Origin of the sequence: Flavobacterium lipolyticum (assembly GCF_020905335.1) — a bacterium.
GTDB classification, from domain to species: domain Bacteria; phylum Bacteroidota; class Bacteroidia; order Flavobacteriales; family Flavobacteriaceae; genus Flavobacterium; species Flavobacterium lipolyticum.
This window is the reverse complement of the sequence record NZ_JAJJMN010000003.1, coordinates 1-115,343: the sequence shown is the minus strand read 5'-3', so window position 1 is coordinate 115,343 and position 115,343 is coordinate 1. Positions and strand designations below refer to the sequence as shown.

The 115,343-nt window shown below is 36.4% G+C and carries 58 protein-coding genes and 1 other RNA gene (1 of these 59 running past the window's edge); 20 read left to right on the top strand and 39 right to left on the bottom strand.

What is annotated here, in order from left to right; genetic code table 11:
* From LNQ34_RS22675 to LNQ34_RS22595, 17 genes are all read right to left on the bottom strand, one after another.
* Nucleotides 1–1,515 carry the 5' portion of an MBL fold metallo-hydrolase gene (locus LNQ34_RS22675; RefSeq protein ID WP_230001398.1) on the bottom strand. The gene continues 114 nt to the left of window position 1, outside the view, so only the first 1,515 of its 1,629 coding nucleotides appear in the window; the start codon lies at nt 1,513–1,515; the stop codon falls past the left edge of the window.
* Nucleotides 1,516–1,542: 27 nt separating this feature from the next.
* A complete protein-coding gene (locus LNQ34_RS22670) occupies nt 1,543–10,479 on the bottom strand; it encodes a non-ribosomal peptide synthetase (RefSeq protein WP_230001396.1) in 8,937 nt (2,978 codons plus the stop codon).
* A 67-nt stretch (nt 10,480–10,546) separates the two neighbouring features.
* The gene (locus tag LNQ34_RS22665; RefSeq protein WP_230001394.1) at nt 10,547–11,923 is read right to left on the bottom strand and encodes an FAD-binding oxidoreductase; all 1,377 of its coding nucleotides are present in this window, start codon (nt 11,921–11,923) and stop codon (nt 10,547–10,549) included.
* A gap of 5 nt (nt 11,924–11,928) precedes the next feature.
* Nucleotides 11,929–13,047: a VOC family protein gene (locus tag LNQ34_RS22660; protein WP_017496625.1), complete on the bottom strand. Its 1,119-nt coding sequence runs from the start codon at nt 13,045–13,047 to the stop codon at nt 11,929–11,931.
* 11 nt (nt 13,048–13,058) lie between these two features.
* Nucleotides 13,059–14,378, bottom strand: coding sequence for an aminotransferase-like domain-containing protein (locus LNQ34_RS22655; protein ID WP_230001392.1), 1,320 nt, complete (start codon nt 14,376–14,378; stop codon nt 13,059–13,061).
* Between the two features lie 55 nt (nt 14,379–14,433).
* Nucleotides 14,434–18,945 (bottom strand): non-ribosomal peptide synthetase, encoded by a 4,512-nt coding sequence (locus LNQ34_RS22650; protein ID WP_230001390.1) that lies wholly within the window; start codon nt 18,943–18,945, stop codon nt 14,434–14,436.
* Nucleotides 18,946–19,020: 75 nt separating this feature from the next.
* Nucleotides 19,021–21,732, bottom strand: a complete 2,712-nt coding sequence (locus LNQ34_RS22645) for a beta-ketoacyl synthase N-terminal-like domain-containing protein (protein WP_230001388.1) — start codon at nt 21,730–21,732, stop codon at nt 19,021–19,023.
* A 26-nt stretch (nt 21,733–21,758) separates the two neighbouring features.
* Nucleotides 21,759–24,935 (bottom strand): non-ribosomal peptide synthetase, encoded by a 3,177-nt coding sequence (locus LNQ34_RS22640; protein ID WP_230001385.1) that lies wholly within the window; start codon nt 24,933–24,935, stop codon nt 21,759–21,761.
* 60 nt (nt 24,936–24,995) lie between these two features.
* Complete coding sequence (locus LNQ34_RS22635) at nt 24,996–31,247, bottom strand: non-ribosomal peptide synthetase (protein ID WP_230001383.1); 6,252 nt, start codon at nt 31,245–31,247, stop codon at nt 24,996–24,998.
* Between the two features lie 18 nt (nt 31,248–31,265).
* Nucleotides 31,266–36,002: a non-ribosomal peptide synthetase gene (locus LNQ34_RS22630; protein WP_230001381.1), complete on the bottom strand. Its 4,737-nt coding sequence runs from the start codon at nt 36,000–36,002 to the stop codon at nt 31,266–31,268.
* Between the two features lie 63 nt (nt 36,003–36,065).
* On the bottom strand, nt 36,066–37,682 hold the full coding sequence (locus tag LNQ34_RS22625) for an MBL fold metallo-hydrolase (RefSeq protein ID WP_230001379.1): 1,617 nt from the start codon (nt 37,680–37,682) through the stop codon (nt 36,066–36,068).
* Between the two features lie 39 nt (nt 37,683–37,721).
* On the bottom strand, nt 37,722–44,234 hold the full coding sequence (locus LNQ34_RS22620; RefSeq protein WP_230001377.1) for a non-ribosomal peptide synthetase: 6,513 nt from the start codon (nt 44,232–44,234) through the stop codon (nt 37,722–37,724).
* A 54-nt stretch (nt 44,235–44,288) separates the two neighbouring features.
* Nucleotides 44,289–50,012, bottom strand: coding sequence for a non-ribosomal peptide synthetase (locus LNQ34_RS22615; RefSeq protein WP_230001376.1), 5,724 nt, complete (start codon nt 50,010–50,012; stop codon nt 44,289–44,291).
* A 70-nt stretch (nt 50,013–50,082) separates the two neighbouring features.
* Nucleotides 50,083–56,967 (bottom strand): non-ribosomal peptide synthetase, encoded by a 6,885-nt coding sequence (locus tag LNQ34_RS22610; protein WP_230001375.1) that lies wholly within the window; start codon nt 56,965–56,967, stop codon nt 50,083–50,085.
* A gap of 249 nt (nt 56,968–57,216) precedes the next feature.
* Complete coding sequence (locus LNQ34_RS22605; protein WP_230001374.1) at nt 57,217–57,726, bottom strand: UpxY family transcription antiterminator; 510 nt, start codon at nt 57,724–57,726, stop codon at nt 57,217–57,219.
* Nucleotides 57,727–58,065: 339 nt separating this feature from the next.
* Complete coding sequence (locus tag LNQ34_RS22600; RefSeq protein ID WP_202702438.1) at nt 58,066–60,054, bottom strand: tetratricopeptide repeat-containing sensor histidine kinase; 1,989 nt, start codon at nt 60,052–60,054, stop codon at nt 58,066–58,068.
* A 140-nt stretch (nt 60,055–60,194) separates the two neighbouring features.
* Nucleotides 60,195–60,428, bottom strand: coding sequence for a hypothetical protein (locus tag LNQ34_RS22595; protein ID WP_202704395.1), 234 nt, complete (start codon nt 60,426–60,428; stop codon nt 60,195–60,197).
* A gap of 218 nt (nt 60,429–60,646) precedes the next feature.
* On the opposite strand from LNQ34_RS22595, the gene LNQ34_RS22590 reads away from it, so the two are divergent.
* On the top strand, nt 60,647–61,315 hold the full coding sequence (locus LNQ34_RS22590) for a response regulator (protein ID WP_202704394.1): 669 nt from the start codon (nt 60,647–60,649) through the stop codon (nt 61,313–61,315).
* A gap of 96 nt (nt 61,316–61,411) precedes the next feature.
* On the opposite strand, the gene LNQ34_RS22585 is transcribed toward LNQ34_RS22590, so the two are convergent.
* Nucleotides 61,412–65,920: a zinc-dependent metalloprotease gene (locus LNQ34_RS22585; protein WP_230001373.1), complete on the bottom strand. Its 4,509-nt coding sequence runs from the start codon at nt 65,918–65,920 to the stop codon at nt 61,412–61,414.
* Nucleotides 65,921–66,349: 429 nt separating this feature from the next.
* On the opposite strand from LNQ34_RS22585, the gene LNQ34_RS22580 reads away from it, so the two are divergent.
* Nucleotides 66,350–66,766, top strand: a complete 417-nt coding sequence (locus LNQ34_RS22580; protein WP_202703008.1) for an acyl-CoA thioesterase — start codon at nt 66,350–66,352, stop codon at nt 66,764–66,766.
* Between the two features lie 914 nt (nt 66,767–67,680).
* Here LNQ34_RS22580 and LNQ34_RS22575 read toward each other — a convergent pair.
* Nucleotides 67,681–68,373 carry an SIMPL domain-containing protein gene (locus LNQ34_RS22575; protein WP_202703007.1) on the bottom strand — a complete coding sequence of 231 codons (693 nt, stop codon included), beginning with the start codon at nt 68,371–68,373 and terminating at the stop codon, nt 67,681–67,683.
* A gap of 53 nt (nt 68,374–68,426) precedes the next feature.
* Nucleotides 68,427–69,065, bottom strand: a complete 639-nt coding sequence (locus LNQ34_RS22570) for a rhomboid family intramembrane serine protease (protein ID WP_017496644.1) — start codon at nt 69,063–69,065, stop codon at nt 68,427–68,429.
* A gap of 113 nt (nt 69,066–69,178) precedes the next feature.
* On the opposite strand from LNQ34_RS22570, the gene LNQ34_RS22565 reads away from it, so the two are divergent.
* The gene (locus LNQ34_RS22565) at nt 69,179–70,051 is read left to right on the top strand and encodes a lysophospholipid acyltransferase family protein (protein WP_017496645.1); all 873 of its coding nucleotides are present in this window, start codon (nt 69,179–69,181) and stop codon (nt 70,049–70,051) included.
* A 157-nt stretch (nt 70,052–70,208) separates the two neighbouring features.
* Here the strand turns inward: LNQ34_RS22565 and glmM are convergent, their stop codons facing one another.
* The gene (gene glmM / locus LNQ34_RS22560; protein ID WP_230001372.1) at nt 70,209–71,597 is read right to left on the bottom strand and encodes a phosphoglucosamine mutase; all 1,389 of its coding nucleotides are present in this window, start codon (nt 71,595–71,597) and stop codon (nt 70,209–70,211) included.
* A gap of 197 nt (nt 71,598–71,794) precedes the next feature.
* Here glmM and LNQ34_RS22555 point away from each other — a divergent pair, with 197 nt between their 5' ends.
* From LNQ34_RS22555 to LNQ34_RS22520, 8 genes are all read left to right on the top strand, one after another.
* Nucleotides 71,795–72,382 carry an acyl carrier protein phosphodiesterase gene (locus tag LNQ34_RS22555; RefSeq protein WP_230001371.1) on the top strand — a complete coding sequence of 196 codons (588 nt, stop codon included), beginning with the start codon at nt 71,795–71,797 and terminating at the stop codon, nt 72,380–72,382.
* Nucleotides 72,383–72,437: 55 nt separating this feature from the next.
* A complete protein-coding gene (gene ggt / locus LNQ34_RS22550) occupies nt 72,438–74,123 on the top strand; it encodes a gamma-glutamyltransferase (RefSeq protein ID WP_202703004.1) in 1,686 nt (561 codons plus the stop codon).
* A gap of 73 nt (nt 74,124–74,196) precedes the next feature.
* The gene (locus LNQ34_RS22545; RefSeq protein WP_230001370.1) at nt 74,197–75,981 is read left to right on the top strand and encodes a chloride channel protein; all 1,785 of its coding nucleotides are present in this window, start codon (nt 74,197–74,199) and stop codon (nt 75,979–75,981) included.
* A gap of 63 nt (nt 75,982–76,044) precedes the next feature.
* Nucleotides 76,045–76,998 (top strand): Fic family protein, encoded by a 954-nt coding sequence (locus LNQ34_RS22540; protein WP_202703002.1) that lies wholly within the window; start codon nt 76,045–76,047, stop codon nt 76,996–76,998.
* Nucleotides 76,999–77,099: 101 nt separating this feature from the next.
* The gene (gene uvrA, locus LNQ34_RS22535) at nt 77,100–79,931 is read left to right on the top strand and encodes an excinuclease ABC subunit UvrA (protein ID WP_230001369.1); all 2,832 of its coding nucleotides are present in this window, start codon (nt 77,100–77,102) and stop codon (nt 79,929–79,931) included.
* 663 nt (nt 79,932–80,594) lie between these two features.
* Complete coding sequence (locus LNQ34_RS22530; RefSeq protein ID WP_017496653.1) at nt 80,595–81,323, top strand: LOG family protein; 729 nt, start codon at nt 80,595–80,597, stop codon at nt 81,321–81,323.
* A gap of 300 nt (nt 81,324–81,623) precedes the next feature.
* Entirely contained in the window at nt 81,624–84,374 is a 2,751-nt protein-coding gene (locus LNQ34_RS22525; protein ID WP_230001368.1) for a gluzincin family metallopeptidase, read from the top strand.
* A gap of 188 nt (nt 84,375–84,562) precedes the next feature.
* The gene (locus tag LNQ34_RS22520) at nt 84,563–86,974 is read left to right on the top strand and encodes an alpha-ketoacid dehydrogenase subunit alpha/beta (protein WP_202702999.1); all 2,412 of its coding nucleotides are present in this window, start codon (nt 84,563–84,565) and stop codon (nt 86,972–86,974) included.
* A 202-nt stretch (nt 86,975–87,176) separates the two neighbouring features.
* On the opposite strand, the gene kdsB is transcribed toward LNQ34_RS22520, so the two are convergent.
* On the bottom strand, nt 87,177–87,911 hold the full coding sequence (gene kdsB / locus LNQ34_RS22515; protein ID WP_202702998.1) for a 3-deoxy-manno-octulosonate cytidylyltransferase: 735 nt from the start codon (nt 87,909–87,911) through the stop codon (nt 87,177–87,179).
* 140 nt (nt 87,912–88,051) lie between these two features.
* Here kdsB and LNQ34_RS22510 point away from each other — a divergent pair, with 140 nt between their 5' ends.
* Nucleotides 88,052–89,389, top strand: coding sequence for an outer membrane protein assembly factor BamB family protein (locus tag LNQ34_RS22510; RefSeq protein ID WP_202702997.1), 1,338 nt, complete (start codon nt 88,052–88,054; stop codon nt 89,387–89,389).
* Between the two features lie 323 nt (nt 89,390–89,712).
* Here the strand turns inward: LNQ34_RS22510 and ygiD are convergent, their stop codons facing one another.
* Both ygiD and LNQ34_RS22500 read right to left on the bottom strand, forming a co-directional pair.
* Nucleotides 89,713–90,543 carry a 4,5-DOPA-extradiol-dioxygenase gene (ygiD, locus tag LNQ34_RS22505; RefSeq protein WP_202702996.1) on the bottom strand — a complete coding sequence of 277 codons (831 nt, stop codon included), beginning with the start codon at nt 90,541–90,543 and terminating at the stop codon, nt 89,713–89,715.
* A gap of 82 nt (nt 90,544–90,625) precedes the next feature.
* Nucleotides 90,626–92,050, bottom strand: a complete 1,425-nt coding sequence (locus LNQ34_RS22500; RefSeq protein ID WP_017496659.1) for an ATP-dependent DNA helicase — start codon at nt 92,048–92,050, stop codon at nt 90,626–90,628.
* A 245-nt stretch (nt 92,051–92,295) separates the two neighbouring features.
* On the opposite strand from LNQ34_RS22500, the gene LNQ34_RS22495 reads away from it, so the two are divergent.
* The gene (locus tag LNQ34_RS22495; protein ID WP_230001367.1) at nt 92,296–93,117 is read left to right on the top strand and encodes a DUF3822 family protein; all 822 of its coding nucleotides are present in this window, start codon (nt 92,296–92,298) and stop codon (nt 93,115–93,117) included.
* Nucleotides 93,114–93,719, top strand: coding sequence for an RsmD family RNA methyltransferase (locus tag LNQ34_RS22490; RefSeq protein ID WP_017496661.1), 606 nt, complete (start codon nt 93,114–93,116; stop codon nt 93,717–93,719). Before LNQ34_RS22495 ends, LNQ34_RS22490 begins: the two co-directional genes overlap by 4 nt.
* Before the next feature lie 90 nt (nt 93,720–93,809).
* Here LNQ34_RS22490 and LNQ34_RS22485 read toward each other — a convergent pair whose 3' ends face one another.
* On the bottom strand, nt 93,810–95,924 hold the full coding sequence (locus LNQ34_RS22485; RefSeq protein ID WP_230001366.1) for an outer membrane beta-barrel family protein: 2,115 nt from the start codon (nt 95,922–95,924) through the stop codon (nt 93,810–93,812).
* 407 nt (nt 95,925–96,331) lie between these two features.
* On the opposite strand from LNQ34_RS22485, the gene LNQ34_RS22480 reads away from it, so the two are divergent.
* Nucleotides 96,332–97,690 (top strand): sensor histidine kinase, encoded by a 1,359-nt coding sequence (locus LNQ34_RS22480; RefSeq protein ID WP_230001364.1) that lies wholly within the window; start codon nt 96,332–96,334, stop codon nt 97,688–97,690.
* 10 nt (nt 97,691–97,700) lie between these two features.
* Nucleotides 97,701–98,390, top strand: a complete 690-nt coding sequence (locus LNQ34_RS22475; protein ID WP_230001362.1) for a response regulator transcription factor — start codon at nt 97,701–97,703, stop codon at nt 98,388–98,390.
* Nucleotides 98,391–98,420: 30 nt separating this feature from the next.
* Here LNQ34_RS22475 and LNQ34_RS22470 read toward each other — a convergent pair whose 3' ends face one another.
* From LNQ34_RS22470 to rnpB, 4 genes are all read right to left on the bottom strand, one after another.
* Entirely contained in the window at nt 98,421–98,966 is a 546-nt protein-coding gene (locus LNQ34_RS22470) for a DUF3575 domain-containing protein (RefSeq protein WP_230001360.1), read from the bottom strand.
* 141 nt (nt 98,967–99,107) lie between these two features.
* Nucleotides 99,108–100,025 carry a ketopantoate reductase family protein gene (locus LNQ34_RS22465; protein ID WP_230001358.1) on the bottom strand — a complete coding sequence of 306 codons (918 nt, stop codon included), beginning with the start codon at nt 100,023–100,025 and terminating at the stop codon, nt 99,108–99,110.
* A 296-nt stretch (nt 100,026–100,321) separates the two neighbouring features.
* Nucleotides 100,322–101,575: a cation:dicarboxylate symporter family transporter gene (locus LNQ34_RS22460; RefSeq protein WP_230001356.1), complete on the bottom strand. Its 1,254-nt coding sequence runs from the start codon at nt 101,573–101,575 to the stop codon at nt 100,322–100,324.
* Nucleotides 101,576–101,606: 31 nt separating this feature from the next.
* Nucleotides 101,607–101,926, bottom strand: an RNA gene (gene rnpB / locus LNQ34_RS22455) — RNase P RNA component class A.
* A 284-nt stretch (nt 101,927–102,210) separates the two neighbouring features.
* Between rnpB and LNQ34_RS22450 the strand changes: the two genes are divergently transcribed.
* On the top strand, nt 102,211–102,504 hold the full coding sequence (locus LNQ34_RS22450; RefSeq protein WP_026110008.1) for a hypothetical protein: 294 nt from the start codon (nt 102,211–102,213) through the stop codon (nt 102,502–102,504).
* Between the two features lie 236 nt (nt 102,505–102,740).
* On the opposite strand, the gene LNQ34_RS22445 is transcribed toward LNQ34_RS22450, so the two are convergent.
* From LNQ34_RS22445 to LNQ34_RS22430, 4 genes are all read right to left on the bottom strand, one after another.
* Nucleotides 102,741–103,034: a type II toxin-antitoxin system RelE/ParE family toxin gene (locus LNQ34_RS22445; protein WP_230001355.1), complete on the bottom strand. Its 294-nt coding sequence runs from the start codon at nt 103,032–103,034 to the stop codon at nt 102,741–102,743.
* Nucleotides 103,027–103,275 carry a type II toxin-antitoxin system ParD family antitoxin gene (locus LNQ34_RS22440; protein WP_230001354.1) on the bottom strand — a complete coding sequence of 83 codons (249 nt, stop codon included), beginning with the start codon at nt 103,273–103,275 and terminating at the stop codon, nt 103,027–103,029. The genes LNQ34_RS22445 and LNQ34_RS22440 overlap by 8 nt, the downstream gene beginning before the upstream one ends.
* A gap of 98 nt (nt 103,276–103,373) precedes the next feature.
* Nucleotides 103,374–103,823, bottom strand: coding sequence for a nuclear transport factor 2 family protein (locus LNQ34_RS22435; RefSeq protein ID WP_230001353.1), 450 nt, complete (start codon nt 103,821–103,823; stop codon nt 103,374–103,376).
* 99 nt (nt 103,824–103,922) lie between these two features.
* Nucleotides 103,923–104,321 (bottom strand): NIPSNAP family protein, encoded by a 399-nt coding sequence (locus LNQ34_RS22430; protein WP_230001352.1) that lies wholly within the window; start codon nt 104,319–104,321, stop codon nt 103,923–103,925.
* A gap of 285 nt (nt 104,322–104,606) precedes the next feature.
* On the opposite strand from LNQ34_RS22430, the gene dnaX reads away from it, so the two are divergent.
* Entirely contained in the window at nt 104,607–105,692 is a 1,086-nt protein-coding gene (gene dnaX / locus LNQ34_RS22425) for a DNA polymerase III subunit gamma/tau (RefSeq protein WP_070908854.1), read from the top strand.
* Nucleotides 105,693–105,979: 287 nt separating this feature from the next.
* Nucleotides 105,980–106,324: a DNA polymerase III gene (locus tag LNQ34_RS22420; RefSeq protein ID WP_081603534.1), complete on the top strand. Its 345-nt coding sequence runs from the start codon at nt 105,980–105,982 to the stop codon at nt 106,322–106,324.
* Nucleotides 106,325–106,328: 4 nt separating this feature from the next.
* On the opposite strand, the gene LNQ34_RS22415 is transcribed toward LNQ34_RS22420, so the two are convergent.
* From LNQ34_RS22415 to LNQ34_RS22390, 6 genes are all read right to left on the bottom strand, one after another.
* Nucleotides 106,329–106,910, bottom strand: coding sequence for an NAD(P)H-dependent oxidoreductase (locus LNQ34_RS22415; protein WP_230001351.1), 582 nt, complete (start codon nt 106,908–106,910; stop codon nt 106,329–106,331).
* 62 nt (nt 106,911–106,972) lie between these two features.
* The gene (locus tag LNQ34_RS22410; RefSeq protein WP_230001350.1) at nt 106,973–107,533 is read right to left on the bottom strand and encodes a Crp/Fnr family transcriptional regulator; all 561 of its coding nucleotides are present in this window, start codon (nt 107,531–107,533) and stop codon (nt 106,973–106,975) included.
* Nucleotides 107,534–107,550: 17 nt separating this feature from the next.
* A complete protein-coding gene (locus LNQ34_RS22405; RefSeq protein ID WP_230001348.1) occupies nt 107,551–108,132 on the bottom strand; it encodes a TMEM175 family protein in 582 nt (193 codons plus the stop codon).
* A 181-nt stretch (nt 108,133–108,313) separates the two neighbouring features.
* On the bottom strand, nt 108,314–109,204 hold the full coding sequence (locus tag LNQ34_RS22400; protein ID WP_026110010.1) for a Ppx/GppA phosphatase family protein: 891 nt from the start codon (nt 109,202–109,204) through the stop codon (nt 108,314–108,316).
* Nucleotides 109,205–109,251: 47 nt separating this feature from the next.
* Nucleotides 109,252–111,321 carry a polyphosphate kinase 1 gene (gene ppk1 / locus LNQ34_RS22395; RefSeq protein WP_202702710.1) on the bottom strand — a complete coding sequence of 690 codons (2,070 nt, stop codon included), beginning with the start codon at nt 111,319–111,321 and terminating at the stop codon, nt 109,252–109,254.
* Nucleotides 111,322–111,326: 5 nt separating this feature from the next.
* A complete protein-coding gene (locus LNQ34_RS22390; RefSeq protein WP_017496680.1) occupies nt 111,327–111,812 on the bottom strand; it encodes a SixA phosphatase family protein in 486 nt (161 codons plus the stop codon).
* 501 nt (nt 111,813–112,313) lie between these two features.
* On the opposite strand from LNQ34_RS22390, the gene LNQ34_RS22385 reads away from it, so the two are divergent.
* A partial coding sequence (locus LNQ34_RS22385; protein WP_230001346.1) for a choice-of-anchor L domain-containing protein occupies nt 112,314–115,343 on the top strand: 3,030 nt, incomplete at its 3' end.

The window sequence follows — 115,343 nt, the reverse complement described above, 5'->3', positions numbered from 1 at the left end:
TTCAATAATGGCAAGAGATTCTTCTGTGTATTTGATACTGCTGATGAATTCTAACCAAGGCTCCATTCCCATTGCATAGACATAAGCTTCTTTGGGATTAAAAATATCAACTAACGACAAACCTCTTTCGCTGTCGCAGCCCGCCAGTCGTCTGGACTGATCGTCTTCTCTGTTAATCGCCTCTGTCATTAAGCAGCCGTATAGCCAACTTAACGGTGCTCCGGCACATTCCATTCCTAAAAACAATACATCTACATCGCCTTTAACCCTATGAATATGTTCGTACAATCTAGGCTCCATTACTCTGGAATCGGCAACAAACAAGAAGCTTAGCTCATTGATCGCAACATGGAAACATGATTTTGCTCTGATATTAAGATCACTGTGTTCTCCTGTAAACGGAAGTCCTGTAATGGTACAGTTTTCAAATTTTATTTCTTCCAGTTCATCAATTTCTATGACATTTTTAAATCCGATACTTTGAAACGCTAATTTGATACTTGGATCCTGAAGTGCTCCACTGGTGGTTACGGGAACTATTAGATTTTTGATTTTATGCCTTAACGGCAATAAAGTTTCTAAAACAATATGGTCCTGATGATTGTGTGTAATCAATACATAATCAATAACATCCGGCAGGTCAATATCTGAAAAATGTTCTACTGTAGATTCGTAGCCATAATAACTGATTAAAGGATCTACAAGGATACTCACGTCTTTGGTTTCAATTAAAATACAGGCATGTCCCAAATAGCGCATTCTGGCTTTGTCTCCTGTGTATTTTTGATAAGCGGGATGTTCTTTTTTGGTGAAAAAAGTTTTAAACAGTTCCATTTGATCTTCGCGAACGCCCAGTTCTTCGGCAACGGCCTCAATAGATCCCGGATTTCTCTTCATTCTGCTTAACGTATCAATTCCTTTATGATCAAACGGAATATCCAACTGTAATACCTTAGGATCTTCTAATTGTGGAGTACTCAAACAAAATGGACGCTCATCATTTAGTGTTTCCCATAAAGAAATAGATTGAGAATGTTTGGAATAGAATGGGCTGTTGTATAATAAAGACTCAAAGAAACGATACGAAGGATGGTTGTTTAAATCGTAAACCAATTCTACATATCCTTTTAATATTTCCGGAACTTCTTTGTACAAAGGTTCTAAAGACGCTCCTTTTGCTTTGGTTTTTAGCAACTGATCCAATTCTTTTATAGCATCTGATAATTGTATTGCGTTTGCCTGCTTTTCGAGAATTTCAGCTTTTAGTTCTTTGACTTCCTCTACTCTTCGGGTTTCATAGTCCATAAAAGGTCCTCCTAACATTTTAGGATTTTTTACGGCTGCCTCATGAATTGCAGGAGCCTGAATATAGGAGTTCATTATTTTTAAATGCCTTTCGACAATGTTCATTGCTGCTGTGGCAGGAGAAATTAAGTGTGTCCATGCATACCATTTATCTACTAATGGTCCAATAATTACATTTGGTTTAAAATAATACTTTTCTGTGTTTTCCATTCTGTTTGATTATTTAGTTTTACAGTTTTAGTTGGTTTCTATACTTGTTTTTTGAATGCTACTTTTAAAAATTTCAACGTACTTGTCAAAATTGTTCCCGTTGAAAGCTTCCCAGTGTGTCCCTGGCAGGTAATCGTGTACTAACGCTCCATTGGTATAATCCTGCCAGTCCTTCATATTACTTTTTAATTCATTCTCCGAGGATTCAAGAACATATATCGTACTGGAAATTTTACCCTGAAGTGTATATTGATTGTCCAGCAGTAGGTTGTTTTTCATAAAAGACAAAACACTTGCTTTTTGGTCTTTACTTAAATCAATCACCTTCTGATATTCATCAAGCAGCCAATTGGCCTGTTCGTCAATATGCTCCGTATCGTTGCTTTCATTTAGAGACGTTGGTCTGTCCACCAAAACCAATTCAATGGCATCGTATTGTTTTTCCAGTTCTTTAACTACTTCAAAGGCAATTGAAGCCCCCATTGAATATCCCAAAACCACAAACGGCTGATTGCTCTGACGTTTTTTAATTTCTGCGCTGAAATAAGCGGCCATTTGTTCAATAGACTGAGAAAGCTCTTCCTCAGGCTCTAATCCTTTGTATTGCAAACCAATCGAATTAAACTCATTCCCTAATACTTTTGCCAAAGGATGATACATTATAGAATTACCCAGAATTGGCGGTATGAAGTAAATTGTATTTTGAGGATCTCCGGCATGTAAATGGATCACTGCAGCATCGGATGTTTTTTTACCCTGAGCCAATTCTCTGATCGTTGGCGCGTTATAAAGATCTTTTATCGAAATGTCTAAGCCTACTTTTCTTCTTAGCATTGCCTTTAGCTTGATCGCCTTCAGACTATATCCGCCAATTTCAAAAAAATTGTCCATAACACTGATGTCTCTTTTTTCTAAAATGTCCTGCCATATCTGAAGGATCGTATTTTCGGTTTCATTTTCCGGCGGAACAAGCGATCTGAGGCTATCCGTTTTGTGTATTTCGATGGCTAATAATTTATTTCGGTCTACTTTTCTACTTTTTGTTAATGGAATTTCTTCTATCGGAACAAAATAAGAAGGAATCATGAAATAAGGTAAAATGCTTTTTAACCTGGTTCGGATATCTTTCACATCATAATGTTCATCAGGCACCAGATAAGCTACAATTTCTTTTTCTCCTAATTTGTTTGCTTTGGCCAGTACCGCAACAGAAGTTGTTATTTCTTGTTGAAGAAATGCATTTTCGATTTCGCCCAATTCAATTCTGTAACCTCTGATTTTTACCTGATCATCGGCCCTGCCAAAAAACTGAATATTCCCGTCCGATAACCTACAGCACAAATCGCCTGTTCGGTATAAGGTTTCTTCTTTGGCAAAAGGATTGGTCACAAAACGCTCTTTGGTAAGTGCTTCCTGATTGATGTACCCCCTGGAAACTCCGATACCTCCAATATACATTTCGCCAACGACTCCGGTTTTCGCAATTTGCAAAGCATGGTCTAAAATATAAATAGTCGTATTTTCAATTGGTTTTCCAATTGGCAGGCGATTTAGATCTTTATCATTCTCTTTGTCGTAGGCATATATCGTCGAAGATACAGTGGTTTCGGTAGGACCATAAGAGTTGTAGAAGTCCGTGTGAGCCGCCCATTTTCTGGCTAGATCTATTGAGCACTCTTCACCTCCGACCACAACTCTGTTCAGATGGTATTTATTTGGGATCACATTTTCGAGGTAAGTTGGTGTTACATCTATATGGGTGATCTCTTTTTCCATCAAAAGGTCCGCAAATTTTTCATTATCCAGTAAATCCTCTTTATCACATAACACTAGAGTCGCTCCACTGCTTAGTGCAATAAAAATTTGTTCCACTGAAGCATCAAATACATAATTAGAAAAAGCTAAAATTTTCTCTTCTTTCTGTATTTTATATCTTTTTATTAACGAGTTTGCCAGATTTACTACTCCTTTGTGTTCAATATAAACCCCTTTTGGGTTTCCGGTTGTTCCAGAGGTGTATATACTGTATATTAAAGCGTTTGAAGTAAGATTATGATCGGTTTCTGCTACACTTTCCTGCGAGATGGCATCCCAGTCTGTGTCAATTAATATCGTTTTTGGAAAGGATTCTTCTGAAAAGTTTTCTAAAAGAGACGGCTTAGAAATTATGGCTTTTGCGGCTGTATCCTTTAAAATAAAATCGATTCTTTGCTGCGGATAACCCTCGTCTAAAGGAACATAGGCTGCTCCTGCTTTTATGATTCCAAAAATTGAAACCAGCATTTCTATAGAGCGATCCAGTAGTATTGCCACAAAATCTTCCTTCCCTATACCTTGTTTTTTAAGATAGTTTCCTAATTGATTCGATTTCTGATCTAATTCGGCATAACTCATATTTACACCATTGTGATGCAGCGCCGGATAGTCAGGGTTTAGAAGGACCTGTCTGTTAAATAAATCCAATACGGTCTGATCTTCGTTTACGGTTACAGAGTCATTCTGCTTTTTATTCTCATAAATTTCCTTTTCCTCATCGGATAAATGATCCAGTTCTTTTAATGAAGATTCCGGATGCTCTACAATGTGCCTAAACACTTTTTTGTACACGGACTCTATTTCAGACAATTCAATTTTGTTAACGAGCGCTCTGGTTTGTGCAAAGTCAAACAATGCTGCATTATTGGTATTGTTAACAGTAAAATCGAAATACGTATTGGTAACTCCTTTTCCGTTTAAGGTTAATTCCTGATTCTCGAGATATGATTCTTCTTTTTCGTTAGATTGTTCTTCTAATGCATCGTAAGAATAAAAATCAACATAATTGAAAATGATATCAAAGAAAGGATTGTTTAATCCTTTAATCTCATTAGTAACAGAAGCGATACTGGCCAAACTCATATCCGAAAAATTACTTACTTCGATCAGTTTTTGCTTTACTAACAACAGTAAATCTTCACCACTTAAATCCCTACTCACTTCAACTCTGAAAGGTATTGTATTTAGAAAACAGCCTAACATTTCGTCAGCATCCGGTAAGGCAGGTCTTGTATTTACAACCAGACCAATTGTAATGTCATTGCTGTACGAGTATAATTTTAAAGTATACACAAAGGCACTCAAAGCCAGTTCTTTTAATCTGATACCGTAAGCCTTTTTTAGACTTTCAATTTTTGCTAACTCTTTTTTCTCAAAGCTGAACAATTTAAAATCGTCTGTTTCTTTTTCAGTAAACAGATCAAGTCTGTTGTAATCGTTTAATTCATTAGTCCAAAATGCTGCAGTCTCTTCCTTTCGCTTGTCCTGCAATTGGTGCAGCATATAATCCTTATGACTCGATTGTAATTTAGCAGGTTTAAACGAAGGATTTTCAAGTAATTTAAGGTATACATTATTGATTTCCGTGAGTAATAATGAATCACTCCAGCCGTCAATAATGGCATGGTGACATTGCGAAACAAAAACAATTGTATCATTGCCCAGATTAAAAGCAGCCATACGAAATAATGGCGCCTGAGTCACATCAAACGGATGGAGCAATTCTGACTGAAGAAAGGCTGTAATAACTTTTTCCTGTTCTTTTAAGGACTGCAACTGAGATAAATCTTCATACACAACCGGTATTTCTGCTTGTTTGTATAGAATTTGAACTTCCTGATCGTGATCCTGTAAATTAAATCCTGTTCTCAGAATCTCATGCTTTTCAGTCACTAGTTGCATGGCTTTTCTGAAAACCGAAACATCAAAATCTTTAAATTCGCGGTGATTGATCATCTGATCGTGATATATACTCGCTCCTTCATATTTCAATGACTCATAGATCATTCCTTTTTGAATGTCGCTCATTGGGTAAACGTCTTCAATGGCATCAGCGTCGTTTTCATTTAAAGATCCTAAAACACGGTTCTTTATGAAATCAATAGCTTCTAATCCCTGGTTCCCGGTTCCAGTAACAGCCGTTTTTTTAACGTCCAGTGACGCTCTGTTGTTTTTTATAAAATCTGATAATTGCGAGATACAATCATTGCTATAGACATCTGAAATTGTAATTTCCAACTGCATTTCGTTATAAATACCATTCACAATTTTCAACACTTTAATAGAGTCTCCTCCCAAATCAAAAAACCGATCATTTATACCAATTTTTTTCTTGTCCAGAACGGTTTCCCATATGTTTACTAGGGCTGTTTCTTCTGCTGTTTGCGGAGCTGCATATGCTGCTCCTCTTTCTGTTTCTGAGCCTCCTATTTCTAATAGTGCCTTGGTATCTATTTTTCCGTTTGGTGTTAACGGAAATGCTTCCAAAGTAATAAAGTGAGCGGGTACGGCATAAGAAGGCAGCAAGTCTTTTAAATGGTGTTTTAACTCTGAGATGTTTATTGCTTCCTTTTCTAACAAATAAGCATACAGTTCGTTATCACCCGTTTTGTTTTCTTTTACTAAAACAACCGCTGCTTCTATATGGCTGTACTGTTCAACAGCATACTGTATTTCGCCCAGTTCAATACGATATCCTCTCACTTTTACCTGATTGTCTTTTCTGCCTAAAAATTCGATTTCCCCGGCTGAATTCCACCTGCCTAAATCACCTGTTTTATACATTAAACCTGCTTCACTAAAAGGATCTTTTACAAACTTTTGGGCCGTTAATTCCGAATTGTTTAAATATCCTTTGGTTACGCCGCTACCTCCAATATGCAATTCCCCAATCACACCTAGCGGAACTAAATCTTCTTTTTCGTTTAAGATGTAAATACGGGTGTTGGCAATAGGTTTCCCGATAGTTGCTGTCACCGGTTTTCCTTCTTCATATTGATGAACGCTGCTCCAAACAGAACATTCTGTCGGACCATACTCATTAAACAAATCACAGCCTGATTGACCTATTTTGCTTTTAAAATGGTCTTCGATTAAACTTATCGGACAAGTTTCCCCGGCTACCGTAACTTGTTCAATAGAAGATTCTTTATCTGATAAGGCATTCAAAAGCAGTTTATAGTAGGAAGGCACTGTTAATAAATGACTTACTTTTTGAGAAACAATAAGAGCTGCGATAAAATTAACATTAGCAATATCCGAGCTGCTGGTGATACACAATGTTCCTCCCGTAGTTAATGTACTGAATATCCCCGCGACTGAACTATCAAAAGCAACTGAAGACAATAACAAAAAGCATTTTATTGGCGAATAGGTATTGCCTCGTGGTGCTAAAGAATGCTGTAGGTTGCCATGGGTTACCATAACTCCTTTTGGATTTCCTGTAGATCCCGAAGTATAAATGATATAAACCAAATGATCCGGTAAAACTGTTATTTGAGGAGCGGTTGTTGAATTTGTCAGACTGTACATCTGTACATCCATGGCGAATATTCCGCCCTCATAATACGATAGATCAAACATATAATCGGATTGTGTGAGCAGGGCCTTTACGTTGGTATCTTTCAGGATATATTCTTTTCGGGAAACCGGGTAATCGGGATCTATAGGAACATAAGCAGCTCCTGTCTTTAATATTCCTAAAAGACCAATGAAGATCGATTCGGAACGATCGAGCATCATTCCAACAAAATCATTAGGTTGTATCTGGTACACTTCCAATAAATAATGAGCCAGTTGATTGGAACGTTTATCCAATTCGGAATAACTCAATTGATTTCCTTCAAAAGATACCGCTATGGCTTCGGGATTTTTTTCGACCTGCTCTCTGATCCTATCTAAGACGTTCTTAGCTGTATCATAGTCCAATGTTTCTGAATTGAAATCAAGTAAATATTGTTCTTCTTCTTTTAGTAACCATTTCAATTCCTGTACCGGCAGTTCTGCATTTTGCAATAAAGCTGCTAATAGCTGCTCCAGATGATTTCCAAATTGTTCTATTCTTTCTGAATCGAAAACATCGCTATTGTAAATGATACTGGTAGCTAAACCATTTTCAGAATCAGCAAAATTAAAAACCAAATCAAACACACTGGAATCCGGTAATTTTCCCTGATATTCGTTAACCGATAAATTCTCCATTCCTTTGGAGTTTGATACTTGTTGGTTTTGAACAATAACCTGTACATCAAACAAAGGATTACGACTCATATCTCTTGGAATATCCAAGGAAGAAACCAGATCATCAAATGGATATAACTGATGTTCATGTGCTCCCAGAACCACTTTTTTTACCTTAGACAAGATTGTATTGAAACTGTCTTTTTTCGAAAATTGAGTCCTAAGTGCCAAAGTATTTACATAAAAACCAATCTGATTTTCTAAATCAGCGTGATCTCTTCCTGCAACAGGGCTTCCGATCACAATGTCTTCCTGTTGGGTATAGTGGTAAAACAAAACATTGACTACACTAAGTAATCCCATGAACAAAGTAGTTTCCTGGCTTTTAAGAAGCTGATCAAATCTGTCACTTAAAGAACGGGGAATCATCTTAGTATACAGCCCTCCATTGTATGTTTTTATAAGTGGACGCTGCTTTCCTGCTGCTAAATCTAAAGTAGGTAAATCGCCTTTAAACTGATTCAGCCAATAGTTTTTATGCAACTCCAATCTGAAACCGCTTAGCTCTGTAAGCTGCCATGACGAATAGTCTTTGTATTGAATAGGCAGCTGAGTTAATGCTGACGGAACGCCGGTTACCAGACTGTTGTAGAGCTGCAACAACTCCTTTACAATGATTTCTATAGACCAGGCATCACTAATAATATGGTGAATTACGGTACTGAATACCCAACGGTTTTGAGATTGTTTATAGATACTGGCTTTTAACAAAGTTCCTGAAGACAAATCAAAAGGAGCTGACAAATCTTCAAACAAATGTTTTTCGAGAACTGTTTCGTTTGTATGGCTCAGGTCAGTATTTTTTATGGTAAAAAGAATGTCTTCAAGTGGTGTAACGTATTGCAACACTTCATTTTGATCATTTTCTTTAAAGCTGGTTCTTAAAATTTCATGACGTTCTATCAGTTGTACAAATGCATTCTCTAACGCATCGAAATCCAGTTCCCCTTCAAATACATAAGCCCCGGACATGTTGTAGGCGATATTGGCTGCTTCATGCTGGCTCAGGATCCACAAACGACGCTGCATTATGGAAAGCGGGTAACCATTTTGTTTCTCCAATACAGGAATTTCACTATAATCAACCTCTTGTTCTTTGGTTATTAGGTCGTATTGAGAAGCTAAACTTGTATGAATGAACAAATCTTTTAGCTGTAGTTTTACACGAAACTCTTTATGAATTTTACTAATTAACCTGGAAGCTTTTAAACTATGCCCTCCCAAATCAAAAAAGTTATCTTCCATACTGATGTGCGAAATTCCTAAAACTTCTTCCCATAACCCCGCCAATGCTTTTTCAAGCGGAGTTGACGGCAGCGTATGGGTTATCTCTTCATTTGTCACAATTTCTTCAGGGGATTCTAATTTAGAATGAGCTGTTCTCCTATTTATATTCAGAGGAAGAGAGCCAATTTTCTCCACCGGATTTTGAGCTACTGCTTCTACTATATTTTCTAAATCTTTTAGGAATCCGACTGCTGTTTCTCCGGTAAAAATATCGGTATTATATTCCAATTCAACCGTCAGGGAATCAGACTTTTCTATGAACGTAAAGGTTAAATCATATTTACTAACCCCTCCGTTTAATAATTCGTTATAGGATGTACCTGCTTTTTGATCGTCGCTCTGATTTTCGTTCTGAATATCAATCATAACATCAAATAAAGCACTACGGCTGAGGTCTCTTTTTAGGTTGAGATGATTCACTAATTCATCAAAAGGGTAATTCTGATTTTCAATTGCATTTAAGGTTACCATTTTATTTTTCTGAAAAACCTCTTCAAAAGAATGAGCGGCTCCGAATTGTGTTCGAAGTGCCAGGGTGTTTACATAAAATCCAATCTGGTCGGCCATGTCCTTATGTGTTCTGCCTGAAACCGGACTCCCAACAATAAAATCTTCCTGTTCGGTGTATTTGTGCAATAGTATATTGATAAGACTGAGACAGCCTGTAAACAAAGTACCTGAATTTTCTCTGCAAAAGGATTTAAACTTTTGATACAAAGCTGTGGGTATATCCTTTCTTGTCACATTTCCATTGTAACTCATGATAGCCGGACGGGGGAAATCTCCAAAATGTGATAGTATCGGTAAATCACCTTCCAGATGAGTGAGCCAATACTTTCTCTCTTTATTGAACACTTCGTCTGCTAATTGCTTTTGCTGCCATACAGCATAATCTTTATAATGTATCTGCAAAGGATGACTCTGTACGGTTTCTCCTTTTCGTCGGGCATCATAGTTTTTAAGCAATTCATTAATCATGATACCAATAGACCAGCCATCACTGATAATATGATGCATATTATACCCAAAAACGAATCTGTCATTGTTAACTTTTACCAGAGCTCCCTTGAATAAAGGACCTTTTTCAAGATCGAAAAAAGTATTACTTATACCGGTCAGGATTTCGTTTAATTTTTCTTCATCACCGTTTACTTCGATTTGCTGAAAAGGAAATTCAAAATCTTCCGGAGCTATAATAAACTGTCTTACTTCTTCCTCTTCTACGGTTTTAAAAACAGTTCTTAAAACTTCATGACGATGAATCAAATCACGAATGGCCAGCATAAAAGCAGTAGTATCCAATGCTTCATCAATAACCTGAATTCCGGGAATATTATAGGAGAAGTTTGCTTTATCAATCTGACTTAGAACCCATAATCGAAGCTGGGAAGAAGATAACGGGTAATGTTCGCTTTTTGGTGCGACAGGAATAGCATGGCTTTCATTAACCTGATCTTTGGCATATTTATTCACCAGATCAATTAATTCTTCCTTTTTTGATTTGATTTCCTTTAATAGTTCTTCATTTAAAACACCTTTGGGAGCTTTAACATCCAGATTATTGTTTATTACTTTGACAGTAACTTTAAGTTTTTTCAGCTTTGTAAATAAATCGTAACCCATAATAATATTTTTTCGTGTACACTAAATTCTATAGTGTATGTTAGTTAAATGGTCCTGTGTAAAAATTTTAATTTATGATTCTGTTTTTATCGAATAGCTCCCTGATGCCGTTTATTATATGGATCTGATGGTTGGTCATGGCATCTTCTAAATAGGGAAGATTAATTTTACCAACTCCGTGTTCTCCCGAAATGGTTCCGCCCAGTTCTAGTGCTCTGAGGAAAATGGCTTTCACCCAAATTGCCAGATGGTCTTCCCACTGCTTTTTACTGCTTTGTTTGTCCTGAAAAATATTGACATGAAAATTTCCATTCCCAACATGTCCGAAAACCGTGTATTCAAAATCATATTTTTGGGCTATCCCTGCAATTGATTTGTACATTTCATCAATTTTAGAACGGGGTACTACAATGTCGATGTCTCTGAAAAACACATGATGAATAACCGCTTCTCCAATTTTAGAACGCATTTCCCATAGTGCTTTCACTTCGTTTTGGGTATCTGCTATGCTAATTTCTTCTGGTGTGTAAGTGCTGATAAATTCACTGATTTCAATAGCCTGCTGCATTAGTTTTTCTGAATCTGTGCCTTCAAGTTCGATCCATAAAATCCCTTCAATACGTTTAGAATTCCATTGTTTTTTATCCAGAAATTTTGAGGCCAGCTCTACTCCTTTCTGATCAATAAATTCAATACTTGAAGCGTCGTATCCTTTTACAAAAAACTGCTGTACGCCTTCAAACAGCTTCTCAATTTTAGTAAAGGGAATCATGAGAAGCAGTTCTTTCACGGGAGGAACTAGTTTTAATACTACTTTAGTGATGATGCCCAGTGTTCCTTCGCTTCCGGTAAACAATTGGGTAAGATTATAACCGGTTGCATTTTTAGTTACATTTTTTCCTGTCCATATAATACTTCCATCAGGTAAAACAATCTCTAAATTGATGACATAATCTTTAGTCGTACCATATTTCAATGATTTTGGACTGCCACTCGATACTGCTATATTTCCACCTATGAAACAAGCGTTGGCACTGCTGATGTTTTGCGGAAAATTTAGACCTTCTTTTAAAACCGCATTACGCAAATCCTGAGTGATCACTCCTGACTCTGCTGTAACAATCCTGTCGATTTTATTAATCTCGATGATTTTATTCAACCGTTCCAGCGAAAGTATCAGGCCGTTTGTATGAGATAATGCTCCTCTGCTGACTCCGGTACCACCGCCTCTCACGGTGATACTGGTCTTGGTTTCATTACAGATTTTAAGAATTTTTGATATCTCTTTTTCATCTTTAGGTAAGATTACTGCCGAGGGTATACTCTCTTCATCAGAGGTGCAGTCTCTGGAATAATTGTACAATAACTCAGCATTCATTAATACATAGTCATGCCCCACTATTTCAATTATAGCATTTATAATATCGGTCTTGCAGCCTGTCATCCTTGTTAAATTTTATTCGAAAGTGTCAGTTCTTCTTCCATTGCTTCAAACAGAGCGTAGATATTATCTAAACCAAAGCCCTGATAATCATTTACTCTTTGTACTATTTCATAGAAAAATGTAGCTCTGTCTCCTATAGGTGTGGTAAAGATTTGAAAGAGCAGGGCTCCCTCTAAAACATCGCACAAGATCCCGTGCTTTTTTAAAGGTTCTACGTCCAATTCAGGATATTTCGAAGCTAATTTTTCATAGTAAGAATCCGGATATCTGGTAAATTTCACACCGGACTCTCTCAATGCTTTTACAGATTTAATAATGTTGTTTGATTCAAAAGCGATATGCTGTATTCCGGTTCCGTAGTTTTGATCGATAAACAATTGTACCTGATTTTTTACGCCATGTTCCGGTTCAACCAAAACGTTATTAATGCTTTTATTACCGGATTGAAGCACTTTCAATAACATCCCTATTTTCTTTTCGCCTTTTACTTTTCTCTCGTCAAATTCGACCACGGTTTTAGAAAGGAAGATGTTGTTAAAATACTTTTCCCATAAATTGATTTCGTTGAGTCTTAAGGCACAAGCTACGTGGTCAATTTTTTGCAGACCGGTATCTTCTCCTTCAAAGTTCCATTCGCTCTGTACATTTTTATATCCCGGAAGAAAGTCTCCATTATAATTATCATAATTGATGAGTACAATTTCATTATCATCAAACATTTTTAAAGATGCCTGTTCTACAAAACCATTTTCATCTGAGGTTAAATGCGGATGTTCTACTGGTATTGCCCCATTTTTCATAGCTCTTTCGAAGAAGTCCTTAACATTATCAACGTTTATGGCCAGTCTCTTGATACCGTTCCCGTGAAGATCTACGAAAGAAACTATTTTGTACGAACTAGGCTGTGATGCTGAGGTGATCACCAGTTTTATATCATTTTTTACGATATAATAAGAACAACGATCTAAAACACCTGTTTCCGGTCCGGCGTAAGCTATCACTTCAAAACCTAATGCTTTAACGTGCCAGAATACTACCATTTTAGCCATACCCACATAATACTCGACAAAATCGTACTCCATATTAAAAAAATCAGATACGATTATTTCATTGTTGTTTTCCATTTTTATAGTTTTTATTGGTTTTTTACTTTCGATTTTATAAACTCAGACAATCTTTGCACTCCGTTTATGATTTCTTCTTTGGTGACATTACTAAAGGCCAGCCTCAACTCCTTTTCGCCTCCTTCGTTCATGTAAAAAAAAGACATAGGGGTAAAAATTACTTTATTGACTTCTGCGCATCTTATAACATCTTCTTTAGTCACTTTAAATGGCACTTTAAGAATTAAGAAAAAACCTCCTGCAGGTAAATTCCAACTGATATTTTCTGCCCAGTACTGTGTTTCCTTATTAAAGAAATGATTCAGACTTTCTAAAAGCTGATCTCTCTTTTCTTTCATACCTGTCCGTTTCTCAGCATTTAAGGATTCGAGCGAAAATTTGTTCTTTAGTAATAAACCGCCAAACATGGCCTGCATTATTGATGGGGTATTTACAGTGACGTATCCTTTCGTTTTCGCCATTAAATCGCTTAGGGCAAAAATTTTACCCTGTACTTTTACTTTTTGTGTAACGACCATTAAACAAAGACGTAAAGAAGGGTATATCGTTTTTGAAAGGGATCTCAAGTAGATTACAGTATCATTTTCATCCAACGATTTTAGAGTAGGCAATTTTTCGTTTTCATAATAAAAATCACCGTAGGCATTGTCTTCAAATATCACAAAATCATACAAACGTGCCAATGCCAGAAGTTTATGGCGGTTGGACAAAGACATGCTGTTTCCGGTAGGGTTTTGAAAATCGGGAATTACGTAAACCACTTTTACTTTTTTACCCTTTTCCTGATGCTCCAAAATTTTATCTTCAATTGCTTTTATGGAAGATTCATTTACAATAACCGGAATACTTTCAATTTTGTAGTCATTGATTTTTGCAAAATGTGTTATCCCAATGTAAGCGGGATCTTCTACCAGAATAACATCATTTTCCCGATCGCAAAGCGTTGTTATTCCAATGGCGATGGCTTCTTGTGCTCCTACTGTGATAAGGATATCTTCTGGATTTACTTTTATAAACTCATCAATAAACAGATATTTTGCAACTTCTGTATTTATGATTCCTTTGGTTCTGTTGTACTGTCCCAGATTTTCCAAAACTATATTTTCTTCAATCCCTTTTTCACAAACATTATGCTGTACAAAATAGTCCAGACATTCAGAAAATTGCCCGATATTGAAATATTTAGCGTCTGGTCTGCCTGATGCAAATGAAATTGCCTCAGGATATTGCAACTGAACTTCGTTTAGAAATCCCATCACATCTTCGCCCATAGAAAATAATAATGGGTTTACAACATCGATTGACGGTTGCGAAATTATTTTTTCCATCATTTCTGAATTTTTAAAAGGTTATTTGGTTTTAATTTTAGAAAAGTAAAAGAGTATCTTAAATATTGAATTTCTCGTATTCCTCTTCGTCAACTTCCTCCGTCTGTTTGACTAATTTTTCTACCTCAACCGAGAAAGAGGCTATAGTAAGCTGATGCAATAAGGTTAAAGAAACGGGCGGTATACCGAATCGTTTATAGATTTCATTTTTCATTTTTGCAAGTTTCAAACTGCTTCCTCCCAGAAAAAAGAAGTTATCGTTTACGCTTATTTCTTCCAGTTTTAATAAGTCCTTCCAAATCTCCGCTAACTGCTTTTCCGTCTCATTTCTCGCCAATACAAAAGTGTTTTGATTGCTTATGGTATAATTATTTTTAAGAAGGTGTAATTTTTTGAGATCTGCTTTTCCGTTTACGGTTACCGGGATTTCCTTTACGGTCTTAAATTTTTCGGGAATCATATAATCCGGTAAATAGCTTTTCAGAAATGTTCTTAATGACACATAATCTATTTTTTCATTGCTATGCAGATAGGCTGTCAATTCTTTTTCACCATTTTCATCTTCATTCAGGGACAATATTGCTTTTTTTACGGATTGGTATTGTTCCAGGACATTTTCGATTTCTTTTAAATCAATACGATAACCTCTGATTTTTATCTGATTCTTTTTTCGTCCCATATATTTCAAAGTCCCGTCCGGCAGCCATTTGACTAAATCACCCGTTTTGTATAACAAATCGCCCATCTCAGGATCAACAGTATTGGAAACAAACGCCTCGTCTGAAAGTGCTATATCCTTAAAATAGCCTAAAGCAAGTCCGCTTCCTGCAATGTAAAGCTCTCCGACAGCGCCCTGAGGCATTAGCATTTTTTCTTCAGACAAAACATATAATCCTGTTTTATCAATTGGTTTTCCGATGTTTACGATATCGTCTTGTTCCAAAAATTGCAAACTGGAGATGATGGCGGTTTCAGTTGGGCCATAAAGATTCCAGATACCGGTACCGGTAAGTGCGACCAAATTATTTTTCAGTTGTTGATCCAAATCTTCTCCGGCAGCCATAACCACCAGATTTTCTGTATTTTTCCAGCCTGTGTCCAAAAGCATTTTCCATCTTGTTGGCGTCGTAAGCATGTGAGTTACTGTATTCTCTTTTAGAAAATTATTCAGATGATAAATGTCTTTTCCTTCCTTTTCATTTGTCATTACAACCTGCCCTCCAGTGATTAAAGGCAAGAAGATTTCTAAAAGTGAAATATCAAATATCAGAGGAGTTACTGCTACAAATTTTATGGTTTGATCCAATTCTAATTGCTGAGACAATGAAACGATTACATTCTCAAGTGAATGATGACTGATCATTACTCCTTTTGGTTTTCCTGTTGACCCTGACGTAAAAATAACGTAAGCTAGATCACTTGAATCTATTGCTACCGCTTCGAAAATACTGTCCCTAACATTGGGAACTTCATGGATGTCTACTTTTACTATTTCGGAAGAAAAAAGACTCGTGTTTTCTTTTTGAGCTACCAGTAATTCAGGATTTACTTCGTCTATGATCTGCGTAATTCTTATGTTTGGGAAACCGGAATCAATGGGTAAAAAAGCAGCTCCGGTTAACAGGATGCCCAAAATCCCCACTAATTGATCAACAGAACGGTTGATGCACAACGGGATGATCATTCCTTTTTTAGCTCCTTTTGATTGTAAGTATCGGGCCAGATTTTCTGATTTCTGGTAAAGCGCTTCATAGGTTAGGGAATCAGTACCGTCCGAAACTGCAATCTTATGGGGATGCAAAAGATATTGTTCTTTAAAAAGTTTTAGTACCGAAGTTTCAATACTCTTACTGCTGTCCTCCTTTTTAGTTGCACCAATCTCTTTTTGTACAGCGTTAAAAGAATCTTTTAATTTTGTGATATAAGGTAAGCCTTCCAACACACTTGTTTTGTCAATACCAAAATCGATTAAACAGGCAATTTCATTTACTCCTGCTTTTACCACTTTATTTAAGATCGGTAAACTGCTTTCTAAATTTCCGATAAGGCTGCCTTCTTTAAAATATTTGCTCACCGAAAAATCCAGCATTTCGTCAACTGACTTTTCTGTTATTTTTTGAAGTGATGGATCACTGCTCTTTTCCAAAGCTTCTTTCCCATTCATTTCAAGAGACTTTAGCAAATATTTCTTCATTGATGGTCTTGCTTTTTCCTGTGCTTTTTCTACCGTTTCATCCAGATAAGTGTGCAACATGAGTACCACTCTGTCGCCGCCTTCTTTATGATTATTTTCTTTGTAAGCCTTTCTGTATACCGCAATTTTTTCTTCCAGTTCATCAAAACTAAGATTTAACAATCCTGTCAAAATTCCTGCTCCTATTTCTCCTGCTCTTTTATAGGTTTCTATATTTCCGGTACAGGCAATCCAAACAGAAACTTCTTTCTGAACTGGCTTTGGTAATATTTTAAAAGGTTTCTCTATCGAATCAATTCCTTTAAAATTTACCGAATTTCCGATCCAAAGCGAGCGAACATCTTCTATGGTCTGAATTAAAATATCCTTTCGGTCTTTAAAATTCTCAGGATAAAAAACAAAATCATTAGCATTCCATCCCGAAGCAAAGCAGATGCCTGCTCTTCCTCCTGAAATATTATCAACTACCGACCATTCTTCGGCTATTCTGATGGGATGATGAAGTCCTGCAACAACGCTTCCTGACCTTATGCCTATATTTTTGGTTCTTGCTGCTACGGCTGCTCCCAAGACACTTGGATTTGGAAAAGGTCCGCCAAATTCATTAAAATGTCTTTCCGGTGTCCAGACTGCACTATAACCATTAAGATCTGCATAAGCTGCTCCAATCATTAGTATTTCATACTGATTTTCTTCTGTTCCGGTATTTCCGAAATAATAAAGACCAAAATCCAACGCTGTACGGCTATCTCCTGTTAATTTATCAGAAAGAATAACATTAGATTGATTTCGGCTCCATTCTGAAATTCTTTTACGTTCACCAGAATCGATGCTCTCCAGAGCACTTATAGCAATTTTATCGTTTGCGATGGTTTCCGTCATTAAATACTCTAAATGATCGGTCAGACGTTTTATTGTTTCCTCCTGATAGATTGCTGAGTTGTATTCGATTTCGTAAAAAAGGCTTCCCTCTTTGGATTCCGCAAAATTAAACGTAAGATCATAAGCTGAATACCCTTCTTTCAGTTCTGCAAATTCAACCACTTTTAATCCTCCCGGAAGGAAATCGTCTTCCAGAGAATCAGCGTCAAAATTTTGCAATACGACAAATACATCAAATAGGGTATTTCTGCCCGGATTTCTTTCTACCTGAAGCTGATTTACGATTTCTTCAAATGGATACTCTCTGTTTTCATAGGCATTGAAAGCATTGGTATTTACAATATTAAAAAGTTCCTTAAAGGTATTCTGCGCTTCAAAACGGGTTCGCAAAGCAATTGTATCCGCGTAAAAACCTATTTGATCTTCCAATTCAGAAAAATCTCTTCCATACACCGGAAATCCTAAAATAATATCTTTCTGCTCACTAAACTTATAGAACACTAAATTAAATAAAGTCATCAATCCTGTAAACAAGGTTCCGCCTTCGTTTCTGCAATACGTCTTAAACTCTTTTACTGATTCGGCTTTAATGGTACGTCTTAGCATCCCCACTTCAGAATTTCTAATCACCGGTCTGGTATAATCTTCAGGTAATTGCAGCAAAGGCAGTTCTCCTCCCAGCTGATTGATCCAATATTCTTTTTCTTTACTTAAATTTATATCCTCAAAACGTTTGCTTTTCCATACCGCCACATCTTTATATTGTATTCTGAGCTCCGGTAATAAAGCATCCATTTGCATTACTTCGGCTTTATAGAAAAAGAATAAATCGCGTATCAGAATATTGAATGATCTGCTGTCGCAAATGATATGATGAATGATAATATAAAACAACCATTTATCTGCCTCTAAACGAATTAAGTAAAATTTCAATAAAGGACCGGTCTGCAGGTCAAAAGGTATTCCCCTCTCCTCTTTAATGAACTTGCTTAATCTTTCTTCTGAAGTATCCTCTCCTCTAAAATCAATGTGACTGATCTTAAAATTTAACGTTTCAGGGCTTTTGATCCACTGGCATATTTCACCACTTTCATTTTCAGCAAAAACAGTTCGAAGGCTCTCGTGTCTGGAAATCAATTCCTGACTGGCTTTTTCAAGCGCTGCAATGTCTAATTCTCCTTCAAACTGAAAGCTTTTTGACATGTTGTAAGCATAATTATCGCCCCAATTATGGCTCACAATCCATGATCTTGTCTGAGAAGGTGTGAGCGGATAATACATCAGATCTGCGGGTGCCAATGGTATGCTTGCTTCCATTCTGGTTTCCTGCTGCTGTTTTAAAAATTCTACGATTTCAGATTTTCGTACTTTTATTTCCTCCATCACAGCCTCAGAAATCTCTTCACTTGTATAAGAAATTTGAAGATTATCTTCAGATAACCGGATAGTAATATTTTCTTCCGTTAAATAATTCAAAAACTGTAGTGTATCCATAATCAATTCGATTTAAGTAAGTAGAGTAAATTGTCCTAAGAATATTTTACGATTCTATGATTCAGAATAATGGGGCTAAATGGTAATTGTTTTTACTTGTTGGTCCTGTTTGTTGGTAATTGTCTCAACGGTTTCGATTACTTCTCTTACGGAACTATGCTCCATAAAATCCATCAGAGACAACTCGACCTGCAATTCATTTTTAATTTTATTGAGGATTAACATTCCTTTCAGGGAATCACAGCCTATTTCGAAAAGGTCTTTATCCAAATCAAATTTTTCCTCTCCAAGAAATTCAACAAACACAGACTGAATAGTTTCTGAAGTGGTTTCCTTTTTTTTCTGCGAAACATTCACCTTCTCTCTAACTTCGGTTTTTTCCTCTTTTTTAGCCAAAAAATTAAAATTTTCGGGGTTAAGACGGACCACATGCGGATATTCGTTTTTATCGAATTCATAAACTGGCAGGGTGATTTTTGCAGGGTGATTGTCAGCATAGGTTTCTTTCCAATCGATATTTTCTCCTGCGAGCCATAAATTTCTTAAAGTATTTTTTAGGATGTCATCTGCATGAATGGCTTTATCCGTTTGCGATAAGGAAATAGTGACATGGCTATTTTCCTCAAAATTTTCAGCTAAAGTGGTATTTAAAAACTGTGTCAGACCTGTGCTGTCACCCATTTCCAAAAGAACAGCTGAATTGTTTTGCACAATATCACTGAAGGATTTCGACGCGTTAATTTTCAGACTTCTGCCATTCACCCAATATTTTTGAGGAGTTAAAATTCCTTCTTTTATAGTGATGTCTTTGGCTGTTTGTACAAAAGGAATCTTAGCGGGTTGTATGCTTACTTCCTTTTCATCATACAGCATCATCCCGAGTACTTCGTTTAACTGTAATATTCCGGAAACACAGGCTGCGGTATATTCTCCTATTCCAACACCTGAAGTAAAATTGATCCGTATTCCATATTCTTTCAGCAAATTGGCTAAAGTATAACCGGATAGTACCGTAAACACTTTGGCGAGTAATTTATCTCTTGATTTACCACTAACCGCTGTTTCATTCATCCATTTTTTCAGGTCATAATTGCCCAGCTCCACTGTTGCAATACTTTGGTCTATTTTATTCCTAAAGCCTGCATTTTCTTTATAGAGATTACTGTAAAATTGGATATCCGTATGGTTTGTATGAGGAAAAAATAAGAGTATCGTCTTTTTCTTTTCATCAACCTTCCCTATATTTTCTTCATTGCTTAAAATATCGGCATACAAGAATAACTCTTCTTTGTTCGTACAGCTTATTGCGGCTCTGTAATCAAAATGTCTTTTTCCGGTTTGAAGGGTATAAGCAACTTCGTCCAAAGCAATGTCGCTTTCATTTTTTAGGAACTCCTTAAATTTTAAAAGGTAATTTTGAAGTGAACTCTTTGATTTGGCCGAAAAAAGGAAAAGACTGGATGTTTCTTTTGTTTCATTTTTATCTTTTTCCGGCGCTTCTTCTAAAACCAGATGCACGTTTGTTCCTCCTATTCCAAAAGAACTTACTCCGGCTCTACGAGGCTCATTATTGACCGATTCCCATTTCTGAAGCTCTTTTTGGACATAAAAAGGGCCTTCGTTAAAATTGATTTTGGGGTTTGGGTCGCTGTAATTTATCGTTCCCGGTATCTGACGGTATTTTAAACTAAGTGCTGTTTTTATTAAGCCTACAACTCCTGCTGCCGTATCGGTATGACCAATATTGTTTTTCACTGAACCCAGTAAACAATTGTGTTCTCTATTATTTTCAAAAGCCATGTTAAGTGCTTCTACTTCAATCGGGTCTCCTAAGGTTGTACCTGTTCCGTGTGCTTCTACATAACTCACACTATCAGGTGCTATTCCGGCCATTTTATGCGCTAATCTTATACATTCCATTTCTCCTTCAATACTTGGGGCTGTATAACCTACTTTTCTGTTCCCGTCGTTATTGGCGGCACTTCCTTTAATTACGGCATAAATATGATCTTTGTCTTCCAGCGCTTCTTCCAGTCGTTTAAGTATTACAATTCCAACGCCTTCACTGCCGATGGTTCCCGTTGCTTTTTTATCAAATGCTCTGCAATGTCCGTCTTTGGAATAAATAGATCCTTCTTTGTATTCGTAACCGAATCTGGGCTCCAACATTAAAGAAATACCTCCGGCTAAAGCTACTTTCGCTTCTCCAAATAAGAGTCCACGGCAAGCCAGATGAACGGCTGAAAGTGAAGTCGAACAAGCCGTATTGATTGAAAATGAAGGACCTGTCAGATTTAATTTATACGACGTTAAAGTGGGCAAATGATCTTTGTTTGTTATAAAATCAAGCGTAAGAGGATCTAATGTACTGCCGTCGCTATTTAGGGCAACATGTGCTTTCCAGGGCAAATCACCTCCGCTGCCCGCATAAATACTGATTGCTGATTCTGACAGGCATCCGGCATCTTCCAGAGCTTGCCAGGCCGATTGTAAAAACATACGGTGTACCGGACTCATTAGTGCTGCCTCATAAGGTGTAAATCCAAAAAAGGCAGCATCAAAACTTCCTTTATTCCCTAATTCTGCTATGACCGGAATGTGCACCTTTTTGTTGGTCTCATTTGTAACAAAGCCTCTTTTAAGAAGTTCTTCTTCTGATAAGGTATAAACAGACTCTTCTCCTTTTGAAATGTTGTTCCAAAACGTTCTCCAGTCATTTGCTCCCGGCACCTGACAGGACATTCCTATAATCGCAATTTCTAAACCTGTATTATCGTTTGTTGCCATTTGATTTTACTTTATTGAGATACTTCTTAATTTATTTGCTGCTTCTTTTTTAAAATTGACAGGGTCTGATTGGCGACGTCAACCGATTTAGAATTTTTTTCGTTCACTTTCTCAAGACCAGGCTCTATATCTTGTGTAATATGATGGGTAAGTGCCTCGATATTGCCACACTTAAATGCATTGAGTACTTTTAAGTTTATATCCAATTCTTTGTTGATGAGCCGTACCATTTTCATAAGGGAAATGGAATTACCTCCTATTTCAAAAAAATTATCCTGTATGCCAATATTTTCATTACACAGGATCGCTTTCCAGATGTTTAGTATTTTTGCTTCCAACTCGGTTTTAGGCAAAATATATTGTTCGCTTTTGCTGGTTTGCTGTCCTAAAGTCAATAAGGCTTTCACATTTGTTTTTCCATTGATCAACACTGGAAAGGTCTCCACCCAAATTATCTTTGAAGGAATCATATACGACGGCAATTTTTGCTGCAGCTGTTTTTTTAATGATTTCTCGTCCAGTTCTGCAGCTCCCGTATAAAAAGCAACGATTCTTTTCTGATCATCCTTTTGGTTGTCCACTAAAACTATGGCCTTTTTAATGGTTTCCTGTTCCCGAAGTGCCGCTTCAATTTCACCAAGTTCGATACGATACCCGTTTAATTTAATCTGACTGTCTTTTCGGCCAATGAATTCAATAACTCCATTAAAATGCCAGCGGGCTAAATCGCCTGTTTTATAGAGTTTCTTCCTGGAAAAAAAATCAGTCATAAAAACGTCTCTTTCAAGGCCTTCATCATTTACATATCCGTTTGCAACTTGCTCGCCGGCAATACAAATTTCTCCCGGAACTCCTATGGGCACCAGGTTATTTGCGGTATCCAGCAGGTATATTTTTGAACCTTTGTTAGGTATTCCTATGAGTTGCGGATTGTAACTTTTCTGTTTCTGTAAATAAGTTTGTCCCGTTATAAAAATGGTTCCCTCAGTAGGTCCGTACAATACATGAATAGAAGCATTAGGGAATGTCTTTGACAAATCTTCCAAAGTTTCGTTTGAAGAAACTTCTCCCCCCATAAATACGTTTGTAACCTGCGAGAAACGATCTGCAATACCAAAATCAATACTATAATCCAATAACTGTCTCATTAAAACCGGTACAGCGTGGAAGCCATTGATCTTTTCAATTTCTTTGCTCAAAAGCGTAAGATCTTGTATGGTCTCAGAATTTAATATCGTGATGGTCCCCCCTATCGTTAAAGGATAAAAAGCTTCGAAGAAAAAAATATCAAAAGAATTTGACGCTAAAACCGGGAAATGGGTCTTACCATCTGTTCCGAATTTTTTTCTGCAATTGGCCAAAAGCACACTGAAATTGCGATGTGTCACCATAACTCCCTTGGGCTTTCCCGTAGACCCTGAGGTATAGATCGCATAAGCAATCTGAGAAAGTTCTATTTCTCTGTTTATAGCAGTCTCATTCTGAGTAGAGTTTTCAAATTCTTTGATCGTATCTTCATTGACTACTACTACACATTGACTGCTTTCTACTATGATTTTTTTTCTTTCTTCCGGAAAATGAATGTCAATTGGAACATAAACGGCACCCAATTTAAAAATGGCCAAAATAGTTACGATTAACATTTCTGATCTTTCTAATGCGACTGCAACAAAATCGTGCTCTTTTATATCATAATTCTGAATGAGATAATGTGCCAGTTTATTACTTTTTTCATCTAATTCCTGATAGCTAAGAGATTCTTCCTTATACTTTACAGCCGTTTTATTTGGATTTTTTAAGACTTGTTTAGAAAAATATCCGATGATCGTATGGTTTGCTGTAATATCAAAAGTCTCTCTGTTGAAATCAAAAAATAATTTGTTTCTTTCTTCTCCTGCAACTAAATCAATTTCAGAAAATAAACTGTCGGGATTATTGAGAACCTGAATGTAGAGGTACTCAAAAGATTTTTTTAAGTTTTCTATAAATTCCGAACTGTATTTTTGAGCATTATAGGTAAACCTTAACACGGTATCAATCCCCGGAACTATAGCCAGTGAAAAATTATAATTTGTTTTTTCAAATGCTTCTACCGCTACTACTTCTAAAGTGTCCTGAGCCGAATTAATCAACTCATCTTCTGCATACTCCTGTGAAGGATAATTTTCATAAACCACCAAAGTATCAAACAACTGCTGTCCCAGATTACTATTGGATTGTATTTCTGCCAGTTGAATATAATGATTTGGGATACTTCTTATGGCTTCTTTTTGGGTATCGATCAGGATATTCTTTATCGTTTCTTCTGCATTGAATTTTATCCTTACGGGAATCGTATTAATAAAGAGCCCCAACATTTCCTCAATTCGATCTACTTCTGAAGGTCTGCCTGACACTACACTCCCAAAAACGACATCATCGGTATCATTGTATTTGGCAAGCAGTATTCCCCAAATGGTTTGAAAAAAGATATTTTCGGTAATTCCTAATTCCCGACAGAGTGCTGTAACAGTCCCTTTATTTTTTCCGGATAGCGTATGAAGTACTTTAACTTCCATATCCTGACGATTTTGATTTTCCGGGTTAAAAAATGGTATTCCGGTATTAGTTTCAAATCCGGAAAGATATTCCTCCCAATAAGCCGCTATACTTTTTTTATCAAGTTCCATCAGCCACTTGCTGTAGGCTGAATAACTTGGCGGTGCAGGTAGCTTAATCTCCTGACCTGCCAATAAACATTTATAGGCGTAAAAAAAATCTTTTATTAAAAGTTCAATACTCCAACCGTCTAAAATAATGTGATGGTAACTCCAGATAAACTCAAATACATTTTCCCGTAGCTTAATAACAGTTAATCTTATTTGTGAGCCTTTGTAAAGATTAAATCCTTTGTCTCTGTCTGATTTTTTAAAATTCTCCAAAGAAAAATTTTCATTGGCGCTCTCGTCCCGGTAATAAAAACCGGAAGGAACACTGTCCAGTACCACTTGCAAAATATCATTTACGGTAGTGTTGTTAAAACAGGTTCTTAGGGTATCGTGTCTTGACACCAAAAAATCAAATGTTTTCTGTAACAACTCCACCTCAACTTTCCCATAGATGTGGTAACAGGATTGTTCAAAATATTCATTTTCTGATATTTGCCAGCGAAAAAAAATTCCTTCCTGTAAAGGATTCAGTGCATATATTTCTTTTATTTTCATAGATTAAATACGGTTCGATTTTAAGGGGGCTTTAGGTTTTATTGTTTATTGTTTATTGCATTAGATGGTGATATTTTCGCTTTCGACATCTTCCAGTTCTTCGTTATTGGCCCAAATGACATTGTCAATTTCGTTCGCCAGACTCTCTATGGTTGGATTGTTGAACAAATCAGATAGGGTAAGTTTCACTTCTAACTGATTGTTGATAAGGTGGAACATTTTTACAGCTTTTAAACTGTGTCCGCCCAGATCAAAGAAGTTATCTGCGAGTCCTATTTTTTCTATTTCTAAAACAGCTTCCCATATTTTAGCCAGTGTTTTTTCAGTAGGTGTCACAGGTTCCGTATAGGCTGCGCGTTCTGTTTCCAGCTCGGTAATTTCAGGAAGTTTAGCTCTGTCTACCTTTCCGTTGATGTTTAACGGAAACTCTCGCAAAAAGACAAAATGATTGGGGATCATGTATTTTGGCAATTGGGTTCTGAGCCAGTTTTTCAAAGTGTTACTTTCAAGATCTTCATCGGTAACCAAATAGGCAATTAATTTTTTTTCCGCTGCCGTACCGTCTGTGATGACCACCAAGGATGAAAATATTAATTTGTGGGTACATAAGATATTTTCAATTTCTCCCAGTTCGATTCGGTAACCTCGTAATTTTACCTGATTGTCTTTTCTGCCTACAAACTCAATTGTATCGTTATGGGTCCACCTGCCTAAATCACCCGTTTTGTAGAGTCTTTCCTCTGTTTTATAAGGGTTTGTTATAAACTTTGAATGGGTCAGTTCGGCATTGTTCAGATAACCTCTTGCCAGACCGTCACCTCCTACACAGATTTCACCAATGACTCCTTTAGGTACCAGCTGATGGTTTTTATCCATAATGTAAACAGTACTATTACTTATCGGAACACCTATCGAAACGGATGTTTTTATCGGTAAGTCAATGGTATGGGTTATCGAAAATGTTGTGTTTTCCGTAGGCCCATAACCATTGACGACTACTAATTCAGGATAAGTACTTTTCAGTTTCGTAATATGATGTGGAGATAAAACATCTCCTCCGCATAGTATTGTTTTTAAGTTTTTGAATAAGATTAGGTTTTCGTCTACTAACTGATGCAGCCAGCCTGCGGTAAACCACATCATGGTGACTTTTTCGTTTGCAACCACCTCGTTCATCCCTCTTACAGACAATAGTGTATTTTCGTCGCAAATGACCAGAGTTCCTCCGTTTAAAAGCATTCCCCAATACTCGAAAGTACTGGCATCAAACGAAAAAGCTCCTGTAGCCAGTAATACTTCTTCTCCGGTAAGGTGTATGAAATTGTTGTTTTTGACTAGCCTGACAACGCTTTGCTGTTCTATTAAAACGCCTTTTGGCTCTCCGGTAGAACCGGAGGTGTACATGACATAAGCCAGATCGTTTGCTTTCGCATAAATGCTTTCAAACTTAGACGAATAATCGGCCTGTGATTGTACAAAATCTTCGATTAGATCCGCCGCAATCAGGCATTCGGCATTCGCATCTTTAATGATGTAACTGATTCGTTCCTGCGGATAATCGGCCGAAATGGGTACGTAAGCACAACCCGATTTTAACAAGGCTAAAATGCTTATGATCTGCCATTCATTTTTTGGCAAATAAATGGCCGCCAATTCTCCTGTTACTTGGTAATTTTCTTCCAGATAATTGGCCAGCTGATTGGCAACATTATTGAGTTCCTGATAGGTGTACTTTTGTTTTTTGTATACCAGAGCTGTTTTTTCGGGTGTCAGAGCGACCTGCTTTTCAAACAATTCGATAATCGATGAATCTTTCGGATACGCGGTTTGATGACCGTTTAATTCTTCCAGTAAATGTTTTTTCTCTGCTGCTGTCAAACAATCGATCGCACTTATTTTTTGGTCTCCGTTTTGGGTAACCTGTACCAATATCTGCTCTAAATGGTTAAGCAATGCCGTGATTTTTTCTGAAGAGAATATATCAGTGTTGTATTCTAATGTTAGGGTAAGTGTCGAATCGGTCACTAAAAAATCGAACGTCAAATCAAATTTGGCAGAGATTCCATTTCCTACAGCATCAATAATCGCATCATAAGACTCTAAATCTGCTGCCTGATTGTTTTCTTCTCTGGCGGTAACGATGATGTCAAACAACGGATTTCTGCCGGCATCGTATTTAATGTCTAAAAGTTTAATTAACTCATCAAGCGGAAATTTTTGATGTTCTTTGGCTTTGATTACATTCTCTTTTACTTGTTTTAAAGTTGCTGTAAACGAAGCGCTTTCATTTAAATGGGTTCGCAACGGAATGGTATTGGCATAAAAACCAATCTGATCAAACAATTCAGGATAGTCGCGGTTTACAATTGGACTTCCTGTGATGATATCCTGATCTCCGGTATTTTTATAGATTAAAATATTGGTTACGGCTAAAAAGACCATGAAACGCGAAACTTCTTCGTTCTCACATAAGCTGTTTAGGTCTTTCAAAATACTACCTTGCAAAACTTTTGAGTGTACTGCGCCGTTATGTGTTTTGATGTTGGGTCTTTTTTGATCTCCCAATTCACTTACTATTGGCAAACTGCCTTCAAATTGTTTCAGCCAGTACTTTTTATCTGCTTCAATTGCATCACTTGTAATCATACTTTGCTCCCAGGCTGCATAATCCTTGAACTGTATGGCTAAAGGCGGTAAAGTAATTGCGCTGTTTTCGCTGTACTTTTCATATAAGGCGTACAGTTCTTTTACAAAAACATCAGTTGACCATCCGTCAAAAATGATATGATGAAAAAGAATACTGATGATCCATTTATCTTCTTTAACGCTTATCAATGCTGCTTTCATCAGAGGAGGCATTTCTAAATTAAAAGAGATATCAGCTGTTTCGATAAGCGCTTTTTGTAAATCCTTTTCTAAGGTTTCGCTGTTACGCAAATCCAAATATTGAATTTTTAAAGGTTCGGTTTTTTCGATCGGGATGATGGTTTGTCCCGGTTCACCATTTTCATTGGTAACAAAAGCGGTTCTTAAGATTTCATGTCGCTCTATTAAATCGTATACTGCTTGGGTAAAAAATTCTAAGTTTACGGCTTCATTTTTAATATCTATTATTCTAATATTATAAGCTCTATTTACCTGAGCATCTATAGAACATATATTATACATTCGATACTGAGAAGAGGACAAAGGATAACTTGGTGCTATTGCTGCCTGTGGAATTGTTAGGGTGTAGCTGTTTAAAGAACGATCAATATAGGCAGCCTGTTCTTCTATAGTAGGATGAATATATATTTCTTTTATGTTAAAGTGCATGCCGAAATTCACAAAAATCTGATTGGACAGCTTGATCATTTTTAAACTATGACCGCCTAAATGGAAAAAGTTGTCCTGAATTCCAACCGCTTTTCGGTCCAGAATGCGCTGCCATATTTCGGTTAGTTTTATTTCGGTCTCTGTTACAGGCTTAACGTAATCTGCTTTCCTTACGACATTGGTATCCAAAGGATTCGGTAGTTTTTTAGCATCTACTTTTCCGTTTACCGTTAATGGAATCTCCTCTAATTGTACGTAATAATCCGGAATCATAAAAGAAGGCAATATTCCTTTCAGAAAATGTACCAGCTCTTGTGCATCCATTTGTTTTGTGGCCTTTAAATAGACTACAATTTCTTTCTCGTCGCCTGAGACTGTAATGGTTTTGGCAATGGTAAAATCTACGTATTCATTTGACAATAGAGCATTTTCTATTTCCTCTAATTCAATTCTGTATCCTCTTACTTTAACCTGATTGTCTTTACGGCCGACAAATTCTATTTTGCCATTTGGAAGTCTTTTAACCATATCGCCTGTTCTGTACAGCTTTTCATCGGTCTTAAAGGGGTTTACCACAAACTTTTCGGCAGTTATTTCTTCCTGGTTCAGATAACCTCTTGTTACCTGATTTCCGGAAATACACAATTCTCCTATGCTGTAAATCGGACATAGTTTTAAATGATCGTCCAGTACATAAGTTGCATTACAGGCGTTACTTTGTCCTATTACCGCATTTGGAAATTGTTTAACGTTAGGCAAGTAACTTTCAGAGGTGATAAAAATAGATCCTTCGGTTGGACCGTACAGTACGTTTATGACTGCATTGGTAAATACTTCTCTTATTTCTTCGAGAATCCCAACAGGTACTTTATCTCCTCCTATAAAAATCGATTCTATATGGGGATAGGATTGCTGGGTATTGTTCGTTTTTATATGATCAATAACCGCTCGCATCAGCGTTGGTACGGCATGAAAACTATTGGTTTGTCTGAGAATTTTTGAAAGATCCTCCATGTCTTTTATTTCATCATTGGATACCATCACGACTTTTCCTCCTGCCAACAGGGGATGAAACAATTCAAAAAGAAAAATATCAAACGAATTAGAGGCCAGCAAAGGCAGTACAGGTTTTTGAGAAATGACAAAACTGTTTTTTGTATTGACCAGCAAAGCACAAATGTTTCTATGCTCGACAAGCACTCCTTTTGGTTTTCCTGTCGACCCTGAAGTATAAATAAGATAGGCTAAATCGGATGGTGAAATTTTGACCTTTGAGATCGTCGTATTTGTTTTAGGATGTACTTTGAAACGATTGATAAATTCCTCATCAATAATAATCGAACTGTTACTATCTTCCAATATGTAATCTACTCTGTCCTGTGGCAAATTAATATGAAGCGGAACGTATACAGCACCGGCTTTTAAGATTCCCAACAGCGCAATAACCAGCCAGTCATTTCGATCCAGCTGCATGGCAATAAAATCTCCGGGCTGTACTTTATATTCTGAAATAAGAAAGTCTGCAAACTGATCTGCAATTCCATTTAACCCGGTAAAGCTGTACTGCTCTTCCCCATAAACTAAAGCAATCTGATCCTGATTCTCCTGCACCACATTTTCAAACAACTCCACCAAACTGTATTCTGCAGAAGCTTCTTTCAGCATGTCATGACCGGACAAAGACAATACGGCTTCTTTTTCTGATTCTTGCAAAAGTTCTATTTCAGAAACCGGAATATCAAAGTTTTCTGCTATAGTATGTACGACTTGTTCAAAATGATTTTTAAGCGCTGTAATATCACTTTCATCATATTTTTTGGCGTTAAAGGTGAAACGGATACTGATGTCTTTTCCTGGTACAATTGCCAGTGAAAAATCATAGTTTTCTCCCTCATAAGATGCCGCTTCTAACAATTTTATATTTGTTTTTTCACTTTCGGCTATCACTTCGGCAGCTATATAGTTTTCAAAAACAATGATGTGATCAAACAACGACTGACCGTTATTTACGCTGCGCTGTATGTCACTAATGGCCTGATAATGATAAGGCAAACTTTGTATGGCCTGCTCCTGCGTCTGCAATAAGATTTGCTTTACGGTAGTCTGATCGTCAAATGAAATCCTTACCGGAATGGTATTGATAAAAAGCCCGATAATATTGGCAACATCATGAATCTCTGCAGGTCTGCCCGATACTACTCCACCAAAAACCACATCATTTGTATTGTTGTATTTGGCTAGTAAAATTCCCCAAATCGTCTGAAAAAAGACATTTTCGGTACTACCATTCTCCTGACACAAAACAGCCAGTTTTTCTCTTAAACTTCCGCTAATCGTGTAAAAAATTTCTCCCGGACTAAAGGTTTCTGTATGCTGTTTTGGAAAAGGTAACGTACTTAAGCCCTGAAAATCTTCCAGATAATGGTTCCAGTATTGCAATGATTTTTCTTTGTCATTTTTCATCAACCATTTCACATAGTCTGAATAGGAAGTTGCTTTAGGTAAAATGTTTCTTTTCCCTTGAAGTAAACCTTCATAAAGCGTAAAAAATTCACCAATCAAAATACCGATACACCACCCGTCCATGATAATGTGATGATGGCTCCAAATTAATTCATACTCGTTTTCACTTGTTTTTACAACGGTAAGACGCATCTGTGAACCTACAGTCAGATCAAAGCTTTTTGCAATATCCTGCTCTTTTACTGCCGCTATGGTTTCGCTTGTATTTCCGGTAATGTCCAGAAAAGTAAAGTTGGAAGGCACTTCGTTTTGTACAATCTGCAAAAGATCTTCCCCTACATTATCCCGAAAACAAGTTCTGAGCACATCATGTCTTGCAATCAGCTGATCGTAACTTTCTTTAAGATAATTGATCTCCAATTCAGCTTGTATTTTATAAGATGACTGCTCAAAATACATTGATTTAGAAAGTTTCCAATGGAAATAAATTCCTTCCTGCAATGGTGTTAACGGGTATATATCTTTAATTTTCATAGCTTTTTAGTAGTACGGTTACAGCATTTTGTTTAATTCTTCCAGACTGCTCAGGTCCAAACCTTTATAGGTAAAATCAACAGGGGTTAAATGGGTTTCTTTTTCTTCGGAAAGACTGGAAATCAAAGATTCCAATTCGTATTTATATGCTTCTTTTAAGTTTTCTATGGTTTCATTTCTGAAATAGTTGGTATTAAATGAAAGCATAATCTGCAACTGGCCATTAACTAAAATTCCCGATACATCCAGTGTTCCCGTTCTTTCGGTATTGGCTGCTATTTCTCTGCCTTTTGGAATATCGGTGAACTGAAAGATTTGATCTTCTTTGTTTGATTGTCCTAAATCAAAATCACCCAGGTAGTTAAAGGAAACATCTGCTTTTACATTTAATTCGCAGTCTTTTAAGTATTTCAAAATCCCGAATCCAATGCCTTTGTTTGGAATTCGATGCAGCGTTTCTTTTACTTCTATTAATTGACCAATGTTATCCTGTTTCTTTTTAAGAGTGATGAGTACGGGATATATCGTGGTAAACCAACCCACCGTTCTGGTGATGTCTATCTCTGAGTTAATATCTTCTCTTCCGTGACCTTCGAGCTGAATCGCTACTTTATCGATATCAAAATTTTTACCGATTGCAAGCGATAAACCAGCAATTAAAACATCGCTTATATTGGTTTTATAAGCTTTGTGTGCTTCTGTCAATAATTTTTCAGTAAAGCTTGGATCGAGTTGAAATACTTTTGTTTCAAAATCTTTATAAAAATTATTGCCCTCATAATCAAAATCTTTTGGGAGTTCGGAAGTACTGAACTGTGTTGCTTCGTTTATAGAAGACCAATACACTTCTTCTTCCATCATGGTCATTGAATTGGCATATTCCAGTTGTTTTTCCTGCCAGTATTTTAAGGAATGTGTTTTTAGAGGCAATTCTAATGCTGCTCCTGCTTCGTATTGCCCATATAAAGTCATTAAATCTTCTAAAATAATTCTCCAGGAAACACCGTCAATCACCAGGTGATGAGAAAGCAGCAACAAATAATCCGTATCTTCTCTTTTGAACAACACTGCTTTAAACAAGGGGCCTTTTTCTAAATCGAAAGAAGATTGATACCCATCGCAAATGGTCTCCAATTGAGAAGCAGTAACATTGGAGTGAACCTGCAGTTGGAATTCAAATCCATCATTTTTGATTTCCTGAATCCATTCGTTGCCTTCCTCTTTAAATACCGCTCTTAAAACATCGTGCTGTACAGTTAGTTTTTGAAAGATCTTTGTCAATCCTTCTTCAGACAAAGACTTCGATGATTTTAATAAGATCGATTGGTTAAAATGATTTTTATGCTGTGAAGTCACCTCAAAGAAATATTTCTGAATTGGCGTAAGCGGAATGGTTCCTTCTACTGCATTTTGATCGATCTCCTGCTTTGCCAGTTTTACATGAAGTGCTAATTCCTGTATGGCAGTAAATTGCATGACATCCTGTACTGTTAATACAAAACCAAGCTGTTTCAATTTGGAGATAATCTGTATGGCTTTTATCGAATCTCCTCCCAATGCAAAAAAGTCATCTTCTGTACCAATGCTTTCTTTTTGCAGAATTTGCTGAAATACATGTACCAAAGCAGCTTCTGTTTCATTAGAAGGCGGTACATACGAGTCCCCCTTTAAGGTATGTTTATTGGCTAAAACTACTAAGGCCTTTTTGTCTACTTTACCATTCGGCAGTAACGGAAATTCATTAGATTGTGTATAGCTTGTTGGTATTGCAAATACCGGTAATTGTTCTTTCAGGTACTTTTTAAGATTGTCAATATTTATTACAATATCGGTTAGTATATGCCCTACCAAAGTACCTTCACTGTAGGTAACAACTGCTCCGTCAATGCCTTTAAAATTCAAAAGCGCATTTTCGATTTCACCTAATTCCAGGCGATTTCCTCTTATCTTGATTTGATTGTCTTTTCTACCTAAAAACTCAATATTACCATCTGAAAATCTCTTGGCCAAATCTCCTGTCTTGTACATTTTGGTTCCGGTTTCAAACGGATTATCGACAAACTTTTCTTTGGAAAGCTCCGGATTATTCCAGTAGCCGCCTGAAAGCCCTTTACCGGCAATATGAATTTCTCCAATCAGACCGTCAATGGATAATTCGTTGTTATCATTCAGAATATAAACCGAGCTGTTGGCTATTGGTTTCCCGATAGAAGGAATAAATTCCGCAGACGGTTCATACACATAATAACTGGCCCAAACGGCACATTCTGTAGGTCCATATTCATTAAAAAGTTTGCAGTTTTTTAGTGTAGTCACCTTCTGATGCAGATCAACCAGCTGTTTGGTACATTCTTCCCCTGCTACAATTACTGTTTTTAATTTATTTGGATGCTCTCCTAACTGGTTCAGCAATAGTTGATAGTAAGAGGGAACGGTAAGTAAGTGAGAAACCTCTTCTTCTACCAGAATATCTACTATAGTATCGACATCTGAAACTCTGATTTTAGGGGCAAAAACCAATTTAGCTCCTCCCGTAATTGTCCCGAAAATTCCGGCAATAGAACTGTCAAATGAGATCGAAGACAGTAATAAAAATGCCGTCGCATCAGGATAAGTCTCCAGTCTTGCGATAGTAGAAAACATTAAATTTTCGTGATTGATAACGACTCCTTTGGCATTACCTGTAGATCCCGAGGTATAAATTACGTAAGCCGCATCAGTAGGATTCACTTGTGTCTCAAATGCAGTACTTTCGGCCGCAATCGAATCCATTTGAATGTCTGTGGCAAAAAACTCTCCTGTATAAAAATCAAGGTCAAAAAGATAATCAGATTGCGTGAGCAGAACGTTTAATCCGCTGTCCTCAATAATATGCTGAATTCTTTGTTTTGGATATTCCGGATCGATCGGCACATAAGCACTTCCTGTTTTTAGAATTCCCAGAATGCAAACCAATACATTTTCAGAATTATCAATCATTAATCCTATAAAATCGTTCTTTTTGAGGGTATGATTGGCTAACAAATAATTGGCCAATCTGTTCGATGCTTCGTCCAGCGCTTTATAGGTGATTTTTTTATTTTTGAAAGCCACTGCTATAGCTTCGGGTTTTTCCTGTACTTGCTCTTTAAAGAAATCGAGTATTGTTTTGCTTTGGTCATACGCCAGAACATCACCTTTAGAAAGTTGCAGAAGTGCTTCTTTCTGCTGTTCTCCGATATGTTCTAATTTATAAATTTGTTCCTTTGGATTCTTTACAATAGAATTCATGATAACCGAAACATGATCTGCAATCTGATGTACTATTTTTTCTGAAAAAACATCCGTATTGTACTGAATGTTCTGCACTAAATGGTTCCCGTCTTTGTAGAAACTGAAAACCATATCAAAACGGCTGGTTTTTAGTTTTTCTTCAAATTCATATTCCCAAACTTGCAAGCCTTCCAAACTTTCGCTTTTTTTAGAATTGTCATTTTCTCCGTAGATCACCTGAACGTCAAAAAGCGGATTTCTGCTTGGGTCTCTTTTTAAGTTTAGCTCTTTCACGAGTGTGGCAAAAGGAAACATTTGATGCTCGTATGCACCTACTACCTGTTTCTTGGTGTATTCTAACAATTCTAAAAAAGTATTTTCTTTTTTAAACTGCATACGAATGGCCAGCGTGTTACCATAATACCCTATCTGGTTTTGCAGATCTTCGTCTTCCCGCCCTGAAACCGGAGTTCCGATAATGATATCTTCCTGGGTAGAAAATTTATACAGCAACGTATTAATTACGGCGGTTAATCCCATAAACATGGTGGCACCGTTTTCTCTTATCAGTTTTTCAAGGTCTACTGATAATTTGGCGTCGATTCTTTTTTCTATTGTTCCGCCATTGAATGTTTGCAGAATTGGTCTTTTTTTATCCACCGGCATCGTAAGAACCGGCAACTCACCCTGAAACTGATCGAGCCAATAGTTTTTTAACTCTTCGTATTTTTTGCCGGTAAGCTGTTCATTTTCCCAACTGGCGTAATCTTTATACTGTATTCTTAACGCATTTAATGCATTAGCTCTGTTTTGCTTTTTAGAATTGTAAAGTTCTAATATTTCGGCAATGAAAATATTCATGGACAAAGCATCCACAATAATGTGATGTATGGTATAAATAAAAGCCCATTTGTTCTGTGCTAACTGGTAAAGCTTCGTTTTAAAAAGCGGTCCTTTTGATAAGTGAAAAGGAATCAAAGCCTCTTTGGCAACCTGTTCTTTTAAAACTTCATCGGCATTTGAAACGTTTTGTAAGTCCGCATGTTCAATTGAAAAATCGATTGCTTCTATTCCCTTAACAATCTGATTTGCTCCTCCGTTACCGTCTTCTTCAAAAACAGTTCTCAGACTCTCATGTCTCGATACGATTTCCTTCAGAGATTCATTTAACGTATTTTGATCCAGTACGCCTTCAAAAATATATCCTCCAACCGAATTATACGCCACATTTCCTTTTTCGGACTGGCTTAAAATCCAAAGTCGTAACTGGGAGGAAGACAGCGCATATTTTGCATCGGGGCTTATGGCAGCTTCCGGAATGGCAACTGCTTTGTCGTATTTGTATTGATTAATAAAACGAATTAAATCGGCTTTGTTTCTTTTAATCTCGTCAATAATATCGGGAGTCAATGCACCTGCAGGAGCCTTAATGTCAAGGTTATCGTCTTTTACGTCAATGTGAATGTTTTGTTCTTTTAATTTTAAATATAAATCTGATGCCATAAGATGAATTATTTAAGAAAATAAATGGATAGTAGTCTTTGTTTTGGGGAGGGTTAAAGGGAATTAGTACAGCAGTACAGCTTGTTTAAACAGTTCTTTTTCGGCAAATAGTCTTTCTGCTACGATACCTCTGTTTCTGCAGTCTTCGATCAACATGTTCGATTGCACAATTGGGTTGGATTCATCTGTATATTCAACATCCAAAATGTGTCGCACCCATGGTTCTTCTCCCATGGCATACACATAAACTTCTTTAACATTAAAGCAGTTTACCATTTTGATTCCTTCGTCGTAATTACTGCCTCTTCCTCTTCGGCTGAAGTCTTTTTCGCGTTCCTGTTTGGTGGTAAAAATGGGCCCATACACCCAGGAAGCCGGTGCACCGTCGCATTCCATTCCCATGAACAGCACGTCTACATCACCAATAATTTCATGAATGTGTTCGTACAATTCCGGTGACTGATTGCAGGAATCTGCTACTGCCAATAAAGAATAACCGTCTAATTCAACGTGGTACGAAAGTTTACTGTTGATGTGAATGTCATGATGTTCGCCGATAAATGGAATTCCGGTAATTTTGATACCATCGATAGCCGAAATGGTTTGCAATTCTTCTAATTCTATAATATTCTCAAATCCCAGATTTCTTAACAGTAAATTCAATGACGGGTCCTGAATGGCACCGCCTATGCTTTTACCAACCACTATATTTTTGACTTTGTGTCGTATTTGCAGCATCGTTTCCATCAATATGTGGTCGTGGTGCCCGTGGGTGATCAATACATAATCTATTACGTCCGGCAAATCATCATAGGTAAATCGGGACACATCGGATTCGTAGGTATAACTTAAAACCGGATCGAGCACGATGGAGTGTTCTTTAGTTTCGATCAGGATACAAGCATGTCCGAAGTATCGGATGCGCATACTGTCTCCGGTATATTTTTCATACTTTTTAGGCTCTTCTGTAGTAAATAAATCTCTAAACAGTGCCTCATCGTTTTGATCAATATTCAAAAGTTCTTTGATGTATTCGAAAGTTTGAGGCTCGCGTTTCATCTTGAACAACTCGTCGATTTGTTTCGATTTAAAAGGTAATTTTAATTCCAATGCTGCTTCCAGATTAGACAATCTTGGCGTGGAGAAGATAAAGGGCCGGTCGGCATCCTTATTTATTAAAGACAGCTTCACCGTCTGAAAGTCTTCTACATAATACGGACTGGCATAAATAAGAGGCTCGTAAAATCTGAAATCCGGTCTGTGATGTCTGTCATAATACAATTCGACATACCCTCTGATTGCCGATGGAACTTCTTTATACAGCGGTTGCATCAAATGTCCGGTTGCTTTTTTCTTAAGCAATTTGTCCAGTTCTTTTACGGCATCTGTAAACTCAAAAAGCGGGGCCGCCATTTTCTTTGTGTTTTCCAACAAAGCTGCTACTTCATCAACGTGTTTTTTATCTAAATCGATAAAAGGACCTCCTCTAAACGCAGGATCTTTTACGGCAGTCTCATGTATGCTTGGGTCGTTGATATACGATTCCATAATCGGAATGTATCGGTTTACCACATTAAATCCCGTTAGAATTGGCGGGATAATGTGGTGCCATGCATACCAGTTTGAAATTAACGGTTCTACTTGTACGTTATTTTTCAGATATATTTTTGGAGTAGCCATTTAGATTTATTTTATAGTTTTAAAAAAAATGTGGTTAGGTTATAGGGAGATATTTTCAAAATCGTCTGTAATCACGACTTCCGCATTCACAAGCTGTGCCTTTTTTATTTCAGCTGCCATTTCTCCTAAAGTGGCATTATTGAAAATCGAAATCAGATCGAGTTTTGCGTTAAATTCCGTTTTTATTCTCGTGATTAAATAAGTGGCTTTTAAACTGTGACCTCCTATTTTAAAAAAGTCGTCCAGTACTCCCACTTGATCGATTTCCAGCACTTCTTCCCACAATGCGGCAAGTTTACTTTCTGTTTCGTCTCGGGGCGCCAGATAGTTTCGGGAAACATTTTCGGTTAAAGACTTGTTCTGCAACAGTTTCTTTTTGTCTGTTTTTCCATTTAGAGTCAACGGAAATTCTTTCAAGCTTATAAAGTGAGACGGAATCATATATTCCGGCAGTTTGTCTTCTAAAAATTCTTTAATATCATCGTTATCTGAAACCGAATCGGCTTTTAGCACAAAAAAGGCAACGGTTTCTTTAATTCCTAAACTGTCTTCTTTCACTACTACTACGGCATCTTCGATTGCTTCGTGCTCTTTGATAACGGTTTCTATTTCGCCCAGTTCGATTCTAAATCCTCTCACTTTTACCTGATCGTCATTTCGTCCGGCATATTCAATCGTACCGTTAAGGAGCCATTTTCCTAAATCACCGGTTTTGTATAGTTTTTCGCCTTCCGCAAATGGATTATCGATAAACTTCTGATTGGTCAATTCCGGCTTGTTCAAATACCCTTCGGCTAAACCGGCTCCGCTTACATAAATTTCCCCAATGGCTCCAAGAGGAAGCAATTTTTCGTTGGTTCCAAGAATGTAAATTTTAGTGTTGGCGATTGGAAATCCGATCGGAACATTAGAGAGTTCCTGTACCACATTTTCATTCACCTTATAAATCGTAGCACAAATACTGGTTTCTGTTGGACCGTAGGCATTAAAACAGGTACCGCCATAAGTCAAATATTTTTTAACTTCTTCGGTAGGAGCTGCTTCTCCGGCAGTTACCAGCTTTTTTAAACTTTTAATTTTGTCCAGCTGCAATAATTTCAGGTAAGAAGGAGAAATGGTTGCGAAATGAATTGCGTGTTCTTCGATATAGTTTTCCAGCTCTTCGGTGTCTTTTTTTACCTCATCGGTTATGATGTGTAACTCTCCGCCCGAAGCCAAAACCGTAAAGATTTCTGAAATCGATGCATCAAATGAAAACGAGGCCAACTGAAGGGCTTTTTCTTTATTTTCATTGCCAAAAATTTCGATCTGAGATAAAATCGTATTCGAAATAGCACCCTGTTTTATCGAAACTCCCTTAGGAAGACCGGTTGAACCGGAAGTATAAATCAGATAGGCCAGATCATCGGCACTATTATTCGATTGCTCCATAACACTGCTGTAAAGCTTTTCCATCGATCTGAAATCATATATTTCATCAGAATCGATAACCAGTTTGCAGTCGCTGTTTTCAATGATATAGTCAATTCGCTCTTCCGGATAAGCAATGTCAATGGGTACATAAACTCCTCCGCTTTTTAGAATCCCAAGCAATGAAATAACATTCCACTCGCTTCGGTCTAATTTAACGCCAACAAATTCATTTGGCTTTATGCCGTATTTTTTCTTTAAATAATTCCCCAGTTTGTTGGATACCTCATCCAATTCCTGATAGGTTATTTTTTTATCTTCAAAAACCAATGCAGTCTGCTCCGGTGTTTCTAATACCTGCTTTTGAAACAGACCAATTAAGGTGTTGGGCTGCGTGCTATAATCTCTTGCCGTGTCATTAAAGACATGAAGTAGTAAATTTTCTTCCTCCGTATTCAGAAATGGTAATGCCGCCAAACTTTGGTCTGCGTTTACCAGTACCTGATGCAACAGCACTTTTAGGTTAGAGATTAACCGCACAATGGTTTCTCTAACGTACAATCCTGATTTATATTCGATTTTTCCTTCTAACTGTCCTTCGCTTTCTATGAAGTTGAATACTAAGTCGAACAGGCATTTTTTCAGGGTTACCTCATCGTATTCTGCGATTTGCAAATCATCTATTTCGAGTGCCTGTTTATCGGCTTCTATCGAATTGTCTCTCAGTACAAACCAAACGTCAAACAACGGATGACGGTTACGGCTCAATTGAAGATCTAAATTAAGAACGAGTTCATCAAAAGCGACCATTTGATTTTCCTGTGCATCGATGACACTTTGTTCTACCTGATGCAGTAAACTGATAAAATCGTGATCTTCATTGAATACTGTTCGCAAAGGAACAGTGTTGATATAAAGTCCGATCTGGTCTTCTAAATCGGTATGTATTCTGCCTCCGATAGGCGTACCGATGGTAATATCCTGTTGGTGGGTATATTTGTATAATAACGTTTTAACCAGTGATAAAAGTCCGGTAAAAACGGTAATCGAATGGCTCTCACAGAAGTTTTTAAATTTTGAAAAAGTCTCTCTTTCAATAGTAAAATCAACGGAATCTCCGTCATATGCATTGATTGCTGCTCTTGATTTATCTGTTGGAAAATCTAATACCGGAACTTCTCCCTCTAACTTTTTTAACCAATGCTGCAGCTGATTTTTATATTCCTCCGACTGAAACTGCTCGGTTTGCCATTGCGCATAATCTTTATACTGAATTTTTAATTCAGAAGCTGTAATTGCTTTTCCCTGGGATAAATTTTGATAATTCGAAACAAATTCTTTCGTCAAAATATTCATCGACAATCCATCACTGATGATATGATGCATTACAAAAGAAAACATCCACTGATCGTCTTTGATCTGATACAATTTCAATCGCAGCAAAGCATCTTCTTCCAGATTAAAAGGTTTATCGATTTCCTGGTTGATTTTGGCATCAATAACCTCCTGAGAATATTGATTTGGTCTGAAATCTTCAATCGTTAAATTCAGTAAATTTTCATTAAAGGCTTTAATGTATTGCTTCACGATACCATTTTCGTCCAGTCTGAAAACCGTTCTCAGACTTTCATGTCTTTTCAGAATGGCCAAAAAAGCTGTTGCAAATACCGAAATATCCAATACACCGGTAAACGTAAAAGTCTTGTACATGTTGAGCGCTATACTTGCATCGTCCAGATGCGACAACAGCCATAATCTTCTTTGCCCTGACGAAAGCAGGTAACTGCTGCTTTCCGGTACTTTTTTAATTTCCTGATAAACAGTCGTAGTTGTCCCGGCTATTTTTTTGGCCAGACTTTGAATGTTTCTGTTTTCGAAAATATCTCTCAGATTGATTTTCACATTGAATTCTCTGTTGATGCTATTGGCCAAATGTGTAGCACTCAAACTGTGACCGCCCAGTGTAAAAAAATCTTCGAGTATCCCAATCTTGGTCTGATTGAGTATTCCTTCCCAAATTACTACCAGTTTTTGCTCCAGCTCGTTCTGTGCAGGAACATAGGCAATGGTTGTTTTTAGGCTTAGTCCGTTACTTTGGCGTAGTTTATTTCGGTCTGCTTTACCACTGTTGGTTAATGGAATTTCATTTACTACCACAAAATTTGACGGGATCATATAAGTAGGAAGTTTAGTTCCCAACCATAAGTTGAGTTCTTCCTTCACCAATTCACCATTCGCAACAATATAGCCTGTCAGATATTTATCTCCGCTGTTTTCATTGATATGGTCTAAAACCACAGCCGTTTGTATTTGTGGATGTTGGTTTAATGCCGCTTCTATTTCTTCCAGCTCTATCCTGAATCCTCTGATTTTTACCTGAAAATCTTTTCTGCCTAAATAGGCTACATTGCCATCAGGCAACCACAGGCCCAGATCTCCGGTTCGGTACATTTTCGCTCTGGGTTGAAACGGATTCGGTACAAACTTCTGATGAGTCAACTCCGGATTGTTGAGGTAACCAAGGGCCAGTCCTTTTCCGGCAATACAAATTTCTCCCGCTACACCAATCGGCTGAACGGCATCGGACTCGCTTAAGATATAAATCTGTGTGTTCCAGATCGGTTTTCCAATCGGGATTATTTCATTGCCCACATTAGTATTAAAGAACGTAACGTCTATAGAAGCTTCTGTCGGGCCATAAAGATTATAAATGGGTGCAGTCGATACTTTATTGTACCATTCGTTAACAGTCAATGGTGTTAAAGCCTCGCCACTGGTTATTACGGCACGTAAACTAGACAATTTGTCTGCTAATTGTTCTGTGTTAGTTACAGAAGTAATAAAGGTGTTGAGCATACTTGGCACAAAGTGCAGACTGGTTACGCTATTGTTTTGGATTAAATTCAGAATGCGATGCGGTTCTGAAATGTCTTCCTGTTCGCAAAGTACCATTTTGCTTCCCCAGCATAAAGGCATGAAAATTTCCCATACCGAAACATCAAAGGTAAAAGTGGTTTTTTGCAAAATAACGTCCGTCGAAGAATAGTTGTATTCGTTCCACATCCAGTCAATTCTGTTGGTTACTCCTTCATGGGTAATCATACAGCCTTTCGGATTTCCGGTTGATCCGGAGGTATACAGTACATAAGCCAGATCGGTAACTTTATTGCGGTTTTCAGGATTGCTTTTAGGCAAAGAAGCCAACTGTTCTGAGATATTTGCTAAAGTTTCCTCATCAATTAGAAATTTACACTGACTGTCGGTTATAATGAAATTGATTCTTTCTTCGGGATATTGCGGTTCTACCGGAATATAAGCGCCTCCGGCTTTTATGATGGCCATAAGGGCGACAATCATTTGCTCGCTTCTTGGGAGTTTTACGACTACAAAATCACCTTGTTTGATGTTTTTTTCTTCGCGTAAATAATGAGCCAGCTGATTCACTTTTTCGTTCAGTTCCTGAAAAGTAAATTCTTTCTCTTTGAAACGAAGTGCTGTCTGATTACCTAATTTCTCTACTTGTTCTTCGAATAAAACATTCAACGGAGCACATACCTGCTTATCGAATTGTGTAGCGTTAAAATATAAAACCAGTTTTTTCTTTTCGGCATCAGTTACCAGAGAAAGATTCTCTATTGTTTCTGATGGAGTGCTGCTCACCAGATTCAATAAATGCTCAAAATGTACCGTGATTTGTTCTATAAAAAACGGGTCATACAAATCGGTATTATAAACAATACTCAATTCTAAATTTTCCTCTACCTCAACAAAATTGAAAAGTAAATCAAACTTACTGGTTTTGTTTTCTGTTTCTAAAGCCTGAACCGTTAATTGATCTCCAATATTCTTTACGTTCGTGCTTTCGTTGTTTTGTAAAATCAGAAAGATATCAAACAATGGATTTCTGCTTAAATCGGTCTCCAACTGTGCTTCTTCTATCAGTTTGTCAAAAGGATACGATTGGTAATTATAGGCTTTAAGAGTGCTTTCTTTAATGTTCTTAAGAAAAGATTCGAAACTGTCTTCAGCATTAATCACTCCTCTTAAAGCAATGGTATTTAAATACAGTCCCAACTGATTGTGAAGTACCTGTAACTCACGCCCTGCTATTGGCGAACCCACAATTAAATCTGTCTGGTTGGTATATTTGTAAAGTACTATTTTTAAAGTGGCCAGCAATCCCATGAATAAAGTACTCTCGTTCTCCAGACAAACTTTCTTGAACTTCGTGCTTATTTCTTTACTTATGGTTCTGTAAACGGTATCTCCGTTATAGGTTTTTAAAACCGGCCTTGTTTTACTGAAAGGAAGCTGGATTTTAGGGATTTCACCCGAAATCTGTGACAGCCAGTATTCTTTGTGCGCTGCAAAATAATCATCGCTCCATAATTTTTGCTGCCAAACTGCGTATTCTTTGTATTGTATCGTTAAGGGTTCTTTAGCAACATTTTCTCCTTTTTCTAATGCCGTGTAGTTTTCTAATAACTCATTTATAAGTATTCCCATCGACCAGCCATCGCTGATGATGTGGTGAATCATAAAAAAGAATATCCACTTTTGATCTTCTGTTTGATAAACGGTACTTTTTAGCAACAGCTCTCTTTCTAAATCAAAAGAATAGGACATTCCTTTGTTGATTAGTTCTTCTGCGCTGGTTGTTTGATTTCTTAGATCTATTTCTTCTACCTGAAATTGTATTGCTGCGGCAGGAATTATTTTTTGTACAACGGTATTCTCCTTATTGACAAACCTGGTTCTTAGAATTTCATGACGCTCGATAATCAACTGAAAAGCATGCTCCAATGTTTTAACATTCAGATTCCCTTCAAAAGTGTATAAAGCCGGAACATTATAGGCTTTACTGGATTCTTCCATTTGACTTAAAACCCACATTCTATATTGTGAAGAAGATAATGGATAATACTCTAAATCGGCTGTTTTTAGTATTTCTGGCCATACAGGTTTTGATGCCTGCAGCTTTTGACTGTTCAGTAAAAAAAGAGTCAACTCTTCTCTGTTCTTTTTTATTTCTTCAATTAAACCGGGAGCAATAGTAGATTTTTCGGCAAAAACCTTAAGTTTATTATCTATAAGTTCGAGTAAAATTCCTTCTCCCTGTAGTTTATCAATTAAGTCTTTCATTGGTTTATTTTAATTTTCAGAGGATATTTCAATTATTAAAGTAAAGCAGTCGTATTATAAATCGATATCGATTTCCTGAAGGTCTTTTTTGTTTGCTGTAAGCTCTTCTTGTTTCTGAATAAACCTGAGCTGTTCGGCCATCGTTTCGATAGTTCTGAATTGAAATACATGTCCGATACTCACTTCAACGCCAAAACTTTCCTGAATCATATTGGCTAATTTTACGGCTCTCAAACTGTGCCCTCCTATTTCAAAAAAATCATCGGTTACACTGATCTTTTCGATCAACAATATTTCACTCCAAATCTCAGAGAGGGTTTTCTCCGTTTCATTTCGGTAGGATATGTATTCTCTTTCTAATTGCGACAAATCAATCTCGGGAAGAAGGTCTTTATCTACCTTTCCGTTTTTATTCAAAATGAAATCTTCCACTTCGATAAAATAGGTTGGAATCATATAAAAAGGGAGTCTTTCCGCCAGATAAGCTTTTAACTCCTTTTGATTCATAACCTGATTGGACTTAACATAAGCCACAATAAATTTTTCGTCTGCTGCCTCTGATAATTGTTTCAAAACCACTACTGCCCCATTGATATCCGGGTGTGCATCTAAAGTTTTTTCAATATCGTTGAGTTCAATTCGGTAACCGCGAAGTTTGATCTGGCTGTCTTTTCTTCCAAAAAATTTGATATTCCCATTCGGCAGCCACAATCCTAAATCACCGGTTTTATACACTCGTTCTCTATTCAGACTCCTCGGATTCAGAAACTTTTCGGCATTTAATTCTGCTGCATTCAAGTAGCCTAATGAAAGTCCGTCACCTGCCAGATATATTTCTCCAACAACTCCCTGTGGGCATAGTTCTAAATTTTGATCTAAGATGTAAGCCTTCGAATTGTTGATCGGTTTACCAATCGGAATATCCTCTTCTACCGGTGCTGTAATTTTATAGGTTGCCGAAAATGTAGTGTTTTCAGTAGGTCCGTAACCGTTAATAAGGTTCAGTTCCGGATAGGCTTCCAGTAGTTTACGGATGTGTTTAGCTGATAATTTTTCACCTCCTGCCAGTACATTGATTAATCCTTCAAAAAGGGATACATCCTGATCGGTAAACTGGTTTAGCAGTCCCGATGTAAACCACATGGTATCTACTTTTTCTGTTTTTATTAATGAAGCAAGTTTGGTTGTGTTTAACAAATCTTCTTTGTCGCATAAAACCAATTTTCCACCATTAAGCAATGCTCCCCAAAACTCAAACGTCGAGGCATCAAAAGAAACAGAACCTGTAGACAAGATGGCGTGTACCCTATCAAAATCGATATAATTGGTGTTTTTAACCAGTCTGGTAACCCCTTTATGCGGTACCAAAACGCCTTTTGGATTTCCGGTAGAGCCGGAAGTGTACATGATGTATGCCGGAGCATCAGGACTGTTCGTTATTTGCGGAGCCGGAGAATGATTTTCTAAAGCGTCTAACTGAACGTCTATGGCGATAATACTTCCTTCAAAAAAGTCAAGATCAAACATATAGTCCATCTGGGTAATGATGACTTTTGCGCCGATATCATTAACAATAAATTCTTTTCTGATCTTAGGACTTTCCACATCGATTGGAACATATACCCCGCCGGCTTTTAAAATCCCGAGTATGGTACTGATCAAAAGTTCTGATTTATCTAAAATGATTCCGACTTTTTCTCCGTTAGTCACTCCATACTCTGTGGTTAACAAATGCGCAATTTTGTTTGCATTACGATCTAATTCCTCGTAAGTCAATTGTTGGTTTTTATATACAACGGCTATTTGCGCAGGCGTTTTTCTAACCTGATACTGAAAGGCTTCGACAATGTCCAGACAAACCTGAGAATTAAAGGTTCCGGCACTAAAATCTGAGGTAAAAAGCTGTATTTCGCCTACTGATAAATAAGGCAGGGAAGCAATAGAATTATGCGGATTTGCAATTACGGCATTCAGCAGGTTGTGAAAATGTTTCTGAATTTGACGAATAAAAATGGTATCAAAAATGTCCGTATTGTAGACTAAGCTAAATTCCAGTCCCTTTACCGTTTCTACAAAATTGAATGAAATATCAAATCGGCTTACCGTTGCTTTTATTTTTTCATAGAGGGCTATTTCAAGACCTTCACTATTGAGAACCTCTAATTTTTGATCTAAATCGGCATTTTGTAAAACGACTGTAGCATCAAATAAAGGATTTCTGCTGATATCATGTGTGAGATTCAAATCACCGATTAATTGTTCAAAAGGATAAATCTGATGTTCGTAAGCTTCCTGAGTTCCTTTTTTTACCTTTCGGAATAAATCAATTATGGAATCTTTGTGTGAAAACTGACTGCGCAATGGCAATACGTTAATGAAACAGCCAATTTGCCCCTCTAAATCAATATGATTTCTACCGCTAATCGTAGTTCCCAGTATAATATCTTCCTGATTGGTATATTTATAAATCAGGACATTTGTCACCGTTAGCAACCCCATGAACAAAGTCAGGTTTTCCTGATCCAGTATATTTTTAAAATGCTTTAATGTTCTGCTATCAATATTTATGGTAATTGTTTCGCCGTTATAGGATTTAATTTTAGGACGAATTTTACTTTTTTGAAGGTTGAGCACCGGTAGCTCTCCTGAGAATTTCTCCGTCCAGTAGGCTTTATGAACCTGCAACGATTCATTCTCCAGTTGTTGATTCTGCCAGGCAGCAAAATCTTTGTATTGTATTCTGAGCGGTTTAAAATCTACAGCAAGTTTATTTTTATGGGCTTTGTACAAATGCAGCAACTCTTCAATAAAGACCTCCATAGACAGTCCGTCACTAATAATATGATGCATCACTGCTACCAATATCGCTTTCGATTCTTCTACCTGCAATACACTTACTTTTAAAAGCGGTCCTTCCGATAAATTAAATGCTACCTGAATGAGATTGTTAATGGTTTCTTCTAATTCATTTTCTGAACGATTGCAAAAATCAACGAAATCAATCTCAAAATTACTTTCCGCTTCAGGCAAAATAAATTGTCTTAATTCCTGATTTTCATCTTCTTTAAAAGTGGTTCTGAAACTTTCATGTCGTTTGGTTATCGTTTGAAAAGCAAAAGCTAAAGCCGTTTGATCCAGATCTCCCGTTAAGGTGTAGATGCTTGGAATTGTGTAGGCTTTGTTGGCTTCCTGAAACTGACTCAATGCCCAAAAACGCTGTTGTGATGATGACACTGCATAATTTGGCTGCTCTGTCAGGGCTTCTATTTCCTGAAATTCATTTTCCTGAGCCTGTAGTATGGTTTCTGAAAGCGCTTTAATGTTTCGGTCTTCAAAAACGTTTCCGATATCTATTTTTATGTTTAAGTTTTTGTGAATGGTCGACACCAGGTTCATTGCCTTGATACTGTGCCCGCCAATGTCGAAAAAGTCATCGGTTATACTAATATCTTCTTTATCAAACAGTTCTTTCCAGATGTTGTGCAGGGCTATTTGGATTTCGGTTGTTGGTAAAACAAGCTCTCTGGTCGTTTCGGTATTTGATTTTGCCAGTTTGTTTAATTCTTTCTGATCAACTTTCCCGTTTCTGTTTAATGGAATTTGCGGCACCTGAGTAATATGAGCCGGAACCATATAATTAGGCAGTTTTTGCGCCAGGAAAGAACGAAGCTCTTCAGTATTGATAGTCGCATCGGCAATAAAAAACGCTGCTAAAAATTTCACATCATGGCTGTCTTTGTTTACGAGAATTACAGCTTCGGTAATACTATTGTAACTCGTTATCTTTCGTTCGATTTCCCCTAGTTCTATTCTGAAACCGCGAATTTTCACCTGACTGTCTCTTCTTCCTAAAATTTCTATCGTACCGTCAGGCAGCCATTTGCAGATGTCTCCGGTTTTATACAACAGAGCATTTTCCTGATAAGGATTTTCAACAAAACTTTTTGAGGTCAGTTCTTCTTGGTTTAAGTAGCCCGCTGCAACGCCTTCGCCCGAAACATACAACTCTCCTGCAATACCAACAGGCTGTAATTTCATACTCTCGTTAAGAATGTAACATTGAGTATAGGAAATTGGTTTTCCAATCGGGATTCCTGATGCTTCTTCTGAAACTTCTTCAACAGGGTGAAAAGTCGAAAAAGTGGTATTCTCGGTTGGGCCATAAACGTGTACCAGTCTTCCGCTTCCGAAATGATTGACAAACTTTCGCACATGAAATACGGAAACCATTTCTCCGCCAAAAAGAATTTTTCTCAAGTTTTTAAGACTGTCAATGTCAGTATCCACCATGGAGTTGAACAAAGCCGTTGTCATAAAAACAACCGAAATTTCATTTGTGGTAATAGCCTGAAACAACAGTTCAAAATTGAGCACTAAATCTTTCTCCGGAATGTGTAAAGTCGCTCCGTTTAATAATGCTCCCCAAATATCAAAAGTAGAACCGTCGAACGAAGAATTTGAGATGGCCAGAATACGGTCCTGAGGATCAATTTCGATATAATTGGTTTCTTTCACCAATCGTACAATACTTTTGTCTTTTACCACAACACCTTTAGGCACTCCGGTTGATCCTGAAGTGTACATGATGTAAGCGATATCTCCTGTACTATTGTTTTCCCAGTTTACATCGGAAATATTTTCTTCATTAAGCATGACGTCTATACTAAATAACGGGATATCGTAATGAAGCAGGTCGTTCAGATACTCGAGTTGAGTGATGATCGCTTTGGGCTGTGTGTCCGACAAGATATAATCAAGTCTTTCTGTCGTAAGATTATAATCCAAAGACAAATAAGTAGCCCCCAGTTTTAATGCCGCAGCAAAAGAGAAAATGGTATTATCCGAATAATCAGTCATGATCCCGATAATATCCCCGGATTTAATTCCGTACTCTTTTTGCAATAAACTCGCCAGATGATTCACTTTTCGGTTTACGGCTGTATAGGTGTATTTTTTTTCTTTATAAACTAAAGCAATGTTGTCAGGCGTTGCTTTTACCTGCTGTTCAAAAATCCCGATAACACTTGCGTCGATCTTCTTATCAGATTCACCTGAAAACTCCAATAACTGCTGTTTTTCAGAGGCCGTAATGAATTCAATATCATCAACCTTAGTATCAATCAGCTCACTACTATTTTCAAGTATATGTATAAAATGCTCCACCATATTTTGAATGAAAAGTGCATCGTATTTCGCAGTATCAAAATGTATGGTAATTGATTCTTTACCCGCAGTGGTATCTTCTATTTCCAAACAAAGTTTGGCCTGAGCCAATAGATTATTTCTGTGATTTAATTTCTGATATACAAAAGCATATTGAAGATAATCTTCAGGAGTCAATTCAATATTTAGAAACTCTTTTTCAATTAACTCAAAATCAATAGTATCATAAAGCAGAGTATCTTCAATTTCCTGTTTGGTTGCGTTTATCGCATCTCGCAATGAAGATATATTGGATATAGTAGTATGATAAAAAAGCAAGCTATCTTTTTCGGGCTGTACTCCCTCCAAATTGAAAGGGGACGAAGCCACCCAGATACTTTCGTTATTAGTATATCTTTTTAATAGTGTATTAAAAACAGACAAATAAATAGTTGCCGCAGCAATGGCATTCCCTCCTGATAATTTAGCAATCTTATCCAGACTGTTCTTTTTTAATACAATGCTATACTGACCGGAAGGAACTTGCTCATATCTGCTCAGTAAATAACTGCTGTCGTTACTGTATTGCTTTATTTTGTTCAACCAATAATCTTGTATGATTTTCTTATCTTTCATGCTGTAGTCTGATTATATTGTAGGGATTACAAAAGGTTTATTTGAATGTTGTATTGATTTTACAGGATCACTAAAAATTGATTTCGATATTGATTCTGGAAGCTTCCAGTTGTTTTTCACGTTCGGTTTTAAAACTGTAGGCTCCTATTTCATGTTCTATGCCTTTTGACAGTTCTTCCAGAAATACCAGATAACGTTCGGCAAAAAGAGCTATGGTGTCTTTACTAAAAACCTCTTTTCTGTATTCCAGAATAAAACCGGAACCGTTTGAAATTATCCACAAGTCATATTTAACCTGTTCTGTAGCTACACTTTGCGCTTTTGCCTTAAGATTTTCATTGATTGTAAATTCATCGTGAGTAAGCTCATTCCAGGTAAAACCGGTATTGATAAAATTGGTTCCTCTGTCTCCCCTTTCAAATTCTAAATCTCTCAGGATTAAATCGATTGGGTACATTTGGTGCTCAAAAGCTTTTGATAATTTGTGCTGAACCCCTCTGATTATGGTTTCGAAATTTTCATTCTGATGAAATTTAACTCGTATAGGCAGCAGGTTAACATAATACCCCAGCTGATCTTCGAGATGGGCATGAGCCCTTCCCGCAAACGGAACTCCTAATACGATATCCGATTGCTCCGTTTGTAGATGCAGAAAACTGAAAAATGCAGCTAAGTGAAATGAAAATTCAGTGACATTAAGCTTTTTAGCGATCTTCTTTATGGCTGAATTGACTTCGGCATTCAGGAAAAAATCAATTTTATTATCCTGATTTTCAACATCATTCGGAAGCAGATACTCATATTTATAATGGAGCGGTTTTAAATGCCCCTGCAGTTCCTTCATCCAATAAGCACTAGTTATAGCGTTTGTTTCAATCTGAGCTTTCAGCCAATGACTGTATTCTTTGTACTGAATATCTAATTTAGAAGAAGGCAGAACCGCTTCTTTTTTCAATATTGAATTGTAATTACTACTGATCTCTTCTATCAGAAGCTGCAATGACCAAGCATCGGATATGATATGGTGAATTACAAATAACAAAACATGATGTTGGGAATCGATACGAACTAATTTTGCCTTGAATAAAGGCCCTTTGAACAAATCAAATTCAAAATTGCTTATTTGCTTAATTTCCTGCTGAAGTAACAGCTCTTTGTCATTAAAGTCGCTAAAATCTTCGCATCCAATCGAAAGTTTAAATTCTTCAGATGGTGTAATGAACTGTCTGATACTTTTTTCGTCATCTTCTTTAAAAACAGTTCTCAGGATTTCATGCTTTTTGATAACCCGATAGAAAGCTTCTTTAAACGCAATAATGTCAAGTGTTCCGTGAAAATGATATACGGCCGGAATATTATAAGCCACTTCATTCCCTTTAAACTGACTGACCATCCAAAGGCTTTTTTGTGCATATGACATCTCGTATGAAGTCGCCGCAGGAACTGCTGCAATAGGTTCAAAATTGTTAGAGAACGATCTCTTTATGAGTTCGGCCTGATCTCTTAAAACGGAATATTCAAACAGCTTTTCAAAAGGAACGGTAACCTGTAACTGTTCGTTTATTTTATTAATCAACTGCCCCAGCTTGAGACTGTGCCCTCCCAAATTAAAAAAATCATCGGTCGCACTGATGGTCTCTACAGCTAAAATATCTTTCCAGATAAGTGCTACTATTTTTTCAATCCTTCCTTTCGGTTCCACATAACCACTATTCGTCTCGTTAGTTTCATCGATATTCGGAAGTGCTTCTTTGTCTGTTTTTCCATTTGGAGATAAAGGAATAAAAGGAACCTCAACATAATATTGAGGTACCATATAAGCCGGCAGTTTGCTTTGCAGATAGGCTTTTAAATCGTCTTTAGAAATAGCATTACCAACTGTGTAGTAAGCCACTAAAGTATCAGCGCCTTTAAACGGTTTTATCGCCACCACAACCTGTTTTACCTCTGCTGAAAATTGCAGGAGACCATTTTCTATTTCGTCCAACTCTATTCGATAGCCTCTTAGTTTTACCTGCTGGTCTTTTCTGCCCAGGAATTCAATATTCCCATCCGGAAACCATTTAACCATATCGCCCGTATCGTATAAAACACTTCCTTCAACAAATGGATTTTTGATAAATTTAGCGGCCGTAAGTTCTTCTTTATTCAAATATCCCAGAGCTACTCCTTCGCCGGCTAGATAAAGTTTTCCAACAATACCCAGTGGCGTAAGTTGTAGATTTTTGTCTAATACATAAGCCTGTGTATTGGAAATAGGTTTTCCAACCGGGATTGTTTTATAGGTCTTACCTTTTTCTAACTGGTAATAGGTACTATAAGTTGTATCCTCAGAAGGTCCGTACAGGTTTCTGATTTCTGCTGTAGTGCGCAGCAATTCTCTGGCGATATCGACCGGAAATGGTTCACCCGCTAAATTGATGATACTGGCATTTTCTAATGAAGAAAAATCTTCCTCCATCAGACTTCGTATACTGGAAGGAACTGTATTCAGTAAAACTTTTTTATCGTTTTTTAATTCTTTACTTATCTCCAAAGCATTGCTCAGCAGTTTTATAGTCTTGCCAACTGATAGCGTAAAAAACATTTCATAGGCCGAAAGATCAAAACAATGTGAGGTTACGGCATAGACCAAATCAAAACGTTCTGTATCGAATTCTTTTTTAGCCCAGTACAAGAGTGCTGAAACATTTTTATTGGTAATCAAAACTCCTTTTGGTTTACCTGTTGTTCCCGAAGTATAAATAACATAAGCCAAATCTTCGGCTCTGTTTATTTTTGGAAGATTTTCGGTACTATATTGTTGTTTCTTTACCTGAAATTTACTCCATTCGTTTTCGTCAATTACAACTTTGCAATTACTATCTTCTACAATATATTTTATGCGATCCTCAGGATAATTAACATCCATTGGGACATAAGCTGCTCCTGATTTAAGCACTCCTAAAATGGTTAGGAGCAAACGCTCGTCTCTTTTTAAACGAACACCTACTAAATCGTTGGGTCTGATCGCATAATTTTCTCTCAGATATTCCCCCAATTGATTGGATTGCTCGTGGAGTTCCTTATAAGTCAACTGTACATCATTAAAGATAAGGGCACAATCATTTGGTGTTTTGGCTGCCTGAGCTTCAAGCAGATCAACAATAGTAGCTTCTTTCGGAAAGTATATTTCAGTAGCATTGAATGTTTTCAGTAACAATTCTTTTTCTGTTTCCTCTACATATTCAATAGCATCAATCGTAACGTTTGCATCCGTAAATACAGTTGTCAACAAATTCTCGAAATGTTTGAAGATTGCCTTAATCCAAAAGGCATCGTATAAATCGGTATTGTATTCCAGACTTAATAACAGCCTTTCCTCCTGCTCCGTAAAAATAAAACTAAGATCAAACTGAGCAGTATTTCGTTTCACTTCATAAGGCTCTATCTCAACTCCCAACATTGGAACATGGGTCGATAGGGTGTTTAATTGTGCCTGATTTTGCAATACGACCAACACATCAAACAAGGCCGATCTTGAAGCGTCTCTTTTTAAATTAAGTTTGTTGACTAAAGTGCTGAAGGAGTAATTCTGATGCTCATAAGCCTCGATTAAGATCTTTCTTTGCAGCTCTAGTAAGGTCGAAAAACTATCCGTTCCATTTATTTCAGTTTTAATCGCTAACGTATTTAAAAATAATCCCAGCTGGTTTTCCAGATCCGGGTGCTCCCTTCCGGCTATCGGAGTGCCCAGAACGATCGTATTCTGATTTGTATAGCGGTACAACAAAGCATTGATTCCGGCCATTAGCGTCATGAACGGGGTCACATTATTCGTCTTGGAAAAATGTTTTAATTTTGATAAAAAGGCCTCCGAAAATTGATACGAAAGCGTACTACCATTATAAGTTTGTCTGACCGGACGGCTTCTGTAACTTGGCAATTCCAAAACAGGAATATCTTCTTTAAATACAGACAACCAATAGTTTTCTGAATCTAAAAACGCTTCTTCGTTTTCCTGTATCTGCATCCATGCTGCATAATCTTTAAACTGAATTGCCGCAGGTGAAAAATCAATCAGTTTTTCCTGAACCAAATTATTGTAAGCAGCTACAATCTCTGCAAACATCAGTTCTAAAGACCAGCCATCGCTTATGGTATGCTGTACCACCAGTGAAAGAATATGTTCGTTTTCTTCTGTTTTTACTAGTGCTGCTTTTAATAATGGCGCTTTCGTCAAATCAAAAATAGCCGCTTGTTGTTCCTTTAAATATTGAGAAATCTCTGCTGTGCTCTTATTCAGATAATTTTCGTGAGTAAGGGCAAAATTCCATTCGCCTTCTTCTAAAATGTACTGACTTATTTCACCATCATAGCCCGCTTTAAAATAGGTTCTTAAAATTTCATATTTAGCGATTAAAAGACGGAAAGCATTTTCGAGTTTTGAAACTTCTAAATCTCCTCTAAATTTTAAAGCTCCATGCATGTTGTAGGCACTATTACCGCCTTCAAACTGGCTCAGCACCCAAATTTTATGTTGTGAAGAGGTTAACGGGTAATATTCCTGCGCTTTCGCTTTGGGAATTACCTTATAACCTCCTTTTTGTATTTTTTGACTTATCTGTGCAATAGTAGGAGTTAAGAAAAACTCTTTATAAGAAATAGATCCCTCCAACTGTTTGTAGATAAGATTGATCACCTGACCGATCATTAAACTGTGTCCTCCCAAATCGAAAAAGTTATCTTCGATACCTACTTTTTCAATCCCTAAAATTTCCTGCCAAATAATCGTCAGTGTTTTTTCTGTTTCACTTTTCGGGGCTACATAATTTGCATTGGATACCTGATTCAACGGCAAATTTTCAAGAACCTTACGGTCAATTTTTCCGTTTGGTGTCAACGGAATTTTATCCACGCCAATCAAATAATGCGGTATCATAAAAGCTGGCAGCTTTTCTTTAAGGTAATTTTTTAAAATTTCGTGATCTGTCACTTTAGTTTTAGTGAAATACACCACTAAATTCTGCGCCCCATTCTTCAACAATACCAGAGCAACGGCTTGTGTAATATTTTCTGAAAAAGAAAGCACTGCGTTTTCAATTTCTCCCAATTCAATGCGGTATCCTCTTAATTTTACCTGATAATCTTTTCTTCCCAGGAAATCAATAGTCCCATCCGGAAGCCATTTGGCCATGTCTCCGGTATCGTACATTAAAGATTCCTTTTTAAACGGATTCGGTATGAATTTTTCAGCAGTTAGTTCAGGACGATTCAAATATCCTTTTGACAATCCATCACCCGAGATGTACAATTTTCCGGCTACACCAACAGGGACTAATTCTAAATTTTTATCCAATAGGTAAACCTGAGTATTCGCTAGTGGTTTGCCTATCGAAACCGAAGCCGTGTACTCTTTTTGCGCTGCTAATCTATAAACTGTACTGTACGTTGTATCTTCAGATGGCCCGTATAAATTTCTTATCTCGGCATTAGTCTGTAATAATTTCTTAGCAATATCAACCGGAAAAGGTTCGCCTGCCAAATTTATGATCGCAGCATTTTCTAAACGGTATCCGCTTTCTATCGTATTTCGAATGCTCGACGGCACGGTATTGATCAATACCTTTTTATCGTACTGAAGTGCTTCTCCAATTTCAAGTGCATTGTCCAGAATTCTTATTTTTTTTCCAATAGACAAAGGATAAAACAATTCGTAGACCGAAAGATCAAAGCAATAAGAAGTTGCCGCATAGACCACATCAAAAGCAGCAGCATTAAACTCCTCCTGAGACCAATAAAGTAAAACAACTGCATTCTGATGCGTAATCATAACCCCTTTCGGGTTTCCGGTAGTTCCCGAAGTATAAATGATATAGGCTAAGTCCGTAGACTGATTTAGTATCTCAGGATTGTCTGTTTTATAATTGTCTTTACGACTAAGAAAATGTCTAAATTCATTTTCATCTATCACCACTTTACACTGACTGTCCTTTTCGATATATTTGATTCGCTCTTCAGGATAATTAACATCGACAGGTACATAAGCAGCACCGGATTTAAGAATCCCTAATACAACTACTGCTATAGATTCATTTCGTTCGAGCTTTATTCCAACTAAATCATTAGGCTGAATATCATACTCTTGTCTGAGATAATGGGCCAACTGATTCGCGTGCTGATTCAGTTCGTTATAAGTTAATTCCTTGTCCTTAAAAATAACAGCGGTATCAATTGGTGTTTTTGCTGCCTGTTCCTCAAATAACTCAACCAGCGTTTTAGTTGGATATTTTTTTACAGAAGGATTAAAAGAGTTTAACAATTCTTCTCTTTCCAACGCAGTAACAACCGGTATTTGATCAACCGAATCATTCATACAATGCTCAAGTTGCAACAGCCAGTTTGCATAAGTACTTAAAAAATGAGCTGCCACATGATCCTCCACAAACGAAACATCATAGGAAAGAGATAACTCCAATTCTGTATCGTTTTTGTTTACTGATACTGAAAACGGAAAGTTATTTTTTTTGTGAGCTGATTTTGAATTGTAGAAAAAGCCAAAAAGAGCATATTCAGCAAAAGGATATTTTTCCTGTAATGTATCGTCATAGTCCGAATGTTTATAAACTTCCTGTAATTCCTTTTTAACTTCCCCTAAATAATCCTTAAATGACTTACCAGATGTGGAAATACTATTAAACAATAATGCAGTTTCAGCATCAGTAGGTTTCGACGTAAAAATGAAACTCTCTACTTCAAAATAGCGTTGCAGTAAGGCCGTGTAAACCGCAATTAAAACTGTTAGTTCTGCTATTGCATTCTCAGCTGTAATTTTTTTAAAAAACGAAAGATTGTCGGTATCAACTTGTATGTTCTTACTAACCCCGTTTTCTGCCTTAACATTATTCATCAGGGGCTTATTCTTAACTTTTGTTACCCAATAGTTCGAAATACTTTTTTGTTCGATGGTTGTCATTTAAAACTCTAATAATTTGATGGACATTTACTTTTTCAAACTGTGATGAAAAAAGTATGAGAATTCTGTTTAGTTATAAAAAACTGTCTTTTAACAAAATAGATCTAAATCATTCATCGGATATAGTTCTATTAATTATACGGATACTATAGATATTTAATTTATTACTCATCCGAAGGAAAAAGCTCGCTCTTATTCAAAGTTTCACTTCATCATAATCGAAAGCCGGGCTTTTTACGCTCCATAATGTTAATTTTGCAAATAATAGGATGGAATTGTAGCGGTGATATTTTTCTGCAGCGAATCAATTCTAACCACAATTTTATTGGTGTTGTTTGTATTTAGTACTTCACATTCTAATCCTTTTAAGGAACCGTAAGAGATCGTTTTAAAATCTCCGACACTAAATTCTTCAACATGCGTTTCGACCTCAGTAACGTCATTATTTAAAAGCAAAAGTTCAATTTTCCTCATTTCTTCATCGCTCACTTTGGCATACTCCATTCCAAAACGGATGTACATGCAGGCCCCATTAACGGAAAGCGTTTTATAAAAATCTAATGAGGAATTTATCTTTACAAAAACATAAGAAGGGAAAAGCAATTTCTGAATACTTTTTTTTCTGTCCGTACGTGTACTCTGTACCTGAATGGTTGGTAAAAAAGCCTTAATAGACAGATATCCAAGCATATCAAATACTTTTCGTTCATGATGACATTTAACATATAAAACGTACCAACCATTGTGAATTGACTTCATAAATAACACTCCATTTTTTTAATAGCTTCGCTGTCCTCGGTTACGAGAATACTCTTCTTAATACGGATTTGAAAAATTAAAACACATTTTATTTACGGCTAAAATAGTAGTAGTCTTTATATAAAAATTACGGACTTTTTAAATAAAAACTACGGGCTTTCATATTAAAAAGCGTCAAACACTGATAATAAATCAAATACTCGCTGTTTCTGTGTGGAAAGCGAAAACGATTATAATCCTCTAAAAACCAATAAGTAAAACAAACCCGACAGGTTTTTTTAAACCTGTCGGGTATAAGGACTTTTACGGAGATCGTTAAAATTTTGTCATTTTAGAGCTTTAAGCAAGCTCCCGGATAGTAAACAGGACTTCAATTTTGGTTCCTTTTCCAATTTGTGATTCAATACTAAATTTACCTTTCAGCGAGCTGGTTCTTTCTTTCATATTGCTCAAACCAATGCCCTCTTTTTTAGTTGTCGTATCAAATCCCTGACCATTGTCAGTAATAGACATTCTTAGAACACTATTAGCCTCAAACTGAATTTTAATTTCACATTTTGTGGCATTCGCATATTTATTGATATTTAAAATCGCTTCCTGAATGATACGGTATAAATTGATCTTATAAATATTTTGAATAGCTGACCATTCAAAATTTTCGTCGGTTGTGTAGCTAAAATCAGTATCACTAATCCCCTTTTGACCTTCGATTAAACTTAACAGTAAAACATTGAAGTCATTACCATCTAAAAAAGAACTGTGACTCAGATCATGTGATACCATTCTAACCTCATTTTCTATATTTTGCAGTTCAAAAATATACTCCTTTCTTTTTTCAATTATCTCCTTCTCTACCTTAGAATTAAAAAAACCCAGATTCATTCGGACTCCATAAATTCTATTCATAATTCCGTCATGCAGTTCTTTTGCAATTTTGGATTTTTCATTATCTCTTGCATTGTTTATTTTTTCATGCTGTTCCATCAGCAATAAATAGATTTCCTCGTTTGCAGACTTTTGCTTTTTAAGGAACTGAAATTCTTTATTTTTATACTTGGAATATCTTAAAATAACAATAATCAGCAATAGAAAAATCGATGCAAATGAGAGGATTAAAATATAGAAATTTTTCTTCGTCAGAACCTTATTTTCATCTTCAATTCTGGAAGTTTCGTACTCAATTCTTGCATATTTATTATGTGCATTTTTTTGAACAATATTGATGCTATCACTCAGATTAATGTACTCATTTGCATAATAGAGGCTATTTTTCTTATCCAGAGTAGAAAGCAGTTTTAATGAAGTTAAAATTTCATTACTGTTCTTAATTCGCGTAGCTAACAAATTGGCTTCTTTTAAAACTTCTATTGCTTTCGCAGTATCTTTTTGTGTGAGGAAATACTCTCCAATGCGGATCTTTTTATATAAAATATCTGCTTCATCTCCTTTATTTTTCAAAATCTCTAATGATTTGGAGAACATTTCATAAACATTGTCATATTCTCCGATTTTCATTTTAGAATAGGCCAGATTACTCAGAACATTAGCATACAAACGAGGCCAATTTTTCTCTAAATCACTTGAAAGTAAACCTTGTAGTTTTGCTATGGACTTTAAATATTCCCCCTTTAAATCATATAGATTACAAATATTAATCGTAGCAGTTACATTGTAATTGGTTATTTCATCTTTGTCAATATGATTCAGTTTTATCTTTTCCAGATTATTCAAAGCCATACGATGGTACCACAATGCTTTGTCATAATTGACCAGCTTTTCCAGGCAATTCCCCATTAAGGCATTACAGCAATAAAGTAACTGCTGATCTTTGGATTCTTTTAAATACTGTAAAGCTTTGGAGATTTCAACCTCACATTCAATATAATTTCCGTCATAAAACAAAACATAAGCTTTGTTAAATAACATCCGTCCTGTATTATCGTAATCCGATAAGGTAGAATATACTTTTTCGGCTTGCAAATAATAAAAATAAGCACTGTCCTTTTTTACATTTCCATAGCTGTCGCCAATATAATAAAATGCTTTTGCGATTCCTTCTTTGTCATCAGCCTCTTTAGATAATCTCAAAACCTCTAAACTGGCTGCTAAAGATTTCTTTGGGTTTTTATTATAGTAATATTCTGTAGACAGCTTAAAATGAAGATTTCTGGTAACAGAATCATTATTCTGATCCTTTAAAAAATTAAATATGGAATCTAAATATTTTTCTTTCTCCTTGCCATTTAAATACTTACCATCGAAGGAAATAGTGATTTTGTCATTAGCATTCGCGAATTCATTTTTCCTGCAGGAAAAAAAAGTCAACACAAGTAATAAGCAAACTATTTTAAAAGGTGTCGTCAAAAGTTTAAGTATTATTTTACAATTTCAAATATAGGGTTTTGAAATAAAAAGACTATAAGATTTAAAAATAAATCAAATAGTCTTTTTTATAAACACAAAAACATTTAGTCTTTTCTGGTTGGTCTTGTAATTTCGGGATCACCCTCAGTATTTAACAAGTCAGTATCCGAATTAGTCGTTCCATTAACCATATTATTTGTTTTTGGATCTAATTTTTCATGCAAATTTTTTGATTGACTACTCTGAGTTTTCGGAGTTTCATAATCATCATTTGTACATGAAAAAGTCAACAGTGCAACAGCAATTAGCAATCCCGGAATAAATAACTTCGTTTTCATAAAAATAACTTTAATTGATTATTAAAACAAAAAAACACTAAACTCCGGATTAAAATGTACGGTAAATCCGTAATATTTCATTTAATTCATGTTAAAATTAGAACTTAAACTAATTATCAACCATTCAACGAATCTCTTTAGTTGTAAAACAATCAAAATTCCATTACGGAAAAACCGTAGTTTTTCTTACATTTGTTTCCAATAGAATTAAACAAATTATGAATCTTAATATTTTGATCGTCGACGACCATCCAATGACGGTGGACAGCTATATCAATCTCTTATCTGATGGTGAGTTTCAGAAAAATTTACCAAATTTTATTAAAAGTCATAATTGTGAAGATGCTTACAATAAAATCATTCTTCATCACAAGCAAAATAGTACTATCGATTTTGCCTTACTTGATATTAATCTGCCGCCCTACAAACCATCAAATATTAATGACGGCATAGATTTGGCCTATTTGATCAAGGAAAAATTCCCGAATTGCAAAATAGTACTCCTTACTATGCGCAGTGAACCTTTAACGGTGGACAAAATAATAAAAGGAATCCAGCCTGAAGGTTTTATATCCAAAAGTGACATCAATTTTGAACAATTTCCTGTAATTTGTAAAAACATTATTAATGGCGAAATATTCAGAAGCGATACCATTGTAGAATCTCAAAGAGAACTGTTTAAGAAAAATATAAATTGGGACAATCACGACAATCAAATTTTAATTCTAATCTCTGAAGGGGTAAAAACAGTAAATCTTCCCGAATATATCCCTCTTTCAATGAGCGCTATAGAAAAAAGGAAAGCCAACATAAAAGATCAGTTATTAAAAGGAAAAGGAAGCGACAAAGATCTAATTGAAAAGGCTAAAACGCTGGGATTATTGTAACGTGGTCAGTATCTTCTTTTTTATTCAAAGAGACAAAACAAAGAAGGCTGTCCTTTCAGACAGCCTTCTATTCAATCAATTTCTATTTTAAGTCTACTATTTAATTATCTTTTTAACAGCCTGCTCCTTGCCATCTACTTTAACCTTCAAAAAGTAGAAACCGTTGGTAAGGTTACTGCCATCTACAGTTATAGTGCCATCATTGGCATCGTATGATTTAACAAACATGTTCTGTCCTAAACTGTTATAAATTAGCACCTCTATTTTTTTCCCCGAAAATGAATCAGAACTAATGTTTATGACATCATTAAACGGATTTGGATAAGCTTTAAAAGCTACTTTGCTTTCAAAATCTACAGTACTCAAAGTAGGGAAAGTGAAATTTTGAACGGTGTCCGGAGTTTTAACTGAAGCTTGCGGTTCGGTACTGTATGCATATCGTATTATCGCAAAACTTTTCCCGTCTGCACTTACTGCCCCTTCAAAATAGCCGTAATAAACTGCCCCGCTTTTAGCAAATGCAAATCCAATGAATCCCGTTTTTCCATTCCAGCTGCTATAAACAGGATCGCTCATAATGGCATCACCAGATGAATTTAAATGGTTGCTTCCTCCAATCATTTGACTGGTTCCGATGTAACCAATGTTAGCTGTTCCTGTTTCAGTAACTAATCCATTATTCGTTGAAAATTTAAGACCATTAACACCATAAAGCAATTTAAATTCGGTCTCGTTTCCATCTACCTCGGCAGTAATTCTAAAGGATCCCGAAGGACTCGCTGCCGAAACTACTATCGGGGTCGGTAAATCTACTTTAACTACCACATAAGCATTGGTAAAAGTAAAATCAGTAGTGAACGATTTATTTTCTAAAACTGCTGTTCCCCCGGTAATAGCCGGATCTAAAAAGGTAATTGTGGCTGTAGCTGCATGGGCTGCCTCATTAGCAATGGCTTTGCCCTGATAACTTACCTGAACCGTAGTGTTATTTACGACACTCACACTAGCCGTTAAGCCCGCTGACAAACCTGCTATAGTAAAATCAGTCCCCTGAACTAAGTTGCCTGAACTTTTTGTAAAAGTCCCGCCATTTGATGTCAACTGTACCGTTACCGTCGTTGTAAAAGTTCCGTCATTAGTTAATTTATCTTCAGTGATTGTTGTCGGATTGTTACTCATTTTAACCACACCTAACTGGAGAGGCGTAGTAATTGAAGCTGCAGGAGCTGTATTATAAGCATATTTGCTGATCGTATAACTCTGGCCATCGGCACTTACAACCGTTTCAAAATAACCATAATAAGGCACTCCATTCTTCGTATATTTAAAACCAATAAAACCTGTTTTACCGTCCCAAACCGTATAGGTACTGCTTCTTAAAGCAGGAACTCTTGTCCCATTCCAATTGCTAGCTGCACCAATTGTAACGTTATAGCCTAAATACGAGATATTGTTAATTCCTGATTCGCAAACCAAATCCTTATCATAATTTTCCAACTTTAAATCATTGCCGTCAATAAATAACCCATAGCCGGTATGATCTGCATCTGCCGTAATATTGAATGGATTCCATTTAGAACCTGTGACAGCTACTGTTAAGGGAGTTGGAAGATCGACGTAAATAATTTTATACGCGTTCTTAAAAATAAACTTAGTAGTAAAATAATCCGTATCAAGAATCGCAGCTCCTCCGGTAATTGCAGGGTTCAGGAAAGTAACAGTCGCCGTGGCTGTATTTGAAGCTTCATTTGCCGTTGCTTTACCCGTATAACTTAACTCGGCTGTTGTACTGTTTATTAAAGTAATTTCAGGAGTCAAACCTGCTGGCAGTCCTGCAACGGTAAAATCTGTTCCCTGGACTAAATTTCCAGAGCTTTTTGTAAAAGTCCCGCCGTTTGTTGTTAACTGAATTGCGATTTTTGTCTCAAAACTGCCATCATTAGTTACAGCATTTTCATTGATTTCATCCGGTGTAGTAGCTAAATGAACGGTGAGATCTGCCGGAATATCTTCAGTAAGTATGCCTGCCAGAGGTTCTGTATTATAAGCATATTCTAATAATGTATAAGCAGTTCCCTTGGCATTTACTTTCACCTTAAACCAGCCATAACAGGGTTCATCAGCTATTGTAAATTTAAAACCAATATAGCCCGTCTTCCCATCCCATGATTTATAACCCGAATTTCTTAAATTGTGCAGATCAGGATAACTGCCTCCTTCAATAAAATTACTGTTGCCATCAATAAGTTGATTCGCTCCGATCAAACTCATATTTAAAGAATTACCCTCACAAACAATAGATTTTGTATAGGTTTCTAATTTAAGATCACCCTTATCCACAAAAACTCCATAATCCTGCTGATCGGCATCGGCTGTAATTCTGAAGAATTTCCAGGTATTTTCTGCATCCACGGTATAATTCAGATCTTTCACATGTACAATTGCATAAGGATCTCTGAAATTAATTTTAACAGCTGCAACAGAATTTGACAATACTGCAACTCCGCCTGTAATAGCAGGATTTAAAAAGGTCACTACTACCTGAGTACTATTTTCTTTCAAATGCACCGCAGCATTTCCTGTTAAAGCCAATTGCACTTCGGTAGTACTCATTACATTTAGTTTAGCCGTCAAACCAGCCGGAACACCCGTGATCGTATAATCAACTCCGGGAGTCAGTACTCCTGAATTTTTAACAAAAGTTCCATTGTTCGTCGTTAATTTAAAAGAAGAAATCTGAGAAATGCTTCCATTATTAGCAGCACTCTCCGCAAGAGAAGCCGGAGAAACACTTAACGCCACTTTATCGGACATTCCGGTGTAGATTGTTCCTCCCGGTTGTGTATTATAAGCATACTCCAGAATACTGTATCCCGAACCATCTGCCTTAACAACAGCTTTTAACCAACCGTAACATTTTTCTCCATCAATGGTGTATTCGAAACCTAAATAATCCGTTTTTCCGTCCCAAGCAGTATAAGACGGCGTTCTTATATCCAATTGATTTGGATAGGCTCCCGGTGCTGTAAAATTACTGCTTGCATTAATTGCAGTATTAAAACCAAGGGGTGTAATATTATTTGTTCCTGCATTGGTTACCAGTCTTTTTCCATAAGTTTCCACTTTTAAATGATTGGCAGCAAATCGCCAGGCACCATACTTTACATCGTCTCCTTTTTCAACCAAAAAAGCTTTCCAGGTAGAAGTAGGTGTAACCGTCATATCAGGCAAATCAACATAGAAAATACCATAAGGATCTCTAAATTTAAAATTCCAACTCAAACCATCACAAAGCATACCGCTCACTCCACCATTTAATGCAGAAGCTAACAATGTAATTCCACCGCTGGCAGTATTACTTGCCTTATGATTCGTTGCCGTTCCGCTTATAGTAACGGTAGCCTGATTACTGCTATTGATAACAATCGCAGCACTTAAACCAGCAGGCAAATTAGAACTAAAATCTACCCCTGAAGTTAAAGCTCCCGACGATTTCGAAAAGACAGTTCCATTTAAAGTAATTACAGCATTGCCCGTAACTGTTCCGTTATTCGCAATATCTTCTTTAAAACTTGTAACATTTGTGGTTACACTGCTTCCGGTTGAATTAACACCTGTATCGATCAAATTTTGTGCTGACCATAATGTTTTTCTTGCAGAGTGCTGTAAAGCAGCAAGCATTCTCGCTACCTGTCCTTGTGTAAACATCTTACTGCATCCTTGTGCAGCATTGTACCCCATATAATTCTCTATATTTACTTTGTCACCGTCGCAATTCGTTCCGGGTACACAGCCCAAAGAATGTTTTCCGTCTTCTTTTGGAGTATCATCCACTTGATCAGTCCCCGTACAACCACCATCAAAAGTATGGATCAAATTCAGGAAATGCCCAAACTCGTGAGTCAATACCGACGCAAATTCTTTATTGGTATTTTCTCCCAGATAAGCTCCGTTATAAACGCATCTTGCCAAATTATTATCGGACATCCAGGAATCCGGATACCAGCAAACTCCTGAATTATTGGTAGCGCCATCGGCATACAAATCATTCTGAATGTAAACGTTCATGTACTTGTAATTGTCCCAGGCATCTGCCTGAATTTGGCTATCGTACCCACCCCCGTTACCATATCCGTCTTTTTTTCTTTCAAAAATTACTCCGGTGGTGCATTTTCCATTGGGATCAATCTGTGCGAGTTTAAACTCAATATTTAAGGTTCCCCTTCTTGCCTGAAAAAAAGGCTCTACGGTATTGAAATCATCATTCAACCCTTGAAAATCCTCATTAAGATGCCTTAAGGCTGTTTGTATTTTCTCAAGAGTAACTGTTTTACCATTAAACGATGTACCATACACATGAAAAACAACTGGTATGGTATAAGTAGTATTCACCGCACTTTTATTGGTCTTCAGCTTTTTAGCGTATTCTTTACTAAAAAAATTAAACGCTTTACTTTCTTTCAATGAACCGGGGTGGTTCTTTAATTGTAATTCATTGACCTCTTTTGTGCGACAGCTGTGTGAAGCCTCAATTAGATCCTGTGCTTTAATTCCCTGCATACTCCAGAGACAACACAATACTAATAAAAGTAGTTGTTTTTTCATAATACTTGTTTTGGTTTAGTTTTGTTATTTTGTTAATTATTTACAACACACATAATTTAAATCTTAATTTTTTACGATTTAAATCAAGATATTCCACTTATTATATGAATTAACTTTTCAAATCTAACTTTAACCCAAATGTTATCTTTATGCTATATTAGTACGAAATGATATTATATTATTGTTTTTCATTGCAACATACTTTTTTAACACAACTTATCTTCTATTTTTAAAGCTCACTCTAAAAATCGAGAAGATTTTTTCAAAAAAAAACGCTAAAAAAAGCCCTTAAACGGAGTTTGTAAATTGGTTATGAAGGTTTTGTATTTTCACTTTTATAAATCCGGAATTCTAATGCGATAAAATGATTCAAACACAATAATATAAAATAAGAAAATACGTTCAAATAGTTCTAACTTTAATTACATTATGGAATATTCAAAAAATTACACTGCTGCGGACGCACATATAGACATACAAGGCATTATGGACGGTTTGTACTACCCTTTTTATATGGAAGAATGCCGTCATGACTTTGTTCGGGAGGTTTTAGGTTTTGATTTTGTGCAACAGGCCCAAAATGGCGTATTTATGGTTTTATCCGAATACAGTATCAAATTTATCCGCTCGCTAAAAAAAGACGATAATTTTGATGTCACCTGTGCTGTTTATACCGATGCTCAGGGATTACCGCGTTTGCATTTCAAACAATCGATTATAAAAAATGGGAAAATAATGGCTACGGCAGTATTTACAGGCACTTGTATTCCGGCAACCGGAGGCCGACCTTATTTGCCTGAAGAATTGAAAGCAAATTTTGCGGATGCACCTTCATTACAACTATAGGTAGAGAAAAATCTCTTTTATGTAAAAACACGAACAGAGTTCCCTTAGTATTTTGAGGCACAGAAAAAAGCTGAAAATAGCCCTAAAAAAGGGCTAAAAACCCAAAAGCATTAACATGGTGCGAAGCACTCTGAATTAAAGCAAGGACTGGTGCGTCCTGAAAGGGCTAGAGCAAACATTTTTTTTATTAAAAATCTCTTTCGAAAACATAATATAAATCAATTTCTCTTCTTTGAGATTAGGCTTGTGCCCTTTCAGGGCTAAAACAATCCTTATCAATATCCCTTTCATAGTGCTTCGCACTATGCTATTGCAAAGGCTCTTTCAGAGCGATGAATAATGTTAAATAGGTGCATGTGTTAGGTTACGCCTTACTTCCTTAACCTCTAGAAATTCTTTAAAATTGCAAAACCATCGGTATTGTAAAAATCACTATGCTATTGCTAAGGCTCTTTCAGAGCGATGAAGAATATTGAATAGGTACATGTGTTAGGTTAGGCCTTACTTCCTTAACCTCTAGAAATTCTTTAAAATTGCAAAACCATCGGTATTGTAAAAATCACTATGCTATTGCTAAGGCTCTTTCAGAGCGATGAAGAATATTGAATAGGTACATGTGTTAGGTTACGCCTTACTTCCTTAACCTCTAGAAATTCTTTAAAATTGCAAAACCATCGGCATTGTAAAAATTACTATGCTATTGCAAAGGCTCTTTCAGAGCGATGAATAATGCTAAATAGGTGCATGTGTTAGGTAGCGCAATGCTTCCTTTTCCGCAAAACTTTTTTTAATTATAAAACTCTCGGGATCGAAAAAATATCTTACTATCGTACCTAAGAGTAGTTAAAATAAAAAATCCCAAACTCCAGTTTTAAATTGGAATTTGGGATTTCAAAAAATGTTTTTTTCTATATTTAATCTAAAACGAAACTTACATTTACGTTTGCTGTAATTTCAATTTCTCCAACAGCAAGCGTTTCATGTTCAGCACCACCGTTAGCATCCATAGCCATTGATTTCATAGCTGCATACATTGGTCTTGGATTGTATACTTGAGAATTGTCAGAGATTGTAATCGCTTTACCAACTTTTTGTCCTAAAACTGAAACGTAGTCTTCCGCTTTTGCTTTAGCATCTTTAATCGCTAATTTACGGGCTTCTGATTGGTGTTGTGCTAATTTAGAAGATTCAAAAGAAACATTATCGATACGATTGATTCCTTGTTGTACCAAACCTTCCATTACTTCATCGTACTTAGATAAATCTTTCAATACAATTTCTACAGTCTGAGTAGCATTATAACTTGTTTTCTTTTTTTCGTAATCGTATTGCGGATTAAGCGAAACTTGTTTCGTTTTGTAATCAGCAACAGGAACATTCATTTTTTTAATAAATTTCAAAACAGCGTCAATTTTTTCGTCGTTTTGTTTTTTGACATCTTTAGCATTATTCCCTTTTGTTTCCACCGTAGCTGAAATACAAACCTGATCTGGTGCTATTTTTACTTTTCCTTCACCACTTACATTGATTTGAGGAATTTGTTTGACTTCTTGTGCGTAAGACATAGACATAAACATGATGGTTAAAAATAATACTACTTTCTTCATTTTTATTATATTTAAATTATTTGATTAGTGACCTTTCAAAAGTTGTGCCATTGTTACAATTTCCCCAATTTAGCCATAACGAAAAGGATTAAAATAGGGATTGCCAACAATATTACCATTAAACTATGATCTACAAATAAGGAAGGCTCTTTAATCAAAGTTATGAAATATCCGCCAATAGCACCTCCAAAATGTGCTGTATGTCCAATATTATCATTTTTAGCCTTCATTCCGTATATCGAATACAATAAATATAAAATTCCAAATAAATAGGCCGGCATTGGTATGACAAAAAAGATTCCCAACATCATATCCGGCTGTAACAATATGGCGGAGTATAAAACTCCTGTCACCGCACCCGATGCCCCTACTGCACGGTAACTATAATCGTTTTTATGAAACAGCATCGTTAATAAGCTTCCGAAAATTAAACTTCCGAAATAAATTAACAGAAAAGAAAAATTACCCAACCACTGCAATACCACCGGAGCAAAAAACCAAAGCGTAAGCATATTAAAAAGCAAATGCATCATATCGGCGTGTAAAAAACCAGATGAAAGCATTCTTATTTGTTCTCCTGAGCGAATACTTCCTACATGAAACTCATATTTTCTAAAAAAAGCAAGATTGTTGAAACCCTGATAACTAATCAAAACATTGGCAACTATAATTCCAATCAAAATGGTATTCATAAAAAACTTTTAATGTGAATTGTAAATATAGTCATTCTTAAACATATGTTAGCATCAATCCAAAATATCGATCGTAATTCATTTTTGCTTTATATTTGTAAAAAAAACAATACATGCAATTTCTCGTTTATATCATAGCCTATCCTTTTCTATGGCTTATCTCTATTCTCCCATTCCGAATATTTTACTGGTTTTCTGATTTTGTTTGTTTTCTGATTTACCGAATCGTAGGCTATCGTAAAAAAGTAGTACGAGAAAACTTAAAACTTACTTTACCACATTTAAACGATGCTGAACGAAAAGAAATCGAAAAGAAATTCTATAGCCACATGTGCGACATGTTTCTGGAAATGATCAAAACGATGAGCATTTCACCTGAAGAAATGGAAAGAAGATTTAAGACTACGAATATTGAGATTGTAAACGAATATGCGAAAAAAGGTAAAAGCACCATTCTGGTAGCTGCGCATTACGCCAGTTATGAATGGCTTTTAACTATGAACACAAAAATTGCTTTTCAGGGTATAGCGGTCTATAAAAAAGTGGCCAACCCCTACTTTGATAAACTGGTTCGAAAAATACGTTCTAAATACGACACTGAATTGGTTGAAACCAGAAAAGCGATTCCAACAATGGCTCAAAACCAGCGTAACGGAATTTTAAGCATGTACGGTTTAGCCAGCGACCAATCGCCTAAACTGGATCGAATTTTTCATTCGATGAAATTTATGGGAATTGAAGTTCCCGTGCACACCGGAGCCGAAATGCTGGCCAAGAAATACGATCTGAGTGTTATTTTTGTAAAAGTAAAAAAAGTGGCCAGAGGCTATTACGAAGCCACCTTTGTACCGATCGCCGACAATCCAAATGATTATAAAAATTTTGACATCACGGAGAAATACTTAAGAGAAGTAGAAAAACAAATTTATGAGGCTCCTGAATTCTATTTGTGGACGCACAAAAGATGGAAACACAGGATAGAGTAATTTTTTTATGAAATGTGAGATGTAAAATGTGAATTGTGAGTTTTTGATGTTCAAACCTAAAATACTTTTTCACTTTTCACTTTTGAGTCTTTAAAATAAAAAAAACACCTTTTTCAATGATGAAAAAGGTGTTTTTCTATTTTAATAAGGATCCCAATTAAATTCCTGCGATCGCTTTTATTTCATCAATAATTCGAAGTGCCAAAACATCGGCCTTTTCCTGAGAAGGAGCTTCTGTATAAATCCTGATGATTGGCTCTGTGTTTGATTTTCTTAAATGAACCCATTCAGTAGCAAAATCGATTTTCACACCATCAATTGTACTGATATCTTCGTTTTTGTATTTTTCGGTCATGGCTTCTAAAATTGCATCAACATCGATTTGTGGTGTTAATTCAATTTTATTTTTACTCATATAATACTCCGGGTAAGAAGCACGCAATGCCGAAACTGACATATTTTTATTTGCCAAATGGGTTAAAAATAAAGCAACTCCCACCAAACTATCTCTTCCGTAATGAGATTCCGGATAAATAATTCCACCGTTACCTTCACCTCCAATAATAGCATTGTTTTTCTTCATTAACGCTACCACGTTTACTTCACCTACAGCACTTGCTTCGTATTTCCCACCATGAGCAACAGTTACGTCGCGCAAAGCACGTGACGATGACATATTTGAAACTGTATTTCCGGGAGTTTTACTCAACACATAATCAGCGCAGGCTACCAAAGTATATTCTTCCCCAAACATTTCCCCGTCTTCAGAGATAAAAGCCAGACGATCAACGTCCGGATCAACAACTACTCCTAAATGCGCTTTTTCTTTTACTACCAATTCCGAAATATCCGTTAAATGTTCTTTTAATGGTTCCGGATTGTGAGGAAAGTGTCCGTTTGGTTCGCAGTATAATTTTACGACCTCCACACCCATTTGTTCCAATAATTTTGGAATGATAATTCCTCCTGAAGAGTTTACACCATCTACTACCACTTTAAATTTTGCCGCTTTTACAGCTTCAACATCTACCAAAGGCAAGTTCAAAACCTCGTCGATATGAATATCCATATAAGCATCGTTTATCGTAATCTCACCCAAACTGTCAACATCTGAGAAATCAAAAGCCTCTGCTTCTGCGATTTCAAGAATTTTCGCACCTTCTTCTCCGCTTAAAAACTCACCTTTTGCGTTCAACAATTTCAGAGCGTTCCATTGTTTCGGATTGTGAGAAGCCGTTAAAATAATTCCTCCGTCTGCTTTTTCCAACGGAACAGCTACTTCTACTGTTGGTGTTGTAGAAAGTCCTAAATCAATTACATTAATTCCTAAACCAATTAGCGTATTTACTACAAGATTGTGAATCATTGGTCCTGAAATTCTCGCGTCACGACCAATCACCACTGTTAATTTTTCTTTTGAGGTGTTGTTTTTCAAAAAAGTACCGTATGCCGATGCAAATTTTACAGCATCAACAGGAGTCAGGTTATCTCCTACTTTTCCACCGATTGTCCCTCGTATTCCTGAAATTGATTTTATTAAAGTCATTTTTGTGAGTTATGGTTATTTTTTTATCACAAATATAGAAAAGTTACTAAGATTCTAAGGTGCTAAGATTCTAAGTTTTCAGATTTTAAACATGAAGCTATCTGTCATTCGTTAAAACGATGTCAAAAAGTTTTTATACTTTTACTAAAATTACGCACTGTCTTCACAAGTAAGAACCTCACAAACTTTAAAAACACATGAATTTCCTAGCTCATATCTATCTTTCAGGTGAAAATGATTTGATTAAAATTGGCAACTTTATGGCCGATGGAATTCGCGGTAAACAGTTTGAACATTTTCCGGAAGATGTTCAAAAAGGAATTCTTTTGCATCGTTTTATAGACACTTATACTGATTCTCATGATATTTTCAGACAGAGCACCAAACGTTTACATGAAAAATACCATCATTATGCAGGCGTAATTGTCGATATTGTCTACGATCATTTTTTAGCCAAAAACTGGGAAAAATATTCCGACGAAAAACTAGATCGTTTTGTGAACCGATTTTACAGATCGCTGCATGGAAACTATCCTATCCTGACTGAAAAAACACAAGATATGATGCCGTATATGATCAAACAAAACTGGCTTTTGAGTTATCAGACTGTTGAAGGGATCCATCAGATTTTAACTCAGATGGACCGAAGGAGATCAAAAAACCAATCCAACATGCAATTTGCTACTGCTGAACTAAAGGAATTCTATCCTGAATTTGAACGTGAGTTCACGCTCTTCTTTGAGGATATGAAAAGCCAGGCCAATCAAAAATTACTTTCTCTTTAATACTGCTTTTTACCAAACAAAAGCACCAAATAATACCTTTTAATTTTACATCAACATGAAAAAAATAACTTTCTTATTTACGCTAATCTATATTAGCTGTACTGCACAGCAAAACCCAATAAAGCCAACCGGACTTGTAGTTTCGAAAGCGATGGTGGTTTCGGCACGTGCAGAAGCTTCTAAAGTTGGAGCAGATATCATGAAAAAAGGCGGTAATGCTTTTGACGCAATGGTGGGTACCGAACTGGCACTGGCTGTTGCTTTTCCGTATGCAGGAAATATTGGCGGTGGCGGTTTTATGGTTTACCGAAAAGCTAATGGCGAAGTTGGATCATTGGATTATCGTGAAAAAGCACCACTGGCAGCAACAAAAGACATGTTCCTTGATAAAGACGGAAATGTCATTAAAGGAAAAAGTACCGAAACGGCTTTGGCTATTGGTGTTCCGGGAACTGTTGCCGGAGTTTTTGCGGTTCATAAGAAATTAGGATCTCTGCCGATGTCCGAAATTTTAAAACCTGTTATTGCCCTTGCCGAAAAAGGCGTGATCGTAACCCTAAAACAGCAAAAGCAACTGGAGGCTTATCACGATGCTATTGTAAAAGTAAATGGCCCGAATACCCTTATGGCAGGAAAATTTAAAGAAAATGATACCATTAAATACCCTGCTTTGGCCAGCACTCTGAAGCGTATTCAAAAGAACGGAAAAGATGAATTTTACAAAGGTCAGACTGCTAAAACTTTAGTAAATTATATACAGAAAAAAGGAGGAATCATAACCCTTAAAGATTTAGAAAAATACGAAGCCAAATGGAGAAAACCATTACAGTTTGATTATAAAGAGCTGAAAATAACCTCTATGGCCCCACCAAGCAGCGGCGGAATTTGTCTGGCTCAAATTATGAAAATGATTAGTCCTTTTTATTTATCCAAAATGGGGCACAACACTCCGGAATCTATTCAGGTAATCGTTGAAGCTGAACGAAGAGCTTATGCGGACAGAAGTCAGTTTTTAGGCGATCCGGATTTTGTAAAAATTCCGATGAATGCTTTATTGTCTGATGCCTATTTAAAAGACAGAATGTCGAGTTTCAATGCTGAAAAGGCGAGTTTATCTTCTGAAATTAAAGAAGGAAAAGTAACGTACAATGAGAGTACCGAAACGACGCATTATTCGATCGTGGATGCACAAGGAAATGCCGTTGCCGCTACTACAACCATAAATGATGCCTTTGGATCAAAATACTACTGTGATGAATTAGGTTTCTTTTTAAACAATGAAATGGACGATTTTAGTGCAAAACCGGGATCTCCCAATATGTTTGGTTTAGTAGGAAATGAAGCCAACAGTATTGCACCTCAAAAAAGAATGCTGAGCTCAATGACTCCAACAATTGTCGAAAAAAACGGTAAACTGTTTATGGTGGTAGGTACTCCGGGCGGATCGACTATTATCACTTCGGTATTACAGGCAATTTTGAATGTTTATGAGTATAATTTAAGCATGCAGGAAGCAGTGAATGCTCCACGTTTTCACCATCAGTGGCTTCCGGATCTTATTACATTTGAACCTGGTGCCTTTAGCAACGTTACAATTGACAAGTTAAAAGCAAAAGGATATCTGATCAATGAAAAAAACGCTCCTGTAATTGGTAAACTGGATTGTATTTTGGTTCTTCCGGACAATTCTCTTGAAGGCGGGGCTGATTTTCGTGGAGACGATACAGCAGTAGGTTTTTAATTTAGTTCTTTATTTTTATTTATTTATAACATTATAGACTAAATTTGTATTTCCCTAACCATTTACAAACGGCATGCTAAAAAAATATTTTAGAAAACTAGAAAGCATTATCGCTTTAGGACAATCGTTAATGACTCCAAAGCAATTTATTTTCCTGTCAAGCGTTTTAATTGGTATTTCCTGCTCTTTGGCGGTAATTGTTTTAAAAACTTTTGCCCATAGTGTTTTTTCATTTGCCACTTATATCAACGGAATTTTAAAACTAAGCTTTATTAATAGTATCCTGCCGATTATCGGTATTGTACTTACTGTATTTGTGATCAAAAGGGTTTTGAACGGGAGCATCGAAAAAGGAACCTCACAAATATTATATGCCGTTGCAAAAAAAGCAAGTATAATTCCCAGAAAACAAATGTATGCACAAATCGTTACCAGTTCGTTAACGGTTGGCTTGGGAGGTTCTGCAGGTTTGGAGAGTCCTATTGTGATTACAGGAGCTGCTTTTGGATCGAATTTCGCCCAAAATTACAGACTCCCTTACAAGGATAGAACTTTGCTGATTGGCTGTGGTGTTGCTGCCGGAATTGCCGCGGCTTTTAACGCTCCTATTGCAGGAGTTCTTTTCGCCATCGAAGTTTTACTGGTAGACGTAAGCATTTCTGCCTTTACTCCTATTATGATTTCGGCCGCGACAGGCGCTTTAGTTTCAGCTATTGTCTTAGACGAAACCATTTTACTATCTTTCAAAAAACAGGAAGCATTTAATTATCACAATATTCCGTTTTATGTTCTTTTAGGAATACTAACCGGTTTCATGGCCGTTTATTATGCCCGAAATTTTCAAAAAATTGAACATTATTTTGCCAGTCTAAAAATAGGAGCCTATAAAAAAGCCTTAATAGGCTCTTCGCTATTGGCCTTACTTATTTTTATTTTTCCAACATTATTTGGTGAGGGTTACGAGAGTATCAAAACGCTATCTGAAACTGATCCGGGAAAAATATTAAACAATACTTTGTTTGAAGATTTCAGAAACAATCAATGGGTTTTACTGTTGTTTGTAGGATGCACCATGATGGTCAAAGTTTTTGCCTCGGCACTTACCCTCGGAAGTGGCGGAAATGGTGGTAACTTTGCTCCCTCTCTATTCCTGGGATCCTATTTGGGGTACTTTTTCTCGAAGTTCATTAGCCTAATTGGTCTGTCAAAACTTCCTATTAGTAATTTTACGATGGTTGGAATGGCCGGAATCTTAAGCGGATTGTTTCATGCTCCACTGACCGCCATTTTCTTAATTGCCGAAATTACAGGTGGTTACAGCTTAATGATCCCGCTAATGATTGTATCTTCAATCAGTTTCGCCATTTCAAAACGTTTTGAAAAATATTCCTTAGACGTTAAAGGCTTAGCTAAAAAAGGGCACGCTTTTACAAGTAATAAAGATTCCAATATATTATCGACTTTAGATATTGATACGATCATCCAATGCGATTACCTAACGGTGCATCCGGATGAAAATTTAAGCAAACTCGTAGATCTTATCTCGCACTCCAACCAAGTGGTCTTCGCTGTGGTAAACAATGAGAAAGAACTCGTTGGTATTGTTCATTTTAATGATATCCGTGAAATTATTTTTAATGCTTATCGTGTCAAATATACCGCCATTAAAGATGTAATGAAAACACCTCTAGTTACTATTTCTTCTTCTGACAGTATGGAAATTGTAATGAGTAAATTCGAACAATCCAAAACAGCCTTTCTTCCCGTTCTCCGTAACGAAAAATACTATGGATTCATTTCCAAATCAATAGCACTTGAAGCCTATAGAACCAAATTGCGTTCTATGACAATTGAGTAGTCTTAATATCGGATAGGTTAAAAATTTGAATTATCCGATAAAAAGAAGTACTTTTGTTGGGTAATGTGGGATATAGACTTAACATATAGAACTGAATTTCAATCTACCTTTGATCGATTGTATCAAAAAAGGCTCGATCTGCAGAACAGCAGACCACTGCCCAACATTGCTTTGCATAAAATCAGAGAGAGTTTATCTTTAGAATGGACCTACAATTCGAACAGCATCGAAGGTAACACGATGAGCTTACGCGAAACCCAAATGGTCATTCAGGAAGGTATCACCATCAAAGGAAAATCGCTTCGGGAACATTTTGAAACCCACAATCATGATAAGGCGATTGATTATCTGTATGAAATTATAGACGATACCTACAAACTCCGAAGCATTGACATTTTGTCGATTCACGGATTAGTTTTGCGTTCTATTGAAGATGATTTTGCCGGTCGTTTGCGCAATGGCGGAGTTCGAATTTCGGGAGCAAATTTTATGCCGCCCAATGCCAACAAAGTTTCAGATTATCTTGATGAATTAATTGATTTCATCAATACAAATCCATTAGATCTCAACGATATTGAATTGGCTACGATTTATCACCATAAGTTGGTCTGGATTCATCCTTTTTTTGATGGAAATGGTCGTACAGTGCGCTTAAGTATGAATTTATTGCTAATGCGTTGTGGTTTTCCTCCGGCTATTATCCTAAAAAATGACCGAAAGAAATATTACGAGGCCCTCAATCAGGCAAACAATGGTAATTATCAAAAATTAACCCTTTTGATGTGTCAGGCTTTAGAACGAACTTTAAATATCTATCTAAATGCAATGCCGGGCAGTGATTATGATTATCAAAAAATATCTGATATTGTAAGCGAACCTGAAACCCCATACGGTCAGGAATATGTAAGTTTACTTGCCAGAACAGGCAAAATAGATGCTTATAAAGAAGGCCGAAACTGGTACACTACTAAAGAAGCCATCGAAGAATACATGCTTACACGTAAAAGAAAACGCTAACTTTGGTTAGCGTTTTTTGTTACTATTTGTAACATAAACTTTTACAATCCAGTATAAAAAGAACAAATCAAAGTGGTAACTTTGCCTTTTTGCTCAAATTTATGTTAGAAAAAGACAATACTATTGAAGTTCTTGGTGCAAGAGTTCATAATCTAAAAAATATAGACATTTCAATTCCGCGTGAAAAACTGGTAGTTATTACCGGTCTGTCGGGCTCGGGAAAATCATCTTTGGCATTTGATACTATTTATGCCGAAGGACAGCGTCGCTATGTAGAAACTTTTTCGGCTTATGCCAGACAGTTCCTTGGAGGCCTGGAGCGTCCCGATGTAGATAAAATCGACGGACTTTCACCCGTAATTGCAATTGAACAAAAAACAACCAGTAAAAGTCCACGTTCAACTGTTGGAACTATTACCGAAATCTACGATTTCCTAAGACTTCTTTACGCTAGAGGTGCCGACGCATACAGCTACAATACGGGAGAAAAAATGGTTTCTTATTCTGACGAGCAAATCAAAGATTTGATCATACAGGATTTTAACGGAAAACGTATCAATATATTAGCTCCAGTAATTAAGGCCAGAAAAGGTCATTATGCGGAGTTGTTCCAGCAAATTACGAAACAAGGTTTTCTAAAAGTACGTGTCAATGGTGAAGTTCAGGACTTGGTTTCCGGAATGAAACTAGACCGTTACAAAACCCACGATATTGAAATTGTAGTCGACAGAATGCTGATTGAAAATACAGAAGACAATCAGAAACGTCTTTCTGAAAGCATCAATACAGCGATGCATCATGGAGAAAACGTTTTGATGATTTTGGATCAGGATACTAATGAAGTACGTTATTTCAGTAGAAACCTGATGTGCCCTTCGACGGGTATTTCGTATCAAAATCCAGAACCTAATTTATTCTCCTTCAACTCTCCGAAAGGAGCTTGTCCACATTGTAACGGTTTAGGAACGGTACACGAAATCAATGTCAAAAAAATCATTCCTAATCCAAAATTATCTATTAAAGCGGGAGGTTTTGCTCCGCTTGGCGAATACAAATCTTCCTGGATATTTAAACAATTAGAAGTTATTGGTGAAAAGTATGGTTTTAAAATAACGGATCCTATTGAGAAAATTTCGGAAGAAGCCATGAATACAATCCTACATGGCGGAAAAGAGAAATTCACTGTAAATTCTAAAGACCTTGGTGTAACCCGTGATTATAAAATAGATTTTGAAGGAATTTCTCATTTCATCAAAAATCAGTATGACGAAAGTGCCTCCACCACTATCAAACGTTGGGCGAAAGATTTCATGGACGAGGTTAATTGTCCCGTTTGTGAAGGATCCCGTCTGAAAAAAGAAGCTTTGTTTTTCAAAATCAACGATAAAAATATCACTGAATTGTGTGATATGGATATTTCTGATTTGACGACCTGGTTCCTGGATTTACATACGCATCTGACTGACAAACAACTTCTGATTGCTTCAGAGGTAGTTAAAGAAATCAAGGACCGCTTAAACTTCCTGATGAATGTTGGTTTGAATTATCTGGCTTTAAGCCGAAGTTCAAAATCACTTTCGGGAGGTGAAGCGCAGCGTATCCGCCTGGCGACTCAAATTGGATCACAACTGGTTGGTGTTTTATATATTCTGGATGAACCTAGTATTGGTTTACATCAAAGAGATAATGAAAAATTGATTAAATCTCTAGAACAATTACGCGATATCGGGAACTCGGTTATTGTGGTGGAACATGATAAAGACATGATCGAAACTGCCGATTATGTGATTGACATTGGCCCAAAAGCCGGAAAATATGGTGGTGAAATCATCAGTATCGGAACTCCTGCAGAAACCTTAAAATCCGACACCATTACTGCTCAATACCTGAACGGTAAAATGAAACTCGAGATTCCGAAGGAACGTCGTAAAGGAAACGGTAAATCACTAAAACTGACAGGAGCAACAGGAAACAACCTAAAAAATGTTTCTATCGAATTGCCTTTAGGACAATTGATTTGCGTGACAGGTGTTTCAGGGAGTGGAAAATCAACTTTGATTAACGAAACACTCTATCCTATTTTAAACGCTTACTATTTTAATGGTGTTAAAAAACCACAACCGTATAAAAAAATTGAGGGATTAGAACATATCGACAAAGTAATTGATATCGACCAAAGTCCGATTGGAAGAACTCCACGTTCGAATCCGGCAACCTATACGGAAGTTTTTACAGAGATCCGAAACCTGTTTACCATGACTTCCGAAAGTATGATTCGCGGTTACAAGGCAGGGCGTTTTAGTTTTAACGTAAAAGGAGGACGTTGTGAAACCTGCGAAGGCTCTGGTGTGAGAACCATCGAAATGAACTTTTTACCAGATGTCTACGTAGAATGCGAAACCTGTCAAGGCAAGCGTTTTAACAGAGAAACACTGGAGATTCGATACAAAGGAAAATCAATTTCAGATGTTTTAAACATGACCGTTGATGAAGCGGTTCCCTTTTTCGAAAACATTCCGAAAATCTATCGAAAAGTAAAAACTATTCAGGATGTTGGATTGGGATATATTACACTCGGACAACAAAGTACAACATTATCCGGCGGAGAAGCACAACGCATCAAACTGGCTGGTGAGTTATCCAAAAAAGATACCGGGAACACCTTTTATATTCTGGACGAACCTACAACAGGGTTACATTTTGAAGATATTCGCGTTTTAATGGATGTCATCAACAAATTGGTCGATAAAGGAAATACAATTCTGGTGATCGAACACAATATGGACGTGATTAAACTTGCCGATTATATTATAGATATTGGACCTGAAGGTGGAAAAGGCGGCGGACAATTAATTGCCAAAGGTACTCCGGAAGAAGTAGCAAAAAACAAAAAAAGCTATACCGCTAAATTTTTGAAAAAGGAATTAGAATAAAAATATCATTGCCAGACTTTAAAACCTTGGCAATGATTTTTATCTCCCTTTGAAATTAAATCAACTAAATAATATTGACCGAACCTACGGTTCTATTTGTTATTTCGTTTGATTTACAGGACGGATTAAAATCCGTCTCTACAAAATGGATCGAGCCGATGGCTCTACTTGCGTGGAAAAACAAGTTCCAAAGGAACGACATATTTATAGCAACGGATTTTAATCCGTTGAAACAAAAAATCACAACAAAACAAGTTCCGAAGGAACGACATATTTATAGCAACGGATTTCAATCCGTTGAAATAAAGAAATCATCGCAGAAGAGAGTTCCATCGGAACGATATATTTATCCGTAAATCAAAACCTTTTAAAACAAGACAACGAATTACCACAAAACCGTCTTAATTTACTGATAATGAACAACAACTTATCAAGCCCTTTTATTTAGATGCTATATTTAAATTAATAAATTTTATTTTTTGCACCAATTCACAAAAAAAGGCTTAATTTAGCTAGCCTTTTTGTCAAAATCTCAAATTTTGACAGCGCTTTTTTTGATAGAAAAACGACCATTCAATCGAAAATCTGTAAACAGGCACCACTCTTTTGTCCATGCTAAAAAGAGAACAATTTTAAAAAAATATAAATTATAAAATACCTAAAATGAGATTAGAAGATTTTGATAATGATGAGGATAAAGTAATTCAGGATCGTTTAAAACAAAAAACGTGGAATGAAATCAGAACGAATGACAGCTGGGCGATTTTTAAAATCATGGCTGAATTTGTAAACGGTTACGAAAGTATGGGGCGTATTGGTCCATGTGTATCGATTTTCGGTTCGGCAAGAACAAAACCAGAAGACAAATACTATTTATTAGCCGAAAAAATTGCTTATAAAATCAGTAAAGCAGGTTACGGAGTAATCACAGGAGGTGGTCCCGGAATCATGGAAGCTGGAAATAAAGGAGCTCACTTAGGAGGTGGGACTTCGGTTGGACTAAACATCGAATTGCCTTTTGAGCAACATTTCAATCCTTATATCGACCACGATAAAAACCTTAATTTCGATTATTTCTTTGTGAGAAAAGTAATGTTCGTAAAATATTCACAAGGTTTTGTGGTAATGCCGGGAGGTTTTGGAACTCTTGACGAAATGTTCGAAGCAATCACTTTGATTCAAACTAAAAAAATTGGAAAATTCCCTATTATATTAGTTGGAGTTGAATTCTGGTCAGGATTAATCGAATGGGTTAAAACTGTACTGGTAGAAAAAATGCACACGGTTAGCCCTGAAGATTTGAACTTATTTAAAATTGTAGACACTGAAGACGAAGTAGTTGACGTATTGGATAAATTCTACAAAAAGTACGATTTGAGTCCAAATTTCTAATAAAGACATCTGTCTTTTAAACAAATTTGAGAATTTAAATTTCGTACTAAGCCGTTAAAAACTGAGACAAATATAGTACTGTGTATGATTCAGTTAAATAAAATACTACAAAAATTAAAAGCTGTTTTTTAAACAGCTTTTTTTATGCTATTTTTACAAAAAACCAGAATCATTATTTACTTGTGAGTTTATTTATAATTTTAATCATTTGCCCTATCCTTGAAATCATTTTATAAAATTATATTCTATCTTTTTGTTCTATTCAGCTCGATAAAACAATATGCGCAACATCAATCTAAGATGGAAGTCGCCGTTAACATTGAACTCAAAACCCTGAACATCAAACAGGATATCACTTATTATAATACTTCAAATGATTCTTTGATTTCAATTGTTCTTAACGATTGGAACAATGCTTTCTCTGATAAAAACACACCATTAGCCAGACGATTTTCTGATGAATTTTACAGAGGTTTCCACTTGGCAAAAACTTCTGAAAGAGGAAGCACAACTGTTTTGAGTCTTACTGATTCCGACAATTCCGCACTTGAATGGGAAAGAACTGAAAAAAATCCCGATTATATTGTAGTAAAACTAAATAAAAAATTACGCCCGGGAGAAAAAATTGACTTGCACTTAATTTATATTACTAAAATTCCAAGTGACAAATTTACTCGTTATGGTTTTGATCAAAATGGGGGAATGAATTTGAAAGACTGGTTCTTAACTCCTGCCCGTTTTGAGAATCACCGTTTTATGAAATACGACAATTTCAATTTGGACGATATTGCCAATGCAAGAACAGATTATGAACTTGAAATAAAAATACCCAACCAGTATGCTATAACGACTGATTTGAATCAGGTTTCGGAAGACAACACTAACTCTTCCTTTAAAACGTACCAGTTTTCGGGAAAAAACAGAACTGATTTTAGCCTGTTTATCGAAAAACAAAATGACTTCAAAAGCTACGACAACGGATCACTTGAGGTACTTACAAATCTTAAAAACAAAAGACTAACCGAAATTCAGAGTGCGATTATCATCAATAAAGTAGTCACTTTTGCTAACTCTTTTATTGGAAAATATCCGCACCAAAAAATCACAGTTTCTCAGGTAGATTACGATCGAAATCCATTCTACGGACTCAACCAGCTGCCTTCGTTTATAAGTCCGTTTTCAGACGAATTTGTTTTTGAAATTACCTTCCTGAAAACTTATCTAAATAACTATCTTAAAAACAGTCTGCGTCTGGACCCTAGAAAAGACAACTGGGTTTATGACGGGATTCAGATTTATGCGATGATGAAGTACATCGAAGAAAATCATTTGGATCAAAAAATGTTGGGAAGACTTTCTGATATGAAACTCTTTTCTGGTTTTAACATCACAAGCCTTACTTTTAACGAGCAATACAGCTATTACTACATGCTAATGGCCCGTAAAAATCTGGATCAGCCGCTAGGAGATCCAAAAAATACCTTAATAAAATTTAACGAACAAATTGCGAGTAAGTATCGTGCAGGTTTAAGTCTTAGCTATTTAGATGATTATTTAAATCACAATATTGTTCCCGAAAGTGTGCAGGAATTCTACGATTTAAACAAAACGGAACAGACAAACCGATACGATTTAGAAAAAATACTAACCAAAAAAAGTCCAAAAAAGATTGACTGGTTCTTTAATACCATTATAGGTTCACGTGACATCATCGATTATAAGTTCACCCATGTTTCAAGAACGAAAGACACTGTAGCTTTCCGAATTAAAAACAGAACCGGTATCTATGCTCCGATTCCTATATATGGTATTAATAAAAATGAAGTTGTTTTTAAAGAATGGATTGAACCTAAAACAGCCGATTCAACCTATATTTTTGAAAGAAAAAATGCCGACAAAATTGTCATCAACTATGACAATGAGGTTCCGGAATACAACCAAAGAAACAATTGGAGGTCTATAAAAAGTTTGGTTATTACTAATCGTCCTATCAAATTTAATTTTGCCAAAGATCTCGAAGACCCTTATTACAATCAAATTTTATACATACCGACTCTTAATTATAACTATTACGACGGTCTGACTCCCGGTATGCGTCTTCACAACAAAACAATTTTAGACAAACCTTTTACGTTTGATATCGAGCCGGCTTATTCCATTAATGCGAAAACTTTTTCGGGTTCTTCCTCATTTTCCTGGAATCAATACTACCGAAACAGCACCTTATATAATGTACGCTATTCCATAAGCCAAAATTATTACCACTACGCTCCTGATGCCACCTATTTGAGACTGAATCCGATGGTACAGTTTAGAATACGTGAAGAAAATTTCAGAGATAACCGAAAACAACTGATCATGTTCAGACAGGTTATTGTAAATCGTGAAGCAAGCACTTACATCAAAGACAATTCCACTCCAAATTATTCTGTTTTTAATGCCCGTTACGTTAATACAAAAATGGAACTGGTAAATCATTTTAATTTTATGACGGATGTTCAGTTCTCAGGAAAATTTGGAAAAGTAGCTGCAGAAATTGAATACAGAAGACTTTTTGAAAACAATCGAAAACTAAATTTAAGATTGTACGCCGGAAGTTTTTTATACAATCGAACAAACTCTGATTACTTTAGTTTTGGTTTAGACCGACCGTCTGATTATATGTTTGATTACAATTTTTTCGGCAGATCAGAAAGTACCGGAATTTTCAGTCAGCAATATATAATAGCCGAAGGTGGTTTTAAATCTAAAATGGCACCAAGATATGCCAATCAGTGGATGGCTACCCTAAATGCGAGCTACGCTGTCTGGAACTGGATTGAGGTTTACGGAGATTTAGGTTTAATGAGAAGCAAGCATCAAAGCGAAAATTTCAGATATGATAGCGGCATCCGATTAAATTTAGTTCCGGATTATTTTGAATTGTACTTTCCGGTTTACTCTAATAACGGATGGGAGATTTCGCAAAATAAATACAGTGAAAAAATACGATTTATCGTCACATTTTCACCAAAAACATTACTTAATCTTTTTACTAGAAAATGGCTTTAATCGAATGAATTAGTTATAAAAACATAAATTATTCGCACTAAAGAAACAAAAAGACTAAACATCACTTAAAAAACACACCCTGTTTTAGCAATTTAATTACAGATAATTAAATTATATTTACTTTAATGAATTATGATTATTGATACTTTTTAATTATTTTTGCTCCGAAACATTACCCATTTGAGATTATGATTAAAGAAAAAAATAATACTACACTTACTTTCGAAGATTTCAAAACTGAAGTAATGAACGACTATAAAATTGCGGTTACGAGCCGTGAATGTAGTCTTTTAGGACGTAAAGAGGTATTGACTGGGAAAGCTAAATTTGGAATATTTGGGGACGGTAAAGAAGTTCCGCAACTTGCGATGGCGAAAGCCTTCAAAAATGGAGATTTTCGTTCCGGATACTACCGCGATCAGACTTTTATGATGGCTATTGGCGAATTGACTCCAAAACAGTTTTTCGCAGGTTTATACGGTCATACCGATTTAGATTTTGATCCAATGTCTGCCGGAAGACAAATGGGAGGACACTTTGTAACACATAGTTTAAACGAAGACGGCTCCTGGAAAGATTTAACAAAACAAAAAAATTCAAGCGCAGATATATCTCCTACAGCCGGGCAAATGCCAAGGTTATTAGGATTGGCTCAGGCTTCAAAAATTTACAGAAATGTTGACGGAATTACTGTTAAAGATAAATTTACAGTAGACGGAAACGAAGTTGCCTGGGGAACTATTGGAAATGCCAGTACATCTGAAGGCTTGTTCTTTGAAACTATAAACGCGGCAGGAGTTCTGCAAGTTCCAATGGTAATGAGTGTTTGGGATGATGAATACGGAATTTCGGTTCACGCCAGACATCAGACTACCAAAGAAAATATCTCTGAGATCTTAAAAGGATACCAGCGTGATGAAGATTCCAAAGGTTATGAAATCTTCAGAGTTAAAGGCTGGGATTATGCTGAATTGGTTTCTACTTACGAAAGAGCGGGCGCTATTGCACGTGAAGAGCACATTCCGGTTTTGATTCACGTAAACGAATTAACACAACCGCAAGGACATTCTACTTCTGGTTCACACGAACGTTATAAAAACGCAGAGAGACTGGCTTGGGAAAAAGATTTTGACTGTATCCGTCAAATGCGTTTGTGGATGATTGCCATTAACATTGCATCTCCGGAAGAATTAGCTGAAATTGATTTTGACTTGAAAAAAGAGGTTCTTGAAGCTAAAAAAGAGGCTTGGAATTCTTTCATCAATCCAATTATTGAAGATCAGAAAAATCTTTTGGCTTTATTAGGTCAAATTGCTGAAGCCAGCATCAATCATAAAGAAAGAATACAAAAATATATTTCGGAATTAAGCGCTATTAAATCGCCTTTAAAAAAGGAAATGCTTGCCATAGCAAGAAAGATATTGCGTTTTATCGAAGTACCAAACAGTAAGGTTTTATTATCCAACTGGATTACCAATTATATTGAAATTACACAACCAAGATTCAGCAGTAACTTATACTCTGATTCTGATTTAAATGTATTTTCAGTTGAAAAAGTACTTCCAAAATACGCCGAAGACGCGAAAGCCGACCTGGACGGAAGAATGATTTTACGTGATAACTTTGATGCCTTGTTTACCAAATATCCGGAGACTTTGATTTTTGGTGAGGATGTTGGAAACATTGGTGACGTAAATCAGGGATTAGAAGGTATGCAGGAAAAATACGGAGAACTTCGTGTTGCCGATATCGGAATCCGTGAAGCTACCATCATTGGTCAGGGAATTGGTATGGCTTTAAGAGGTCTGCGTCCGATTGCTGAAATTCAATATCTAGATTATTTACTATACGCCATCCAAATCATGAGTGACGATTTGGCGACATTACAATACAGAACAGTAGGTAAACAAAAAGCACCGTTAATCATCAGAACCCGCGGACACCGTTTAGAAGGCATCTGGCATTCAGGTTCACCGATGGGAATGATTATTAATGCCATTCGTGGTATTCACGTTTTGGTTCCAAGAAACATGACTCAGGCCGCAGGATTCTACAATACCCTTTTAGAGTGTGATGAACCGGCTTTAGTAATCGAATGCTTGAACGGTTACCGTTTAAAAGAAAAAACACCTTTAAACTTTGGTGAATTCAAAACACCAATTGGTGTCGTTGAAACGTTAAAAGAAGGTTCAGATATTACCCTTGTTTCTTACGGATCGACTCTAAGATTGGTAGAGCAGGCTGCTGTTGAATTGTTAGATTTAGGCATTGACTGTGAAGTGATCGACATTCAGTCTCTTCTTCCTTTTGACGTCAATAAGGATATCGTAAAAAGTATCGCCAAAACCAACCGTTTGCTTGTAATTGACGAAGATGTTCCTGGTGGAGCTTCAGCGTTTATTTTGCAGCAAATTATGGAAGAACAGGATGCTTACCACCATTTAGACAGTAAACCGCAAACGCTTGCTGCAAAAGAGCACAGACCGGCTTACGGAACTGATGGTGACTATTTCTCAAAACCTTCTGCTGAAGATATTTTCGAAAAAGTCTACAGCATGATGCACGAAGTTAACCCTTCTAAATATCCAGCTTTATACTAAGAATTTAGCTCATTATACAAAAACTCCCCAAAAGAAAATATTTCGTTTGGGGAGTTTTTTTTTTAGTTTCAGGTTTGAAGTTTCAGGTTTGAAGTTTCAGGTTTGAAGTTTCAAGTCTCAAGTTTCAGGTTTGAAGTTTCAGGCTTCAGGTTCCACATCTCACATTTTACATTTCACAAGCTTTCCGCTTAACCTGCTCCGATCAAATATCCTTTAAAATAGCTCTTGCTTTTTCTAAATCCTCGGCAGTATCAATTCCGATTCCGACATGGGTGGTTTCTACCATTTTTATACGTTTCCCGAATTCTAAATAACGTAATTGCTCTAATTTCTCGGAAGCTTCTAAAGATTTCATCGGCAGACTGTAAAAATCCAATAAAGCCTGTTTTCTAAAAGCATAAATTCCAATGTGCTGAAAGTAACGTACCCCAACGTCTTTATCTCTTGGATACGGAATTACCGATCTCGAAAAATACAACGCAAACTGCGACTGATCGACCACCACTTTTACATTATTCGGATTGTTAATTTCAGTTTCATCGGTAATCTCACGCATTAAAGATGCCAGATCTATTTTGCGTTCTCTGTCGTCTTTAAACACAGACAAAACCTGCTCTAAAGGTCCGGCTTCAGTAAAAGGCTCATCTCCCTGCACATTTACCACAATATCAACATCAAGACCAGCAACCGCTTCTGCAATTCGATCACTTCCCGATTCATGTTCTTTAATACTCCTAATAGCTTTTCCGCCCTGATTTACAATTTCATTATAAATTAAATCGGAATCAGTCACCACAAATACATCGTCAAATAATTTTGTAGCGACGGTTGCCTCATACGTTCTTAAAATCACGGTTTTCCCTCCTAAATCCTGCATTAGTTTAGCAGGAAAACGTGTTGATGCATATCGCGCCGGAATTACAGCTATAATCTTCATTTTATTTTTCTTTTATAAACTTCTAAACAAATGTAACTATTCAAAACTAATAAGTTTAAAAAAAATATTCTTTGTCGTAATTTACAAATCTGAAGAACAGCCCCTTAAAAAATGCATTATATTTATCAGAAAAAACCACTATGAAAAAACACCTGATTTTGCCCTTGCTTTTATTAAACTTAACTTTTATTCCCTCGGCCTTCTGCCAAAAAAAATCTACTATAAACAATGCTTTTACAGATCGCATTTTCAGCGGACAAGGGTATCAGCCTACTTCCAGCCTGAAATGGAAATTCAAAACCGACGGTAAAATTTTTTCCTCTCCGGTTACAAAAAACGGTATTGTTTATATTGGCAGCGAAGATGGTTTTCTTTACGCTGTTGAAGAAAACTCAGGCAAAACAAAGTGGAAATTCAAAACTAACGGAGCCATCCACAGTACTCCCGGCCTCTTTGAAAATACTGTTTTCTTTGGAAGTTTTGATGGAAACTATTACGCGGTAAACACTCAAAACGGAAAATTAATCTGGAAATTTAAAACAGGTGGAGAACATTGGTTTGGAGAAAAAGGCATATTTGGACTGAAGCCGGAAACTCAATACATGGAAGATTTATGGAGTTTTTATCTGTCCTCCCCTGTCGTTTACAAAAAAGAAAAACAAGCAGTGGTGTTATTCGGCAGCAGTGACGGAAATGTTTATTCGCTGGATGCCAAAACAGGAAGTTTAAAATGGAAGTTTAAAACCAACGGACCTGTACACGGAACTCCGGTAATCGATCAGAATAAAATTTACGTTGGCGGCTGGGATGCTGTTCTATACGCCTTAAACATCGAAACCGGTAAGGAGATCTGGCGCTTTGCAACCGGAACAAAACCAGGTTTTAAAGGAATCCAATCTTCGGTAGCTGTTGCTGATGGAAAAGTCTTTTTTGGAGCCAGAGAGCCGTTCTTCTTTGCTCTTGAAGCCGAAACCGGAAAATTGGTTTGGAAATACGATGCCGAAAATTCCTGGGTTCTAAGTACTGCAGTGATTCAGAATAATACGGTTTATGTAGGAACTTCAGACACTTATGCCCTACTGGCTCTGGATGCCAGAAATGGTGCAGAAAAATATCGATTCAAAACGAATGGTTACATCTATAATTCTCCGGCTATAGCAGGAAGCACTATTTATTTTGGTGATTTTACAGGCAATTTCTTTAGTCTTGACCTTCTTTCTAACGGAAAGAAATCTAAAACCATAAGCACCGAGGACCGTAAGCAATTTGCTGCTTCTGTCTTAAAAAATGATTTATTAGATTCTGTTCACGCTGCGCACTACACAGACCTTTCTGTATATGAAAACAATAAAAAAGCAATGGATGAATTGTACAAACTGGGATCAATTGTTTCTTCGCCATTCATCAGTAATAATACAGTTTACTTCGGAAGTGCCGACGGTTATCTGTATGCGTACAACTTAGAAAAAGAATCCTAAATTAGGATTTCGCAGAGATTCACAAAGATACCACAGAGATTCACGGAGTTTTTTTTACATGTTGCGTAATTTTTGTCACGCAGATTTTGCAGATCCAGCAGATTTTTCATCATAGAATGCGTAATAGGTTTTTCCAAATTTAATCTGCCTAAATCTGCGAGAAACCTTTTTATATAATATTTAGCAACAAATTACTTGAGTATCGCCGACTGTTATTTCGATCAATATAACTTAGAAGAAGAGAAAATAATCTTAGCGAATCTCCGTGGCATCTTTGTGTATCTCTGCGCAATAACCCTTTCGCAGAGATTCACAAAATCGCATTACATTATTTTCACCGATGTCATGCTCAAAGAACCTGCTAATAGTTTATCATTAAACAAACTAAGTTCTTCCGACTTTTCTTTTAATCCTAAAGTATATAATAATGGCAAATAATGCTCGGGAGTAGGAATTGCCAATTGGGTCGCTTTATTCATTTTTTCGAAGTCAATCAAAGGCTGAAAATTATCGTTTAATAAGTGACTGTTGATGGTTTCCCTCGCTTCAATTGCCCAATCGTAACCGTAATTGTCTTTATCAAAGTTCCTGAAATCGACCAATCGCAAATTATGAACAATGTTTCCGCTTCCAATAATTAAAACTCCTTTGCGGCGTAAGGATTGTAGTTTTTGTGCCAACTCAAAATGATATTGTCCCGACTTTGTATAATCAATACTCAACTGAATCACAGGAACGTTCGCTTCCGGATACAGATGTTTGATCACACTCCAGGCACCATGATCCAGTCCCCAGTGCTCGTCTAAATCTACCAGCACAGGTTCTAATATTTTTTTAGTCTCATGGGCCAATTCCGGACTTCCTTTTGCAGGATACTGCACCTCAAAAAGGGCTTGAGGAAATCCTCCGAAATCATGAATCGTTCTGGGCATTTGCATCGCTGTTACTTTGGTACCATTGGTAAACCAGTGAGCCGAAATACACAAAATAGCATTGGGCTGCGGCAATGTTTTTGCGAGATCCCGAAAACCGGTTACAAATTGATTTTCTTCAATCGCATTCATGGGACTCCCGTGTCCCAAAAACAAAACCGGCATTTTATCAGTATTCGAAAACGAAGACGAAATCGAATGTAAGTCGTTTAGTGTTGTCATAGTAAATGGTTATAATATAAATTTCACAGATCTTACCAATACTAAATCTAAAAAATTCGTGACAATTAGTGAAATTCGTGTTTTATTCCTCGAAACTCTCGTCCTTAAACCCTATCAAATATAACTTATTTTTAGCACGTGTCATAGCCGTGTACAGCCATCTGATGTAATCGCGATCAATTCCGTTTGGCAAATACGGCTGTTCGATAAAAACCGTATTCCATTGTCCACCCTGCGATTTATGACAGGTAATCGCATAGGAGAATTTCACTTGTAAACCGTTAAAATATTCGTTTTCTTTTACTTTCTGAAACTTCTTGTATTTGGTACTTTCACCTTCATAATCTTTCATTACTTCCTCATACAAACGATTGGATTCTTCGTAGGTTAAGGATGGAGATTCACTTTTTATGGTATCTAAAATCAATACCGTTTCAAACGGCTTTTGGTCGGGATAATCGACCATTCTGATTTTTACTTTTGCAAAATTAAATCCGTACAATTCTTTGATTCCAAAAAGCTCTAGAACTTCGATAATATCTCCATTGGCAATAAATCCTGCCTCATCTGTTTCTTTCAGCCAGAAATAATTATTCTTAACCACCATCAAGAAATCTCCTGCCGACAGTTCACTTTCTTTAAATAAAATTCTGGTTCGGATTTGCTCGTTATACTGATTGGCTCTTTTATTCGAGCGAACAATAAAAGCGGTATCTTCAATACTGTAATTACTGTAAGCCATATTGATAGCATCCTGAATGTCATACCCGTCCGTCAATCGAACAATGTCTTTGAATCCTCTAACATTGAACCTAAATTCGGTAATAAAACTTTCCTTCAGCAATTCTCTTAGTTCTGTCGCATTGAACAAAATTCCTGAACTTTCTTCCTGACGCATGACCTCGTCCAGCTCGATATGTTCGACTTCTTTACCATAGTGAATCCCTAAAGTATGCGTATCCAAAGCCGGGCTAATATCCATATTTACAGGAGGAAGCTGAGCAGTATCTCCTAAAAGAATCATTTTACAATTGGTTCCCGAATAGACATAGGTAATCAAATCATCCAGCAGTGATCCGTTATCGTATAATTTTGAATCGGAATTATTATCAGAAATCATCGAGGCCTCATCGACGATAAAAATGGTGTTTTTATGTTTATTGAGCTGTTTGGTAAAAGCTACACCTCCACCGGAAGATTTTTTCGGAAAATATATTTTTTTATGAATCGTAAATGCGGGTGTATTTGAATAACTGGCGATTACCTTTGCTGCACGTCCCGTTGGCGCCAGCAAGACAAACTTTTTATTAATATCCCCCAAATTGTTCACTATGGTTGAAATCACAGTTGTTTTTCCCGTTCCCGCATATCCTTTCAAAACAAAAATGGTGTCGTTAGCCGGTTCGGTTAAAAAAATAGCGATTTTTTGAAAAAAAATATCCTGCTTATAAGTTGGTGCAAATGGAAACTTTTTTTGCAAAACGCCGTAAAACAATGCTGAATTCATAGGGTAAATTTAAGATACAAAGTTCGTCTTTTTAAATGGCAATGCCAATTTAAAATTTTTACCCCGGCAGAATTTATAAAGAACCCCAAATTTATTTTTCAAAAAAAAACTTTTCTTAACTTTCTATTAAAATGAATGTGAAATTGTTTTTTGAAATTGCAATTATTATTGTTCCTTTTTAATTTGTAAGTTTGTGGTCGCCTAAAATTCCTTCTTGAAAAACAGGTAACGAATTGTAAATCAATATGTCATTACAAAACACTAACATCACTTCAAAAAATTACAAAAAGCTTTCTATTCAGGTTTCTCTGACCGGATTGTCATTTTGTTGTTTTGACACTTTAAATAATACGGTTACTTCTTTAAAAGAAATTCATTTCGATACGTTTCATAAAACGACTAAAGTGGAAGAATTGTTTGGAGATGCTTTTAGAAATCACCCGGAACTAACGGAAACTTACGACGAAGTTTTAGTGATTCACAATAACAATCTTTCTACTTTTGTTCCAACGGCTTTGTTTGATGAAAACTACCTTGGAAGTTACCTGCAATACAATACAAAAGTTTTCGAAACTGATTTTTTTGCTTACGATCAGATTTCAAAATACCAAATGAATGCGGTTTATATACCCTATGTCAACATCAACAATTTTTTCATCGATCAGTTTGGCACTTTTGACTACAAACATGCCAACAGTATTTTAGTCGAAAAAATTCTGGACGCTTCAAGAAACAATGACGATAAAAAAATGGTCGTTAATTTCAACCCCGGTCATTTTGAAGTGATTGTAGTCCAAAATCAAAAACTATTATTGTTCAATTCATTTGAATATCAAACACCTGAAGATTTTATTTATTATTTGCTTTTTACTGCCGAACAATTAAGTTTGAATCCTGAAAGTTTTCCGCTTGAATTATTAGGTACAATCGACCAAAACGATGCATTTTATGCCATTGCATATAAATACATTCGTCATATATCCTTTTTGGATGTAAGCACCTTACAGCAAAGAAATAGCTTCACCACAGCCGAAAATCAAAAACATTATATCTTATTCCAATCATGAGAATTATTTCAGGGAAATACAAAGGACGCCGCATTTTTCCGCCAAAAAACCTTCCTGTAAGACCAACAACCGACATGAGTAAAGAAGCATTGTTTAATGTTTTGAACAATCATTTTAGTTTTGACAGTTTAAAGGTTTTGGACTTGTTTTCAGGAACCGGTAACATCAGTTTTGAATTCGCCTCCCGCGGAAGTGCTCCAATTACGTCAGTAGACGGTGATTTTGGATGCGTAAAATTTATCAAGCAGGTTTCGTCAGAATACGATTTTGACATCGCGGCAACTAAAAGTGACGTTTACAAATTTCTGGAAAACTGTAAAACCTCCTACGACATTGTTTTTGCCGATCCTCCTTATGGATTTGACCAGGCAGCATTCGAGAAAATTGTGGTAACGGTTTTCGAAAGAGAATTACTTCACGAAGACGGTATGATGATTATCGAGCATTCCAAATACACCAAAATGGATCATTTGAGTAATTTTTCTTTTCAAAAAAGTTACGGAGGATCTTTCTTTAGTTTCTTCGAATTGAACTCCACTGATGATGACGAAGAATTGCCAGACGATTCCTCTACTAAAATAACAGAAGAAGACGAAGGCTAAACCTCGCTCTGCCCATACTGTCATATCGAGCGAAGTCAGAACATTTTAAGTTTGAAACTTCGCTCAGAAAGACAATTTCACAGCGCTGTTTTATCTTATACGATCTGAATTCTCTTCCATCCTTTTTCCTTTGAATTCGGATTCCTTTACTTTTCCAAAAGAATACTTTACAGAAACTGAAATCTCATGTTCATCAATCAAATATCTTGATTTCGAACTGATATTGTTAATGGTAAAAACTTCTGCTTCTGTTATACTTTTAAACACATTATTAAAACTTAGGGCACAGCTCCAATTTTTAAAGAACGTTTTAGAAACCCCTACATCTACGACCGTTCTAGCATTTCTTTCAAAAACTCCTTTGTACTGCTTTGCAATTGTCCTGAAACCAACCGCTACTACATAATCTTCTGGAAGCCTAAATTCGTTATTGGAGTAATAATAAAAATAAGGTTTTGAAGACCTGAATACGGCCGAAGAATCTTCAATTTTCTCTGAAACAAAAACCAATGAGTTTGTAGTAGTCCAAAATCTATAGGTGAAAGGCAATTCAAAATCAAGAATCAAGGCGGACTCTTTCTCAAAATTCACATCCTTAAAAGTCATGACATTGAGTTCCTTATCAAAGAAAAAACTATTATAAACCGGGTTTGTATTTTGATAATACGTTAGCTTCACCGATTTATCATGGTATTGAAAAGTAGACGAGATTTCGTTGACAATCGTGGGATCTAAATTAATATTTCTGGCATATAAAAAGTACGGATTAATATAGGTTGTTCCCTGACTTAAAGAAGAATAATTAGGTCTCGAGATACTTTTGGCATAATTAACACTAATACTCTTTAAGCTGTCTATCGGAAATGAAAGCTGTACTTTAGGGAAAAAATTAGTGTAATTTTTACGGATTAGAGGCGTCAAATCTGCTTTAAATTTCCCGTCCACATTTGTATTCTCAACCCTTACTCCAACGGAAAATTCGACTTTCTTAATTTTTCCTGAAAACTGACTGTAACCTGCCAAATTTTGCTCTTTAAAATCGTATTGACTAAATTCCCTTTCATCATTTTCATAGTATAACACATCAAAATCTGATTTAGAACTAGCAGAAGAATACAATCCTCCCATTTCAAATTTCATCTCATTTTTAAACTTCTTTTCAGCATCAATTCTACCCGAAAAGACATTCACCTTGAATTTTTGATCGCGAAGCTGCGCCCATTCAAATGGAGTTTCGTTGTACTTATTCTTAACATTACTCCACAATGCCTGATCAAAATTAGACCACTGTAAACCAGTAAAAACCTGTGCATCAATAGCTTTTATTTTTTTATTATAATTCAAAAAAGAGTTTACAAAATTCTTTCGGGTATCATTATCACTGTAAGTCAACACGTTGTTTTCTATCTCTTTATTCTTATTATAAGTTAAGGTATGAATTGGAAAAATATCTTTCTGAAGCTTACTGTTCACACTAAACGAAAAATAATCATCTTCATTTATCTGATAAAACAAACTTCCTCCAAAAATGAACTGTCTTTTTTGGGAATAAGCGGTCACATCATATTTAGACGCGATTTCGGCATTGGGAATTTGGTAATCAATACTGTGATTTTCCCAGGGCTGTAATTGATTGTAATTAAAATTAGCCTTCCATTCCAGTTTGTTCTTTTTAAAACTGGTATTAAATCCAAGATAATTATTGTACTTTTTCTTAAAAGAAGCGACCTCAGTAATCTCAGTTCTAAAACTGTCTTTTTTACTAAATTTCCTTGCAATCAAAATTACAGAACGTCCTTCAGCCTCATATTTAGAAGAGGGATTCTGAATAATTTCGATCGTTTTAATATCAGCTACGGCCAAAGCATTCAAATCATTCATTCCCACTTTTTGATTGTCGATATAAATTAAAGGATTCCCTCTGCCTACAACAGAGATACTTTCTCTATCTGAACTGATTTGAACAGTTGGCAACTTTGCCAGTAAATCGACTGTATTGGGAATCACGTTATAAATAGAATTGGCAACATCGACTTTTACATTTCCGTTTGTATTGGTAAAAGTCTTTTTATTCTGAGCAATCACAACTTCATTTAACGCATTTGAAAGACTGTCTTTTGGGATCTCGCTTTGTGCATATCCCGTTAAAGAAAATAAGAACCAAAAGAGAATTAAAAAAAGTTTTACCAGCAAATTAATGTTCATTTTAGGTTTGATTTTAGTTTATAGTCCTGCAAAAATGCTTCTAAAAAAGAATTATGAAAGTTAATTGAAGGTTAATGCGGAGTTAATGTGATTATTGTCTGACAAAAGCATTATTTTTGGATTGAGAATAGCCAGCGTATTTGCGTCAGTTTAATAAATAAATTCTCATCACGCTAATTAAAAAATTATAAAACGCATAGATACATAGCTTTTAGGTGACGTAAAGGAGGCAAAAAAGAAATATCTTTCTTTCACATAAACGATGCGTATTTTAAATAAGTGAAACGTCTTTTTTTAGGCAAACAAAACAATTTTTCTATATATTAAAACCATTACAAAGGGTTAAATAAAACAAACCCGCGTAAACCAGTTTAATCTGTCATATCAGTGTGCCAACAAAACAACTCATGAAACAAAGAATCAATTTACTAATAGCATTTTCGGTCATCGCTCTAATTGTTTTATCAACAGTGCAATGTTATTTGGTAAAAACAACTTACGATTATAAAGTGGCGCAGTTTCACACTGAAATTAAAAATAAAATTGCCGGTATCTCTAATGATTATAGCGACATAGACTCGGTAATAGTCGCCAAAAAAGAAGCACTTTACCAGCAATTATCCGAAAATTACATTCAGGGAAAAAACAACAAGTTTGAGATCAAAAAGTATATTCTGGAAAATGAATATAGCGACGCTTTGACACAAAAAATTCAGAGCAAGTTTAAAAGAGATTTACCCGAGTTAAAATTAGATTTTGCGATTGTCCTGAATAAATTTGTTCTGTACCCAAACCACGCAAAAGCAGACACCATTTTCTCTGAAAAACCTTTTATCCAAAACAAACTATACGGAAATCTGATCTCCTTAAATCATGCCTTTTTAGTTCGGAATTATGTTGGAACTACCAACGGAACTTATGAAAATAAGAATTACAAATTATTGACTGAGGATTCGATGTACGTTTCGGTAATCGACTGGGAAATGATCATTTTAAAACGAATGACTTTCGTTCTCATTTTGTCTTTACTTTCTATAGCAACCCTAATAACTCTTTTTTTTATTGCTATAAAAGCATTAATCAAACAGAAGAAGGCCAACGATGTTAAAACCGATTTCATCAATAATATTACCCACGAACTTAAAACCCCATTGACGACATTAGGCATTTCGACCAAAATATTGGAGCGAAAAGACATTCGGGATAATGACGAGAACTTTAATGCTATCGTCAATACCATTTCACGTCAGAACAATCGTTTACAAAATTTGATTGACCAGGTGATGGCCAATTCGCTGGCCGAAAACGGAATCGAATTGCAAAAAGAAAATATCGAAACCGAAAATTTTCTATTGACGATCGTTAATGATTTTAAAATCACCTATCCGAAAATCGACATTAAAACCAATTTTCAGACGCAGAAAACAAGCTTGTATCTGGATAAATTCTATTTGACCACTGCTCTTTTGAATGTTCTGGAAAATGCGGTAAAATATGGCTCCAACTCCATTACACTAAAAACAAATCTGAACCAAAATCAATTTTCAATTAGCGTTGAAGATGATGGAATCGGAATTGAAAAGAGCAAACAATCGCTTCTTTTTGAAAAATTCTATCGCGTAGAACAAGGAAATCTTCACAATACAAAAGGTTTAGGATTAGGATTGTATTATGTTGATCAGATTATAAAAGCGCATCAGGGCACTGTTAGCGTTGTGAGTGATCTTGGAAAAGGAACTCAGTTTACTATTTTATTAAAAGTTTAATTCCCTTATTTTGAAAAAATTACTTTTAGCCGAGGACGATTTTGATTTTGCCGCAATTTTAAAACAATATTTAGAATTGCATCAATTCGAAGTCATCTGGGCAGAAAATGGAGAAATAGCTTTAGACTATTTTTCAAATCAGACTTTTGATATTTGTGTTTTGGATGTCATGATGCCAAAATTAGACGGATTTTCACTGGCCGAAAAAATAATTACAATCAACCCTGAGATTCCATTTATTTTTCTCACTGCACGAAAATTAAAAGAAGACAAAATCATCGGGTTAAAACTAGGCGCAGACGATTATATCATAAAACCTTTTGAAGTAGACGAACTCATTCTGCGTTTGCAGAATATTCTAAAAAGAATCGAACAAAAAAGGAGTCTGGATGGAAACAACATAATCGAAATTGGGTCTTATATTTTTGATAACGAAAGACTAACCCTAAACAACAAAAATCATGTCCAGCAGCTTACAGAAATGGAAGCTTCTCTTATTGAGTATTTGTATCTGAATCATAACCAGTTATTAAAGAGGGACCAAATTTTAATGTCGGTCTGGAAAAAAGATGATTATTTCTCAGGGCGAAGTATGGATGTTTTTATTAGCAGACTCAGAAAATATTTTAATTCCGATCCAAAAATCAGCATTGAGAGTACCCGAAATATTGGATTGGAATTTAAAATAGAAAAACCTTGATTTAGCCAAGGTTTTTCTATTTTTTTGTGCTTATTTTCCAATAACCCAACCTAATGTAAAATTAACTACCGGAACAAATTCGGTATCGTATTGATCAATATTTATTCCGGGACCCAGATTAAATTCCATATTGAATTTTCGTTTGTAAGTTCGCTGCAATCCCCAAAGTACCGCAATGGTTGTTGATGGTGCATATTCTCTATACCTCTCGTTAGTAGAAACCGTTCGAAAATTATACTGGGCATTTAGAGCAAAAAAATTAGCCGAGTTATGAGCTGTACTCTTTCCTTTTTTAGCTCTCTTTTTAAAATTGTAATAATGGCGAAATTGCTCACTGATTAACGGGGAAAAATAAACGTTTGACTCGTTATAGAAACTGTTATAACTGTAACCAACCCCTAAGCTAATTTCTGAATAGAGGGTGTTATTAGCCGTAAATCCATGCTCATAAACGAATCCCGGAGCGATCATATTTATTTTGAATTGATTTTTTTCTACCGACGGTACTTCATCTTGCGCCTGAATGACATTGGTAATAAGAACAGATAAAAATAAGAACAGATAATTTTTTTTCATTTTGGTTTTTAACTTAATTGCTTCAAAAATAAGATAAAAACAACAAAATCAAACTTAAAAAAAAAGAAAGCATTTTCTTATAATTAAAAAAATCCCTTAACTCATTTGTAACTAAGTCTGGACTAGAAACAAACCCAAAATTTAAGGCAGCAATACATTAGAAATTTTTTCGTACAATGGCGTTTTTACGCCATATTTTTTCCCTTCATTCAACACAAACTTAGTAAGTGAAAGGGCTTCGGTACTTTTACCTGCCAGTAGATCTCTATGCATCGATGATGTAGCTTCGCGTGGTGATTTTTCTAACTTAAGTACAGTCTGATTTACAATATCATCCGGCAGCTGCAATCCTTTCGCTTTGGCAACCGCATCAATTTCATGCACCAATCCCACATAAACCGACATGGCATCTGGATTATCCCGAATTTCACCAATATTCTGATTCAGATAGGAAGTTGTTGTAGCCAATGCTGAAATAAAAATAAACTTCTCCCATACCGTTTCTTCAATATTTTCTACCAAATAACTTTCAATTCTGGCCTGCTGAAAAATTCCTTGCAATTCTTCTAATTTTGAAACAGAAACCGTCTTAGAACCAAAAAACAGCTTTTCATAAAAACCCATTTTTCGGATGGTTCCGGGTAAAGTAATCATCGAAATGATATAGACACAGCCTTGCAGTATGTCGTTCTGAGGGAATATTTTCTGAATGCGTTCCGGAGCATCAACTCCATTATACAAAGGAAGAATAACCGTTTTAGCCACAATACAGCTTTGAAGTGAACCCAAACTTTCCTCAATGTCATACGTTTTGGTTGCGCAAATTAAATAATCCAGTTCACCAATTTCCTCGGGATTATTTGAAACTAGTTTTGGATGCACAATCATTTCTGATTCATCGGTTACTATTTTCAATCCGCTATCAGCAATAGCTTTTTGTGTGGCGCCACGAGCAATAAAAATCACTTCGACTTCATCAGATTTATAATAGGCTTTCGCCAAAAGTCCGCCGAAATAACCACCTACTCCACCGAGTCCTAAAATTCCAATTCTTTTCATAAAAATTCTATTTAACAAATTCTAAGTTTCAAATTACAAGTTTCAAGTTTCAAGTTTCAAGTTTCAAGTTTCAAGTTTCAGGTTTCAAGTTTCAAGTTTCAAGTTTCAGGTTTCAAGTTTCAGGTTCCAAGTTTCACATCTCACACCTCACATTTAACATTTCTCTTTCTGATAAAAAAATAACACGCGGATGGCACGGATTCACCATGTGAAAACGCGGATTGATACGGATTTTACATTTGACAATCCACAACTCACAACTAATAACTAATAACTCATAACTCACAACTAATAACTCATAACTCAGATAAAACAGGATCCAGATTCAGCTCTGTAAAATCGCGTTCTGTTTTCGAAATGATAATCGTTGCCACTGTATTCCCAATCAAATTGGTAATCGCTCTGGCTTCACTCATAAACTTATCGACTCCCAGTAAAAAAGCCAAACCTTCAACCGGAATTTTATGCAAAGCCGTTAAAGTCGAAGCCAGCACAATAAATCCGCTTCCGGTTACCCCCGCGGCACCTTTTGAGGTAATCATCAAAATTCCGATAACACTTAAAATCTCAAAAAAACTCAAATGTACGTCATACAGCTGCGCCAGAAATATCACCGACATCGACAAATAAATTGACGTTCCATCTAGATTAAAAGAATAACCCGTTGGAATCACCAATCCCACAACTGATTTACTGCATCCCATTTGTTCCAGTTTCACCATAATACTCGGTAAAGCTGCCTCAGAAGAGGAAGTTCCCAACACGAGTAAAAGTTCCTCCTTAATATATTTCAAAACAGAGAGAATCCTGATTTTATAATATCTCAAAATGCTTCCCAGAATCAGAAAAACAAAAAGGGCCATCGTCAAATACACACACAACATCAATTTCCCAAGCGGAATGAGGGTTTGTAAACCAAACTTCCCAATAGTGTAAGCCATACCTCCAAAAGCACCAATAGGAGCGAGATACATCACATATTTTAATCCAAGGAAAACCACATTCGAAAAACGTTCTAAAATCAGAATCGTCTGTTCTCTTTTTCTATAAAAATTCAATGCAATACCACAAACAATAGCCGCCAGTAAAACCTGCAGTGTAAAATTGGACAAGAAAAACTGCAGCCAGGAAAAATGCTCCGCAGCATTCGTTGTATATTGACTGGCATCTCCCAAAGTCAAACTGGATTTGTCGATTTTACCGGGTTTAAAGAAATAAGCTACCGCCACACCAATGGCCAAAGCTACAGTCGAAACCACTTCAAAATAACCTAGTGCTTTAATTCCAATTCGGCCCACTTTTTTCAGGTTTCCCATTCCGGAAATTCCCAAAACGATCGTCAGAAATATAATCGGCCCAATAAAGAGTTTGATCAATGCAATAAACTTAGCTCCCAGTATTTCCATTTTCACACCATTCGCGGGCGAAAAATGACCGAGCAAAATTCCGGCAATAATGGCAATAAGAACCCAAAAAGTAAGATTCGTAACTATAAGCCTAAAAGTGCTTTTTTGGGGTTGTTTTGAAGATTTTGGAGTAGTTATATTCATGAAGGTAGATTAGAGAGTTTCACAAATATATAAAAAATGCAGACCTATAAGCCGGATTCTGTCCCCGATAAATCAGGGCCTTATCATTTATCTAGATTCCGCATTACTGCGGAACTCAAGCTACCTACCCTTCAACAACGGACGAGAAGCCCTTAAATGCTGATATACTTGGTATTTCACCGCATAGAGTTTACCTGGTTTCACTACAGCATTACCTGTACATACTTTCTGTTGCACTTGTCCTAACTCCGATAAATCGGAGCCGACGGGTGTTACCCGCTATGCTTCTCTGTGGTGTCCGGACTTTCCTCCCTTCCGATCAATCGGAACGACGATAAGGCGGTCTGCGCGGCAAAAGTAACACTTTATCTACTAAGAACCAGTTTAAAATTTATTATTGATTTCCTTATTATGATTTTCGGCTACAACTTCGTTAAATTTTTATAGAATAGCAGCGCTATTCTATAAAAATCTGCCTTATTTCACTCAAAAATCCTCTAATAATAAATCTCAAGAATAAATTTCAAACTGGTTCTGAATAATGATTTTAAATTTTAGATTTTCGCTCCATTTTCATAACAATTTAATTTTAAATTGGTTATCTTTAAAACCCATAATTTTAAAATTCAATTATCATGACTAGAATGTATCACTACGCAACTGTTTCAAAAGCTTTAGATCAATTGAATGAAAAAGGATTTACGTTTGATTTTAACTTAAACTCAGACCTGATAAAAAAGAATCCTGAAAAATTTGAAATTGTTCATGTGTATCGATACGAAGGGAATTCAGACCCCGGCGATGAGGCAGTTGTATACGGAATTAAATCAATCTCAGGTAAAAAAGGGGTTTACGTCGCAGGTTTCTCTGCCGATTCCGATCAGGAAACGGTAAAGTTTTTATCTGATTTAAGTATTAAGGGAAGGTAATTTTCGGGAGCTGATCCCGCTATCCGCTTTATCTTTTCCTTGCTAAAGGGGCAAGAAAAAGGATACCGCTCCTATCGGGGCTAAGGCTGATGGTTTCATAAGAAAGTTACGCTTAAAAAAGATGTCTTCCCAAGGAACGAGAAACAGCTGTAAACAGCTCGTCAAAGATTAATAATTTTCTTGACAGAGCTTAGCATTAGGAGTCTCCCGTTTCTTGAGAAGGCATAAAATAAAAATCAAAACTTACTTTTCAAATCCATTCTTTCATGAAGGATTCTCACAATCTCAATCTCACTATCTGAAATAATTCGATAAAAAAGAATATGCCGATTTGTTTTAAAACCAAGCAATTTTTCGGTTACCATATCATATTTTCTTCCAAGACCTGGATCATCCGCAACTTCCTGACAAGAACTCAAAAGCTGCTCATAATATGTATCAGCCTGATTTTCTGACCACTCCTCAAAAGCATAATTCCAAATTTCAGCTAAATCTTCAACCGCTTTATTCGTTAAATAATACTTAGCCATTTCTCTTGTTTGCTTTTAAACTTTCGAGATGTTTCCTGGCATCAAAATTCTCTGCACGACCACTGTCCAAACCATCCTGAACTGCTTTTTTTAAAAGAAGCAAACGATTTTCTTCTTCCTCTAAAAGGCGTAATGCAGCTCTGATCACTTCACTGGCATTTTTGAATCTTCCCTGAGAAAGGCTATTTTCAATGAAGTGCTCAAAATGATCTCCAAGCGATATTGATGTATTTTTTCCCATAATTTTTTATTCAGTACTGTAAAGTTACCAAAAATTGGTAACTTATACCTTAACGGAACAAAATCATTGCAAAATTTTCTTAAAAAAAAGAAAAACATCTACTCATGCTGCGTCACATCATTGTACTGCCAAAGCACATTTATGATTTTCCATTCCCCATTGGTTTTTACAATATGCATGTAATCAATCCAGGCATCGGCCAGTAATTTTACTGATGCTGTTCGTGCCGAAACATCCAATAACTTTATTTCCTTTCTGGGGTTTTTCGGGAATTTGTCTCCCTTCGCATTATACGTTTCCGCAAGAATCACCATATTCTCTGCAAAGTATTCTGAAATATAATCTTTCTGAGCGGCTTTGCTTCTAAAGACAGATCGTTTTACCAATCTGGGATGCAAAGCACTTTCCATCAATTTAGGATTTGGATGGTGTTGCGCCTCGATGTAAGCCAAAGCCACACGTTTGATATCAAGCGAATCCTGAGCGGTTTGTGCCTGAAGAGCAGACGAAAAAAATGCAAATACAATTACCAATAAATAGTTTTTCATAAAAATTAAGGAGTTAAAATGAGATTGCGGCTAAATTTACCAACGAGACGCACGTTTCAAATATTTTGAAGCAAAAGCAACTTAAAAAAAGCAGGACAATCATTTTGGAGAATAGTCCGTCTTTGTCAAAATCCGGTCTTCAATATTCCCCACTACATTACCATATTTTGCTGTAAATTCTTTTTTAATCGCTATCCATTCCGGATCACTTTTAAAACCTTCCCAGGCTTTTTTCATAGTAGTTTCGTCCGGCCATTCCAGAAAATAAACAAACTCTGTTTTTTTGTCCGATTTGGATTCCCAGATGGAGGTGATCTTAAAATTATACTTCATCATGATACGCATGGCGTGATCGCGAAACCGTTCATGGAACTGATTTTTATTGGACTCAAAAATCTCATAAATACGCAGTTGATAAACCGGCTTGTCTGAAGCTGCAGTTTGAGATTTCACAATAAATGTGGTAACCAAAAGCAAAGTCGAAAAAAATAATTTCATATCCGGCAATTTTAATTGGTTTTAGATTTCCCTAAAGGATTGCATCAAAAATATAAATTTAAACCTGAATTCTGACCAATAGGTCGTAATCAGTTTCATAAGAAAAAGTTAAACATGAAAAGCAAAAAAAATTATATCTTCCGTTTTTTTTCAGTGCCAAAATTTAATTTCTAAAACGTTACTTTCTCATATTCAAAACACTCAAAAACAACTCCAACATTTATCGATTTCAGATTTGTGATTTGGCAATTTTCAGCCTATATTTGCTAACGAATAAAACAGAATATGGAACAATTTGTAGTATCGGCACGTAAATATCGTCCACAAACATTTAAAGATGTAGTGGGACAGAAAGCCATTACCAACACTTTGTTGAATGCTATTGACAGCAATCACCTTGCTTCTGCTCTTTTATTCACCGGACCGCGTGGTGTTGGAAAAACAACCTGTGCACGTATCCTGGCCCGTAAAATAAACCAGCCCGGATATGATGATCCAAACGAAGATTTTGCTTTTAACGTTTTTGAGTTAGATGCCGCTTCCAACAACTCTGTTGATGATATTCGTAATCTGATTGATCAGGTTAGAATCCCACCGCAAACCGGACAATATAAAGTGTACATCATTGACGAGGTCCACATGTTGTCTTCTGCAGCTTTCAATGCTTTTCTTAAAACATTGGAAGAACCACCAAAACATGCTATTTTTATTCTGGCTACCACAGAGAAACATAAAATTATACCAACGATTTTATCTCGTTGTCAGATTTTTGATTTCAAAAGAATTACGGTAAAAGATGCTAAAGAACATTTAGCTGACGTTGCTGCAAGTCAGGGAATCAATTTTGAAGACGATGCCTTGCACATTATTGCTCAAAAGGCTGATGGCGCAATGCGTGATGCCTTATCAATTTTTGACCGTGTGGTTTCGTATTGTGGAACGAACTTAACACGTCAGGCGGTAACCGAAAACCTAAACGTTTTAGATTACGAGACTTACATTAGTATCACCGATTTACTTTTAGAAAATAAAATTCCGGATCTTTTACTGGCGTACAACGATATCCTTGCGAAAGGTTTCGATGGACATCATTTTATTGCCGGACTGGCTTCGCATTTCAGAGATTTACTGGTCAGTAAAACTCCTGCAACAATTGCTTTACTTGAAGTAGGCGAACAGGCGCAGCAAATGTATGGTGTTCAGGCGCAAAAATGTTCACAGGATTTTCTACTCAAAGGCATTGACATTGCTAACGACTGCGATTTAAAATACAAACTAAGTCAAAACCAACGTCTTTTGGTTGAACTGTGTTTGATGCAATTGGCCTCTATCAATTTTGATGGAGAAAAAAAAAAGTTGAGCAATTCATAATTCCCCCTACTTATTATAAAAATGGCGGATATTCTATAGTTGAAGTCAAAACTGCAAAAGCAGAAGCTACTCACACACCAGAAACTGCCACTCCACAAAATGAACAAACTGCTTCAGCACCGAAAGCGGAAGCTCCAGCAGCTCCTCAGCCTGAAACAAGTACAGAACCCAAGGTTTCTGCCTTTTCTTTATCCAGTATTCGCAAGAAAAAAGAACTGGAAGCCAACAATAAAACGGTTGTAAAACCGACTACTGAACTGCCTACGGAAGAATTTACAGAGACGGAAATGTTGCTGCAATGGAACAAATATGCTCAGCGTTTGGGTGATAAAGGTCATAAAATTATGCAGTCTTTATTGTTGATCAATGACCCTAAATTAAACGGAACAGTAATTACGTTTGAATTACCCAACGAAGGTTCTAAACTGGATTTTGAAGGTCAGATGTATGGGCTTTTAGGGCATTTAAAAGGTCATTTACACAATCATGATATTACCATTGAGGCTCATGTTAATGAAACCATTCAAATTAAACGCAGTCTTAACGATCAGGACCGATACAATCGCTTTCTGGAAATCAACCCAAACATCGAACTTTTACGTTCAACATTTGGATTGGATTTACCTTCTTAACGTTCTATTTCGTAAGCAATCCCCAATCGTATACTTTTTGAAGCCATTTTTTTCTTTGCGTTTCATCGGCTGTTTTTATAATTCCGATATAACTCACTTTTACCGGCTTGATCCCACAAAATTCGAGTGTAGCTTTTTTAAGCTGGTTAACACTTGGTCTTCCGTAAAACAATCTGTAATACCAGCCGGGCTGATCTAAAGTGGTTATAATATGCGCGGTTTTTCCTTTTAATAATTTGTCCCACCAAACCGAATTTTCCCGATATTGAAAAGCCATCCCCGGTAAAAACAAACGATCAATAAATCCTTTAGTAATTGCCGGCAAACCACCCCACCAAACCGGATGAATCCAAACTAAATGGTCTGCCTTTTTAATCTTCTCCCAAGACGCCAGAAGATCAGGCTCCAGCTCGATACGTTTTTGATAGCCAAATTGCAAATTCGGATTAAAATCCAGCTTTGCAATTGTAATTGTATCCACTGTGGCTTTCGAAGCGATTGCCCCTTTAAAATAAGATTCTGCAATCGCAAAATTAAAACTAGATGGGTTTGGATGACCGTTGATGATAAGAATATTTTTTCCCATTTGTATATTTTTTTTGAAACAAAAATAATAGGAAAACCTCTCTTGGGAACCGGACAAATGTCCTATAAAATTGCTTTGCGAATTCGACTTAGATGCCTTGGAGTAACCCCCAGATAAGAGGCCAGATATTGAAGCGGAATCAGCTGAATATAATTTTTATGATTTTGATAAAGTTCTTCATAGCGCTGAGTCCCTGATAATTTTTGAAAAGAAACCATTCTTTTTTGCAACGCCACATACTCCATTTCTGCAATTTCACGACCCACTTCCTGCCAATAAATACTGGATTGATACAGTTTCTCTATCCCATCTTTACTGATGACTTCAATTTCAGTATCGGTGAGTGCCTGAATATTTTCTTCAGCAACTTTTTGTGTAATAAAACTCGAAAACGATCCCATAAATTCGTTTTCAAAAGCAAAACAATTGGTAATCTCATTGCCTTGGTGATTGAAAAAGAAGGATCTTAAAATTCCTTTTTTGATCAATACAATTTCACTACAAACCTGATCTTCTCTCAATAAAAAATCACCTTTTTTAAGTTTTCGGACTGTAATTAAATCATCCAACTGATCTAATATTTCCTGCGGTAAATTCTTAATGGATTGAAAAACTGATTTCATTATAAACTCAAAATAAATTAATTTTTAGAGGCAAAAACTTTCTCTATCCTTTTGTCCGGAATGAGCCATAATAAAGCAACAATAAAATAAGCTGCACCTGAAATCCACTCGTTATAAAACGAAAATACGATTCCAAAAATATACAAAACAGAAGAAGTATGTCCTTTTAAATCACGCCCTATCGCTTTTGCCAATGTCGAATTTGCTCCTTCATTGATAATTATAATGCGTTGCAAAATAAAATAAGCAATGGAGCATAAAAGCAATACAGTTCCATACAAAGCCATCGATGCTTTGGCAAAGTTATGTTCGCCCATCCAACCAGTTGCAACAGGAATTAGGGAAAGCCAAAAAAGCAAATGCAAGTTGGCCCAAAGAATTTTTCCATTTACCTTACCCAGGCTATGAATTAAATAATGGTGATTGTTCCAGTAAATACCCACATAAACAAAACTCAGAACATAACTTAGAAATTTAGGAATTAGCGGTTTTAAATCGGCGAATTCATGACCTGCCGGTACTTTAATTTCTAAAATCATAATGGTCATAATAATAGCCAAAACACCATCACTAAAAGCCTCAAGTCTGGTTTTATTCATTTATTGTATTTGTTGGTTAACATTTATTTTTGCCACAGATTCAAAAGATTTCTAAAGATTTTTTTTGCCACGAATTTCACAAATCTCCACCAATTTATTCTTTGATATTTGGTATGAACAAATTATGCAACTGCTTCAACTGTTCACATCGCACGAATCGCGGCAAAAAAAGTTGACATCCCTAAATCTTACCGTAATACATCGCTTTTACGATTCCGTCAGAAAGTCCGATTTTAGGAACGTAAATCTGGCGTGCACCACTCCATTTCATAGCATTCAGATAAATTCTGGTAGCGTGAATAATTACGTCGGCACGATCTGAGTTTAATCCCAATTCGGCGATTCTTTGCTCATAACTTAAGGAGTTCAGAAAAGCATATTGTGAATTGATATAAATGTACGAAAGTGGTTTTTCCTGCTGTTTCCCGGACATTTTAAACAGTTTATTGATGTTTCCACCCGAACCAATCAGGGTCACTTCTTCATAATCAGCGGTATTGGTTTTGATCCATTTTTCGATTTCATCCCAAACTACATCGTGCACCATATTATTTAACAAACGAACGGTTCCGGCTTTAAAAGATCTCGAATTGATCATTTTTCCGTCAGAAAATAAGGTAAACTCGGTACTTCCACCACCCACATCCACAAAAAGATAAGTTTCATCTGTTTTTAGGAGATGATGTAAATCGGTCGAAGCAATAATTGCGGCTTCTTTTTTACCGTCAATAACTTCTATTTTTATATCGGCTTTTTTCTTGATTAGTGCCACAACTTCCTTCGCATTATAGGCCTCGCGCATTGCCGAAGTTGCGAACGCCATATAACGTTCTACTTTATGTACTTTCATCAAAAGGTTGAATGCTTTCATGGCATCCACCATTCGGTCTATATTTTCTGCTGAAATTTCTCCTACGGTAAAGGCATCTTGTCCCAAACGAATTGGCACACGAACAAGCGAACTTTTGTTAAATTGGGGTTCTTTTCCATCTTGTTCTACAACATTCGATATCAGAAGCCTCATGGCATTCGATCCAATATCTATCGCTGCAAATTTCCTTATATTAATCATGCTCACTTATGATTTTATTTTTTATTGTTTTTAATTAATCGCTTACGCTACACCACTTCTTCCTGAACTGTTATTTTATTCTGATAGTACTTATACGTTTCTAACTGTGCTCTAAATGGAGCGTGATGGTTTCTAGGCTTGTATTTATTATCCAGTTTATAGGAATGATATCTCACTTTGACATTCCCTTTCCACGCAATATTAAAATTATCTATTAGTTCTTTCTTTATTTGAAGATCATAAATTGGACAAGTAACTTCGACTCTTCCGTCAAGATTTCTAGTCATAAAATCGGCTGATGAAATGTATACTTCGGTCAATCCGGCATTTCCAAAAATATAAACCCTTGAATGTTCCAGATAGTTATCAACGATACTTATTGCTTCAATATTTTCACTCATTCCCGGAATTCCCGGAATTAGCGAACAAATCCCTCTTACCTGAAGTTGAATCTTAACTCCCGCATTACTGGCTTCATACAATTTATCGATCATTTTAAAATCGGACAAACTGTTCATTTTTAATTTAATATGTGTTTTTCTACCAGCCAGCGCGTGCAAAATTTCACGATCGATTAATTTGATAAATTTTGTTCGGGTATAATGTGGGGATACTATTAAATGTTTGTATCGGTGCACTCGGTAATTGATATCAAAGAACTCGAATATTTTAGAAATATCTTTCAGAATTTGCTGATGACAGGTAAACAAGGTTACATCGGTGTAAATTTTAGCCGTCGATTCGTTAAAATTTCCGGTTGAAATAAATCCGTAACGACGTGTTTTTCCTTCTTCTACTCTTTCGATCACACAAATTTTACTGTGTACTTTTAGACCTTTAATTCCAAAAATCAAATCAATTCCTTCCGTTTGCATTTGCTCGGCATAGGAAATATTCGATGCCTCATCAAATCGTGCCTGAAGTTCGATCTGAACCGTTACTTTTTTACCATTTTTCGCAGCATTAATCAAGGAACTGATAATCTGTGAGTTTTTTGCCAAACGGTATAAAGTGATTTTTATACTGGTAACTTTTGGATCCAGGGCAGCTTCACGTAAAAACTTTGTCAGATAAGAAAATGACTGGTATGGGGCATGCAGAAGATAATCTTTTTTACTGATCTTTTCTAAAATACTTCCTTCCAGACTCAAACCCGGAATTGGTAAAGGTTCGTTTGGTTTGTACAGTAAATCGTATCGGCCTAAATTAGGAAAACTCATATAATCACGTCTGTTGTGATAACGCCCTCCCGGAATTATACTATCGGTTTCAACGATTTTCATTTTATCCAAAAAGAAACGCAATGTATCTTCTTCAATCAAATTATCATAAATAAAACGAACGGGCTCTCCTATTCTTCTGTCTTTTACGGATGATGCAATTTTTTCAAGCATACTTTTACTCAAATCGCTGTCGATATCCAACTGGGCATCACGCGTAATTTTGATCATATGTGCCGAAACACTTTTGTAATCGAAAATATTGAATATGTTTTTCAGATTGTAACGGATAACATCATCAATCAGTATCACATATTGTTTATCATCTTCTGACGGCAGCACTACAAACCTGTTTATCGTTTTAGGAATTTCGATAACAGCATAGCGAACTTCGTCATTGGTATTCATTTCCAGACGAACTGCCAAATATCCCAAGGTATCTTTAAGAACAGGAAATTCTGCCAGATCATTTAAGATGATGGTTACCAATTCAGGGCTTAACTTCTGAACAAAAAAGTCTTTCAGATAGCTCTCCTGATCTCTTGTAATTTGATCTTCATTGATAATAAAGATATTTTCGGCTTCCAGTTCTGCTTCGATATTTCCCAAAATACGCAAACTTTCAGATTGCTGCTGAATAACAATTTCGGTAATATCTTTAATTAATTGGTGCGCTGAAACACCACCTAAATATTTTTCACCGGAAATCCCTGAAAGGCTTAATCGTCGAATTGCAGCATAACGAACTCTAAAAAATTCATCTAAATTGTTTGAAAAAATTCCAACAAAACGCAACCTGTCTAAAAGTGGAACTGAATTATCTCCGGCTTCCTGAAGTACTCTTGCATTAAACGCTAACCAACTTTTTTCTCTATCGATATATTTCTGTTCGTACACTTTATCTATTTTAAATCTTTGGGGAAAATTGTTTTATGAGTTTTACCTTTATGAATGCTGTCCCAGCTTTCGGCATCAAACTGTAGTGATACAAAGCCTGACGTAGGTACATTTTCGATAAAAACATCCCCAAATTTATTAACAAAATTTGTAATAGCCTCGTTATGTCCAAAAAGAATAACGCTTTCAAAACTATTATCACATGATTTGATAACTTTTTCGAGTTGTCTGTCATCAAAGGTATAAAGGTCGTCTTTAAAAATGATACTTTCGAGAGGATATGAAATATTCTGTGCAAAAATGAGCGCTGTTTCCAGAGCCCTTGCAGCAGTACTACTCCACATTATATAAGTTTTAGGAAGAAACTCTAAAATTGTAGACGATACATCGTGTGCGTCTAAAATGCCTTTTTTCATTAAAGGTCTATCGAAATCTTTTAACGGAGCTTCCCAACTTGATTTTGCATGGCGTATTAAAATTAAGTTTTTCATAAGCAAAAGGTTTACAAACTTCTTAAGTGAAGATGATTTTTTTATTGAACTTCTAATTTACAAAAGAAATTCTAAACCTTTTCATTTTTTTACTTCTGTTAACATTTAAACAAAATTTTAACAAAGAACGCCTAAGTCTAAAATCTCAAAAATCAAAAAAAGAAGAATCTCTCTTTTTAGCAAAAAGTGTTCTTCATCTATTAAATCAAGCACTTAGTCGATAGTAGTAGTATTCTCAAAAAACAAGATAAATAATTGAATATTAAATATTTAAACCATTTTTAAAATTCTGTTTTTAATGGAAAATATAAATTTCAGAGCCTTTTTTATTTATCAAAAATGTCTAAAAAAAGTGTTTTTTAACGCTTCATTTAACAAAAAAAATACACTTCAACGAGTTTTTAGGTTAGTTACGGAGAAAAAAAATCAAAATTAATTACACCTTATAACTTTGGTTCTGTTAAAATATCACAAGTACTTCAAAAAACAAAATCCTAAAATATGAAAACTAAAACTACTCTACAAGAAGTGGGAAATTTCATTAAATGTGGTACCTATTTTTTCCCGTTTCACAAAAATGCTCAACAAGATGCCTTTTCCAAAATTAGTTTAAAATCATTTTTAATTTTAATTTTAGGATTAGCCCTGTATTCTTCGGCAGTTGTTGCTCAGGAAATCCCTGTTAGATATGGAAATACTCTTCCATATAGCAAGGCAACCTCAAAGACAGCAAAAACAGCAGCTTCTACAGAGGCCGTTAGTGCACTGGCAGCTGTTGCCGGCTCTATTGATGTCGCCAATTCCTCAACAGGTTATAATGCTTATAGTGCGGATCAACTTGTTCGCAATATCTTAACCTCTGGCTGTTTGACCATAAGTAATGTTCGTTTCGGTTATTACAGAAATAACAACAACACCTGGACCTGGGTCAACCATACCTGGTCTGCCACTGCTGGAGACCGCCAATTGGGTTATTTCAGCAAGGGAACCTCAACTTTTCCTATCGACGAAGGGCTTCTTTTATCAACAGGTAAAATTAGTTCTGCCATGGGTCCGAATACGTATACCAACAAATCGGATGAGATGGTAAATGAAGCAAATGATCAGGATTTGAGTGCCATCTCTGGTAGAACGATGCGTGATGCTTCTATATTAGAATTCAATTTTATTCCGGATGGAAATCTAGTAGAATTCAAATTCGTTTTTGCATCGGAAGAATATCTGGAATATGTAAACACACAATTTAATGATGCCTTTGGATTCTTTTTAAGTGGTCCTGGAATTACCGGAACCTATACCAACAACGCGATCAATCTTGCGCAATTGCCAAACGGTGATGCCGTAACCATAAACAACATACACTCTGCCGGAACCAATGTAAACAATGTTGCGTTTCCTGCTGTAAACGATTCATACTATGTAAACAACCCTCCTGCTTCTACAACCATGGAATATGACGGCTCAACAGTTGTTCTTACTGCTACTTATGCTGTTACGCCTGGACAAAATTATAAAATAAAAATGGCTATCGCCGACGCATCAGATCAAAAATGGGATGCCGGTGTATTTTTAAAAGCAAAAAGTTTTGCTACAAACACTTTGGTTATCACTAATCCTGCGCCTGTATGTGTAAATGGGACTGCAAACCTTACTTTACCAGCCGTTACCGCAGGAAGTACTTCAGGGCTCACTTACACCTATTGGCAAGATGCAGCTGCTACTATTCCGTACAATACCCCAACTGCAGCGCCAGTAGGAACTTATTACATTAAAGGTCAAAACACACAATCCGGTTGTTCTGATACAAAACCCGTTGTTGTAAGTCAAACTAACATTGTGATAACAGAAACTGCCGCTTCTCATGTTGACGTAAAATGTAAAGGAGGAACAACAGGTTCTGCAACGGTAACTGCTTCGGGAGGAAGCACGCCTTATACCTACTCCTGGAATACAACTCCGGTACAAACCTCAGCAACGGCTTCTAACTTGGCTGCCGGAACTTACACTGTAACCGCTACTGATTCTAAAGGATGTACCGGTACCAAACAAATCATTATTACAGAGCCGGCTGCTGCCTTAACCGCTACCACATCACAAACTAATGTGGCCTGTAATGCCGGAACAACAGGTTCTGCAACGGTAACTCCTGCCGGAGGAACTACGCCTTATACCTACTCCTGGAACACAACTCCAGTACAAACCTCAGCAACAGCTTCTAACTTAGCTGCCGGAACTTATACAGTAACCATTAAAGACGCCAATCTTTGTACGATTACTAAAACTTTCACAATCACAGAACCAACAGCAATAACGGCTACTACTTCGCAAACCAACGTACTTTGTAAATCAGGTACAACAGGTTCTGCAACGGTAACACCTACCGGAGGAACCGGAGCATACACCTACTCTTGGTCACCATCTGGAGGATCTGCCGCAACCGCTTCTAACTTAGCTGCCGGAACGTATACTGTGACGATTAAAGATGCCAATCTTTGTACCATCACTAAAACTTTTACCATCACTGAACCTGCAGCTGCTTTAACCGCAACTACTTCGCAAACCAACGTGCTTTGTAAATCAGATGCAACGGGATCTGCGACAGTTACACCTGCAGGAGGCACAGGAGCTTATACTTATTCCTGGTCACCATCGGGAGGATCAGCCGCTACGGCTTCAAACTTAGCAGCCGGAACGTATACCGTGACGATTAAAGATGCTAATCTGTGTACGATTACTAAAACTTTTACTATCACAGAACCTTCAACTGCATTAACGGCAACTACTTCACAAACCAACGTACTTTGTAAATCAGATGCAACGGGGTCTGCAACAGTAACCGTTTCAGGAGGAACAGGAGCCTATACGTATTCCTGGGCACCATCCGGGGGATCAGCCGCTACGGCTTCAAACTTAGCTGCCGGAACTTATACGGTAACGATTAAAGATGCAAATCTTTGTACCATCACTAAAACTTTTACCATCACCGAGCCTTCAGCTGCTTTAACCGCAACCACTTCGCAAACCAACGTACTTTGTAAATCAGATGCAACAGGATCTGCAACGGTAACAGTTTCCGGAGGAACAGGAGCCTATACTTACTCTTGGGCACCATCAGGGGGATCAGCAGCAACGGCTTCAAACTTAGCTGCCGGAACGTATACTGTGACGATTAAAGATGCTAATCTTTGTACCATCACTAAAACTTTTACCATCACTGAACCTGCAGCTGCTCTAACGGCTACTACTTCACAAACCAACGTACTTTGTAAATCAGATGCAACAGGATCTGCAACAGTAACAGTTTCAGGAGGAACCGGAGCCTATACGTATTCCTGGGCACCATCCGGGGGATCTGCAGCAACCGCTTCTAACTTAGCTGCCGGAACGTATACCGTGACGATTAAAGATGCTAATCTGTGTACCATCACTAAAACGTTTACCATCACTGAACCTGCAGCTGCATTAACGGCTACCACTTCGCAAACCAACGCGTCTTGTAATTCAGGAGCAACAGGGTCTGCAACAGTAACC

Bases quoted from the DNA above. Each gene is read 5' to 3' on its own strand.
- LNQ34_RS22670 (WP_230001396.1), bottom strand. From the start codon at position 10,479: ATGGGTTACGATTTATTTACAAAGCTGAAAAAACTTAAAGTTACTGTC.
- LNQ34_RS22665 (WP_230001394.1), bottom strand. From the start codon at position 11,923: ATGACAGGCTGCAAGACCGATATTATAAATGCTATAATTGAAATAGTG.
- LNQ34_RS22660 (WP_017496625.1), bottom strand. From the start codon at position 13,047: ATGGAAAACAACAATGAAATAATCGTATCTGATTTTTTTAATATGGAG.
- LNQ34_RS22655 (WP_230001392.1), bottom strand. From the start codon at position 14,378: ATGATGGAAAAAATAATTTCGCAACCGTCAATCGATGTTGTAAACCCA.
- LNQ34_RS22650 (WP_230001390.1), bottom strand. From the start codon at position 18,945: ATGGATACACTACAGTTTTTGAATTATTTAACGGAAGAAAATATTACT.
- LNQ34_RS22645 (WP_230001388.1), bottom strand. From the start codon at position 21,732: ATGGCAACAAACGATAATACAGGTTTAGAAATTGCGATTATAGGAATG.
- LNQ34_RS22640 (WP_230001385.1), bottom strand. From the start codon at position 24,935: ATGAAAATAAAAGAAATATATGCACTGAATCCTTTACAGGAAGGAATT.
- LNQ34_RS22635 (WP_230001383.1), bottom strand. From the start codon at position 31,247: ATGAAAATTAAAGATATATACCCGTTAACACCATTGCAGGAAGGAATT.
- LNQ34_RS22630 (WP_230001381.1), bottom strand. From the start codon at position 36,002: ATGGCATCAGATTTATATTTAAAATTAAAAGAACAAAACATTCACATT.
- LNQ34_RS22625 (WP_230001379.1), bottom strand. From the start codon at position 37,682: ATGGCTACTCCAAAAATATATCTGAAAAATAACGTACAAGTAGAACCG.
- LNQ34_RS22620 (WP_230001377.1), bottom strand. From the start codon at position 44,234: ATGAAAGACTTAATTGATAAACTACAGGGAGAAGGAATTTTACTCGAA.
- LNQ34_RS22615 (WP_230001376.1), bottom strand. From the start codon at position 50,012: ATGAAAGATAAGAAAATCATACAAGATTATTGGTTGAACAAAATAAAG.
- LNQ34_RS22610 (WP_230001375.1), bottom strand. From the start codon at position 56,967: ATGACAACCATCGAACAAAAAAGTATTTCGAACTATTGGGTAACAAAA.
- LNQ34_RS22605 (WP_230001374.1), bottom strand. From the start codon at position 57,726: ATGAAGTCAATTCACAATGGTTGGTACGTTTTATATGTTAAATGTCAT.
- LNQ34_RS22595 (WP_202704395.1), bottom strand. From the start codon at position 60,428: ATGAAAACGAAGTTATTTATTCCGGGATTGCTAATTGCTGTTGCACTG.
- LNQ34_RS22590 (WP_202704394.1), top strand. From the start codon at position 60,647: ATGAATCTTAATATTTTGATCGTCGACGACCATCCAATGACGGTGGAC.
- LNQ34_RS22585 (WP_230001373.1), bottom strand. From the start codon at position 65,920: ATGAAAAAACAACTACTTTTATTAGTATTGTGTTGTCTCTGGAGTATG.
- LNQ34_RS22580 (WP_202703008.1), top strand. From the start codon at position 66,350: ATGGAATATTCAAAAAATTACACTGCTGCGGACGCACATATAGACATA.
- LNQ34_RS22575 (WP_202703007.1), bottom strand. From the start codon at position 68,373: ATGAAGAAAGTAGTATTATTTTTAACCATCATGTTTATGTCTATGTCT.
- LNQ34_RS22570 (WP_017496644.1), bottom strand. From the start codon at position 69,065: ATGAATACCATTTTGATTGGAATTATAGTTGCCAATGTTTTGATTAGT.
- LNQ34_RS22565 (WP_017496645.1), top strand. From the start codon at position 69,179: ATGCAATTTCTCGTTTATATCATAGCCTATCCTTTTCTATGGCTTATC.
- glmM (WP_230001372.1), bottom strand. From the start codon at position 71,597: ATGACTTTAATAAAATCAATTTCAGGAATACGAGGGACAATCGGTGGA.
- LNQ34_RS22555 (WP_230001371.1), top strand. From the start codon at position 71,795: ATGAATTTCCTAGCTCATATCTATCTTTCAGGTGAAAATGATTTGATT.
- ggt (WP_202703004.1), top strand. From the start codon at position 72,438: ATGAAAAAAATAACTTTCTTATTTACGCTAATCTATATTAGCTGTACT.
- LNQ34_RS22545 (WP_230001370.1), top strand. From the start codon at position 74,197: ATGCTAAAAAAATATTTTAGAAAACTAGAAAGCATTATCGCTTTAGGA.
- LNQ34_RS22540 (WP_202703002.1), top strand. From the start codon at position 76,045: ATGTGGGATATAGACTTAACATATAGAACTGAATTTCAATCTACCTTT.
- uvrA (WP_230001369.1), top strand. From the start codon at position 77,100: ATGTTAGAAAAAGACAATACTATTGAAGTTCTTGGTGCAAGAGTTCAT.
- LNQ34_RS22530 (WP_017496653.1), top strand. From the start codon at position 80,595: ATGAGATTAGAAGATTTTGATAATGATGAGGATAAAGTAATTCAGGAT.
- LNQ34_RS22525 (WP_230001368.1), top strand. From the start codon at position 81,624: ATGGAAGTCGCCGTTAACATTGAACTCAAAACCCTGAACATCAAACAG.
- LNQ34_RS22520 (WP_202702999.1), top strand. From the start codon at position 84,563: ATGATTAAAGAAAAAAATAATACTACACTTACTTTCGAAGATTTCAAA.
- kdsB (WP_202702998.1), bottom strand. From the start codon at position 87,911: ATGAAGATTATAGCTGTAATTCCGGCGCGATATGCATCAACACGTTTT.
- LNQ34_RS22510 (WP_202702997.1), top strand. From the start codon at position 88,052: ATGAAAAAACACCTGATTTTGCCCTTGCTTTTATTAAACTTAACTTTT.
- ygiD (WP_202702996.1), bottom strand. From the start codon at position 90,543: ATGACAACACTAAACGACTTACATTCGATTTCGTCTTCGTTTTCGAAT.
- LNQ34_RS22500 (WP_017496659.1), bottom strand. From the start codon at position 92,050: ATGAATTCAGCATTGTTTTACGGCGTTTTGCAAAAAAAGTTTCCATTT.
- LNQ34_RS22495 (WP_230001367.1), top strand. From the start codon at position 92,296: ATGTCATTACAAAACACTAACATCACTTCAAAAAATTACAAAAAGCTT.
- LNQ34_RS22490 (WP_017496661.1), top strand. From the start codon at position 93,114: ATGAGAATTATTTCAGGGAAATACAAAGGACGCCGCATTTTTCCGCCA.
- LNQ34_RS22485 (WP_230001366.1), bottom strand. From the start codon at position 95,924: ATGAACATTAATTTGCTGGTAAAACTTTTTTTAATTCTCTTTTGGTTC.
- LNQ34_RS22480 (WP_230001364.1), top strand. From the start codon at position 96,332: ATGAAACAAAGAATCAATTTACTAATAGCATTTTCGGTCATCGCTCTA.
- LNQ34_RS22470 (WP_230001360.1), bottom strand. From the start codon at position 98,966: ATGAAAAAAAATTATCTGTTCTTATTTTTATCTGTTCTTATTACCAAT.
- LNQ34_RS22465 (WP_230001358.1), bottom strand. From the start codon at position 100,025: ATGAAAAGAATTGGAATTTTAGGACTCGGTGGAGTAGGTGGTTATTTC.
- LNQ34_RS22460 (WP_230001356.1), bottom strand. From the start codon at position 101,575: ATGAATATAACTACTCCAAAATCTTCAAAACAACCCCAAAAAAGCACT.
- LNQ34_RS22450 (WP_026110008.1), top strand. From the start codon at position 102,211: ATGACTAGAATGTATCACTACGCAACTGTTTCAAAAGCTTTAGATCAA.
- LNQ34_RS22445 (WP_230001355.1), bottom strand. From the start codon at position 103,034: ATGGCTAAGTATTATTTAACGAATAAAGCGGTTGAAGATTTAGCTGAA.
- LNQ34_RS22440 (WP_230001354.1), bottom strand. From the start codon at position 103,275: ATGGGAAAAAATACATCAATATCGCTTGGAGATCATTTTGAGCACTTC.
- LNQ34_RS22435 (WP_230001353.1), bottom strand. From the start codon at position 103,823: ATGAAAAACTATTTATTGGTAATTGTATTTGCATTTTTTTCGTCTGCT.
- LNQ34_RS22430 (WP_230001352.1), bottom strand. From the start codon at position 104,321: ATGAAATTATTTTTTTCGACTTTGCTTTTGGTTACCACATTTATTGTG.
- dnaX (WP_070908854.1), top strand. From the start codon at position 104,607: ATGGAACAATTTGTAGTATCGGCACGTAAATATCGTCCACAAACATTT.
- LNQ34_RS22420 (WP_081603534.1), top strand. From the start codon at position 105,980: ATGTTGCTGCAATGGAACAAATATGCTCAGCGTTTGGGTGATAAAGGT.
- LNQ34_RS22415 (WP_230001351.1), bottom strand. From the start codon at position 106,910: ATGGGAAAAAATATTCTTATCATCAACGGTCATCCAAACCCATCTAGT.
- LNQ34_RS22410 (WP_230001350.1), bottom strand. From the start codon at position 107,533: ATGAAATCAGTTTTTCAATCCATTAAGAATTTACCGCAGGAAATATTA.
- LNQ34_RS22405 (WP_230001348.1), bottom strand. From the start codon at position 108,132: ATGAATAAAACCAGACTTGAGGCTTTTAGTGATGGTGTTTTGGCTATT.
- LNQ34_RS22400 (WP_026110010.1), bottom strand. From the start codon at position 109,204: ATGATTAATATAAGGAAATTTGCAGCGATAGATATTGGATCGAATGCC.
- LNQ34_RS22390 (WP_017496680.1), bottom strand. From the start codon at position 111,812: ATGAAAAACTTAATTTTAATACGCCATGCAAAATCAAGTTGGGAAGCT.